Here is a 115,343-nt window from a genome sequence, read left to right on the forward strand (position 1 = left end):
CTTTAAAAGAAGCAGAAAGCAAAGAACCAGCAGAACAGACTATTCGTCCTAAGAAGATCGAAGAGCCTGCTCTGAAAGGTTTCGCGGCTCCAGCTCAATCAGCACCCACTCCTGCTCCAGCTCCTAAAGCTGTTGAAGAGAAGAAGGTTGAACCAGCTGCAACGCAAGAACCTAGCCTAATTGGTCGTTTCTTCAAAGCTATCGGTAGCTTCTTATTTGGCTCTTCAACTCAAGAAGAGAAGAAAGAAGAAGAGAAGCAAGAAGAGAAACCTAAGAACAATCGCAACAACGGTAACCGTCAACGCCGTGATCGTAACGACAACCGCCGTCGTAACCAACGTGGTGACCGTGGCGAACAACGTAACGAGCGTGGTGACCGTAGCGAACAACGTAACGAACGTGGCGACAATCGCAACGAAAACCGTGACAACAAACGCCGTCGTAAACCTGTACGTGATGAGAAACCTGAAGAGCAAAAAGAAGCAGCTCCACAGCAAACTCGTCAGCCTCGTAAGCCTAAGCAAGATCGTCGCAATAAGCCACGTGATGAGCAGAAGCAACAAGAAGAGCAAGTACCATCTAAATTAGCAGAAGAAGGTCTACAGCTAGCGGCAGAAGCTCAAGCTGATAAACCAGAAGCGCCAAAGGCGAAGCCTGAAGCAAAAGCTGTGAAAATTAAAGAGCGTCGTCAACGTCGTAAGCTGAACAAACTAGTTCGAGTTAAAGACCAGCAAGCTCAAGCAGAAGCTGACAACAATGCCGATAACGCTTCAAAAGAGCAAAAGGTACAAACAGCAAATCACGAACAAGCTGTAGCTCAAGAGCAAAAAGTTGCGGAACAAGTAGAAGCAACTCAAGTAAATGCTGAGCAAACAGAACAGGAAGAGCCGAAGCAACGTCGTAACCGTCGTTCTCCACGTCACCTACGTGCAAGTGGTCAACGTCGTCGTCGAGGTCGCGATCGTCGCCCTAACCCATTCCGCCTGCGTAAAGGTGGTGTAGCTTCTCCTGAGATGGCTATGGGTAAAGTGATGCCTCGCTTCATTCCAAAACCTCACCACAATCAGACAAAACCTGAAGTGGCGGAAATGGACGTTGCTGTTGAAGCTCAAGTTGCTGTTCAAGCTCAAGAGCAAAATACAACTCAAGAGAATGCACCTCAAAGCAACGTAGTGATGGCTGGCGGTTTTGCTTGTCCTGAATTAGCTATGGGTAAAGTAATCATCTCTCGTGAAGACGCAGTTGTTGCTGAAGAAACTCGCTCTGAAGCTCAGGTAACTGAAGCTCCTGTAGTCGTTGAAGAAACACCAGTGGTCGTTGAAACTGAGAAAGTTGAAGCTCCAGTGATTGTAGAAGCGACGAAAGTCGAAGCGGCTGTTGCAGCAGAAGAGACAACACCAGTTGTTGAAGCTGAAGCACCTAAAGCTGAAAGTGCAAAAGTTGAAGCGCCTGTTGTAAAAGCAGAAGCTCCTCAAGCTGCACCCAAAGCAACGGTTGCTAAGAAGCAAGCAGGCTCACCAATGACTAAAGCTCCTGGTCCACAAGAGATCAAAGAGATTGAAGTTGTTGCAGCTCCGTTCCGCACTGAGCGTTTTGTACCGAAAGGTGCAGGTAGTCAGGCAGCGTCGAACCAAGCTGGTGCAGGTATGACTAAGCCAAACTACTAGCGATTACTGATAGATAATCACAAGTAAATAGAATCAAAGGCTGCTTATTAAAGCAGCCTTTTTCATATCTACTAGTCGAATAAAAATTAACAGATATATTACTCAAAGTTAGGTTCAACCTTGAACTTAGTCACATTTTTGGGTAGCATTCGCGCACTTATCTTTTCGACACTTCGCTATTGCCGCTCTTTTCCATCACTGTTTGGCTACGCAATACACTCGTGTCGGTAAATCCATTTTTAGCATAGCTGAGCAAACATGTTCGAATTCCCACAATTTTCAAAGCACTCTGTAAAGAATGACGTGCTTTCAGGTCTTACAGTAGCCCTAGCTCTGGTACCTGAAGCCGTAGCATTCGCCTTTGTTGCTGGCGTTGACCCAATGGTTGGTCTTTACGCAGCATTCATCGTAGGTTTAATCACTTCCGTCTTCGGTGGTCGTCCAGGTATGATTTCTGGTGCAACTGGCGCAATGGCCGTTGTAATGGTGAGCCTAGTGGCAACCCATGGCGTTCAATACCTATTCGCAGCCGTTATGCTGGCTGGCCTTCTGCAAATTGCAGCGGGTGTATTCAAGTTAGGTAAATTTATCCGTATCGTTCCACACCCAGTAATGATCGGTTTCGTGAACGGTTTGGCAATTGTGATCTTTCTAGCTCAGCTTGGTCAATTTAAAGCGCCAGACGTAACGGGTGCATTAACGTGGTTACCAAGCGGCCAAATGACACTGATGTTAGGCCTAGTCGCACTCACTATGGGTATCATCCACTTCCTACCTAAACTCACTACAGCAGTACCTTCTTCATTGGTAGCTATTGTAACGGTAACGGCTTTGGTTGTAGGCCTTGATCTTGAAACTCGTACTGTTGTTGACTTCCTACGTACTATGTCTGGTGACGAAGCCGCTACGCTAGCGGGCTCTCTACCAACGTTCTCTATTCCTGCAGTTCCGTTTTCTTTCGAGACACTTCAGATCATCCTGCCATACGCAATTATCCTTGCAGCTATCGGCCTGATCGAGTCTCTACTGACACTAACGGTACTAGACGAAATGACAAACACTCGTGGCCAATCTAACCGTGAATGTGTTGGTCAAGGTATGGCTAACGTAACGTGTTCTGTATTCGGTGCGATGGGTGGTTGTGCGATGATCGGTCAATCGATGATCAACGTAAACTCAGGCGGTCGTGGTCGTCTTTCAGGTATCGTAGCGGCAGTCGCACTACTGATGTTCATCCTGTTTGGTTCTGCACTGATTGAAATGATTCCTCTAGCTGCACTTGTGGGCGTAATGTTCATGGTTGTTATCGGTACGTTTGAATGGGCAACCTTCAAGCTTGCGCGTCGCGTTCCTAAGCAAGATTTCTTCGTTATCGTTCTGGTTACCGTGGTAACAGTACTAACGGACCTTGCGGTCGCTGTTGGTGTGGGTGTTGTTGCTTCGGCACTAATGTTCGCATGGCAACATGCTAAACACATCTACGCAGATAAATCAGTTAACGCTGAAGGCTCTAAAGAGTACAAAGTTAACGGCCCAATCTTCTTTGGTTCAACCGCTAACTTCCTTGAGTTGTTTGACGCATACAACGATCCACAAGATGTTATCGTTGATTTCGCCAACTCACGCGTGACTGACCACTCTGCAATTGAAGCGATCGACACGATTGCTGACCGTTACGCTGCACTAGGTAAAACACTTCACCTTCGCCACTTAAGCCAAGACTGTGTTGCTATGCTGCACAAAGCCGGCAGCTTAGTTGAAGCGAACGTTGCAGAAGACCCAATCTACAAAGTAATGTCTAAGTAAGCTTAGTCATGGCTTAAAGCTAGATTTAGAAAGGCCGACATTCGATGTCGGCCTTTTTTATATCGATGAATCTTGATACTTTATCGCCCAACCAAGAACACAGCCTCTACACTAAATTGAACGCAGTATCGCTTCGCTAGACTCTTCGATTAAATCCAACACCAACTCAAAGCCATTTCCCTCACCATAATAAGGATCCGGTATCTCTTGATATTGTGACTCTCCAAAGCTCAAGAATAGCGCAAGTTTGTATTGAAGGTGGGCTGGACACTGATTCGTTAAATCATCTAAATTCGCCTTATCTGCGGCTAGTATTAAATCAAACTCATCAAAATCATTCATCACTACCTTGCGATACGTAATACCTTTAAAGCTGTAGCCACGCTTTTCACCGGCTGACTTAGAACGTGAATCTGGTGGATTACCTTGATGAAAGCCAATCGTCCCCGCAGAGTCGACCGTTACGTCAATATCCATCTGTTGGGCTTTCTTTCTAAGTACCGCTTCACCTGTTGGCGAACGACAAATATTCCCCATGCAAACAACGAGTATCTTTTTCATCCGTAATCACCTGTTCTTCCGATGGTTTTTGCTATCGTTAAGTTAAGCTATGATAGGCGCAATCACAACTTAAAAGGATTTGTTATGTCGACCGAAGACAACAAAGAACAACGCCATAAAGCAAGACAACAGAAAGTAAAAGAACAAGTTGATGCACGAGTGGCTGCAGCACAAGAAGTGAAAGGCTTATTGCTGGTTATTACTGGTAACGGTAAAGGAAAATCAACATCCGGTTTTGGTACCATTACACGCGCAGTTGGTCATGGTAAGAAATGTGCCGTTGCACAATTTGTCAAAGGGACTTGGGATAACGGCGAAAAGAACGTTCTTCAAAAACTGGATGTGGAATTCCAAGTTATGGGAACCGGCTTCACTTGGGAAACCCAAAACAAGGCTCAAGATATCGAAGCCGCGCAGCGCGTGTGGAAAGAGTGTCAGCGCATGCTAGCCGATGAGTCGATTGATGTGATTCTGTTTGATGAGCTGACTTACATGGTGAGCTATGGCTATATCGAACTGGATGAAGTGGTGGAAGCTCTGAATAACCGTCCTAAAATGCAGTCAGTAATCATTACTGGCCGTGGCGCGCACCGCACTTTAACGGACATGGCCGATACGGTATCTGAAGTACGTAACGTAAAACACGCTTTTGAATCGGGTGTGAAAGCGCTTCAAGGCGTTGACTGGTAATCGCATTCAACTAGAGATCCCCGACTCGGTCATTCTTCCCTCTCGAGGATGACGACTCTTCAGTGTTACTCCCCTAAATAAAGGACGAGCACCGATCGTCATTCTCTAGAACGAGGAACGCCCCTAGAACGAAGAACGAGTTTCATAGGGAATCTCTTTGTTTACTAAGCCCGGATAATAATCAGCATCCAAAAAAAAGCGCCATTCCTACAGTAGGAATGGCGCTTTTTTATATGCGAGTTAAGCAAAGATTAGTTAAAGAAACCTTTCAACAAACCGTCAACCGCTTCTTTGGTCTTCTCGTCTTTGATCTTATCCGTTAGCTTATTCACGCCACGGTCGATCTCTTTTTGTGCTTTTTGCTTCAACACATCATCAAAAACAAGCGCAAATTTCGGGTCAGCCCATTGGCCTGTCACCTTAATTGGGATGGTCACATCTTTCAGGTCATCAATGTTCTTGCCGCCCTGACCTTCAAGCGAACCAACAATCGATGTACGAACAAGGAAGTCGACCGTTTCATTAATGAAGTTTGCTTTACCTTGACCTGTCACGCGTAGCAGTGGTGACTGTGCCGATAAGTCGTTCGTTGAAACCCAACCCTTATCAACTTTCAGTGTCGCTTTCATTGCGCTGAAGTCCGTCTTTTGAGCCTCATCTTTGCTTTCGACTTTTTCGCCTTTGATCTTAGCGTAATTTTCTCGAATCAATTGAGCAACGTTGATGCCATTCACCGCACCATCTTCAAAGTTAATCACGATCGTGCCGACTAGGTTCTTCTTGATTCCTGTTGGCGTCAGGCTCTTACCTTTAACGTTAACATCGATATTACCCGTCCCTTCCAGCATGTCGTTGTTCGCTACATCAACCAGTAACGGTTGAACCTTCACACCTCTAATTTTCTTCTTAGCAGTGTAGGTCGCTGGTGTTTTACGAGCGTCTAGCTTAGCGGTCGCAGAAATAGAACCTTGGTAAAGATTCGATGTGAATGAGGTTAGCTCTGCGATACCACGGTTAACCGAAAATGCCGTTTTAACATTCTGCATCTTCGCATTGCTCGCCTTGAACTTATCAATCGTGATGTCACCTTTCACGTCGAGCGTTTTCAATGCAGAAAGATCAGGTTCGACTTCTTTAGCAGGAGCTGAACTACCAGAGTTTGACGTTGAGCCACCAGCAGAACCAGAAGGAGCTGTGCTCGCTGTTTCTGTTGTATTGCCTAAGCCTAAGAACTCATCTAAATCAATATTCGGGCTATGAAGAGAGAAACGAACCTTTGGTATTTCAGATAGGGTTACGTCTGCTTTACCGTCTAAAGCAATAGCGTTAGCTTGTAGCTTCTCTAACACAAAGCTCAGGTGGCTCTTATTAATATCGAAGCTTAAATCAGACAGCATGTCGACTTTCATTGGAGACTGAGGAAGCGTGTCGCCTTTGAATGTTGAGTCTAACGTTAATTTGTTCAGCGTTACTTTTGAAATCGCGCTATCGACGGTAAGTTCGCCGCCACCTTTAAGATCAAGGTCAAGGCCAGCCGCATTACCGATTACAGCGTAAGTCAGTTGGTTTACCTTATCGAACTCAAACGTATTCAAACCAATCTTTGCTGACTCAATCGACGTCGTTGGATCATTGAACTTAGCGTTTAAGTCAATATTACGCAGTGCGTAACTTGCGAAGCCTTCCGCTAATTTGAATTCTGCACTACCGTTTGCAGAGAACTTCTGTTGATTGTTTTCACCAGAAGCGGCAAATGTCGCGGTTGTCCATGTATCAACGGCAAACTCAGAAAGATTCAAAGACACATCGTATAGCTTAGTGAATGAACCTGCTTGCTTGTCGTCCATCTCAAACAACGCATTTGAAACAGTGACGCCGGCAAGGTTGATCGTCCAACCAGATGCGTCTGTAGCACTTTGTTCTTGGGGCGCAGGTGTTGATTCAGAACTTGCGTCAGCTGCAGGCTCAGACTCTTGAGGAGCTGATGCTTGCGTTAGCGCGTCGATATTCTTACGACCATCTTTAAGCGTTTCTAAATAGAATTCTGCACCATCTAGAGTAATGTTGCCGATCTCTAGTTGGTTGCTAAATAGCGGGGTAACCGAAACATCAACGCCAACGGTATCAACCTTAAACAGATTTGGTTGGGTGAATCCTTCAGGGTTACGTAATTCAGTTTGACCAAGTTCGAAGCCAATAGATGGGAAGAATTGCCAGCTGATATCGCCCTCGATCACGAGCTCTAGGCCTGTGTGTTTTTGGGCTTGTTCGACAATTAATGGCTTAAATTGGTTAGGGTTCACTAACAGCACTAGTGCCAGAATTGCTGCAACGACAACAAATACTGGTACAGCTATGAAAATGAGTAGTTTCTTCATCCGCATATTCCTTGCTTAGATTCCAAAAGAAAGTGGCACTATAAAAGTGCCACTGATTCGGTAAAAAATAAAGCTAAGTGAGTCACTTAGGCAAAATTTTATTCGATTAAGACTTCAACAACTTCGCAATGTGCGCTTTTAGCACGTCAATCGCAATGCGGTTTTTACCACCACGAGGAACGATGATGTCTGCATGTTGTTTTGAAGGCTCGATAAACTGCATGAACATTGGACGTACTGTTTCTTGATATTGCTTAAGTACCGTGTCCATTGTACGACCACGTTCTTCTACATCACGCTTAACACGGCGTAGTAGACAGATGTCTAACGGTGTATCCATAAACACGCTTGCGTGCATTAGTTTACGAAGACGCGGGTCTGTTAGAAGCAGAATACCTTCTAAAATGATCACTTTCTTAGGTGTAAGTGTAGTCGTTTCAGAGGTGCGTGTGTGTTCTGTGTAGCTGTATTCAGGAACTTCTACCGCATTGCCACTCATTAGCTGCTGTAGGTGTTCACATAATAGATCATGATCCAGTGCATTTGGGTGATCGTAGTTAGTTTTAACACGCTCTTCCATACTCAAGTGGCTTTGGTCGCTGTAGTAGCAATCTTCCGTGATAACACCAATTTGATGGTCGCCTACTTTCTCGCGCAACTCATTATAAATTGTACTAGCAATCAGACTTTTTCCTGATGCTGAAGCGCCAGCGATACCTACGATGACACATTGATTATTATCAGACATTAATTTTGCACCCGATATGGTTTGGTGGTGGGAAGAGATAAACCGCCTGATTATAGGGGCTAAACAACATAGATTCTAGTCGCCATTCTAGCTAATTGCAGTCAAATTGATGTTATCTATACATTAAATGAATACAATCGTTTGCTTTCGAATAACTGGCGTACAACTATTTGCACAAACCCAACGGCTCTTTAGCCAAATACAAAAGCTATTTATCTCACCCAAACATTATTTATACGGCCTTAAGACTTATCTACTCTAATCAACCATAGAAAAGTTGATCGCCTCCGGTCTCGCTTTTCCCGTCCAGAACATTTTCGCGGCCACATTTTCAGCCAATTCTAGGTAAAGACGAGTGTGTTCGCTGTCCGGGCGACGTATAACCGTTGGGCAACCCGCGTCGATGTCTTCTCGTACATCAATATGCAGTGGAATTTGCGCCAAAATATCGAGAAAGAACTCTTCCGACATGGCTTCTGCACCACCAGCACCGAAGATATGCTCTTTTTCGCCACAGTGACTACAAATATGGTAGCTCATGTTTTCCACTAGGCCTGCAACTGGCACGCTCACTTTATCGAACATCGCCACACCTTTACGTGCATCGGCTAAAGCCAAGTCTTGAGGTGTCGTCACGACTACCGCGCCCGTTACTGGGATTTGCTGTGAAAGTGTGAGCTGAATATCACCTGTGCCCGGTGGCATGTCGATAACAAGGTAATCTAAATCAGGCCATACGGTTTCGTTAACAAGCTGACCTAAAGCCTTTGCTGCCATTGGGCCACGCCAGATTGCAGCATCATCTTTCGACACAAGATAGCCAATAGAATGAGTGAAAATGCCATGCGCCTCGATTGGCATCATCCATTTGTTGTTCTGTACTTCTGGCTTTGCATCCAGTTGACCGAGCATCATAGGCACAGATGGACCATAGATATCCGCATCCAACAAGCCCACTTTTGAACCTGACTTAGATAACGCAAGCGCAAGGTTTACCGAAGTTGTCGATTTACCCACCCCACCCTTTGCCGACGTCACGGCGATAATGTTCTTAACGCCTTTCAATGGTGTTGCGACTTTAGTTTCCAGCCCAGACGGCTTCACTTTTACTTCAAACTGAAAAGTGCTGACAAGCTGTTGTTCAATCTGGGAGTTGATCCACTGTTCCAATTCAACCGTGAGCTGATTAGCTGCAAAAGGCAAGGTAATGACAAACGACCCACGAGGATCAACCGATACAATATTTTGGTGTAGCGCCCACTCTGGGATGAGGATTGGTGACTCGAACTCATTCAACCATGAACAGAAATCTTGCTTAGAAGTAAAGTTACGCATTGGGGCTCCTTTTTTTATTTATGCTATCACCCACGAGATGAAGACTGAACCCCTAAAAAACTAGGGGAATCCTTTGTCTGATACCTTGGCGTATCACACGTTATAAAGTAGTATTACCTCTCAAAATTTATACCTATCAAAAAAGCGAATTATTAAGTATGGCAACTGATCCAAGACAACTTTTGGTAACTTGTGCGCTTCCGTACGCTAACGGCTCTATTCACCTTGGCCATATGCTTGAGCATATCCAAGCTGATATCTGGGTTCGATACCAGCGTCTACGTGGCAACACTGTAAACTTCATCTGTGCTGACGATGCTCACGGCACGCCAATTATGCTTAAAGCTCAACAGATGGGTATCACGCCAGAAGAGATGATCGCTGCTGTTAGTGAAGAGCACCAAAAAGACTTCGCTGGCTTTGATATCAGTTTTGATAACTACCACAGCACACATAGCGAAGAGAACCGTGAACTGGCTTCTCACATCTATCTAGAACTTAAAAAGAACGGCTTCATTTCTAGCCGTACTATTTCTCAGCTTTTCGATCCTGAGAAAGAGATGTTCTTACCAGACCGCTTCGTAAAAGGTACTTGCCCTAAGTGTAAGTCAGAAGACCAGTATGGTGATAACTGTGATAACTGTGGTGAGACATACAGCCCAACTGAGCTAATTAACCCTAAATCAGCGGTTTCTGGCGCAACTCCAGTAATGAAAGATTCTGAGCACTTCTTCTTCGACCTACCTCAGTTCGAAAGCATGCTTAAAGAGTGGACTCGTTCTGGCTCTCTACAGAATGAAACTGCAAACAAAATGCAGGAATGGTTCGAGTCTGGTCTGCAACAGTGGGATATCTCACGTGATGCACCTTACTTCGGCTTCGAAATCCCAGGCGAGAAAAACAAATTCTTCTACGTATGGCTAGACGCTCCTGTTGGCTACATGGCTTCTTTCAAGAACCTATGTGACAAGCGTGACGATCTAAACTTTGACGAATACTGGAAGAAAGACAGTACAACTGAGCTTTACCACTTCATCGGTAAAGACATCGTTTACTTCCACAGCCTATTCTGGCCTGCAATGCTAGAAGGCGCTGGTTTCCGTAAGCCAAACAACGTATTCGTACACGGCTACGTAACGGTGAACGGTGCGAAGATGTCTAAGTCGAAAGGCACATTCATCAAAGCAAGCACGTACTTAAATCACCTAGACCCTGAGTGTCTACGCTACTACTACGCTGCGAAACTAAACAGCCGTATCGATGACCTTGACCTTAACCTTGAAGACTTCACTCAACGTGTAAACGCTGACGTCGTAAACAAGATTGTTAACCTAGCGTCTCGTAACGCTGGCTTCATCACGAAACGTTTTGAAGGAAAACTTGCTGCTGAATTTGCAGAACCTGAGCTATACAACGAATTCGTTGCTGCTGCTGAGCGTATCGGTCAGCTATACGAAACTCGTGAGTTCAGCCGCGCTATCCGTGAAATTACTGCACTAGCAGATAAAGCTAACCAGTACATTGACGAAAAAGCACCTTGGGTTCTTGCGAAAGAAGAAGGTAAAGAGAAAGAGCTTCAAGAAGTTTCTTCTGTCGGTATTAACCTATTCCGCGTACTCATGGCTTACCTGAAACCAGTTATGCCAGAGCTTGCGGCGCGCACTGAGGCTTTCCTAAACGAAGAACTAACGTGGGAAGCGATTGCTACCCCGCTAACTGATCACGAAATCACTAAGTTCAAAGCGCTGTTTAGCCGTATTGATCCGAAGAAAGTGGAAGCAATGATCGAGTCTTCTAAAGAAGATGCAGCCGCAGAAGCAGCTGCGAAAGAAAAAGCAGAAGCTGAAAAAGAGCAAGCAAGCCAAACTGAGCTAGACAAAGAGCCAATCGCAGACGAGATTGAGTTCGATGCCTTTGCAGCAGTCGATATGCGTATTGCTCGTATTATCTCATGTGAAGAAGTACCAAAAGCGAACAAACTACTGAAGTTCCAACTGGACATCGGTGGTGAAACTCGCCAAGTATTCTCTGGCATCAAGTCAGCATACAAACCTGAAGAGCTAGAAGGCAAGCTAACCGTAATGGTTGCAAACCTAAAACCTCGTAAGATGAAGTTTGGTATGTCTGAAGGCATGATCCTAGCCGCGGGCCCTGGTGGCAGCGACCTGTGGATCCTTGAGCCACACGAAGGTGCTCAACCTGGTATGCGTGTAATGTAATTCTGGCTTCAGTCAGATAATAAGCACTCATAACGAAATCCCTAATGCACTTTTAACTTGAATGAGTTAATAAGCATTGGGGATTTTTTATATCTACCGAAAATAAGCGTTCTCTGTTAGAGTCGCCGTCAACTATGCTATGTAGAGTAGAAATTGGTTTGTCGACGATAACGGGCTAACCAACACCTCTTTACTCTCCAAACCCTCTTTAGGAATCCCCAGTGACTAACAACGAAATCTTGCGTCGTATTCAACACGCGCTAAACCTTAAAAATGCACAGATCATTAAAGCTATCGAGCAAGCTGATGTGACCGTTGCTCATGACCAAGTGATCAACTGGCTAAAAGACGACAACGACAAGTCATGCTCTACGATGAAAGATAAAGAGTTAGCGATATTCCTAAATGGTTTTATCAACCTTAAGCGTGGCAAAAAAGAGGGTGTTCAGCCTAAACCTGAAGTTGCTCTGACTAACAACATGATTTTCATGAAGCTACGTATTGCGTTGAACATGAAAGCAGAAGATGTGTTAGATATATTAGAAGTGGTAGGCATCAGCCTAAGTAAGTACGAAATTGGTGCCTACTTCCGTAAGCCAGAGAATAAGAACTACAAAGTATGTGAAGACCAACTACTTTGCGATTTTCTAAATGGCGTGCAATTTACTAACCGTCCAGACTCAGAAGAGTTTGCAGGGTAAGTTACTCATCATAGATAGATAAATGACTACTTATAGATAGTTGCTGGCCACTGGTAAGTTACTGCCTATTGATAAGTTTTCACCAACTATCGATAAATAAAAAGCGGCGAGATAATTTGATTATCTCGCCGCTTTTTCGTTTTCTTTACGTCGTTTACTTAATAAGTAAACCAACCTAACAGGACTTTAATGAAAAGACTTAGCTGTCGTCTTCAGTAAAGTTTGTTGGTAACGTTGTTTTCATCTCGTTCCAAATCTGTGCGCTTGCGATACCGTAGTTACGAATCACAAGTGGCAAGTTTTCACGCTCACCACTTTCACAAATAACAAACAAATCTTTGTAGAACTCCATGGCTAAGCGACGAGCTTCTGGGTTAGAAAAGTAGTAGCTGCCAACACGGTCGTACAATTTACGAACACCGTTGAAGATCAGGCCATAAATTTGGTTACCTGAATGGAATGCTAAACGTTGGAAAAGCATGTAATCGTAGAAGTTAAAAGTTTTAGCAACTAAGATCGTTTGACGCTTCGTTTCATCTTTTTCTGCGTCTTCTTTCACTGATTGTTTGATCTTGTCAGCGTACGGGGAAGACTCTAGGAATTCATCCCATGTCGGTGCCGCAAGTAAAGCTTCACAGGATTCGATCACATTAGTAATCGTACGCTCAGAAGCTTCTTTATTTGCTTTAAATGCATAACGCATAAAAATAGGGCTGATATTGGTGCGTGCAGCAAGTAAGTCTTCTACCATTTTGCTTGCGTTATCAACATCCAACGTCATTAATGTATCAAGAATATGAAGACCTGACGTTTCCATAAACTGGTTAACTTTAGTTGGCTTACCGTGTTGGATTGTCAACCAACCATCACGAGCAAGACGCTGAAGTACTTCACGAAGCGTAGTACGTGTAACACCAATCAGCTCAGAAAGCTCACGCTCTGCGGGCAAGATAGAACCTGGAGCGAAACGGCCATTCCAAATACTTTCAATGATATACTTTTCTGCAAATCCTGCCGGGCTTTTAGCCTTAATGACCATCTACACTTCAATCCAATTTAATTATTCTGTTCTAATTTACTCATCATACCACTAGTTCACACCCAGCGGAAACACCCTCAAAAATTTTACTCCCCCAAAACACCAGTAGAGTTAAAACTCTAAAGTTCAGCACACGTTTGCACCCTAGGTTTGAAAAGCAAGCAACGATAAACCACCATTTCAACAAACCATTAACACAACAAATTTTCTTTAAAATCAATGAGATTGGTCATAATTTCAAAGTTATTAATTTGCAATATTAAGTTGTAATAATCATATATAAACCGTCGTTATTCTGTTAATTTCAATCATTTCGCTGAAATATTGATTCTAGTCGGTTTTTATCACATTTTAAGTGGTATGCTTGCGCTACTTTGATCGCGTTTCTCAACAAAAAAGAGGTATTTTTAGGGCTACAGGGGTTTTCCTGTTGACTAAATGTTATCTAAGAGTAGAGTTGCGCTCAAAAATTAGCAGTGCTTGAGTTTCTAAGGGAGTGACTTGGCAAGACCACAGAACATTACATGGAATGTAGTTTTTCTAAGTCACTGTTAGTTATAGTTTTTAACAACCTCTATAGCTCGATTCTCAAATGTTGTATTGCTTATCTATTCATAATCAACATAAAAGAGTATTAACATGCCGATGTCTCTCGGAAACGCTTTTATCAAGAACTTCCTTGGTAAGGCTCCTGATTGGTATAAACTTGCCATCATTTCCTTTTTAATCATCAACCCGTTTGTTTTCTTCCTAGTTGACCCATTTGTTGCGGGCTGGCTATTAGTGGTTGAGTTTATTTTCACTCTAGCTATGGCTCTAAAATGCTACCCTCTTCAACCGGGTGGTTTATTGGCAATTCAAGCGGTCGCCATTGGCATGACCAAACCCGAAATGGTTTATCATGAGCTACAAGCAAACCTTCCAGTTTTACTCTTATTAGTATTCATGGTTGCTGGCATCTATTTCATGAAAGAACTGCTTTTGTTCATTTTCACGAAGATCCTGCTTGGCATTCAATCCAAAGTCCTACTCTCTGTCGCTTTCTGTATCGCTGCTGCTTTCTTGTCAGCATTCTTAGATGCTCTAACAGTAATCGCCGTTGTTATTAGCGTTGCGGTTGGCTTCTACTCTATCTATCACAAGGTTGCATCAGGTAAGGGCACAACGTCAGCGCACGATCATACTCATGATGAAGAGATCTCTGAGCTTACACGTGACGATTTAGAAAACTACCGTGCTTTCCTACGTTCACTACTTATGCACGCTGGTGTAGGTACTGCACTCGGTGGTGTAATGACCATGGTAGGCGAACCGCAAAACTTAGTGATTGCTAAGCAAGCAGGCTGGGAATTCGGTGAATTTATCATCCGTATGTTGCCAGTAACATTGCCTGTATTCATCTGCGGCATTATCACTTGTGCACTTGTAGAGAAATTTAAAGTATTTGGCTACGGTGCAAAACTGCCAAATAACGTTCGCCAAATCTTAGTTGAATTTGACAACAAAGAACGCGCAAACCGTACAAAACAAGACGTAGCAAAACTATGGGTTCAAAGTGCAATCGCAGTTTGGCTTATCGTAGGCCTTGCGCTTCACGTCGCTGAAGTCGGTTTGATTGGCCTTTCTGTTATCATCTTAGCAACGGCGTTTACTGGTGTAATTGAAGAGCACTCAATGGGTAAAGCCTTTGAAGAAGCGCTACCATTTACTGCACTTCTTGCTGTCTTTTTCGCTGTCGTTGCTGTAATCATTGACCAGGGACTGTTTAAGCCAGTGATCGATGCAGTACTTCACGTTGAAGATAAAGGCGCACAGCTCGCACTATTCTATGTGGCCAACGGTATCTTATCGATGGTGTCAGATAACGTGTTCGTTGGTACGGTTTACATCAACGAAGTGAAAACTGCACTGGTTGAAGGCATCATCACTCGTGACCAATTTGACCTACTTGCTGTTGCTATCAACACAGGTACTAACCTACCTTCTGTTGCTACGCCAAACGGTCAAGCTGCATTCCTATTCTTATTAACATCGGCACTTGCCCCGTTAATTAGACTGTCTTACGGCCGCATGGTTATCATGGCTTTGCCATATACTATCGTACTGGCTCTTGTTGGCCTTGCTGGTATCGTGTTCTTTGTTGAGCCGATGACTGCTTGGTTCTACGATGCAGGTTGGATCATTCAGCGTACTGGTGAGGTTATCGCTCCAGTTATCTCTGGTGGTCACTAATCCGATTTTGTTTAGCAAGGCACAATAAGTGTGTCTAACTAATCAAAAATATTAGTTGATTAGGAAACTTATCCAAGATAAAAAGCTCTGAGTATTCAGAGCTTTTTTATTTTATAGACGGGATTAAATTCGTGAACTTTTTTGCAATGCTCAAAGACTTCTCTAAGGGACGTTTATCTTGGCTTTTACTGCTGGCTTTTATTGTCTTTTTTGAGGCATGCGCTCTCTTCTTTCAACACGTGATGATGCTTGGCCCTTGTGTGATGTGCATCTATGAGCGCGTTGCTATGCTTGCTATCGGTGTCGCTGCAATGATTGGTGCTATTGCTCCGAATAACCCGATATCACGTTGGTTAGGCCTTGCTGGTTGGGGATTTGGCGCCTACAAAGGTTTGACGTTGGCTTTAGAGCACGTCGATTACCAGTTTAATCCGTCTCCTTTCGCAACCTGTGATTTATTCGTTACTTTCCCTAGCTGGGCACCTTTAAACCAATGGGCTCCGTGGATGTTTGAAGCTTACGGTGACTGTAGCAAGGTGGTATGGCAGTTCTTAGAGCTTTCAATGCCTCAATGGCTAGTGATTATCTTTGCGGGTAACTTGGTTGCTTTCGGTTTTGTGGTTATATCTCAATTTGTAAAATCGAAAAACGATTAACACTAGATCATCTAAATTAGAACAACAAAAAAGTCGACCACAAGGTCGACTTTTTTATCGCTAAAGATTTTTATCACTTAAAGAAAGTCTGTTACTCAAGCTGAGTTACTCAACAAGCCGTGATTAGCTGTTTTTGCCACAGCATTGTTTAAACTTTTTGCCGCTTTCACATGGGCAAGGGTCGTTTCGACCGATATCTTTAAATGGGTTCACACTCTGTGACTTATTACCCAGCATCGCCTCATCAGCCGCCATTGCAACCTCTGAAATCATCAGATCTATTTGATCGATTAAATCGGCAAGCGCTGGTGGATTCTCAAGCCCGGCCGCAACCATTTGTTGCTGAGTTTGCTCTTCATCAATCCCAAGCATCAAGGTTGTTAGGAGTGCTTGCAGCATACGCAGAGTACCATCCGCGACTGTCACGCTTTGCCACTGCTCTTCCACGGTTGGCCAAACCATCATAAAGCCTTCAGCGAAATCCGCGAATTGCTCGTTAAAGTCACCATCAACAAGTACGTCTGTCAGTAAGTATTCACTACGCTGAATCAGGTTGTGCTGGCGATTAATCTGTTCCGTCACGATTGTTACAAGCTCTTTACCTGTTTCAGGTGCAACGATAGCTAGCCATTCTTCTGGATCGAGTGGTTTGGTCGCTAAGTTGGAAGCAAGGATTGAACCTTCAATGAACTGTGGAGTTATGTCAGTGATTGATTCCGGTAGGCTTAATAATTGATATGTCATGAAAGCTCTGAATATTGGGGCATTTTCGATATTATAACGCCATACTCCCCAAGATGTCGCTATTAAGCGATAAACCATCATCAAGCCGGGTAGCGTACACTCAAGACAGGTAAACCATACTCATAGTGACAATCCTGTAAGCAAACCGTACAATCACGCCTCGAATTTTTCGGTCCACTCAGTTTCGGTAAAGCAGCATGCGAGTAATACTTGGCCCTATGGAGGGCGTACTAGACCACCTAATGCGTGAGATTCTTACAGAGATAAATGATTACGATCTCTGTGTGACAGAGTTTGTGCGCGTCGTTGATCAACTTCTTCCTCCGCATGTGTTCCACCGTATTTGCCCAGAATTACATCAAGGCTCTCAAACTATGGCAGGTGTGCCAATCCATCTGCAACTTCTAGGGCAACACCCGAATTGGATGGCCGAAAATGCTTTTCAAGCGGCAAGCTTAGGCGCTAAAGGCATTGATCTTAATTTTGGTTGCCCGGCAAAAGCGGTAAACAAAAGTAATGGTGGGGCTTCACTGCTAAAAGAGCCAGAGCTCATCTATCAAGTGGTGAACGCCTGTCGAGAAGCGGTACCAGCACATATTCCCGTATCCGCAAAAATCCGATTAGGTTGGGAGCATCCGGAAGAGTGCTTTGAAATTGTCGACGCTATCGAGCAAGCAAAAGCTGATGAACTCACCGTGCATGCAAGAACCAAAGTTGGCGGCTATAAAGCCAGTGAAATCAAATGGGATTACATCAATCAAATAAGAGAGAAAACCTCTCTGCCGTTGATTGCTAATGGGGAGATCTGGAACTACCAAGATGGTCAAGATTGCATAGAAACCACAGGTGTTGATTCATTGATGGTCTGCCGCGGCGCTTTTAATATTCCAAACCTTGGTAATGTCGTTAAGCACAACCACCAGAAAATGCCATGGGATCAAGTAATCGCACTTTTATTGCGCTATTCCGAGTTTCAAATTAAAGGGGATAAAGGCATGTACTACCCCAATAGAGTGAAACAATGGTTTGTCTATTTAAGTAAAGGCTACCCTGAAGCGAACGAACTATTTAAAGAAATTCGTACTTTCAAAAAAGCGCCACCCATTGTAGAGCGCCTTCAACGTTATCAAGAAGAATACCACCAACCCGTTTGAGTTAGTTCCCCCCTATCGCGATATTGAACCTCATAGCGTGGCTAAAATACGATCCGGTCTTTACCCGTCGTCTTAGCCACGTACAGTTTTTCATCGGCGTATTTAAATATCTCTTCAAAGTTAAGCTTATTTTGCTCTGTTTCAACAATACAAACACCGCCAGATACCGTAAATCCATTAGGAACAACGTCGGCCGAGTTAGCACAGACCGCAATTTTTACACGTTCTAGTGTCCTTATCAGCGTCTCACGATCATCGCCTTTCATATAAACGACAAACTCTTCTCCGCCAAACCGTGCTGCCACATCACTACTTCGAACACTGTTACTAATTTGACGTGACATATAACGAATCACATCATCACCTTTATCGTGGCCATGAGTATCATTAATTGACTTAAAATCGTCGATATCAAATACCGTTAAGGCAAACAGTTGATCATGCTCTACGCTGCGCCAAAACGCTTCTAAGCCTCGTCGATTCAATAACCCTGTCATTGGGTCTTTAGCTGCTAGTTCTTTGAAGTAACCACGTTCAATATTGGAGTTAACATAAAAGAAAATCGTAACCGAGAACAGGTACACGATAATAGCGACGATTAGGCTGTCTTTTTCATAAACGAAAAAGTGCTCCACTTCGCTAGCAAGATCCAACTCGTAGTACATCGCATGATGAGACGCGACCCCTTCTAGCTTAATCTCGTGGTAAAACGTGGCCGTATCAATCGGGTTAGCTAAAGTCGTATCAATAATATCGATCCGACCCGCTAGATGCTCATTAGAGCTCGCGAGTAACCTGTCAGCATCAATATCTACTGAGAGCATCCCTTGGTGCACTCCTTGATGGAACACAGGAATCGTCATACTAATAATTCGATCAAGGGAGTCAAACCGATATGCAGGGCCAGATAAAGTCAGTAGATCTGGGTTGTTAGCGGTTCTTTGCCAATATGGACGGCTTTTGATGGTCGAAAGTAATTCCTTTCCTAACCCTTTAGCAAAATCTTCCGGTGACGAAATAACGTATCCGCGTTTATCAATAAAATGCACACCATTGTGGAATTCATCAAGTTGAGAGAGAAATGAAAGAATAGGTGCTAGAGCTATTTTCTCGGAAGCACTTTTATAGGTACCGCTGGTTTCTGTACACAAAGATTCTTCACCGACCAGCATATAATCAATATCAACTGAAGGAATGTCGGTAGTTTTGCCATCGGCAAGAAGCAGGCTATCGATAGGCCAAATACGGCAAAGACCATCAACCACTTGCTTGTTGTGGTCGAGGAAAAGAGGATTACCGGATTTGTAGTAATTTGAGAAACTGTAGTCTAAGGCGGTGACAACTTTAGTGGTTCCTTTGAACACGTCTTCAATACGGTTGAATTCGCTGCTGATGTCTTTTTCTACCGCGTCAAAGTGGTTCTTTCCTATTAGGCCAAGTAGCATCGCGGCGATCACTGCGGGAAACCCGAAGACAAAGGTAAGGCTAAAGTGCCTGTTTACTTTCATATAATGTGCTCTTAGCGATCAGCTGTTTTCATTTACTCCATTAATATTATTACATTAATGGACATTTTCCTCGAGGTAAAAGAGTGTAAGTTGATATGAATCAGGCCGTATCATTGAACAATCGACTCCTTTAAAAAACTACCCCTGCATTAAGCAGTGTTAGCGGATACTGTCTTAGTCAGTTTAAATTCAACGATTTATCACGTCATAAATCTTAGCTTTCATCGCTGTGACCACAAGATCAACGACACCATTAACAATTGACTCGCCCTTCACTTTACCTTGTAAGTCAACCAACTCACCTTGTAATTCAATCAACTTCCCTTGTTCTTGCCCAAGCATCCACACAGGTAAAGACAACACTTTTTCATCTTGAGATAGGTTGAGCACAACCAGTGTCTTTTCACCCCTAAGGCAACGAGTAAACACTAACGTATCTGCATCACAATATAACTCTAGGTAAGCACCACTTTGTAAGCTGTGGCGTTCTGTTCTTAATTTTATCAACGCTTGATGGAAAGGGAACCAATGCGAAGTATCTTCTTTATCCCACGGGAAGCATCTGCGATTGTCTGGGTCTTGACCACCTTCCAAGCCCACTTCTGTCCCATAGTACAAACATGGAGTTCCGACATAGGTAAACAGTAACGTCAGCGCCAGTTTTTGCTTAGCTTGGTCACCATTTAGAAGCGTTAGCAGTCGAGCCGTATCATGACTGTCCAGTTGATTTAGCTGCGATAATTGATTCAACCAAGGAACCTTAGCTCTCGCTTCAGCTAACCAATCAGAAAAAGCCAACATATCAATATCAATCGGCTCGTACGCGATGTCTTGCTTTGCCAATAGCGCACGAACTGGGTGAGCAAATCCATAATAGTTCATCGACCCGTCTTCTTGCTCTCCCTGTAACCATGATGTGGCCTCGAAGAAGTGCTCTCCCAAGATGTAGGCTTCGGGGTTCTCGGCTTTTGCTGAGTCACGGAATGCTTTCACATAATGTGCGTTGTTATAGGCTCCCTCCCCTTCACCTAACATATGAATCACATCGAAGCGCCAGCCATCGATGTTATAAGGTGCTTTTAACCAGTGCTTAATCACAGAGTCTTGTGACTGGTATATATGTTCTCGCACGGAAACATTGGAGAAGTTTAAGACTGGAAGTGAGCTAATATTTTTCCAACTAACATATTGCTGAGTGTTTTCGGGGTCGAAAAAATAATAGTCATGAAATGCCGAACCTGGATTGTCATATGCACCGGAGTCAGTGGCTTTCAGTTTATCAAACCAAGGGTGCTCAACCGAAGTGTGATTAAATACCGCATCCAGAACGATTCTCATATCACGCGTGTGAATGTCTTTTGAAAGTGCAGAGAACTCATCATTGGTCCCGAAATGGGCGTCGACATTGTAGTAATCGGTTGTGTCGTATTTATGGTTGCTCGGTGACTGAAAAATGGGGTTGAGATACAACGCGGTGATGCCTAGATCTTGCAGGTAATCTAACTTGCTATGAATACCCGCTAGGTCACCACCAAAGAACTCTGCGGCGCCCGTTCCATTGTGTCCTTCGACAGGCTCGCCCCATTCTTTCACTACGACATCTAAGGTATCTTCTTTTAAGCGATACTTGCCCGCTTTGACACTGATACTCGGATTTCCGTTGCAAAATCGTTCAGGGAAGATTTGATAAAATACCTGCTCCGACACCCATGATGGTGGGCGATATTGGGTATTAAACTTAAAGTGAAACTCACGACTCGCAACGCGGCTATGGACTCCCTTAGCATCAAGCCAATACTGTCCTTTTGAATCGACAAGCTTGAACGCATAGTGAGTAACGTTTCTGTCTGTATTCGCAGGGAAAGAGGCTTGCCACAGCGTCAACCGCCCTTCAGTACCAACTTGCACCATGTCGAGTAGATACTCTTCGTTATCTGGCTCATGCCTCAACTGAACCTTATTCCAGTCAGTGCGTTCAGACACTAATGTTACGGTTAGCACACCCTCTTTTTCGTGGAAGTAATCGGAGGTTTGAGCATGAAAGATAAAAGGTTTCATAGCGGTTCTCGAGCAATATTTAATTTGCTTAAGATATGAAAAATTTCTTTGACCACAACGAGAAAAATAACATCAGTCAAAGCAGATCACGCTTTGTAGATCCACTTTGTTTACAGTAAGTCGATTTCTCTCAAAATGATCAAATGAATCGACCATTTTTCAAGAGGAGGTCCAATCTTCAATTACTCCATCAACGGCTAACTATCGCACGCTCAATCACAGACTGAGGCAATGTGACACCAAGCTCACGAGCAGCATCCAAATTCACAACCAGTTGCGAACTCTGTGCAGTTTTAACACTCAGCTTACCCGGTTTTTGTCCGTTCAGAATAGCAGCCACATAATCGGCGGTTTGCACCCCAACGTCATAGTAATCTAGACCTAAGCCAGCTATCGCCCCCTTACCCACGTAAGACGTCGCTCCGGCAACCACTGGCGTTCCAGCCCTGTTCGCAGCTTCTATAAGCCCTTCTATACCACTTGCAACAGTGTTATCTGTCAGTGCGTAAATAACATCAGACTTCTTGGCAATGGATTCGGTTTTTGATTCTACATCATCGATGGTTAGCGCTTTTTCAGTGTGCAGAGTAAAACCAAAGTCTCGTGCAGACTTCTTTAATAGCCCAACTAACGCGACGGCATTTGCTTCTGCCGGATTATAAACAACCCCAATTGAGCTTGCCTGAGGAAGGAGCTCTTTAATAAGAGATACGTGCTGGGAAATAGGTGATAAGTCAGAAAGGCCCGTGACATTTCGTCCAGGTTTATCCAATTGTTTAACAAGCCTTGCACCGATAGGGTCAGTAACCGCGGTAAACACAATAGGAATAGATCGCGTTGCAGAAACCAAAGCTTGCGAAGTAGGTGTCGCGATACCTACTAATACGTGGGGGTTTTCGCTGACTAACTCTCTGGCAATTTTTGCGGCTTGCGCCGGACTGCCATTAGCCATTTCATAAGAGAATTCTAAATTTTTACCCGCTTCATAGCCTTTAACTCTTAACCCTTCGATTAGCCCTAAGCGTGTTGCATTCAGATCTGGATGGTCAACAACTTGTGAAACCGACACTTTGGCGACGTTCGCCATTACATTGCCAGTCCATAGCAACAGCAGACAACTTAAAACCGCTGCCAATACCTTTCTTACAGAACTCATTATCGCTCCCTAAATCAAGCTCTACTCGTTATTACTCGATCGAAGAGAACAACATCAAAAATCACTATTGACATTATTACCAGTAACTATTGATAACTTGAAGTGATATTTAACAAAAATACAACAAGGTTCGAATTATGTGGGGATAAGCGGGTTTGTTTGATTTAAAAGGTAAGAAACTCAATGAATACAAGATAAGCATGGCAAATAGAGGCAAAGCTAAATGAATAAAGACTAAGTGAATAAAGGGCAAGTGAAGCGATTAGAAGAGAGGATCAAATCTGAGAACGAGCTATCGATGATGTATGACTGTTCTCAGACTAGAGGGAGATATAGGACGACCTTTTAGAACCAACGTTCCATTGAAGATTTGTCTAGCTGACGAAATGCGCGATTTAAAATGATCGCCAACTCTTTGTAACGAGGGCGTGGCTTCATTGGCTCTAATGCAAAACCCGTTTCGGTGATCTTTTCATGCAATTCACGGTACCAAGATACTAAGGCCGGCGGAAGCTGAGTTTTTGAACGATTACCTAACCACCACATACCTTGAAGCGGCAAGCTGATCGCAAACAATGCCATAACCACAGCCTGTGGCATCGCTTGGTAATTGTTAAAGACCATTTGCGTAAGGACGCTTATTGCAGCTATTGCGGGCATCACCTTAACACCAAAACGCGTCGCTTTGATGATGCGTTGCTCAGGGAAAATAGCGTTTAACTCTTTTCGAACAGGCCAGAGATCCATGTACTTTTGGCCATCTTTTAAACTGCTCGCTAAACCAACTCTATTACTCATATGAGTCTCCCATTAAAAAAAAGTTGAAATCATCAACTAAATACACAAAAATTTGACGAAAAATAATATTCTTTCAAATTTTTTTGTTATATTTGCACAATATCGCTATTATTTGCAGACCTCAATCTCATTGTTGCCCTTATTTACAATTTAAGCAACTTTGGGACGACTTCTGCAAGGAATGCAAAAGCCTCTTTTCTTAAAAGTGCGCTTTCACTTTAATACGGAAATTAACGTTTTTTTGACCAAGGTTAGTACGCAAGCAATGGTGCTTCGTCTATTCTTGAGATTAATTTTCATCCTTAACTGATTTCGATCAGAAAAATAAACAGGTAGTCATTAATGTCTAAGCTAGTTTTAGTTTTAAACTGTGGTAGTTCTTCTCTTAAATTTGCTGTTGTTGATGCAGAAACAGGTGCTGAGCACCTAACTGGTCTTGCTGAATGTCTTGGTCTTCCAGAAGCTCGTATGAAATGGAAACTTGACGGCAAGCATGAAGCACAACTAGGCGCGGGCGCAGCTCACGTAGAAGCACTATCTTTCATGGTAGAAACTATTCTTGCTTCTAAGCCTGAGCTTAAAGCTAACCTTGGCGCTATCGGTCACCGTATCGTACACGGTGGCGAGCAGTTCACTTCTTCTGCACTTATCACTGATGAAGTTCTTAAGGGTATTCAAGACGCTGCGACTTTCGCACCTCTTCATAACCCAGCTCACCTTATCGGTATCGAAGCGGCTCAACAGAACTTCCCTGGTCTACAAAACGTTGCTGTATTTGACACTGCGTTCCACCAAACAATGCCTTCTGAGTCTTACCTATACGCTCTACCGTACAACCTGTACAAAGAGCACGGCATCCGTCGTTACGGCATGCACGGTACTTCTCACCTATTCATCACACGTGAAGTTGCAGGCCTACTAAACAAGCCAGTTGAAGAAGTTAACATCATCAACTGTCACCTAGGTAACGGCGCATCTGTATGTGCTATCAAGAACGGTCAATCTGTAGATACTTCTATGGGTCTTACTCCTCTTGAAGGTCTAGTAATGGGTACTCGTTGTGGTGACCTTGATCCTGCGATCATCTTCCACCTGCACGACGCTCTTGGTTACTCTGTTGAAGAAATCAACAACATGCTAACTAAAGAATCTGGTCTTGCTGGTCTAACTGAAGTGACTTCTGACTGTCGTTTCGTTGAAGACAACTACGGTGAGAAAGAAGAAGCAACTCGTGCAATGGACGTGTTCTGTCACCGTCTAGCTAAGTACGTTGCTGGTTACACTGCAACTCTAGAAGGTCGTCTAGACGCAATCACTTTCACTGGCGGCATCGGCGAGAACTCTGGCCCAATCCGTGAAATGGTTCTTAACCGTCTAGGCATCTTCGGCATCGAAGTTGACAGCGAAGCTAACCTTAAAGCACGTTTCGGCGGCGAAGGTACTATCACTACAGCTAACAGCCGTATCCCTGCAATGGTTATCTCTACTAATGAAGAGCTAGTAATTGCTGAAGACACTGCGAAACTAGCAGGTCTTTAATTGATTTTCCTGACTAGCTTCACTCGAAGCTAGTCAGTTTTTCATATCAAGAAAATGGGGCTCAACTTCTATTCCTACCCCAATTTAAATATCGGTGGGAATAGCAGTTGAGCTTTTTTATTTCCAATAGTTAAAGGTGTCCGTCAATGTCCCGTACTATTATGCTTATCCCTACAAGCGCTGGTGTTGGTCTTACTAGTGTTAGCATGGGTGTTCTTCGCGCTATGGAGCGTAAGGGCGTAAGTGTTTCTTTCTACAAGCCAATCGCTCAACCTCGTAGCGGTGGTAACCAACCAGATTTAACGTCTACTATCATTAGCACAAACAGCGACATTAAGATTGGTGAGCCAATCGCAATGACTAAAGCTGAAGCTTTGATCGGTAGCGAAAAAATGGATGAACTTCTTGAGTCAGTTGTTGAGCAATACAACAAAATCAATAAAGACGCAGAAGTAACGCTTATCGAAGGCTTAGTTCCTACTCGTAAGCACCCATTTGCAAACCAAGTAAACGCGGAAATCGCGAAAACACTTGGTGCGGAGATCGTATTCGTTGCGACCCCTGGTACATACAACCCTATTCAGCTTAAAGAGCACATCGAAGTAGCATGTTCTAACTTCGGCGGCACTAAAAACAAGAACATCAAAGGCGTGATCATTAACAAGCTTAATGCTCCTGTTGATGAAGCTGGCCGTACTCGTCCTGATCTATCTGAAATCTTTGACGATGCAGATAGCGCTCAGCAAGCTAACGTTGAAGTAATGCAAATCTTCAACTCTAGCCCTATCCGTGTTCTTGGCTGTGTGCCATGGAGCATCGACTTAATCGCAACTCGTGCGGTTGATATGGCTAAACACCTTAACGCTGAAATCGTTAATGAAGGTGAAATCTCAACTCGTCGTATTAAGAGCATCACTTTCTGTGCACGCTCTCTACCTCACATGATTGAGCACTTCAAACCAGGTTCACTACTGGTTACTTCAGCAGACCGTCCTGACGTTATCGTTGCTGCAGCTCTTGCTGCTAAAAATGGTGTTGAAATTGGCGCAATCCTACTGACTGGCGGTTACGACATTCCAGAAAGCATTGCTAACCTTTGTGCTCCAGCATTCGCTTCAGGTCTACCGATCTTCAAGGCTCAAGGTAACACTTGGCAGACGTCTCTTAACCTACAGAGCTTCAACCTAGAAGTTCCTGCAGACGATAAAGAGCGTATCGAGTTCGTTAACGATCACGTTGCAAGCCACATTGATGGCCCTTGGATTGATTCTCTATCTGAAGGTACTCAAGGTATTCGTCGTCTAAGCCCACCAGCATTCCGTTACCAGTTAACTGAATTTGCTCGTAAAGCGGCTAAGCGTATCGTTCTTCCTGAAGGTGATGAGCCACGTACTGTTAAAGCAGCTTCTATCTGTGCGGAACGCGGTATCGCAACTTGTGTGCTTCTTGGTAACCCAGACGAAATTCGTCGCGTTGCTGCACAACAAGGTGTTGAGCTAGGCGCTGGCGTTGAGATCATCGATTCTGCATCAGTTCGCGAAAACTACGTAGCTCGTCTAGTAGAACTTCGTGGCGCTAAAGGTATGACTGAAGTTGTCGCTCGTGAGAAGCTAGACGATTCAGTATTCCTAGGTACTATGATGCTTGAAGCTGGTGAAGTTGACGGCCTAGTTTCTGGTGCTGTTCACACAACGGCGAACACAATCGTTCCTCCGTTCCAGATCATCAAGACAGCACCTGATGCTTCTATCGTATCTTCAATCTTCTTCATGCTTCTGCCTGATCAAGTTCTTGTATACGGCGACTGTGCGATCAACCCAGATCCAACAGCTGAACAGCTTGCTGAAATCGCTATCCAATCTGCAGATTCTGCTGCGGCATTCGGTATCGACCCACGCGTTGCTATGATCTCTTACTCTACTGGTGAATCTGGTAAAGGTGCAGACGTAGATAAAGTACGTGAAGCAACCAAACTTGCTCAAGCGAAACGTCCTGATCTAGTGATCGACGGTCCTCTTCAGTACGACGCAGCAATCATGGAAAACGTAGCCGCTTCTAAAGCGCCTAACTCTCCAGTTGCAGGTAAAGCGACAGTATTCGTATTCCCAGACCTAAATACAGGTAACACGACTTACAAAGCTGTACAGCGTTCAGCAGACCTAGTGTCTATCGGTCCAATGCTTCAAGGTATGCGCAAGCCAGTAAATGACTTGTCTCGTGGCGCTCTAGTAGACGATATCGTTTACACAGTAGCTCTAACGGCTATCCAAGCAGACCAAGCAGCTCAAGCTGAAGAAAAAGTGATTAACTAATTTTTCTTTTGTAGAACGCAAAAAACCCTAGATTCTTATCTAGGGTTTTTTTATGTCTAACGCTTAAGGTTATTTGATACTTTTAAGATTAATCTAGCCTCGCCCATGGGCTGACTCTAAATCTAATACTGGTCCTTTGGGCACAACTTGAGTCGGATTAATGCCAGTGTGGCTGTAGTAGTAGTGACGCTTAATATGGTAGAAATCAGTCGTCTCTTTAATACCCTCTACTTGGTACAACTCTTTTAAGTAACCCTGAATATGGACATAGTCTGAAATTCGCTGCTTGTTACACTTAAAGTGACCAACATACACTGCATCGAATCGAACCAGAGTGGTAAACAACCTCCAGTCTGCTTCTGTGATGTCATTACCCGCTAGATAACGATGTTCACTAAGATGTGCATCTACTTTGTCTAACGCCTCAAATAACGCGTCATACGCTTCTTCATAAGCTTCTTGTGTCGTTGCAAAGCCAGTACGATAAACGCCGTTGTTGATGTTCGGATAAATATAATCATTCCACTCATCAACCTTCTTTGCCAACTCCCATGGATAGTAATCATCCGTGTTGCCTGTTAATTCATTAAATTCTGAGTTGAACATGCGGATAATTTCAGAGGACTCGTTACTCACGATGGTATTGGTCTTTTTATCCCACAGTACAGGAACCGTTACTCGTCCTGAGTAATCAGGCTTGGCTTGAGTGTAAATTTGGTGCATACGAGTATGGCCGAATAAAGGTTCAGGTAACCCCATTTGCCACCCTTCACTCATCATGTCAGGGCAGACTACCGTCACGTCAATATGATCGGTTAGATCTTTAAGTTCACGGAAGATTAAAGTTCGGTGCGCCCAGGGGCAAGCCAATGATACGTATAAGTGATAACGACCGCTTTCTGGCTGAAATTGTGCACCGACTTTGTTCTCTATCCAGTGACGAAAGCCTGCATCTTCGCGAACAAACTTGCCACCGCTTTCTTTGGTGTCATACCAAACGTCATGCCAAACACCTTCAACTAACTTACCCATATCCAAACCTCTGTCATCCAAAATTTTATATACCAATCACAGTAAGTAAATGTTCAGAAATAGCGCAGAGAAAAGGCTTGAGAACAAGGCAGAATTTTTCTGTTAGTAGTTATTCTACAATCAAAAATTCTAACGCCGTTATCAAGCGTTTTAACAAGCTAGGATGAGCAGTTATTTACTACGATTGGTATTAGTATAAAAAAAGCAAACTTTTTCAAAACTAGAAGAAGTTGGCTTAGTTGTTCGAATTATTTGAAGAAGGTTATTCATGAGAAATTTGGGGCACAAAAAAAGCGCAACTCATAAAAAAGTTGCGCTTAAGCCTGTCACAGGCTGAACCGTATCAAACGGGTTCTAGACTTGTACGTGCAAGCAAGATACTGCGTGTACGTCATCGCCTTGAATAGTTGGCTTGGTTTGCGCGCAGGCCTCGGTTGCTTCAGGGCAACGAGTACGGAACACACAACCTGATGGTGGATTAATTGGTGATGGGAGATCACCCTCCAGCATCTGAATGGTTTTACTGCGCTCTAAGCGTGGGTCTGGAATCGGAACTGCAGACATCAATGCTTTGGTATATGGGTGTTTAGGATCTGAGAACAAGGCATCTGATTCACCTAGCTCAACAGCATTACCTAAGTACATCACCAATACACGGTCAGAAATGTGTTTCACAACCGACAAATCGTGCGCGATGAATACCAAAGACAAACCTAACTCTTTCTGTAGTTCCATAAGAAGGTTTACTACTTGAGCTTGGATAGATACATCCAGAGCAGAAACCGGCTCATCACAGATGATCATCTTAGGCTTCAAGATAAGTGCACGTGCGATACCGATACGTTGACACTGGCCACCAGAAAATTCATGTGGGTAACGGTTGATTACGTTGGGTAGTAGACCAACCTTTGTCATCATCTCTTTAACTCTGTCCTTCACTTCCTGTTTAGAAAGCTCTGGATAGAAAGTTTGTAGAGGCTCAGCAATGATGTCTCCAACTGACATACGCGGGTTAAGCGATGCTAGCGGGTCTTGGAAGATCATCTGAATCTCTTTACGAGTCTCACGACGCTTCACTTCCTGCATCTTAGTCAGGTCTTGACCTAACCACATAACCTCGCCTTCAGTTGCCTCAACTAAACCAATAATTGCGCGCGCAAATGTTGATTTACCACAGCCAGACTCACCTACTACACCCAGAGTCTCACCTTCATAAAGGTGAACATCCACACCATCAACCGCTTTAAGATTTGATGGTTTCGCCCAAGGCCAAGCAGACTTAGCCGCAATGCTAAAGTGAACCTTAAGGTTTTTAATATCTAATAGTAATTCTTTACTCATTTTGTCCAAGTCTCCCAATCAGAAAAACAAGCACGCTGGCGATCTTTCGCAAATGGCTGCAAAATCGGTGCTTCTTGCTTACAACGGTCCATTACACGGTGACAACGGTCTTGATAAGGACAACCGGTTGGTAGGCGAAGTAAGTTGGGCGGGTTACCTGGAATCGTCGGTAAAATTTCACCTTCGGTATCCAAACGAGGAATTGCTTTAAGCAGGCCTTCCGCATAAGGGTGGCTGGGCTCATAGAAGATTTCATCTACTGTACCGTATTCCATGGTACGGCCAGCGTACATCACTAGAACTTTGTCACAAGAACCGGCAACTACACCCAAGTCATGGGTGATCATGATGATTGCTGTATTGAACTCATCTTTAAGCTCGTTCAGCAATTCCATGATTTGCGCTTGAATGGTTACATCCAACGCCGTTGTTGGTTCATCAGCAATCAGTAGTTTTGGACGACATAGCAAAGCCATTGCAATCATCACACGTTGACGCATACCGCCAGAAAATTCGTGTGGATACATGGTAATACGTTTACGTGCCTCAGGGATTTTCACCGCTTCCAGCATACGTACTGATTCTTCGAACGCTTCCGCTTTGCCCATGCCTTTATGCAGCATAAGCACTTCCATCAACTGATCACATACTTTCATGTAAGGATTCAGTGACGTCATTGGATCTTGGAAGATCATCGCGATCTGTTCAGCGCGAACTTTGTTCAGTGCTTTCTCAGGTAAATTGAGAATCTCATTACCTTCAAACTTTGCACTACCTGAGATGATACCGTTCTTAGCCAGCAGTCCCATCAGTGCAAATACCGTTTGAGATTTACCCGAACCCGACTCACCAACAATACCCAGCGTTTCGCCTTGGTTGAGTGAGAAGTTCAGGTCGTTTACTGCGGTTACCGTACCATCTTGCGTGGTAAATTCGACGCGCAGATCTTTGACATCTAATAAGCTCATTATTGCTTCCTTAATCTTTTATAGCTTTTAATTGCTATTTCTTTATCTGTCTTTTGGATCAAGCGCGTCGCGCAGACCATCACCTACGTAGTTAAAGCAGAACAGCGTAACTACCATGAATGCCGCTGGGAATGCCAGTTGCCAAATAGCAACTTCCATTGTTTGCGAGCCTTCTTGTAACAGCGCGCCCCAACTTGTCATAGGCTCTTGAACACCAAGACCAAGGAAAGATAAGAATGATTCAGTAAGGATCATGCTTGGAATAAGTAGCGTTGAGTAAACCGCAACAATACCCAATACGTTCGGTACGATATGACGTGTAATGATCTTCCATTTACTGACACCACATACGTGAGCAGCCTCAATGAACTCTTTACTACGTAAACTCAACGTTTGCCCACGTACAATACGCGCCATATCGAGCCAAGCAATCGCACCGATAGCAACGAAGATAAGTACGATATTACGACCAAAGAATGTCACCAGTACGATCACGAGGAACATGAAAGGAACCGCGTATAAGATCTCAAGGATACGCATCATCACTCGGTCAGTACGACCGCCAATGAAACCTGAAGCCGCACCGTAAAGCGTACCTATCAGTACGGCTACGAATGCGCCCATCACACCAACCATAAGAGAAATACGGCCACCAATCATCGTACGAACATATAGGTCACGACCTAAACTGTCGGTACCAAACCAGTGATCAGCACTTGGGCCTACGTGCATTGCGTACCAGTCAGTATCATCGTAAGCATGCTGTGCCAACATAGGTAAGAAGATTACCGATAGCACCATAACAATTAGAATGAACAGACTGATCATTGCGGCTTTGTTGCGCATAAAACGAATACGCGCATCCTGCCACAAGCTACGACCTTCAATTTCCAAACTCTCAGAGAATTTTTCGATCGCTTCTAAGTTTTCTTTTTTCTTCAACATAACCATGCGTCCCTGCTAGTAGCGAATTTTCGGGTCAATAAGCGCTAGTAAAATATCAACGATTGCGTTGAACAAGATGAATAGGAAACCAATCAAAATGGTTACACCCATTACTAACGAATAATCACGGTTAAACGCGGCATTAACAAACAGCTTACCAATACCCGGTAGGCCGAAGATGGTTTCAACAACAACTGAACCTGTAATGATACCTACAAACGCAGGCCCCATGTATGAAACAACAGGTAGCATTGCTGGCTTAAGCGCATGTTTAAGAACGATATAACGGTAACTTAGACCTTTAGCTCGAGCTGTACGGATAAAGTTACTGTTTAGGGTTTCAATCATGCTACCGCGAGTGATACGAGCAAAGGTTGCTACGTATAAAAGAGACATCGCGATAACGGGTAGGACGATGTACATGTACGTACCACCGTGCCAACCACCTGCTGGAAATATATGCCAGTGTAGAGAGAATAGGTAGATAAGCGCTGGAGCCAACACGAAGGATGGCATCACCACCCCGAGCATGGCGGTCGACATTATGGTGTAGTCGATCCAGGTGTTGTGCTTCAAGGCGGCAATGGTTCCGACCGTTACCCCCATCAATAATGTGAAGATAAAGGCAACAAAACCTACCTTCGCAGATACTGGAAGCGCAACCGCGATCAGCTCATTTACTGTGTAATCTTGGTATTTAAAAGATGGACCAAAGTCACCCTGAAGGATGTTGGTCAAGTACGTGGTGTACTGTTCAAATACAGGTTTATCTAAGCCGTATTTAGCTTCGATGTTAGCCATAACTTCTGGCGGTAATGGACGTTCGCTTGAAAACGGGTTACCCGGAGCGAAACGCATGAGAAAGAAAGATATAGTGATCAACACCAACATGGTTGGAATCGCTTCAAATATCCTTTTCATAATGAATTTAAGCATAAACTCACTCTTTCAGTCTGTGACAATTAAAATTAGAAAGACGCTACATGCGCGCTCTGCGCATGTAGTGTCTGTATCGTTATAGTTATATTAACTTTTTAGAATCGAAGCTTATTATTGAGCTTTGATGTATAAGTCTTTCGAGAAGATCTTATCTTCCGCGTTGTTGATAGGGAAACCACCAACGTGCGGATTTAGTAGACGTGATTTCACGTATTGGTAGATAGGTGCGATAGGCATGTCTTTAGCCATTAACGCCTCAGCTTCTAGGTAAAGTGCTTCACGCTCTTCTGCTGATGTAGAGTTAAGTGCTTTATCAATGATTTGGTCGTACTCAGCACTATCGTAGTGAACACCACCGGTAGTGTTGTTACTCTTCATTAGCGTTAGGAATGACGACGCTTCGTTGTAGTCACCACACCAACCAGCACGTGCTACTTCGAAATCACCTGAATCTTTAGAAGATAGGTAAGTTTTCCACTCTTGGTTTTCAAGCGTTACTTTAAGACCTAGAGTTTTCTTCCACATAGAACCCAGCGCTACAGCAATCTTCTTATGGTTTTCAGAAGTGTTGTAAAGTAGGTTGAAGTTAAGTGGATTGTCTTTACCGTAACCCGCTTCTTCAAGAAGACGAGCAGCTTCTTCATTACGTTCTTTTTGAGACATCTTGCCGTAAGCAGGAAGTTCAGGGTTAAAGCCAGCTGTGATTTCAGGCGTTAGGAAGTAAGCTGGTTTTTGACCTTGTGCTAGGATTGCGTCACTTACGATATTACGGTCAATTGCGTAAGAGATAGCCTTACGTACACGAACATCATCAAATGGTGCTTTCTTAGTGTTAAAGATGTAGTAGTAAGTACATAGGTTACCCGCTACAGATACATCTTCCGCATACTCTTTCTTAAGGCGCTTGAAGTGCTCAGTTGGAAGTTCATTTGTAAAGTCGATTTCACCAGATAGGAAACGGTTCATTTCCGCAACTTGGTTTTCGATTGGTAGGAACGTTACTTTATTAAGAACCGTCTTATCGTTATTCCAGTATTGGTCGTTACGCTTTAGAACTAAACGCTCGTTCACAACCCATTTATCAACAGAGAATGCACCGTTACCAACGAAGTGGTCAGGCTTAGTCCATTGGTCACCGAATTTTTCAACAGTCGCCTGATGTACTGGCTTCATTGTTGTGTGGCCCATCATCATTACGAAATATGGTACCGCTGTATCTAGTTCAACAACAAGCGTGTTTGCATCTACAGCTTTAACACCTAGCTCACTCTTGTCTTTCTTACCCGCTACTATGTCTTTCGCATTCACCATCTTGGTATATTCCATGTACCAAGCATATGGAGAAGCAGTGGCAGGATCGACTGCACGTTGCCAGCTGTAAACGAAATCTTCAGCTGTTACAGGATCGCCGTTAGACCATTTTGCATCTTTACGTAGGTGGAAAGTGAATGTTTTGTTGTCCGTCGTTTCCCAGCTTTCGGCTACACCTGGGATTGTATTACCTTCGCCATCTTGGTTCACTAGACCTTCTAGAAGATCACGAATTACGTGAGATTCTGGTACACCTTGAGATTTGTGTGGGTCGATAGTCGCAACTTCAGTACCGTTACCGCGAACAAGTTCCTGAACTTTTGCTAGTTCTGTGCCTGCTGGAACTTCAGCAGCGATAGAAAGAGTAGAAGTGGCAGCCACTGCCAAACCAGCACCTAGAAGAAGGGCCTGAGTGATTTTATTCTTGTACATTTAATAAACTCCAAGTTTTACGTATTGCATCCATGACTTCTTTGCTAAGTTCACTGAACGGCAGTGATTTAGATTTATTTAGCTCAAAATTTAAGCATAAAAATCTAAAACCTTACAAAGATTGAGGCACACACTATCAACCATTGAAGTAATTTGCCATAAACAAGTCGCAAAAAATCGGATAATTCTCCGAATTACTCAAGGTTACAGTGTAAATCTCTAATAAAAACCTAATGAATAGTTAATTACACATAGGAATTAATTAAAAAACAGCCTTTAGTGTTGATGTATCTGAATTGATACTTTTATTTAGCATCTTATGCTAGAACACTGTCGGCAAATTAACATTAATGCCACATGAAATCTAATTGCACATCACATATCCCCTAAATAGACTGCACTATTTGTGAGGATTATCACTTTATACAAAACAGCATAAAGCACTGCACCAAAACAGATTTGGAAATGCACCAAGACAGACTAAATCACGCGTTGAATTCATATGCAACTTGACTGATTAACCATTTATTAAAGAACCTTTTATTTATAAATCACTTTGTAGCACGCACAAAAAAACCGACGTCAAACGTCGGCTTTCTTACTATCTACGTCCCAATCTGAAATACGCTTTCACGTTAAGATCGAAACACGCTATGGAGTGGATTACTTCTTCCAACGCTCCGCTGCTTTCGCGTCGGAGTCTCGAGAGTCAACCCAACGAGTCGCCTCAGTAGTACGTTCTTTTTTCCAAAACGGCGCTTTGGTTTTCAGAAAGTCCATAACAAACTCACACGCTTCGAAGGCTGCGCCACGATGTGCACTGGATACACCAACGTAAACAATCTGGTCACCGATATCTAGGTCACCAACGCGGTGAATCACTCGCATCTTCTGGATAGGCCAGCGCGCTTCAGCTTGATCACAGATCTCACTCAGAGACTTCTCTGTCATACCCGGATAATGCTCTAGAGACAAACCTATCACATTATCACCAAGGTTCATGTCGCGAACTTTACCAACAAACGTCACAACCGCTCCCGCAGCCGTACCTTGAGATAGATAATCGTATTCGCCACCCACAGAAAAGTCTTCAGCAGTCACTAATACTCTTGGATCAATAACTCGAGAGTCATTCATGGTTAACCTCCAGTAACTGGTGGGAAGAAAGCCACTTCGTCGCCGTCTTTCACTTCAGTCGTCAAAGGTACGATTGATTGGTTGAGTGCTGCCAGCAGCTTGCCCTCTTCCAATGCGATATCCCATTTGCCTTCTTTTGTTACAAGGTGGCTGCGAATCGCTTCAATAGTATTGTATTGCGCATCGATCTCTAGGCTATCAACACCGACAAGTTCACGAGTTTGTGCAAAGAAAAGTACCGTAATCATGATTCCACCTTGAAGTGACCTGATTTACCACCCGTCTTCTCTAACAGGCGTACGTTCTCGATAACAATGTCTTTCTGAACAGCTTTACACATATCGTAAATAGTTAGCGCGGCAACAGAAGCGGCCGTTAGCGCTTCCATTTCTACGCCGGTCTTACCAGCAAGCTTACATACCGATTCGATTCGAACCTTGTTTTCAGACTCAATGGCTTCAAGTTGTACTTCTACTTTAGTCAGTAGCAAAGGGTGACACAGTGGAATCAAGTCCCACGTCTTCTTAGCTGCTTGAATACCAGCAATACGTGCCGTTGCGAAAACATCACCTTTATGGTGGCTGCCAGAAACAATCAGTTCTAGCGTCTCGGCTGACATTTGAACAAAAGCTTCTGCTCTCGCTTCACGTACTGTCTCTGCTTTAGCCGATACATCGACCATGTTTGCTTCGCCAGACGCGTTAATGTGTGTAAATTGGCTCATACTCAAACCACCTTATACAGAAAGATGTGGCATGAAGTTACAAGGACGGTGGCTAGCATCCATCTGTTGCTTGATGATCTTAGTCCAACCTGTGCGGCATGCACCTGTAGAACCAGGCATAGCAAAGATAACCGTATGGTTAGCAAAACCAGCAATCGCACGAGATTGAATCGTAGAAGTACCAATTTCTTCGTAAGACACTTGACGGAATAGCTCGCCAAAGCCTTCTACTTCTTTGTCGAAGAGTGGCTTAAGTGCTTCAGGTGTACTGTCACGAGATGTAAAGCCTGTACCGCCAGTGATCATGATAGCTTGTACGCTGTCATCAGCAATCCACTGAGATACGATAGCGCGGATCTTATACATGTCATCGATAACGATTTGCTTATCAACCACATTGTGGCCAGCTTCTTTAGCATGCTCCGCTAGGTAACCACCTGACGTATCGTTTTCTTCTGTACGAGTATCTGAAACGGTTAGTACTGCAATGTTTGCTGCTTGAAATTTGCTTTCTGCGTGACCCATTTGTTCACCTATTTAAAATTTTTCAATGATTAGACTTATTCGCCCAGCTTAAAGAAGCTGAGCGATAAAATGCTTTAGAGTATATAGCGAGTTAACCGCCGATTGACGCCAAGTTTGGAGTCATGCCGCTGTTGCCATCGTGTAAGAAATGGCTAACGGACTTGGTTTGAAGCTGAGCCTGAATTCGATCAATGAGCTCTTGCTCTTGTTGATCTTCTTGAATCAGATCTCTCAGTTCAACACCATGGTCGCCAAACAGACATAAGTGAAGTTTACCGGTCGCAGAAACACGCAGTCGGTTACAACTCTCACAAAAGTCTTTCTCGTAAGGCATGATCAAACCGATTTCACCCTTGTAGTCTGGGTGGACAAACACTTGCGCGGGGCCATCATTAACGGCTTTGACTTTTAACAGCCAACCATTAGCAATAAGCTGGTTACGGATCGCAACGCCAGACACATGGTGTTTATCGAACAACTCGTCCATCTCGCCGGTTTTCATCAGCTCGATAAAACGTAATTGAATAGGTTTGTCTTTGATCCAATTAAGGAAGGCTGGTAATTCCTGACTATTGAGGTCTTTCATTAATACGACGTTGACTTTGACTTGTTCAAAGCCAACCTCAAACGCTTTATCAATGCCTCGCATAACCTCTGTAAACTTATTTTCACCAGTGATCTGATGGAACATGCGCGAATCTAAGCTATCCACGCTCACGTTTATATGGGTTAAACCAGCATCACGCCATTGCCCTACTTGTTTCTCCATGCGGTAGCCATTCGTTGTCGTGGCTACTTTTTCGATGCCTGGAGTAGAAGCAACAGTATGTATGATTTCAGGAAAGTCTTTACGCAGGCTCGGCTCTCCGCCAGTAATGCGGATCTTAGAGGTACCACAATCTGCAAACGCTTTAACAATACGTTTGATCTCGGGAACACTTAAAAAAGACGAGTTTTTTTGCCCTGACGGTTTATAACCATCTGGCAAGCAGTAAGTACATTTAAAGTTACAGACGTCTGTAACCGACAAGCGCAAGTAATAAAACTTGCGATGGAATCTATCTTCGAATTGTTGCGCCACGGAACACCTTTCCAAACACGGGAGGCATAATCATTTCCAATTAAGCCCTTGTGACAACATGTCACTGGCTCTTGATGCGTATCGGTACAGCAAATACCACTGTGCGACTTAGCATGCGAGAGCTCGGAGTTATGGCAACTGCACGTTATATTCACACGCGCAGTAGCTGAGTAATAAAATACTTAATATTTGTACGTGAATCTAGCTCTGATGACAAAAAACGGGTCACATCGGCAAAAAAAACGTATCAAACCCTCAAAATAACTCTTGTTGAGTATCTGACGAGAAGCATTTAACATAAATTATAGTTGGTAATAATCTAACAAGAACAAAAAATGAATATTTACTCTTCAAAGAAAGTCGTAGCAATCGGTGGGGGCCATGGCTTAGGTCGCATGCTAGCTGCATTAAAAGACTTTGGTAACAACGCAACTGGCATTGTTGCAACGACAGATAATGGTGGTTCCACCGGAAGAATTCGAGACTGCCAAGGGGGTATTGCTTGGGGAGATACTCGTAACTGTATCAACCAATTAATCACAGAACCTTCGATCAGTTCGATGATGTTTGAATATCGCTTTCGCGGTCAAGGTGAACTCGATGGTCACAACTTAGGTAACCTAATGCTAACGGCGTTAGACAACCTTTCCGTTCGCCCGTTGGAAGCAATTAACCTAATTCGAAATATGCTCAAGGTCGATGTCAATATCGTCCCAATGACCGAGCACCCTTCTGATCTAACGGCTCTATCAATGGACGGTCGTTGGGTAACTGGCGAAACTAACGTTGACGACATGACAGAAAAGCTGCGCATGATGGACTTATCTCCAGAAGTACCGGCAACCAAAGAAGCTGTTGCTGCCGTTGAGCAAGCAGACTGCATTGTCCTTGGACCAGGAAGCTTTTTAACCAGTGTGATGCCCCCGCTGCTACTGCCAGAAATTGGCAAAGCAATCGCGGAAAATACCAAGGCAAAAGTTATCTTTGTTGAAAACCTTTCGCCAGAACACGGCCCTGCAGGAAAAATGACGCTTCAAGAACAATTGGAGTGGTGTGAACGTACCTGTAAGGCAAGAAAGATAGACATTGTACTAGGCAATGAACCACACCCTGAATTAGAAGGGCAATGGAATTGTGTGACCACTGATCTTGCATCTCCAAATCGAGATTGGCGACACGACCGTTTAAAACTCCAACAAGCGATTAGAGATCAGTTGGTTTAATTTGGCTGCCTGAATCTAATTTCCAGCCTCCAAACAATACAAAACAAAACAAAAAAGGAGCATCATGCTCCTTTTTTAGTCTCTTTAATAACTAGCCGCTTTAGAGATCCGTCATCAACTGCTGATATTCAGTGTACGTTGATAACAGAAGCTCTTGCATATCTTGGAAATCAATCTCGGTTACAGGCAATGCTTGCTTCACTTTTGCGTCTAAGCTAATCGCAAAACTACACAAAGAATCTGCGCCAAAACTCGCAGCGCTACTCTTAAGTGCATGGCTTATATCAGCCAAGTACTTAGATGTATCCGATGCTTTATTTATCTCTAGATGTTCGTAGTAGCCTTTCAACTCACCTAAGAAGATTTCCAGCAACACTGGTACATTCTCTTGCCCGATTTCACCGGCAAGTTCATCAACTTTTTGCTGATTTAATACTTTCGTCATTATGATTTTCTTATTGTTTGGTGATTACTGCTTCGCATTCCACGTTTGCAACTTACGGTATATCGTAGATGGACTGACATCTAAGAAACCGGCCGCGCGGGGAATGTTGCCGTCACACGCTTTTATGGCCTGTTCGATAGCCGTCTTCTCAGTGATCCACAATGGGAAAATATCTTTTACCGTGATGTCTTCGTTCTGCTTCTCTTTCAAGCGCAGGCTGTTTTCAATCGGTTGGTTCAATGGTGGTGGAAGCATGTTGAGAGTAATCTCTTTGCCGTTATTCAATACCACCACGTTCCGTAATACGTTTTGTAACTGACGAACGTTACCCGGCCACTCATATTGATTAAAGCGATCAAGCACTTCCTGAGCAAAACGCACAAACGCCTTACCTTCCTCAACCGACATGTAGCCTAGTAACGAGTACGCAATCTCGATGACATCTTCACCGCGCTCACGCAATGGCGGCAGGTGCAATGGAATCACGTATAAACGATAGTATAAATCTTCTCTAAAGCGACCTTCTTGTACTTCTTTCCAAGGGTCACGGTTGGTTGCACATACGAAACGAACATCGACACTCTTCATCTTCGAAGAACCAACTTTTTGAAAAGTACCGGTTTGGATAAAGCGCAGCAGCTTAGTTTGCAGCTCTAAGTCCATTTCGCACAATTCATCAAGGAATAGTGTTCCGCCATCAGCGAGTTCAGCAGCACCTTGACGATCAGTTGCAGCACCGGTAAAGGCGCCTTTAACGTGACCAAACAGCTCACTTTCAATCAGATCTTTAGGGATAGCCGCACAGTTAATCGCGATGAAAGGCTTGTCACCACGCTTGCTCGCCGCATGAATAGCTTCTGCACATACCTCTTTACCCGTACCACTCTCACCCGTGATGAAAATACTGGCTTTACTCGATGCTGCAGAGTCGATAGTTCGGTAAACCTGCTGCATGGTTTGGCTGCTACCAATGAAACCCTGATAGTTTTGGTTTCCCGGGTGTTCCGAGCTGTTTTTAAGTTTGGTGGCTTTGCGGATCGCGTTGTTCACCGTAATACGGAGTCGGTCGGCTTCACAAGGTTTGATAAGGAAATCTTGAGAACCATGACGCATAGCTTCTACGGCGGTATCGATAGAGCCGTGAGCCGTCATGAAGATAACCGGAACTTCAGGGTATTTTTGTTTTACAGCAAATAGCACGTCCATACCGGTCATGTCAGGCAGACGTAGATCTAATAAAATAAGGTCTGGGATTCGATGATTCAAACTCTCGATTGCATCGCGGCCAGTGCCGACAATGTTGATATCAATTTCGAGCGGTGTAAGATACGAGCGATATAAAGCTGCTACCGAAGCGGTATCCTCTACCATCAACAAATACTTCGATTTGTTATCTAGCGTTTTTGATTGCATATCCTAGCCATTTATAATTTGCATTTCTTATTATAGTCGCATTCCGCTTTGCATTATGCAAATTAGCCACAATATTTGTAGTGTGTTTTTTTACTTACTTCAAACAATCAATGTTTTATCTATCTGGCACGAACGATGCAACGATATAAATGACCTTCGGGTCACCTAGCCAACTGACGTTGTTAGTGGACCGAGTGTTCACAAACGTAAGCCAGTAGAACATTTACTACTGGCTGTTTTTTTGCCTGAAACACTCTCAATTCTTGTATTGAGAGGAACAATTCTTCGAATGCAAAGTGAGATTAGCTGTTGGTAATAAACTGCTTTCTTAGCTGCTCAATTTCATCACGCTTCTGTGCTGCCAATTCAAATTCTAGGTTCTGAGCATGCTGATACATCGCAGCTTCAAGCTTGCTGATCTCTTTATCAAGCTGTTGCGGTGTAAGTACAGCATAACTTTCAGAAGGCTCTGCAACCTTAGATAGAGGAACTTGCTTCGATTGGCGCTGCTGCTTCGACTTGGTTAGATCACCCAACTCCATAATATCTTTGATATTACGTTTAAGCGCTTGTGGCGTGATACCTTGCTCTTCGTTATAGGCTTGCTGTTTCTCACGACGACGATCGGTTTCATCAATCGCTTTTCTCATCGACTTGGTGATTGAATCACCATACAAAATTGCTCTACCTTCCAAGTTACGAGCTGCGCGACCAATGGTTTGAATCAGAGAACGTTCAGAACGTAAGAAACCCTCTTTATCAGCATCAAGAATCGCCACCAGCGATACTTCAGGCATATCCAAACCTTCTCGAAGTAAGTTAATACCCACTAACACGTCAAACTCGCCCAGTCGAAGATCTCGAATGATCTCTACACGCTCAACCGTATCGATATCTGAGTGCAAGTAACGAACCTTAACACCATGCTCACTAAGGTATTCGGTTAAGTCTTCTGCCATTCGTTTAGTCAACGTAGTGACCAATACGCGCTCTTCTTTCACTGAACGGATTCTGATTTCAGATAACAAGTCATCCACCTGAGTCGCGACAGGTCTTACTTCGATGATTGGGTCTAACAGACCAGTAGGACGCACCACTTGATCAGCAATCTCACCATCTGATTTATCAATCTCATAATTACCCGGCGTGGCCGACACAAAAATGGTTTGTGGAGAGATAGACTCAAACTCTTCAAACTTCATCGGTCGGTTATCCAACGCAGAAGGTAGCCTAAAGCCAAACTCCACTAAGGTTTCCTTACGAGAACGGTCACCTTTATACATAGCGCCGATTTGCGGCACAGTAACGTGCGATTCATCGATGATCAGAAGACCATCATTAGGTAAGTAATCAAATAACGTAGGAGGCGCCTCTCCTTCCGCACGGCCACTCAAATATCGTGAATAGTTTTCAATACCCGAACAGAAACCAAGCTCAGTCATCATCTCGATATCAAACTGAGTTCTCTGAGAGATACGCTGTTCTTCTAACAGTTTGTTGTTGTCTTTTAGGTATTGAGCTCTATCCCGTAGTTCATCCTTAATTTTCTCAATCGCTTCAATGATTTTCTCTCTTGGAGTGACATAGTGAGTTTTTGGATAAACAGTAAATCGAGGTAAGTCTCTTTGCTTAATCGCGCCGGTAAGTGGGTCAAAGATGCTAATGCAATCCACTTCATCATCGAACATTTCAATTCGAACCGCATCCTGGTCTGATTCAGCGGGAAAGATATCAATAACCTCACCACGAACACGGAACTGCCCACGCTCAAACGCGACATCGTTTCTCGAATATTGCAGTTCAGCCAAACGGCGTAGGATGTCTCGCTGATCCATCACCTCACCACGACTCAAATGAAGCATCATCTTCAAATAAGACTTAGGATCACCAAGACCGTAGATAGCCGATACAGACGCAACAATAATGGCATCTTTTCTTTCTAACAAAGCTTTGGTAGCTGAAAGTCTCATTTGCTCAATATGAGCATTTATCGACGCATCTTTCTCGATAAAGGTATCCGTGGTTGGAACGTAGGCTTCCGGTTGGTAATAATCGTAGTAAGAAACAAAGTACTCAACGGAGTTATTCGGAAAGAAAGATTTCATCTCGCCATAAAGTTGAGCTGCCAACGTTTTGTTAGGCGCTAACAAGATTGCAGGTCTTTGAGATTGAGAAATGACGTTGGCTAACGTAAAGGTTTTACCAGAGCCCGTAACCCCTAATAGAGTTTGATGTGCCAAACCGGAATCTAATCCATCTAATAATTTGGTTATCGCAGTCGGCTGATCTCCGGATGGGCTATAGTCCGATACCAAGTCAAAGAGTTTACTCATAGGTCGCCATTTCCATACTGTTTTTATAATCAGGTCATTGTCACTCTAGGAGCTATGTCGTTGCAACTATTATCTAGAGAAATGCTTCTTAAGATTAGATATCAATGATAGCTTTTACTTTTAGAAATTGGTATTATCCGTGCCCTTGCAAGATCTCTTCAGCTAAATCACTTAATTTTTCATCCACTACTTTTCCCCAAAAAATCTAAAAATAGCACTTGTTTTACTGTATGTTTTATAATCGTCAAAAGTTATACAATCGTGGTATTTTGATACAAATCTTTTAAATACATTACCTTACCTCAGATTTTTATATTCTCAGATTTATCCCAATTATTGTTGTTAAAGTTTCACACACACACTTATCCACAATTTTGGTGGATAACTAAAGAAAAGCTAAATCCGGTAAGGCGTCCAAGAAAGTAAAGTTTTTTATATTATTTTTTTCTGCTATTTTTTATTGACAGAAATTCGGACTATTATTAAAATCCGCGTCGCTAACAAGCAATTCCCCTTTAGTTCAGTTGGTAGAACGGCGGACTGTTAATCCGTATGTCGCAAGTTCAAGTCTTGCAAGGGGAGCCAAATTTAAAGAAGCCGCATCACTCGATGCGGCTTTTTGCGTTTTAGCGGTTTGGGAACGTATTCGACTCGCTGCTTTCCTTCTCTTTTTGATAGTTCTGAGCACAAAAAGCCACAAATATGACCCTATTCGTAGGAAGTAAATCGAGTTCAATTCAAGAATGATCTTATGAAAGATCCAGTTTGACTACTCCTATAAACTGTCTCACGAAGTAAAAATTGGCCGTCTATACTTACGGTAACTTTAATAATCAATCGATTACCTGATGTTTTTTTCACCAAGTGTCTAAATCCCTAGTGATCCTTGGTTGTTATTAGGTAAGCAAAGCAGGATAATATCGGGATCGGAATCTCAAGAATTAATCCATTATGACCGAATACCTTTTGTTGTTGGTTGGCACAGTGCTGGTCAATAACTTTGTACTAGTGAAGTTTTTAGGGCTATGTCCTTTCATGGGAGTCTCCAAGAAACTGGAGACTGCGATTGGCATGGGCCTCGCGACGACTTTCGTTCTGACGTTAGCGTCGGTATCTGCATACCTAGTAGAAACCTACATCCTTACCCCTCTGGGTATTGAATACCTGCGTACCATGAGCTTCATCTTGGTTATCGCGGTGGTTGTTCAATTTACGGAAATGGTCGTTCACAAAACCAGCCCAACTCTATATCGCCTGTTGGGTATCTTCCTGCCTCTTATCACCACCAACTGCGCGGTGTTAGGTGTGGCACTTTTGAACATCAATGAAAACCACAACTTCATTCAGTCGATCATCTATGGTTTCGGCGCTGCGGTTGGTTTCTCGCTTGTATTGATCCTATTTGCTGCGATGCGTGAGCGTATTGCGGTTGCTGATGTTCCTATGCCATTCAAAGGCGCATCGATTGCGATGATCACAGCAGGCCTAATGTCTCTGGCATTTATGGGCTTTACTGGGTTGGTGAAGTAAGAATGAGTACCATCTTAATTGCAATCATTGCACTCGCCGTTTTAGCCGCTGTTTTTGGCGCTATCTTAGGCTTTGCTTCTATTCGCTTTAAAGTAGAAGCCGATCCGATCGTTGATCAAATCGATACTATTTTACCGCAAACTCAATGTGGCCAGTGTGGTTACCCTGGTTGTCGCCCATACGCAGAGGCGATCGCTAACGGAGATAAGATCAACAAATGTCCTCCCGGCGGCCAAGCTACGATTGAGAAGCTTGCAGATTTAATGGGCGTAGAAGTTGAAGACTCCGCTCATGACTTAGACAACAAAGTAAAAACCGTTGCCTTCATTCATGAAGATATGTGTATTGGCTGTACCAAATGCATTCAAGCCTGCCCTGTCGACGCCATTGTTGGTGGCACCAAGGCACTTCACACAGTAATCAAAGATGAATGTACAGGTTGTGATCTATGTGTCGCACCGTGCCCTACTGACTGTATCGAAATGATTCCAGTGGCAACAACGACTGAAAATTGGAAATGGCAGATGAACATCATTCCTGTTACTGATATCACTAACCAAGCGACTGATGCGACCGCGTCAGAGCCTAAGGCATAGGGTTAGTATGATCTCTTTAATTGAACAAATTCGCACGGGCTCAATTTGGAACTTCCCGGGCGGTGTGCACCCTGCTGAAAACAAGAAACAGTCGAATACTACTGATATCGTGCATGCAAGGCTCCCAGAAGAAATCGTTCTTCCAGTGAAACAGCATATCGGTAAGCCTGGTAACTTGTTGGTTGCTGTCGGTGATGCCGTACTCAAAGGTCAACAACTGACGGCCTTAGAGACTGGTTTTACTTTGCCAGTACATGCACCAACATCGGGTGTGATTACCGCTATCGAACCACGAACCACCGCTCACCCTTCAGGCTTGAGCGACGTGTGCGTGGTTATTAAACCTGATGGCCTCGACGCTTGGGTTGCAAAACACCCGGTTGAAGATTTTTCTACAAAGACATCCGATGAACTGCTTGATGTAATTCGCCAAGCTGGTATCTCAGGCATGGGTGGCGCAGGCTTCCCCACCGCTAAAAAGCTTCAATCAGGCTTAGGTCGTACCGACATTTTAATCGTCAACGCTGCTGAGTGTGAACCTTACATCACCTCAGATGACAAGTTGCTGCAAGAGCATGCCGAAGAAGTATTAAAAGGCATCGAAGTGGTTGAACACATTCTTCAACCAAAGTTGACGGTTATCGGCATTGAAGACAACAAACCAGATGCGATAAAAGCTCTTGAGATTGCTGCGAAAGACAAAGACATCGTCATTCGTGTTATCCCAACTAAATACCCTTCTGGTGGTGAGAAACAACTTATCAAGATCCTCACCAACAAAGAGGTTCCAGCTGGCGGCATCCCTGCAGACATTGGTGTTTTGGTTCAGAACGTCGGTTCTCTTTATTCTATTAAGCGAGCGGTAATTGACGGCGAACCTGTGGTTAACCGCGTTGTGACCTTAACCGGTAAAACCTTTAAGCAACCTCGTAACGTTTGGGCGCTATTAGGCACACCAGTACATGAGTTACTTGAAGAGTTTGGCTACAAAGCCGATAAAAAATTGCCGCGTTTGATTTTGGGCGGCCCTATGATGGGCTTCACCTTGCCACATGCCAATGTGCCAATCACCAAAACGTCGAACTGTATTTTAGCGCCAACGCGTCGTGAGATCTCACCAAGCACTTACGAGATGGAATGTATTCGTTGCAGCGCGTGTGCTGAAGCTTGCCCCGCATCACTACTTCCTCAACAACTGCAATGGCATGCAAAAGCCAACGAGTTAGATAAGTGTGAAGAGCTAAATATTAAAGACTGTATTGAATGTGGTGCTTGTGCGTTTGTCTGCCCAAGTGAAATCCCTCTTGTTCAGTACTATCGCCAAGCAAAAGCAGAAATCAAAACAAGAAAAGACGAAGCGACGGCCGCAGAACGCGCCAAGATTCGTTTCGAAGAGAAAAACGCTCGTATGGAGCGTGACAAAGCTGAACGTGAAAATCGCTTCAAGAAAGCCGCTGATAACCGTCGTAAAGACATGAAATCAGCCGATGGTGATGATGCGATTGCAGCTGCGATTGCTCGCGTTAAAGCGCAGAAAACAGCAGCAGACCAAACACCTAATGCAGAACCAGCTGTGAAACCTGCGGTAGCCGCTGCGATTGCTAAAGCAAAAGCGAAACAAGCTGCGGCTCAGAAATCGGATGGTGCTAAACCAGACAACTCTGAAATGTCTAAACTGCGTGAAGAACGCAAACGACAAGCTCGAGAGCGCAAGGCACAACAAGCAGCAGCTGATACTCCTGCAGAAAGCTCAGGTGATGGCAAGAAAGATGCTGTTGCTGCAGCTATCGCTCGTGCTAAAGCAAAGAAAGCTCAACAAGCGGAATCAGCTTCTGAAGCTCCAGGTGAAAGTACTGGCGATGCTAAGAAAGACGCTGTCGCTGCAGCCATCGCTCGCGCTAAAGCAAAGAAAGCACAACAAGCCGAATCAGCTTCTGACGCTCCAAGTGAAAGTAGTGGCGACGCTAAGAAAGATGCTGTCGCTGCAGCCATCGCTCGCGCTAAAGCAAAGAAGGCTCAACAAGCAGAATCTGTGACTGATACTCCAGCTGAAAGTACTGGCGATGCTAAGAAAGATGCTGTCGCTGCTGCAATTGCTCGTGCTAAAGCGAAGAAGGCTCAGCAGGCGGAATCAGCGTCTGACGCTCCGGCTGAAAGTACTGGCGATGCTAAAAAAGACGCCGTCGCTGCGGCTATTGCTCGCGCTAAAGCAAAAAAAGCTCTACAAGCTCAACAAGCTAAGCAAGCAGAAACATCTGAACCAGTGGTTGAAGTTGAAATCGAGACTCAATCTGAGCAGGTCGACCCTAAGAAAGCCGCTGTTGCTGCGGCCATCGCTCGCGCTAAAGCGAAAAAAGCCCAGCAAACACAACAAGACGAAGCAGTTGAAGCGCCGGAACCTGTGCTTGAAGTGGAAGCCGAAACTCAACCTGAGTCAGTCGATCCTAAAAAAGCTGCCGTTGCCGCTGCAATAGCTCGCGCTAAAGCGAAGAAAGCACAGCAAGCTAAGCAGGTCGAAGCAGAAGCAACCGCTCCTGAAGCTGTAGTTGAAATTGAAGTGGAAGCTGAGATTCGATCAGAACCAGTCGATCCTAAAAAAGCAGCTGTTGCTGCCGCAATTGCTCGTGCTAAAGCAAGAAAGGCGCAGCAAGAGCAAGACAAAAAGAATAATGAGGAGAAAGAGTAGTGGCCTTCTTTATCGCCAGCTCACCGCACGCACACAATCGTAGAAGCACCCCAGATCTCATGAAATGGGTCGCTATTTGTGCATTGCCAGGTCTACTAGCTCAAACCTACTTCTTCGGATGGGGTACGCTCATCCAGTTAGTATTTGCTATTGCACTTGCCGTTACCTTTGAAGCAACCGTTATGTTGCTAAGAAAACGTCCGCCAGTGATGGCATTGCGTGATTACAGCGCTGTTGTGACCGCTTGGCTACTCAGTGTCGCGATTCCCCCACACTCTCCGTGGTGGATTCTAGTGATCGGTATGTTCTTCGCTATAATCATCGCAAAACACCTTTATGGCGGCCTTGGGCAAAACCCATTTAATCCCGCGATGGTGGCTTACGTTGTTTTGCTGATCTCATTCCCAGTTCAAATGACCAGTTGGAATGCGCCGACCAGCTTAACTGCTGAAGCAACGAGTTTTGTTGACTCATTATTGATGATCTTTACCGGTTTCAACAATGAAGGTTTATCTCTTCAACAAGCACGCCTTGGTATTGATGGTACCACCATGGCAACACCACTTGATGCCTTCAAAACCGCATTGACAGCAGGCAACACCGCTTCTGAAGCTCTGTCTCAACCACAATTCAGCTGGTTAGCTGGCGTGGGTTGGGAATGGGTAAACCTTGCTTATCTTGTTGGTGGCCTAGTGTTGATCAAACAACGTGTGATTCAATGGCATATTCCGGTAGCTTTCATCGGCAGCCTTGCGCTGTTTAGCCTGGTATTCTTAATCTTAACTCCAGGTGAAACCGCGTCTCCAACCATTCACCTATTGTCTGGCGCGACTATGCTTGGCGCATTCTTCATTGCAACCGACCCAGTTTCAGCCTCGACGACAGTGAAAGGTCGCTTGGTATTTGGTGCGCTGATCGGTGGTCTAGTATTTATCATCCGCAGCTGGGGTGGCTTCCCTGACGGCGTAGCGTTTGCTGTATTGTTAGCCAACATGTGTGTTCCACTGATTGACTACTACACCAAACCTCGTACATACGGCCACTAAGGGAGCGGATACCATGCTAAATGCAATAAAGAAAAACGGTCTTGTACTTGCGATTTTTGCCTGCGCTTCGACAGGTTTGGTGGCCGTTACTCACTACCTGACCAAAGATCAGATCAAACAGCAAGAACAGGCTCAGTTACTGTCTGTGCTTAACCAAGTGATCCCGCACAACCTTCATGACAACGAGCTGTTTTCAGCTTGTACTTTGGTTGAAGCTGAGGAGCTTGGAACAGAACAAGCAATGCCGGCTTATATTGCTACACTCAACGGTGAACCTAGCGCGATTGCGATCGAAGCCATTGCACCTGATGGCTACAATGGTGCAATAAAAGTAATTGTTGGGATGAAAATTGACGGTACCATTTTGGGTACACGTGTGCTTTCCCACAGGGAAACTCCGGGGTTAGGCGATAAGATTGACCTTAGAGTGAGTGATTGGATACTCTCTTTTGCAGGTAAACAAGTAACCGAGTCGAATCTTGACCGTTGGAAGGTTCGTAAAGATGGTGGTGATTTCGACCAGTTTACCGGCGCAACCATCACACCAAGAGCGGTCGTTAAGTCCGTCAAACAGGCGGTTCAATACGTTAACCAAAACAACCAAGCATTGCTTGCTCAACCTCTAAATTGTGGTGGTGAATAATGAGTGACCATAAAACACTAATTAAAAATGGCATGTGGGCCAACAACCCTGCCCTAGTGCAACTTCTTGGGTTGTGTCCGCTGTTGGCTGTCTCTTCGACAGTGACGAACGCACTTGGCTTAGGTATTGCTACCTTGCTTGTATTGGTCGGTTCGAACGTTTCTGTCTCTTTGGTTCGAAACCATGTGCCAAAAGAAGTTCGTATTCCAGTATTCGTGATGATCATTGCATCACTAGTAACCTGTGTTCAACTACTGATGAATGCCTACGCATACGGGCTTTACCTATCTTTGGGTATTTTCATCCCACTGATCGTAACCAACTGTATCATCATTGGCCGAGCGGAAGCCTTCGCGTCTAAAAACGAAGTGCTACCTGCTGCTCAAGATGGTTTCTGGATGGGCCTTGGCATGACATCGGTACTGGTTGTATTGGGTGCGATGCGCGAGGTTATTGGTAACGGAACCCTATTTGATGGCGCAGACCTGCTCCTTGGTGATTGGGCTTCGGTGTTACGAATCCAGATATTCCAATTTGATAACAGCTTCTTGTTAGCCCTGCTACCACCAGGTGCCTTCATTGGTGTTGGTTTCTTGATTGCTTTGAAAAACATCATCGACAACCAAGCTAAATCTAGACAGCCCAAACAAGAAAAACCAGCTATTGAACGCGCTCGCGTTACCAATGCCTAATAAGTTACAGTAGCTTAAACCCTGCTGAGTAGCTCAACCGCTCAGCAGGTAATTAGATAGACCAAGTACACATAATAATGACGCTCATAAGAGCGCGTAACCGATGATAAAGCCTGAACCATTGCGGAACTTGTTATTTTGAAACGAGTAGTTTGAAAGAATTTCGCCGGAACTCAAGCCCTAACTATTTGAAAGTAATGTCGCTATGAACAATGTAAAACGAGTAGAAATACTTGAGCGTTTAAGAGAAAACAATCCAAAGCCAGAAACTGAGCTTAACTGGAACAGCCCTTTCGAGTTGCTGATCGCCGTGCTCTTATCTGCGCAGGCAACCGATGTCAGCGTCAACAAAGCCACTGATAAGCTTTACCCCGTTGCTAATACGCCACAGGCTATTTTCGACCTAGGTGTCGATGGCCTAAAAGAGTACATCAAGACCATAGGCCTGTTTAATTCAAAAGCAGAAAACACCATTAAAACGTGTCGAATGCTGCTTGACCTACACAACGGTGAAGTACCGGAAGATCGTGCGGCATTAGAAGCCCTTCCAGGCGTTGGTCGTAAAACAGCAAACGTAGTATTGAACACAGCCTTTGGTTGGCCAACCATTGCAGTTGATACTCACATCTATCGTGTATCAAACCGCACTAAGTTAGCGATGGGTAAAACCGTCGACGATGTCGAGGCAAAGCTGCTCAAAGTTATTCCCAAAGAATTCAAACTGGATGTCCACCATTGGCTCATTCTTCATGGACGTTACACCTGTGTCGCGCGTAAACCACGCTGTGGTAGCTGTATCATTGAAGACCTGTGTGAGTTCAAGGAAAAAACTGACGTCTAAGCTCTAGCTCTAAGCCCTAAGTACGAAGCTAAGAAGCTAAGAAGCTAAGAAGCTAAGAAGCTAAGAAGCTAAGAAGCTAAGAAGCTAAGAAGCTAAACAATGCCGCATTTTCCTAGCGGCATAAAACAGAATTACAAAAACGTATACATAATTAAAGCTAGGAGCAAATCATGTCAAACGGTCGTATTTTACACACCATGCTACGCGTGGGTGATCTAGACAAGTCTATCGAGTTCTACACCAATGTAATGGGCATGCAGCTATTACGTAAGAACGAAAACAAAGAGTACGAATACACGCTGGCTTTCGTTGGCTTTGGTGATGAATCTCAAGGAGCTGTGATTGAGCTGACTCACAACTGGGGCACGACTGAATACGACCTTGGCTCAGCTTTTGGTCACGTTGCTATCGGTGTTGATGACATCTACACAACGTGTGATGCAATTAAAGCAGCAGGCGGTAACGTAACGCGTGAAGCTGGTCCGGTTAAAGGCGGCTCTACACACATCGCATTCGTTAAAGATCCTGATGGCTACATGATTGAACTTGTTCAGAACAAACAAGCAAGTGCTGGTCTAGAAGGTTAATTCCTAACAAACCGCTATGAAGTTTGGCTTTGAAAATAAAAGCCTAAACCAATACCAAAAGAAGCGAGCCCTATGCTCGCTTCTTTTTTATGTTTCCACGCATGAACAATACCCTTCACTAATTATTATTAACAATCTCACCAATGAAACTTTACATGATAATGATTATCATTTAAATTAACCACCTATTGATTAGTGAGGTAATACAATGATTAGCGAATGGGAAAAACACACGTTACTTGCCGATACTGCATTGCAGCTCGACGATCCTGTACGAAGTATTCTTCACTATCAGCAAGCATTAAACTTAAGCGAAGAAATTACTGAACGCACTGATATTCAGGCTGACGAACGCCTACTGATCTCAGTGATCTCTTGTCACAATCTCGCGCAATTCTGGCGATGGGCTGGTGATACCGAATACGAGCTCAAGTATCTTCAATTGGCTTCAGAAAAAGTGCTGACACTGATCCCGCAGTGCCCTAACACTCAATGTTCCAGCTTTATAGATTCTATTGGTTGCTGTAAGAAAGCCCTTATCGATTTCATGAAACGCCATCCCAACCCTAAAATTGCCTCTATGGTTGAAAAAATCGATACCGCGACCAACTGTGAAATGATCGCTCGCTTCCGCTTGAACTAAACAAGTTACGTTTAGACAATAGATCCAAATTTTAAAGACAAAAAAGTCCGTCATTACGACGGGCTATCTGATTTCAAAACAAGCAATTATTCTGCTTAAACCTGCGTACGACCTAAAGAGATCACAACGCGTCGGTTCTTGTCTTTACCAATTGGCGAATTGTTGTCTGCAATCGGGCGACGTTTACCATAGCCCTGAACTTGGATACGATCTTCTGGCAAGCCTAAAGATTTGAAGTACTCTCTTAACGATTCCGCTCTGCGCTCTGAAAGGTTTTGGCTAATACCTTTGCTGTCGACAGAATCGGTGTACGTTGCCACCAGCACAAGATCGATGTCTTGGTTATAGCGAACGTAATCGGCGATCTGGCTCAGTCTTTTGCGCGACGACTTGTTCAGCTGATCACTGTTACGGTCATAGTGCAAAATAGTGAAAGAGATATCTTCAAAGCTGTAAGGCAGCAGGTTAGCAACACAGTCACTGAACACATTGTATTTTTCTTGGAATAACACCGACGACAGCGACACTTCGATTCGCTGGTCGCGGCTCTGCCACTCTTGGTAACTGAATGTCGGGTAGCGCCCTTTCTCCAACTCACTCAAGATTCCCCACGCCGTTTGACCGCCAACGTAGCCATCAAATTGTTGGAAGAACTTAATGGTTGTCATGCGATCAGCACTTTCACCCGGACGCCAAGGTGGCGGCATCGAAATCAAGCTGACATTACGCGTAGCACCCATCGGGCGACGCATTTTAAGCTCAAAGTCCAAAATGATTTTTTTACTCGCGCGAGATGAGAACTCAGCATCACCAAAATTTGGGATAGGGTGAACCAAGCGGCATTCGAGTGGCGTGTTGGCCACCATCTCCCACGTCGACTGTTGAGGAGATGCTCCGTAACGCTTTTCTTGTGCCATTACTGGTGACGACATAAGTAGCGAAAATAGCATTGAACCTGTTATGAGTTGTTTCTTCATAAAGTGGAGTATCTCTTAAGCAATTCGTTTAACAATGCAGCCAATTGCCGCATTTTTCTCTCACGTTTAAATATGCAATTATCAAGCCGCAATGGATTAGGTAATTTATGATTTATTGCCCTTCCCTAGTTTTTATCACTGCTATTATCTGCAATAATGCAGCCTTAATCACACTTATTTGGGCTAACATGACTGTAGAAAACGAAGCTCTGACCCTAAAAAAACGCTTTCGTGGCTATTTTCCAGTGGTCATCGACGTGGAAACCGCAGGGTTTAACGCTGAAACCGATGCATTATTAGAAATCTGTGCCATTACGTTAAAAATGGATGAGAACGGAGATCTGCACCCTGCATCAACGCTTCATTTTCACATTGAGCCTTTTGAAGGCGCAAATATAGAGCAGGCAGCATTAGACTTTAACGGAATTAAAGACCCATTTAGCCCATTACGTGGTGCTGTGTCGGAACAAGAAGCCCTTAAAGAAATCTACAAGCTAGTGAGAAAAGAACAAAAAGCTTCAGATTGCAGTCGCGCAATCATGGTTGCTCACAACGCTACATTCGATTTGAACTTCGTTAATGCAGCAAGTGAGCGCTGTAAGCTTAAACGCGTCCCTTTCCATCCATTTGCTACTTTTGACACTGCAGCTCTTAGTGGTCTCGCCTACGGTCAAACCGTTTTGGCTAAAGCTTGCCGCACTGCAGGGATGGAATTTGACAACAAAGAAGCACACTCTGCTTTGTATGATACGCAAAAAACCACAGAGTTATTTTGCGGCATTGTAAACAAATGGAAAGCCCTTGGTGGTTGGCCTCTTGTTGACGAAGAATAAAAAATAGAGTCGGTAAACGTTCACTCGTATTGCCTTCATAAAAAACACAACATCCCGAGAATAATATGAATCCTGTTGTAATTTCAGTTTGCATCATGCTGGTTTTAGCTTTGATGCGCGTAAACGTAGTCGTTGCTCTCACGTTCAGCGCAATTATCGGTGGCGTAGCCTCAGGTATGGGCTTGAACGACGCAGTCGCGGCTTTCGAAAGCGGATTAGGTGGCGGTGCAACTATCGCACTTAGCTACGCTATGCTTGGTACATTCGCTGTTGCTATCTCACGTTCTGGTATCACAGATCTGCTTGCTCAAAGCGTCATTAAGCGTATTCACGGTAAAGAGAACAGTGCAGCGTCTAATGGTCTAAAATATGGCATCCTAGCGTCTTTGATCCTAGTGACCATGTCTTCGCAAAACGTAATCCCTGTACATATCGCCTTTATCCCAATCTTAATCCCACCTCTATTAGGCGTATTCGCAAAAATGAACCTAGACCGTCGTCTGGTTGCGTGTGTACTTACTTTTGGTCTAATTACTCCGTATATGGTTCTACCGATCGGTTTTGGTGGCATCTTCCTAAACAACATCCTGCTAAAAAACCTTCACGACAACGGTCTTGAAAACGTAGTAGCAAGCCAAGTACCAATGGCAATGTTGTTACCAGCTTCAGGCATGATCTTTGGCCTTCTTACGGCTGTATTCTTTACTTACCGTAAGCCTCGTCAATATAAAGAAACGTCTCATACTGTTGTTTCAACCGAAGTGAAAGAGATCAACAAGAAGCACATTCTAGTGGCTGCTGCTGGTATTGTTGCTGCGCTAACGGTTCAGCTATCGACGGGCTCTATGATCATCGGTGCTTTGGCTGGTTTCATGGTATTCACCTTCGGTGGCGTAATCGCTTGGAAAGAGACACACGATGTCTTCACTAAGGGCGTTCACATGATGGCAATGATCGGTTTCATCATGATTGCAGCGGCAGGTTTTGCGGCGGTTATGAAGCAAACGGGTGGCGTTGAGTCTCTGGTTGAAGCACTTTCAACAAGCATTGGTGACAACAAACCTCTAGCGGCACTGCTTATGCTAGTCGTTGGCCTGTTGGTAACAATGGGTATCGGTTCTTCGTTCTCTACGATTCCAATCCTTGCGACTATCTACGTTCCACTAGCGGCTGCATTTGGTTTCTCACCAATGGCAACAATCGCGCTAGTAGGTACCGCAGCTGCGCTAGGTGATGCGGGCTCTCCTGCTTCTGACTCAACATTAGGTCCAACATCTGGTCTTAATGCTGATGGTCAACACGAGCACGTATGGGAAACCGTAGTACCGACGTTCCTACACTACAACATCCCACTGATCGTATTCGGTTGGGTTGCAGCTATGGTTCTTTAATTCGATTCGGTCGTAAAGAGCCCTAAGCTATCTATTACAAAGACCGCATCGTGCGGTCTTTTTGTATCTGGAATGTCTTCCTCTTCTCTTGTTCTTTAACTCTCTCAACCCTTTACCACCGCAATAAACTCATTGCATCGAACAAAAGAAAAGGCTTACTCCTACGAATAAGCCTTAGAAATCATTACGCCAATATGAACAGCTTTCACTGAATTCACTGAATTACGCAGCGGGAGCGTTGTTCACAAGCACTTCACGAATCGACTTAAGCGTCGCTTCAGTCGATTGGTAATCTAACTCAACTTCACTAAAGATACCGTTCACTTCAAGCATTAACGTCGGGTAAGAATGTACGCCCATCGCTTCTTTAAAGCCTAACTGGTCATCTAATTCACTTTCCAATAACTTACTAGAAAGATCATTTTCAAACTGTTGTACATTCATCCCTAGCTCTTCAGCTAACTGCAAATGCGTTTCTTGGCTGTGTGGCAACATCGCACGAAGATAGTAAGCGTGTTGAATTGCTTCAAGCATCGCTTCGTAATGGTCTTGAAAACCAGCAGCGATCACGGCACGACAAGCAGGGTAAGTGCTGCGAACTGGTTGGCATTCAGTCCAAAATTCGTGGTTGAACTCAGTACCCAACTTAGCTTCAATCTGCTTCCAGATAGCTTGCAGCTTACCTTTCATCTCTTCTGACATTGGATCTTCAGAATCAGGGGCCAAACCACCGACTACGTAGTTAAACTCAATACTCGCAGGTAGCTGCTGTTTCAAGAGTTCTAATGTTGGCTTATAACCCCAGCACCAACTGCACATTGGGTCATGCACATAATGAAGTTTTACGTCCATTGTTCATTCCTTATCGAGTCTTTCAAACCATTCAAACAAAAAAGGAGCCTCATTAAGGGCCCCTTCCATTCAATATTTAAGCGCAAAGGCTTAAAGCTTACTCAGCGTCGTCGCCAGCTACTTTAGCAGCCGCTTCTTTAACGATTGGCTGAAGTTCGCCTTTTTGGAACATCTCAAGAATGATGTCACAACCACCGATCAGCTCACCGTCAACCCAAAGTTGTGGGAACGTTGGCCATTGTGCGTAAGCTGGAAGCTCTGCACGGATGTCAGGGTTTTGTAGGATATCTACGTAAGCAAATTTTTCACCACATGCCATTAGAGCTTGAGATGCTTGAGAAGAAAAACCACAGCTTGGCAGCTTAGGAGAACCTTTCATGTAAAGTAGAATGGTGTTTTCTTCAATTTGCTGTTTGATTTTATCGATAGTTTCCATTGCTTCCTCGTTAATGGATTACGGCTTTTATTGCCTTTATTCTACCCCAAACCAAAAGAATAAAAACCATATAAAAAAAGCGGTTTAAGAGCTAAGCTAACAATTCACACAAAAGTGATGAATTAAGCTTTTAATAAAGTAAAAACTTGCTAAACTATATCGCAAGTCAGCAAATTGACCATGGTTGGCTGTAAAGCGAACCATGAATAATAATATCACTGGAAGCAATCGAAAGAGTTAACTCTTTCATATCAATGGAGAATTGAGCAATGGCATTTGAACTACCGGCTCTTCCTTACGCGAAAGACGCGCTAGAACCACACATCTCAGCAGAAACGCTAGATTTCCACCACGGTAAGCACCACAACACTTACGTTGTTAAGCTAAACGGTCTTATCCCAGGTACTGAGTTTGAAGGCAAAACACTAGAAGAGATCGTTAAGACTTCTACTGGTGGTGTTTTCAATAACGCTGCTCAAATCTGGAACCACACGTTCTACTGGCACTGTCTTGCTCCTAAAGCAGGCGGCGAACCAACTGGCGCTGTTGCAGAAGCTATCAACGCTGCATTCGGTTCTTTCGAAGAATTCAAAGCGAAATTCACTGATTCAGCAATCAACAACTTCGGTTCTTCTTGGACTTGGTTAGTTAAGAAAGCTGACGGTTCTCTAGACATCGTTAACACTTCTAACGCTGCTACTCCTCTAACAGAAGAAGGTGTTACTCCACTTCTAACTGTTGACCTATGGGAACACGCTTACTACATCGATTTCCGCAATGTTCGCCCTGACTACATGGCTGCATTCTGGAACCTAGTAAACTGGTCTTTCGTAGAAGAGAACCTAGCTAAGTAATTATTACTTACGCTGCGCTATTTATAGCGAGTTATCTATTGAAAGCTCATGCCTCGGCGTGAGCTTTTTTGTATCTATCGTATTCCACAAAATCTAGACCTTTCTTAGCCTATTAACCTATTAACCAGTTAGACAGTTAGACAGTTAGACAGTTAGCCAAGAGAGCTTACTTCTCGACCAACTCCTAGCACTCTTCCCCGCCCTGCATAAATTCTCTATTTGCCTGTAATTAAACACTAAAGTTTGCCGACTCCATGCCGTTAAAGGTGTATCCAATGAGAGGCAGCATGCAAATACATACTTTAGACAAAGCAGGAATCATCAACGAACTGAAGTTCGGCATCGGGATCAGCCAAGCGGTTGAGCAAGGTCGCCGTGCAGATTTCGCGTTGCTGTTATCTATGTTTTCTAATGACGTTCGTGATTGCACGCCGATTGACACCATTGAAGTCACAGAGACAACTGAAGATCGCCTGCGTAAACACTTCGGCGTTGCAGAGCCGCAACAGCTGCGTTCGAACCAATCCTCGTATGAGATTTCAGCTCAGCAATCTAATCATTTTCATCAAGCTAGCCTTGCCAGCGCAAAACTCAGCCATTACTTGAAACCGGAAGCCCTTGCCTTCATGCCTGAAGATACGGCCGACTTACCCGAAGAGGTTTACCAAAACCTTTCTGGTCATGACCGGCGTAAATTGGCAAACAAACAGGTACCTGATTTGCCACTTGCTACGCTCTACAATGAACTATCAACTGCCCAGCGTCAGTACCAAATTCAAGCTCAAGTATAGCTGCCACCTACCTTTCCTCTATTTCGCTCTCTATCAACTGCTATTCTTGATTAGTTCGCCGCATTTCAAATTATTCACATGAGTGATATGAACCACCAGCCTTGGGTGAGCGTGAAATACGAGTTGTCGATTACTACTTGAAGTTACTGCGAAATGTGAGCTGCCACTAAGTTCATAAAAACTTATCAAATGGCACGCCTTTGTTTGAACCTCTTCACACCCATTGTATGAAATTTAACCCATCCTTATCCGACATGGACGATTTATTTAGGTGCTGGGATGGAAATAAAAAGCTCAATTATATTGGTGACATCTGCAGGCTCGCGACTCGGAGGGACGATTGCGAACCACTTTGTTAACCTTGGAGCCACAGTCATCCTTTGTGATAAAGACACGGAAGCACTTCAAGCGACCTATTTACAATGTGCTCGTTTTTCTGACTCGGTTTACCACTACACGCTCAAAAGTAATGACAACCAAGCAATTCTCAGTGTGTTTGATTTTATTCAAACCACCTTCAACACTACGCCCGATGTACTGGTCAATAATTGGATAAGCTCTCCGATGCCAAGCCTAATTGGCGATCAGCCTGTCAGTAGCTTTATCAATGATCTTTCTTCTATGGCTACGACTCTTTTCGCATTTGGTCAAATCAGTGCCGAGAGATTACGAGAGGAGGATAAAGAAGGCGTTATTGTGAATGTGATCTCTCACGATGATTTCCATGACGTGTCCGGCTTAGAGAGTGCGAACTCAATGATCACTGGCTTTACCCATAGCTGGGCCAAAGAACTGACTCCATTTGGTATTCGAGTCGGCGGTGTTGTCCCTGCAGTCCATAACTCCGATGGCAAACTCAACCGATGCCACTGGGCTCAGCTGCAAGATGAACTGACCAGAACAACGGAATACATCGTCTCTAATGATTACTTTAGTGGGCGAGTGGTCGCTGCTGAGGTTTAGTTCTTCCCCGATGCCAAGCACATTTGAGCCATTCATTTCTAATCGAGTGACGTAAGTCTAGCCTTTCAAGCCGCGTAGAGCAGGCAGTAAACATAAAAAAAGCCCCAGTCTCTCGACTAGGGCTTTGATCTTTTCCCGATAGATAAGGTTCGTGCTAGCGAAAACTTATCTCAAAACTAATGCTTACTTATTATGCGTTAGCTTTTTCTTTTTTAGCTTTTGCCGCTTTCGCGTCAGCTGGCTTTTGGTCAGCTTTCTTAAGAATCACTGTAGTGCCTTCGAAAGTTTCACCTTCAACGTAAGGAGTACCGAAGTAAGACGTTGTTAGTACTTCTTTTAGCTCAGTGATTAGTGGGTAACGTGGGTTAGCACCTGTACACTGGTCATCGAACGCTTCAACAGCTAGCTCGTCTAGTTTAGCGATGAAGTCAGACTCGTTAACACCCGCAGCTTGGATTGATAGTGGGATGTCTAGGTCGTTCTTAAGCTCTTCTAACCAAGTTAGTAGACGTTCAATCTTCTGAGCAGTACGGTCACCAGCTTGGCTTAGGCCTAGGTGGTCAGCAACTTCAGCGTAACGACGACGTGCTTGTGGGCGGTCGTACTGAGAGAATGCAGTTTGCTTAGTTGGGTTATCGTTCGCGTTGTAACGTACAACGTTTGAGATAAGTAGTGCGTTAGCAAGACCGTGTGGTAGGTGGAACTCAGCACCAATTTTGTGAGCCATTGAGTGACACACACCTAGGAATGCGTTCGCAAAGGCAATACCAGCAATCGTTGCAGCGTTGTGTACTTTCTCACGAGCGATTGGGTCTGCTGAACCATTTTTGTAGCTTGATGGTAGGTATTCTTTAAGCATCTTAAGAGCTTGTAGAGCTTGACCATCAGAGTATTCGTTCGCAAGAACTGATACGTAAGCTTCAAGAGCGTGAGTTACGGCATCGTAACCACCGAACGCTGTTAGAGACTTAGGCATGTTCATTACTAGGTTAGCATCAACAACAGCCATGTTTGGCGTGATTTCGTAATCCGCTAGTGGGTATTTAGCACCAGTCTTGTCGTCAGTAACAACGGCGAAAGGCGTAACTTCTGAACCCGTACCTGAAGTTGTAGTGATACATACAAGCTCAGCTTTTTTACCCATTTTAGGGAACTTGTAGATACGTTTACGGATATCCATAAAGCGCATTGCAAGTTCTTCAAAGTGAGTTTCTGGGTGCTCGTACATAACCCACATGATCTTAGCAGCATCCATTGGAGAACCGCCACCTAGAGCAAGGATTACGTCAGGTTGGAAGCTCTTCATTGCTTCAGCGCCTTTCTCAACAACAGACAATGTTGGATCCGCTTCTACATCGAAGAATACTTGAACTTCAATACCCTGTGCTTTCAGGATTTGTACTACGTCGTCTGCGTAACCGTTGTTGAACAAGAAACGGTCAGTTACTAGGAATGCACGTTTCTTACCTTCTAGGTCGCTCATTGCGATTGGAAGGCTGCCACGACGGAAGTAGATAGACTTAGGTAGTTTGTGCCACAACATATTTTCAGCTCGCTTCGCTACAGTTTTCTTGTTGATAAGGTGCTTAGGACCTACGTTCTCAGAGATAGAGTTACCACCCCATGAACCACAACCAAGAGTTAGAGAAGGTGCAACGTTGAAGTTGTACAGGTCACCGATACCACCGTGAGTAGTAGGGATGTTGATTAGGATACGAGCCGTCTTCATCTTGTCACCGAAGTAACGAATACGATCTGCGTTTACGTCTTGGTTAGTGTAAAGACCAGACGTGTGACCGATACCGCCGATTTCAACCATCGTTACCGCTTGAGCAACAGCGTCTTCGAAATCGTCTGCGCGGAATAGACCTAGAGTTGGAGACAGTTTCTCGTGAGCGAACTCGTCATCGTAAGAAACTTTACCAAGACCTTCACCTACAAGAACTTTAGTATCAGCAGGAACTTTAACACCCGCCATTTCAGCGATTGCTGGAGCAGGTTGACCTACGATTTTAGCGTTTAGGTTGCCGTCGATAAGAAGAACTTTACGTACTTTATCTGCGTCAGTTTTAGATAGAACGTGAGCTTTGTGAGAAGCAAAACGCTCTTTAACTTCGTCATATACTTCGCTAACTACGATTGCAGCTTGCTCAGAAGCACATACTACGCCGTTATCGAATGTTTTAGACATAAGAATAGATGCTACAGCACGTTTGATGTCAGCTGTTTCATCGATAACAACAGGAACGTTACCAGCGCCAACACCGATAGCAGGCTTACCAGAAGAGTATGCTGCTTTAACCATGCCTGGACCACCAGTAGCTAGGATAAGCGCGATACCGTCGTGCTTCATAAGCGCGTTAGAAAGCTCTACAGATGGTTGGTCGATCCAACCGATGATGTCTTTTGGTGCGCCCGCTTTAACAGCCGCATCTAAAACAAGTTTAGCAGCGTCGTTAGTAGAGTTCTTTGCACGTGGGTGTGGCGAGAAGATGATGCCGTTACGTGTCTTAAGAGAGATTAGAGATTTGAAGATTGCTGTAGAAGTTGGGTTCGTTGTTGGAACGATACCACAGATGATACCTACAGGCTCAGCGATAGTCATTGTGCCTAGGCTGTCATCTTCTTCTAAGATGCCACATGTTTTTTCGTCTTTGTATTTGTTGTAGATAAATTCAGATGCAAAGTGGTTTTTGATAACCTTATCTTCAACAATACCCATTCCAGATTCAGCAACTGCTTGTTGTGCAAGTGGGATACGAGCGTGGTTAGCAGCAAGAGAAGCTGCACGGAAGATTGCGTCTACTTTCTCTTGAGAGAATGTTGCAAACTCTTCTTGTGCTGCTTTAACGCGAGCTACTAGAGCATCAAGTTCCGCTAAGTTAGTTACAGGCATGGTGGATCTCCTAAAATAATAAATATTAAAAACTTTTTATTAAATTCGCTGCTTGCCTTTAACCTTAAACATCAGCGTTCTTAGTAAATTGCTTTCAGGACTGAGTATATTATTTCACTGTGTGAAAAAAATTGACCCAGATCAGTTACCCAAAAAGAATTAACCAGAAAGTAGTAAGGCAATCGCAAAAATTAACTTAAGAGCATGATTTACATAGATTAAAATCACACTTTCCGTTAGCGCAAAAAACAAGCAAACAGACAACTTTTTTCTACATAGCGTCATAAACTGTAAAAAAGTTTCATTTTTAGTCCGTTAAATTACATGTATACAGCTATATTCGTGCTACTGAGAGTATATCCATACCGTTGCAGCGGCTAGATTCTGACATAATTTTTATTAAATTCGTGCGATGGTTAACAGTTACTCAATAACAAGTTACAAAATGAAACACTAACAACTAGCTTTCAACAAGGCGAATACAAAAGTGAGATTCAATTAGTTTTTCTAAAAAAAATCCCCTATTTCAGGTTAGTTTTTTTCATTCGTGCAAATTGAGTTTGTCCCTTACATTACGCGCTCTGACTATTCACAGATCAACACTTCAACTTTAAGTACGCTAACTGGAGACCGCTCTCATGCAAGGCTTAGAACTCGCAATTTTTATGCAATTCTTCCTTGGGCTTGTTGCTGCCGTAAACCCTATCGGCATCATGCCTGTTTTTGTTTCTCTTACTGCTCATATGCCGCCAGAAGAGAGGAACAGGACAGCCTTACAAGCAAACATAGCAGTTGCCGTTATCCTGATTGTGTCGCTTGTTGCGGGGCAAATGCTGCTTGATATGTTTAGCATCTCGCTAGATTCATTTCGTGTTGCAGGTGGTTTGCTATTGCTGAGCATCGCATTTTCGATGATGAGCGGTAAGCTCGGTGAAGATAAACAGAACAAACAAGAGAAATCTGAATACATCAGCAAAGAACAAATCGGTGTTGTTCCACTGGCTATGCCGCTAATGGCAGGCCCGGGTGCAATCAGCTCGACCATTGTTTATGGTTCTCGCTATCCTGCAGCCATTGATACCGTAGGAATTGGCATTAGTATCATCGCGTTTGCAACGTGCTCTTGGCTTCTGTTCCGTTCAGCGCCGGTTATCGTTCGCTTTTTAGGTCAAACCGGTATCAACGTTATCACTCGTATCATGGGCTTGATTCTCGGTGCATTGGGCATCGAATTCATCGCTAATGGTCTACGTAACCTGTTCCCAGGTTTGGCATAACATTTAACGGTATTTCAGTTGCTCTAAAAAGGGCAACCACTACTGAACGATAGATGAGGCGAGTAAAGCAATTGGGCTTTCACTCGCCTCGTTATTATGAAGCTTGTATAATGATTGTTAATGCATTTAACAGAAGATGAATCTTTCCTTATGTCACGCAAGCCACTCAAGCATCATTTGTACGTCATTATCTTTGGTACTCACACGCCAGCCGGACGTGCATTTGATATCTCTCTGATCGTTGCAATCTTGGCTTCGCTGTTGGTTCTGATCTTAGAGTCCATCCCTAATGTGATGACCGAATGGTCACAGCAGCTGCGTTATATCGAGTACACCTTTACAGCCCTCTTTACTCTCGAATATTTGCTGAGACTTTATTGCTCTCCAAAACCAAAATCCTACGCCACCAGCTTTTATGGTGTCGTTGACCTATTAGCGATTCTTCCGACCTATCTAGCGATCATCTTCCCAGGCGCTTCATTTATGGGTGTGGTGAGACTGCTGCGTGTGATGCGTATCTTCCGAATCCTAAAACTGGTTCGTTACCTGCAAGATTCCAATATCTTGTTGCGCTCACTGTTGATGGCACGACGAAAGATACTGATCTTCTTCAGTACAGTGGGTATCTTGGTCGTTATCTTCGGCGCTCTGATCTTTGTTATTGAAGGACCAGAAAATGGCTTCACCAGTATTCCCCACAGTATTTATTGGGCAATTGTAACCATCACCACGGTTGGCTACGGTGACATGATCCCCCAAACCGCGTTAGGTAAAGCGATCGCTTCGCTTACCATGCTATTGGGTTACTCTATCCTAGCCGTCCCAACGGGTATCATTACCGCAGAACTCAGTAATGAAATGAACTCACACAAAGAGTTGGTTAAGTGCCCGAACTGCAACCGCGCTGGCCATGATTCGGATGCCATGTATTGCAAACACTGTGCGAGTGAATTGGCAGACCCAGACAAGCGTGTCGTCACCGACGAGAAATAAAAGCAGGCACGAGATTCGAGTAGCGAGATGCGAGATGCGAGATGCGAAGAGATTTAAGGACAGTTTCGAGGGCCGAATAACGAGATATCAATAAACTAAAAAGGGTTGACGTTTATCGTCAACCCTTTCGGTTTATCAGCTAATAGAATTTAAGCAATCTTGCCTATTACGCTTTCTCAGCAAGGATAATTCGCAAAGTACGACGTAGTGGTTCTGCAGCACCCCAAAGTAATTGGTCACCGACAGTGAACGCGTTCAGGAAGTCGTTACCCATAGACATCTTACGCAGACGACCTACTGGTACAGACATAGTACCTGTTACTTTCGCTGGTGTTAGCTCCTGTGCCGTGATGTCACGGTCATTAGGAACCACTTTAACCCAATCATTGTGCGTCGCGATGATCTCTTCGATCTCGTCCATTGGCACGTCTTGCTTAAGCTTGATTGTTAGTGCTTGAGCATGACAACGCATTGCACCGATTCGTACACAAGTACCATCAATAGGGATTGGCTGACCATCTAAGCCAAGAATCTTGTTCGCTTCAACACCTGCTTTCCATTCTTCTTTGCTTTGACCATTTTCACGCTTCACATCGATCCAAGGGATTAATGAGCCCGCAAGCGGAGCACCAAATTGGTCTGTTGGGAATGAAGATGAACGAATGGTATCAGCAACTTTTTTATCAATATCAAGTATGGAACTTGAAGGGTTTGCTAGCTCTGAACTTACGCTATCGTTGATCACACCCATTTGTGAGATCAGTTCACGCATGTTCTTAGCACCGGCACCAGAAGCCGCTTGGTAAGTCATGGCACTCATCCACTCGACCATGCCTTTCTCGTAAAGGCCACCCAAAGCCATAAGCATTAAGCTCACAGTACAGTTACCACCAACGAAAGTGTTAGTACCGCCGTGAATGCCTTGCTGAATTTGAGCCAAGTTAACAGGATCAAGAGTGATGATTGAATCAGCGTCCATACGCAAAGTAGAAGCTGCATCAATCCAGTAGCCTTTCCAACCTGCTTGACGCAGTGCTGGGTATACTTTTGATGTGTAATCGCCGCCTTGACAGGTAATCACAGCATCAAGCTGTTTTAGGCTATCAATATCAAAAGCGTCTTGAAGTAGACCCGCATCTTTACCACCTAGAACAGGGGCAGGAATACCAATCTGAGATGTGCTGTAATAAACAGGCTCAATCAAGTCGAAGTCTTTCTCTTCAACCATACGTTGCATTAGTACAGAACCAACCATACCGCGCCAACCAACTAGACCTACTCTCATCGCTCACTCTCCATGTATAAATTAAAAATTGCTCTCCCCCATCTATAAGTTTTTCAGAAACAGAACTCAAGCGCTTTTTGTCAAAAAGTGTAACTTTTTCGTTTCTTTTAAGTGAACGTAATGAATCGTGCAGTTATCTCTGTATCGACATTCAATGTCTGGACCATTGTTAAAGCACCCATTATCGTCAAATTCAAACATTTACATCGCCAAAACCGCTTGAATCGACACCCATCACAAACAGTAAATCCCTCTTTTAATCCAAGGTTAATCAGAATTATATTTTACAAAACGAAAACAACGTGCGACAAACTTCAACATGTAACAATCATGAATTTAACAAAATTTCAGATTATGAAACCACAATTGATTGAGTTAACAGTCAAATATCACAACTTGGGCGTATTTTTTCGATATAATAAACTAATTACTGTAGTGTCCGTTTTGCACCACACACTATAACGAAGCACTATAAATGCTCGAATTAACAAGAGGCTTTTATGAAGCAGAGTAAAACTCGCCTACCGAACCTATTACAGGTATTCATCGCGTTAGGACTATTTCTATCCCTTGCTTTTTCCTTTACAGCAAAGCTTGACCTTCCAATTCAACTTGCCTTGTATATTGGTTGGTTCATTATCATGGTTCTTGGTATTCGTCTTGGCCACGAATACAAAGACTTAGAAAAAGCAGCACTCAAAGGAATATCCAATGGCTTAGGCGCGGTTTTAATACTTTTAGCCGTTGGCGCTCTTGTTGGTACTTGGATCTCAGGCGGGATCGTACCTACTATCATTTACTATGGTCTGAAAGCTATCCACCCTTCTATCTTCCTTTTAGCGACCATGATCATCTGTTCTCTAACCGCATTGGCGACCGGTACGTCTTGGGGTGCCGCGGGTACTGCAGGCATCGCGATGATGGGTATTGGCCAAGGCTTAGGTGTTCCAGCACCAATTACAGCGGGTGCGGTGCTATCAGGCTGTTACTTCGGTGACAAGATGTCTCCACTTTCTGATTCAGTGATTCTGGCTTCTTCAATGTCTGGTGTCGAAGTGGTTGAACACATCAAAGGCATGCTGCCTGTTGCGCTAATCAGCTACATTATTACTGGCATCATGTTTACTGCGTTTGGTTTCCACTACGCAGGTAATGTTGACATGAGCCAAGTAGATTCTGTCATCAAAGCAATGGAAGTTCAGTTCTACATCACGCCTTACTCATTCGTTCCAGTACTGATCGTGCTTGGCCTGTTGGCTTTCCGTATGCCTTCATTCCCAGTAATCAGCTTTGGTTCTCTGCTTGGTATTATCTGGGCAGTCATGATCCAAGAGATCGATTTCCTAACGGCATTCAACACTGCTTGGGCACCGTTCTCTATCTCATCTGGCGTAGAATTCATTGATTCAATTCTTAACCGTGGTGGCATGTCTTCAATGCTTGGTTCGGTCGCGGTTATCGTATTTGGTCTAGGTTTTGGTGGCTTACTGGATAAAGTGGGCGTACTAGAGACAATTGCTAAAGTGTTCGAGCGCCGTGTAAACAGCGCAGGTTCTCTAGCAACCAGCACCATTGGTACGGCTTTCATGGGTAACGTGTTCGGTTCTGCGATGTACGTATCGTTAATCCTTACGCCAAAAATCTGTGCGAAAAACTACGACCGCTTGGGCTACAAACGTAAGAACCTATCTCGTAATGCTGAGTTTGGTGGCACGTTAACGTCAGGTATGGTTCCTTGGAGTGATAACGGTATCTACATGGCGAGTATTCTAGGCGTTGCAACGCTATCTTACGCACCGTTCATGTGGCTAAGCTTCATCTGTATCATCGTGACTATCGTTACCTCTTACATGGGTTGGTTCGTTGATAAGTGTGAACCAACAGCACCAGCCGTTGAAACTGAAGAAGCGGCAGAGCTTACTAAGCAGCAAGCATAAGTTAATGCCTCAGAGCTTTAGAAAGTAAGCACAAAAACGTTAATGATATAAATGCAAAAAGAGCGCCCTAGGGCGCTCTTTTTTTAATCTACTGGTTTATCTATTTATGGTTCGCTTACCCAGCCAGTAACCGATGCCTAACGGTGCAAAGAACACCACTAAGATAAACAGGATGAAGTAGATAATCACACCTTTGATTAACTCCATCAGTTTATCAATAGCAAGTACCACTACCTCTTGAGATACGCGGTCAAGGTCTTGCGTAAACAACTCCCTCTCTGAAGTCACGATACCTGCAATCTCAATGCGCTCTTTCGCAATCATCTCTACCAGAGCTTCTCTTTCACGTGTCACCATTTTTTCTAACGCTACACGCTCTTCAGTGAGCATCGCTAATTTCTGGTCTGTCTTGTCGCTAAGATCGTTGAGTAGAGGCTGCATTTCTGTCGACATAATAGAAGCCAGTGTTTGCATGTACTCAGGGTTGTTCTCGATGAAGTCTTGCATGCTTGCTGACGTTTGACGAAGACTTTCTAATGTCATAGACAGGTCTTCACCCGTTAGCGAACTGTTTAACGCAACCAGCTCCGCTTTCCAAGACATTAGTTTAGGCGTCTGGTCAGCCATCAAACTTAAACGATCGGATGCGTCACTCATTGCTTCTGGCATGGTGCCTAAGCTCTGGACAATTTGCGACTCGTCTTTACCTAGATAGTTCAGCCATTCACGGTAAGCGGGGGTGATTCTGAATGTGAGGTCTTTAAATGGGTGGCTAGCAGCAAACTGCGCAACGAACACTTTGCTGTTCTTGAAATCACTCGAGCTCAATACACCCTTTGCCAGTTTTTCTGCTTCTTGATCAAGAAAACGAGCAGTCTCTACCGCATGATCCGTCGCGAACAGATCCGCACCATCGCCTTGGCGATAAAACTGATTCATTTGGGCAGTGAACACCCACGAGTCGATTAAGGCAGACATCGGTGAAGTTTGATAAGCCGCTTGCTGTAAGCCCTGCTCCGCATGGATCTTCCAAAGCAAGACATAAGATTGATGTAAGGTGTCATCAGCAGGGTAAGATTGAGCAATGAGATCGGCAGAGTCTTCTACTCGCATAAAAAACATCTTGGCGTATTCACGCGTCATGATTCGAGCATTCAGCTCTTGTTGAGTGAGAGGCGTCGTCTGAGTATCTAACTTAACTTCTAATATAGAACAACCACTTAGCGCAATACTAAGCACCAACACCATCCAACGTCGACTCGAAAATCGTAACATGTAAACCTCTGACAAAGACTAAGGGCGCGGATTGTATGAGCACTTCGTCAGAGTATTGTCAAAATTCCTACAAAAGTTAACGCTGCTTATCTAAATATTCAAACGCAGCATCTATAGAGGCTTTTATTGCCGCCTCTAGTTCTTCTAAATCGTGTTCACTGATCGCTCTCGACTGTTTCATTGTCATTTCAATAGTTGCTGCAATGATCGCTAATCGAGACGCTTTGATACTGCCTGCCACACCTTTTAAGCTATGTACAATACGAGCAGCAGAGGTTTCATCTTTAGTGAGAAGAGATTTGAACTTCGTGTAATCATCAGCGTGATCTTGTACAAAGACGCCAAGTAGCAATTCGACAGACTCAGCATCACCATCAAGCGTTTCTAGCATGTCTTCAATATCAATCGCAGGCTTTGAATCAGTGACACTTGCAATGTGTTTCTCTGCCATTGGAGCTTCCTCTGTGTTCTGCTGAACAATTTCCTGGCTTGTTACGTTAATGCCCTCTTGAGGTTGAAGGTCGGAATGTTTGCTCGTTGGCGTAATCTTCAATACGGAAGGGTCATTAGTTGGTTGTCTCACCGCAGAGAGAGCATTTTCCTTACTTGAATCGGCTACTGGTTCAGGACTCAGTTCTTTGTCTGTTTGTTGAATCAATTTTCTCGATCTAACGCCCCACAACACTAGTGTGATCATCGTTACCAAGCTTAAACCTAGCATCACTAGCAATAGGTTAAACTGACGGTCATGGAACTCAGCTTCAAGTTTAATGATCTGTTCGTTCACCGAGTTTTTCTTGATTTTATCGACTAAATAATTGAGCTGAGCGTAATCACTCAACAACGCTGAGGCATCAGCCAATAACTGTTGCAGTGCGTCTTGCTCTTCAGTTTTTAATGAATATGATTTTTCTAGAATGGAATCAAACGCACGATAAGTCGCTGACGAGCTTTGATTGTCAGAATACATCGCTTCAAAGACAACAACGCCGAATTCATTGAGTAGCGGTTTTAGTTTAGGGGAAAGCTCTTTATCAGCGCGCAGTATCTTAATATTGTCAACGATGTCTTGAACCTGACTTTCTATCGGGATGAACTCATCAAACTTTTCTAGGAATTGATCGGCTACGTAAAGCAGTTGATTCACATCAGGGCGAAACAAGGCGTGTTGAAAATCAGATTCAATCTGCAGTCGGATCGAATAAACCAACTGAGCATCAAGTGCTAACTCATTGATACGAGAGACTCGCAGCGGCTCAGAGAAATAAAGCGATTGCCTCAATTCATTGACGCGAATACCGAGCTCTTCAATTTGAGCAAGAGAATTGGTGTAGGAACGGCTTAGATTAAGGAGAGCCAATGAAGGAAGTAGCCACAGAGCCAAGAGCACAACCAAGAAAGTGGCCGGTTTTTTAAAGCGTTTGGGCTTTGCTACTGATTGTTCCATCTATATTCCTTGTGCGTGTTAACTTGAAGCCATGACACTTGCTAAAAGACTAAGCACAAAACAAGCGACAACATCTTGCTGCCGCTTTTACTCATTAACTTCGGACTATGACTTATTGCGAGTCAGTTGGTCACGTAAGTTCGGTGGAGTGCCTTTAATCGTTAGCGTGTCTGTCTCCGGATCGTAAAAGATACGTTCGCCTAGAAGCAGACTATCAAAACTAACATTCAAACCGCCACCAGCACCAACAAATTTTGTTAGTTTACGCATAGTTGCGCGATCAGCGGGGAAACTGTCTTCTAACTCGTAGCCTTGCTCACTAGTATAGTCAAAGAAGCTTGTACCATCAGTGCTTGCTGGCAGTTCTCCAGAAAGTTCACGAACTTGAACTTCATCGCCCGCTTTTAGCTGTTCGTTACAGTAATCCGCAACCTGCTTTTTATAGCTGATCGCTTCTTCTTTTTCTAACTTAGAGTCTGAAACGAAATCTTCTACCGCTTGCATCAGTACTTGGTTTTGCTGTTTCGCATCCAAACCGACTTCAGCTTGTAAGAAATCTAAGAAGAAATCCGCGACTTTACGGCCAACACGTCCTTTAATGTAAGTTAAGTAACGGTTTGACTCTTTGTCTGTGTCGTATGTTGAAAGGTCAAGGCGCGCCACAATATCCATCTTTGAGATATCAAGGTAATCAGTCGCACTGATGTCTAACCCTTCAGTCACTTTCAAACTTTGGTTCGAAGGCAGTAAACCGATGAAAAGGTAGTCTGTCGCCAGTGATTGGTATTCAGCGAGTACCAAAGTGCCTTCGTCAGCAAATGGGTATTTCGATAACTCATCTTTTAGACGTAGCGCACTTTTTTGAGAGAAATCATAGAAACTTTGCTCTCCCGCTCGAAATTCATGCAACGACTGCTGGAATTCGCTGTCGGATTTGAAAGAACCAAACCCTTTACCTGCTTTTGAATTAAAAACACGGTGAAGTTCAGCAACTAGGCTTTCAGATGAAGCATCGTTTTCTAGAGATTCAGCACGATAGTTAACAATCAGTTCATCCTGATCGTTCTTGCTCAGCTGGTGTAAAATTACGTTGGAAAGGTGAAGGCTCATAGTGAAAATATTACCGTTCAGGTTTCAGTTGTCGTGCATAGTAGGTTATCATAAGCCGCTTTTACTATCATTATTAGAGTCCTTATGCCGATTATATCTAAATACACAGATGATCAAGTTGAAAAAATCCTAGCTGAAGTAGGTGCTGTACTCACTAAGCACAAAGCTTCACCAGAACTTTCACTGATGATCGCTGGAAATATCGCAACCAATGTCTTAAATCAGAATGTTGCTGCTTCACAACGCAAAGGAATTGCTGAAAAATTTGCCGAAGCTTTAATCTCTTCTCTTGAAGATAAAAAGTCTCACTAAATTTGATTGACGGATAAAAGAATTATAAATGGTAGACAGCGCAAACTCATATAGCGATCGCGTATCTCGACTTGTTGGTTGGGGTCACTGGTTTGCATTTTTCAACATCATTGCTGCGATGTTGATTGGTACTCGTTATATTACTCAATCTGCTTGGCCAGAAACCCTATTGGGTCAATTTTATTTGGCTGCATCTTGGGTTGGTCATTTCGGATTTTTAGTATTCGCGCTTTATCTATTAGTGCTGTTTCCGCTCACTTTTATTCTTCCGTCGAGGAAGTTATTACGTTTGGTTGCCGTTTGCTTTGCAACCATAGGTTTAACTGTCCTACTGATTGATACCCAAACGTATCAAAATATAAACCTCCACCTGACACCTGTCGTGTGGGAGGTTTTATTTAGTGGAGAGGAGTCTGCATTCACATCTGATTTGCAACACCTCTTCATTGTTATGCCACTTATCTTCTTATTACAGCTAGGTCTGTCTGAGTGGGTTTGGCGTAAGCAACGTAAACTGTCTCATAAACACATTGGCCGTCCGATTACTGCCGTCTTCTTCTTGTGTTTCATCAGCAGCCACTTGACTTACATGTGGGCTGATGCGTATTTCTACAACCCAATTACTAGCCAGAAAGCGAACTTCCCACTGTCATACCCAATGACAGCGAAAAGCTTTATGGAAAAACATGGCCTATTAGACCGTGAAGAATATTTACAGCGTTTAGAAGCCAACAAAGAGAACGTAAACTTAGTTAGCTACCCGCTCGAAAAAATTCAATACAACCGCCGCAGTGATGATCTTAATATCCTGATGGTGAGTGTAAACAACCTTCGCTCTGATGCACTTAATGCCACAGCGATGCCAAACAGCTACGCATACTCACAACAATCGATCAACTTCACCAATCACTACAGTTCAAGTAACGACATGTTTGGTATCTTCGGTTTGTTCTATGGCCTTCCAAGCAGCTACGCAAGCAGCATCGAAGCTCAGGGTTCAAGTGCAGTACTGTTGGACGTTTTAGATAATCACAATTATAAGTTTGCGGCTTTCAGTGGCGACAACTTTGACGATGCACTTTACTCGGAAATCATCTTCCGAGGCCGTGATGTTATGCCAGAGCAAGCAACTTATGATGACAAAAGCGCGATACAAGCTTGGTCTAACTGGATTCAATCACCACAAGCTAAACGTCCTTGGTTTAACTTCATTGAGCTGACCACGCTGGATAACTTCTCTAGCTACGATTCAAGTTCAGAGTCAGATTCAACGTTAACGACAGCAGAACGTTTTGCTGCAGACTATCAAAAGTCTGCTCAAGCAGCCGATGCTCAGCTAGCAACAATCTACACTGAACTGGAACGCTTAGAGCTAACCGACAACACGGTGGTTATCATTACTTCTAATCACGGTAGCGAGTTTAACGAAACTAAGACCAACAGCTGGGGCGCAAACTCCAACTACAGTCGTTATCAGTTACAAGTGCCACTATTTATCAGCTGGCCTGGTAAGTCTGCTTCTGAATACACTCACCGTTCTAGTCATTTAGACGTGTCCGTAACGTTGATGCAAGAGCTATTGGGCGTATCTTCAAACCCAACAGATTTCAGTAGCGGTCGCAGCCTGTTTAATGAGCGTAAAAGAAAGTGGATTCTCGCGGGTGACTCACGTGAACTTGCCCTTGTTACCGACCAACAAACCACGGTGTTAGATAAATTTGGTAACTACAAGTTGTATGACCAAAACTACAAACGCCTAAAAGATGTAAGCCCTCGCTTACCAGTATTAATGCAAGGCTTAACAGAGCTGCAGCGTTTCTACACAAAAAATGATTAACTAGTCACCATATAAAAAAGGGAAGCATGCTGCTTCCCTTTTTTATTGCCGCTAATGACTAGAAAACAAACAACCAAACAAGATTATGATAATTAAGGGTTTACAAGGCACTCTCCTCCTTATATTATGCACGCCAATGGAGGGATGGCTGAGTGGTCGAAAGCACCGGTCTTGAAAACCGGCAACCGTTAATAGCGGTTCTAGGGTTCAAATCCCTATCCCTCCACCACATAAAAGAAAGCCGCTGAGAAATCAGCGGCTTTTTTGCGTCTGACGTAAAGTGAATCGAATCTAAAGTTTAATATTCAACTATTCCCCAAAGACAGATTGTTTGGTTCATTCTGAACAGTTTAAAGCCCTGTTACGACTCTATAGCTGTTTGAATATCACTGGCTAGCTCAATTTATATTCTCTCCGCACTCCAGTCATCGATACATACCTTAGACCAAACTTATCTGCACAGCGCGTTCATTCAATATGACTAGACTGGTGGTGCATGCCAATTGGGTACAGTTACTCGCTAGAGAGTCAGAATTCACTGCAGGCTCGAATAGTGTTTAGGCTTGTTTCAGGCACTCATCATAAATCCATAAAAATAAAAAAAATCCAGAGGCTTCATCTAAGTCTCTGGATTTCTAAATTTGGCTTGAGCGCTACTTTAATTAAGCGTTTTCTTGCTTAGTCTCTTGCTGCTCTGCTTGTTTCTTTTGTTCAGCTTCATTTGCTTTTTCTTCGTGGTTTGAACCACCACATCCGCCACAACAGCTCATAATCATACTCTCTTTGATTGTGTTTAAGTCATTCACTGCAGACATAATATTAAAGATGCATTTTAAATGCAACTTTAAAGTCATCAATATTGAACATTCGCAACTTGTAGTAATTTAAGCTTTTGGTTTTATTAAAATTGGTAAGTACAACACAACGAAACAACTGTATGCAGCGACCCACAGAGCGCTGGATAAGGTGATGATAGAGACAATATCATGGGTAAAGTATCCACCAAACACTCGAACAATAAAGGCAAAAACAATGGCGATTAACGCCGCAGTCATTATTTTACCAATCGCAATAGTTCGGCCTGTATGCCCTAAAGACACACGTGAGATCATTGATAAGATCATCACTCCCATTCCACCAACGGTTAATGCATGAATCGCTTGTGATTGTGTGACCAATGACGAAATGATCGAAACACCATACAAAACCAACCCTAACGAAATGGCCCAGTAGCTTAAGTGTAGAGACCACACAAGAGGAGTCTTAAAAGCAACCCATATTTTCCACCTTACTGCCCTAATCGCATTTGCCGAGCCACTGACAATAAACACGAAAGCAACGAGATTTTGTGGAACTGGAAGTATCTGAAAGCTCAACACAACGGCGAAAATCGTGCTCACGATGCTCAGCTTTTCAAGCCATGGTAATGCAGGGGTTCGTGGTGTCTGTGTGCCATTAGCGGTAAACATAGGAAAAACTCGTCCACCCATAATGCACATGACTAGAGTCACCAACAGCACCATGCTTGTGCTAGCTTGTGACATTAAGAGTGGCTGCTGAAATAGAACACCATAGTGCATCGCAGCATTGGCAAAGGTCATAAGCAGCAGAATAGGAATGAACAACAGATTTCGCCAAAGCTTCACACTGACAATATTGTGGGCAAGATAAATTACAGCGATCGGTAAAAACAGTAAATCGAGTACAGCCACCAGCCAAGGGCTTAGAACCTCAGGTAGGAACATGGCTATTCTCGCACACAACCATAGAGCCAGAAGTATCATTAACCCACGTCCGTTAATACTGCGGACACCCGTCCAATTTTGTACGGCCGTCAGCAAAAAACCAACCACAACAGTGGCTGCAAAGCCAAACAACATTTCATGAATATGCCACCACATTGCACCGCCATAAACATTTAAGATTGCGCTGCCATTCCAAAAAGCAGCCCAACCAACTAATGCTGCAATACTAAAAAGTGATGCAAACAAAAAAAACGGTCGAAACGCGAGTTCGAAAAATGCCGTCATTGAAACGCCATTGTTGGGGTTTTGATTTAAATTTTTCATCATCGTAAACCTAGTGAGTAAACAAAACTTGCTTACTTTAAATAACTTCAACCGCCAAGAGTTGCCCTAGCTTGTAGCTGTGCCCTTCGCCGAGGAGATCTTGCAAGCTATAAGCGTCTAAGCTTTTGTAAAAACACTCTTGAGCTTCAGCAAAGATAGTTTTCAATTGGCAATTTGGTGTAATGACACAGCTATTATCCTCGCCAAAACATTCAACCAAGTTACGTTTGTCTTCTAACTCTCGAACTAACGTACCTATGTTGATCTGACTTGGATGGCAACTGAGTTTCAAACCACCATTTTTTCCTCTTGTGGCGATCAGATGTCCTTTGAGGTTGAGTTGCTGAACGATCTTCATTAAATGGTTTTTAGAAATACCATAACTGTTAGCAATATCGCCGATGGTGCTAAGAGATTGGTTGTTGATCGCTAAATAGATCAGAACTCGTAGGGAATAATCAGTATAACGTGTGATATGCATGGTGGGATATTTCACTCTATAAGATGCATTCATTATGAATCTTATAGGCAGCAAAGGCAAGTTAACCCTAATGGGGAATGGTGGCTACACACCAAAAGCCAAGGCTTCGGTCCTAATTACGTTCCTCACATCAGTTGTATTCGATCCTTTCTCCATTTTCCTTCCTCAAATGATACCTACCCCCCGAAGTCGAAACGATCAGGAACATTTTTCGATGTATTTTCACTCTAACCATATAAAAATGCACAAACTTGTTCATTAAAAAAGCAGTCAGTTGGTAAGGGTATTTACAAGCGAAAGCCAGCCTTATATTATACGCGCCATTGGAGGGATGGCTGAGTGGTCGAAAGCACCGGTCTTGAAAACCGGCAACCGTTAATAGCGGTTCTAGGGTTCAAATCCCTATCCCTCCACCACATTAAAAAAAGCCGCTGAGAAATCAGCGGCTTTTTTGTATCTGGAGATCACACAAGCTCACCGCTCAACTGCTAACAGCAAATGCGGCCTTCAATAACTGCATGTGAATTGGAACCAGATCTTGGTGCTGAGTTCGATATCCGCCACCGACTACGCAGGCCATCGGAATAGACTCTGATTTCGCTAATTCAATCATCAAACAGTCGCGTTCAAATATCCCTTTTGTCGAGACATTCAAATAACCCAGTTCATCGTCTGATGAATATCGATCCCCGCATCATAAATAATCAGATCAGGTTGATGGTGAGCAATCGCTAACTTAGTGACTTGTTCAAAACAACGTAAGAACTCTGCATCTTCTGTTTCACGACTTAACGGCACATCTAAATCGGATAATGGCTTTCGTGCAGGAAAGTTTTTGTCGCAGTGGAATGATAGAGTAATGATGTCGTCATTCTCTTGGCAAAGAGTTGCTGTGCCATCACCATGATGAACATCGCTGTCGACGATAAGCACTTTATCGATATGTTCAAAGGTCAGCGCATGTTTTGCCGCTAACACCAGATCGTTCAACAAACAAAAGCCACTACCAAAATCATGATGCGCGTGATGATAACCACCACTCAAATGAATCGCCAAACCACTCTCTATTGCCATTTCAGCGGCCAAGCAGGTTCCACCACTTGAATAAAGCGTTCTCTCAATAAGTTGTTCGCTCCACGGGAAACCGATACGTCTCATCTTTGCTGCGGGCAAATTACCAGAAACAAGCAAATCCACATACTCACTATCGTGAACCTGTTTTACCTGTTCAACCGAAACCGGCGTTGGCTGGAAGATTTCAAACTGGTTCTTCCATAGAGGATCGCTATCCATTAACGCTTCAACAGCACTGTGTAACAACTGATATTTGTTGATTGGGTAACGATGACCTTCTGGTAAAGGTAACTGCGAATAGATTGAGTGGTAAATTAAAGGAATCATAATCAGGTTAATTGCGTATCTTTCTCAAAATCATAACAGTCTCAGCCTAGGCGACAACCTTAATTAATGATAATAGTTATCATTATCTAAACTTTCACAAAGAGACAGCTATGAAAAACCTAATACTCATCTTTGGGGTGATCTGCGGCTCAATGGCAGCAGTAATGATTTTTATAGGAATGCTAATGGCCAGTTGGTGGAGCGTTGATTTTCTCGTGTTAAGCCATCAAACTTAACTAATTGAACTGAAAAGGAATCACCATGAGCGTAATTTTTATTACTGGAGCGAACCGCGGCATTGGCTTAAGCCTGACTCAACAGTACTTGAAAGGTAGCCACAAGGTTTACGCGACTTATCGTGAAGCCACCTCCGCAGAAGCTCTTCTGTCTTTGGCGAAAAACAACAGCAATCTGACCTGCATTCAATTAGAGATAACCGATTACCAAGCAGTAGGCCAACTCCCTTCGCAAATGGAACCGATTGATATCTTGATCAACAACGCTGGCTACTATGGTCCTAAAGGTTATGGGCTAGGTAGTACCGATGTCGAAGAGTGGCGCCGTGTATTCGAAGTCAACACCATTGCGCCATTGAAGCTTGTCGAGACTCTATTACCTCTTCTAGAAATTAGTGACGTCAAAAAGATCGCCTGCCTGTCCTCTAGAGTCGGTAGCATGACCGAGAACACCTCGGGAGGCGGCTACATCTATCGCTCCTCCAAAGCCGCTCTAAACTCCGTTGTGAAGAGCCTAAGTAACGACTTAACCGATAATGGCGTTACGGTGTTAGCTCTGCATCCAGGTTGGGTACAGACCGAAATGGGCGGCCCTAATGCTCTGATCGACACCGACACCTCAGCTTCTGGTCTTATCAAAGTCATCGAGTCCGCGAATATTGAAGTAAGTGGTCACTTCTTCAATTTCGATGGCAGTGAAATAGACTGGTAACCCGCAGATGAATGATGGCCCTCTCTCAAACCTAGTTAAGCACTCAACTCTGTTTTGTCTGACGGTGATGCTAGCTGGCTGTTTCAGTGATGGCCCCGGAGACTTATTCGACGACTACCAAACCAAGATAGCCAGAGTACAAGATGTTGACGAGATAAAAGAGGAATGGGAATTTGAAAACCTACCGAGAAAAAGAGAACTGTTGATTGACGTGCCATCGCTTTCTATCGGTCTCATCGACAGTTACCAGCTTCGTCAGTGTGGATTGTTCAATCTGATTGCAGAAAGAAATTCGGTTCTTGGGAAAGTCGCGGATGAGTTTCGTAATTACGATTATCAAGTCGCCCTACTTGCGGGTGTTGGGAAATGTTTATCCGGTAGCGAATTAGACTCTGAGGTCGTAGAGCTACTGAAAGAAATCGAGCAGCAGAAACTCACACAGTTTCCGCTGCACCAGTGGAATCTCATCTATGCCAGCGATGCCATGCAGTCGCAAATGCGTGGCAGTCAGTGGTTACGTGCTGATATCGGCGATCAGGTACGACAAACCAGTGGCGCCTTAGAACATCTCAACCAAGCGTTAAACGCGCCGCTCGTTTCCGGCAAGACTATTGAGGTTCAAGAAATATTAGAGAAGAGCTCTACGCTCGGGGATTTATACTACTCGCTGGCTCGTGCTTCGGTTGAGCTTGATACCATCACCCAGCAGCTGACTACTTTTGACGCCAACATCATCTGTGGGAAGCAACGAGACACAACTAAGTTTCGCTATCTCAACAATGTGTTCGAACAACAGTATATTGACAAAGTTCAGCCTTACATGGCGCAATTGGATGGCTACTATCAGCAGCTAGCCCCGCAACTTGCTATGTTTGACGCACAGCCTGAGCTACACAGTTATTACTTTCCCATCAAAGATGCGCATCAAGCCTTTCGATCATCCACTCGCCGCCACGTTGATTATTGGCAGCAGCTGTTTAAGCGCTGCGGGCGCAAAGTCGGTCGTTAATCCCGGCTTCAAATATCAAATAATGGACAGTTGTTGATCTCAGTCCCTAACAATTAATTCTTAGCTTTTAGTACCTTTCTTAGCGTAAGTCTTCTTCCTTGTCCCACCAGCTTTACGGCGCTTGAATGCTGGTCTTTCAACTTTAGGAAGATGACGTAGGGATTCAGGGACTTCTCCCGTTTTCACTTTACCCATCAAACCATCAATCTTACTTTCTAACGCTTGCATGAAAGGTTGATACGCTTGGTTTCGTTCAGCCATGCCTTGCAACTGATGCTCCCAGTGAGCCGTCATGTCGGGAAAGGTCGAGTCCTCAGGTAAAGCATTAATCAAGCCTCTTCCCGCCGGGCTACTATGGATGCTTTTACCTTGTCGCGTTAACAGTTGTCTCTTGAATAAAGTATCTAGAATACCCGCTCGGGTTGCTTCTGTGCCAAGACCATCGGTCTCTTTCAAAATGGCTTTAAGGTCTTTGTTTGCGACAAAGCGCGCGATACCAGTCATCGCTTGTAGCAAGGTCGCTTCCGTGAAGTGTTTTGGTGGCTCAGTCTTTTTGTCTCCAATAATTCCTTCACGGCAATTGAGTACCGTTCCTTTATCTAATGGAGGCACCGTATCCGTACCATCACCTTTCTCTTCAGTATCCGTTTTGCCCATTAACACTTTCCAACCTGGATTGATAAGCTGACGTCCTTTGGCAATGAATACGCCACCAGCGATATCAAAAACTAACTTGGCATCGGCAAAAATGGCAGGCGGGTAGAATTGCATTAGATACTGACGAGCAATTTGCTGATAGATTTTCATCTCATTGGCAGACAGGCCGTTCACCGATGACTTTTTCGGAGTAGGAATTATCGCGTGGTGAGCATCGACCTTACTGTCGTTCCATGCTTTGGATTTAAGAGAAAGATCCGCACCTTGAGCACCACTTTGCAGCTCTTTCGCATTGTTAGCGATAGCATCCACGACCGACTCTCTTTGCGAGTAGTGATCCTTAGGTAGGTAGCGGCTGTCAGAACGTGGATAAGTGATGAGTTTGTGCTTCTCGTACAACGACTGACAAGTGTCGAGTACCTGTTGAGCACTCATACCAAAACGCTTAGACGCATCAATTTGCAAAGCTGACAACGAATAAGGCAATGGCGCAGCTTGTTTACTTTGCTTTTGCTCTGATTCCGTCACCGTCGCGGGTTGGTTCGTAATTCGGTTAGCCACGTTCTCAACCAGCTTTCGATTGAGCACGCGGCCTTCTTCATCTTGCCATGGTTTACATGCTTCGCTTGGTTTCCAACGCGCTCGAATATCAAAGCTCTGGCCGTTATTTTGATAAGGGATCAAAGCGTGCAGAGTGAAATAATCTTTAGGAATGAAGTTTTCTATTTCTTCATCACGCCTTACAACCAAACCAAGTACAGGCGTTTGTACTCGCCCTACCGACAACACGCCTTGGTAGCCCGCCTTTTGACCTAACAAGGTATACGCGCGAGTCATGTTCATGCCATACAGCCAATCGGCTCTAGAGCGCGCCAATGCAGAAATAGAAAGTGGAATAAAATCTCGGTTACTGCGCATTTGAGAGAGCGCACGCTTTACGGCTGGTAAGTTCAAATCGCTGATCAGCAGCCTGTCCATCGACTCTTTCTTAGCCTTAGACACCTTGCAGTAATCGATAACTTCATCAACCAGCAGCTGCCCTTCTCTATCCGGGTCACCCGCATGAACGATTTGAGTCGCGTCCTTCAATAGCTTTCGGATCACCGTGAGCTGTTTGCTTGACGTCTTACGCGGTCTTAGTTGCCATTGCTCTGGCACGATAGGAAGATCGGCTAAGTTCCACTTCTTATAACGGTCATCATAAGCATCCGGCTCAACCTGCTCCAATAAGTGTCCAATACACCAAGTCACCACATCCCCATTGCCACATTTGATAAACCCTTGGTCTTTCTTCTGTGGATTCGGTAGTGCAGCGGCGATCGCGCGGCCTAGGCTTGGTTTTTCAGCAATGATAAGACGAGACATGTTTTTCCAGATGCTACAAACAATTAGGGCCACATTATCTAATGTGGCCCCTAGAAATCAAGGAAAACTGGTTGTTTATACAGTTAGCATTCCACTATTCAAGCTTCGGCTTTCTTTACAAGAACTCGACGAACTTAGAGAAGTCACGCTCTGGTACTTTCATTGGCGTACAGCCCGGAGTGCCCAAATATAGGAAACCAACGATTTCATCGTCGCCTTCTAGGCCGAAAGCTTGGTGAACTTCAGGGTGGAACATCCACTTACCTGAGCGCCAAAAACCTTGGAAACCTTGAGCAACTGCAGCCATTTGCATTGCTTGTGCAGCGCAACCTGCAGAAAGGTGTTGTTCGAATGAAGGCACTTTATCGTGTTCAGTCACTTTTGCGATGACAGTGATAACCATAGGTGCTCGAAACGGCGCTTTCTTTACTTTCTCAATCACCGCTTCTTCGCTTTCGTCCGCTTGTGCTGCTCGAACCAAAATATCGGAAAGCTTATGTAGCCCAGAACCTTGTGCGATAACAAAGCGCCACGGTGTCAATGCGCCGTGGTCTGGAGCGCGCAAGCCCGCTTTAATGATGTTTTCTAATGCTACACCTTCAGGTGCTGGATCAGAGAGTTTTGCGATTGAGCGTCTGTTGAGCAATAGATCCAAAGCATCCATTTGAAGTCCTTACTAATTTTTATTGTTTGTATAGTTGAACTGTAGCACAAAACACAAACGATAATAAATCTCAACAGCTGTCCATTTGAAGCCATATTTGAAACGACACTAGAAACAATAAAGGCTCCTAAATCTATGACTTAGGAGCCTTATTTATTTTTCCACTTCAAGCTAGTTTAGCGAGAAAATTTAACGATGTTCTAAGGCTTGATAACCCGCTCTACAGTTTAATAGCTAGCTCAACACCTTGACGGATAGCTCGTACCGCATCCAACTCACCGGCATAATCAGCACCGCCGATCACGTGAAGCTTGCCACCAAACTCTTGCCACATGTCTTCGAATGGACGAACTGAAACCTGACCCGCACACACGATAACGGAATCGGCATCGAGTACCTGATCTTTCTTACCAACGCTGATGTGCAGACCTTGGTCGTCAATCTTGTTGTAGCTCACGCCACCAAGTAAGTTCACACCACGTTTTTCTAATGTGCGTTTATGAATCCAACCTGTAGTTTTACCTGGGCCTTTACCGACACGCCCGACTTTACGCTGCATCACCCAAACCGTTTTATCACTGAACGAATCAGGATAAGGATAAAGTCCACCAGGGTGTTCCATATTCTTATCAATGCCCCACTCATGCAGCCAGTCATCCAAGCTGTGAGAAGTCGGCTCTGTCAGCATAGTTGCCACATCAATACCAATACCACCGGCACCAACAATCGCGACTTTTTCGCCTACTGGTGTCTTTTCGCGAATCAAGGTTTGATAATCGATTACGTTTTCTTGGTCAATCCCTTCAATATTAAGCTTTCTTGGCTCAACACCGGCAGCCATCACGACTTCATCGTACTTCAACAACATCTCAAACGTCGCTTCAGTATCCAGTTTTAAGTTCACGCCTGATGCATCTATTTGATTAGCAAAGTAACGAATCGTTTCTCTGAACTCTTCTTTACCCGGAATCTGCATTGCCAATCTAAACTGCCCACCGATACGGTCATTTTTCTCAATCAGATCAACATTATGACCACGCTGTGCCAACGTCGTCGCGCAGGCTAAACCAGCAGGCCCAGCGCCAACCACGGCAATAGTTTTGGTCGCTTCGGCAGGCTGAACAACAATTTCAGTCTCGTAACAAGCGCGAGGGTTCACCAAGCAACTCGCTCTTTTGCCCTTAAATACATTATCAAGACAAGCTTGGTTACAACCGATACAGGTGTTAATGAACTGCGCTTGGTCTTGAGCGGCTTTATTAACAAAGTCAGGGTCTGCCAAGAATGGACGAGCCATTGATACCATGTCGGCCTGTCCTGAACTGAGGATACGTTCGGCCTCTTCTGGCGTGTTGATACGGTTACATGTCACCACTGGGATCGACACGTATGGTTTAACTTTTTCCGTCACCCAAGAGAATGCTCCTCTTGGAACTTGTGTCGCAATAGTCGGGACACGAGCTTCATGCCAACCAATACCAGTATTGATAATGGTCACGCCCGCTTCTTCTAGCTTCTGAGCCAAAAGTACAACATCTTCGAACGTGCTGCCTTGCTCAACCAAATCCAGCATCGATAAGCGGAAAATAATGATGAAATCTTTACCCACCGCTTCGCGAATCGATTTAACGATCTCTAATGGGAAACGCATGCGCTTCTCATAAGAACCGCCCCATTCGTCATAACGCATGTTGGTACGTTTACAGATAAATTGGTTAATCAAGTAACCTTCAGAGCCCATGATTTCAATGCCGTCATAGCCAGCAACCTGAGCTAGCTCTGCACTGTTGGCAAAAGCACCTATGGTCTTTTTAATTTGACGAGGGCTCATTTCACTCGGTGCAAACTTGGCGATTGGCGCTTTGATGCCCGAAGCACTTTGCGCGAATGGGTGCATTGCATAGCGGCCAGCATGCAGCAACTGAAGGGCAATTTTACCGCCATGCTTATGCACGGCCTCGGTAACAACTTGGTGAGCTTTTGCGTGCTTAACTTTACTGAACTCAGCACTAAATGGGGTCAATCTGCCACGTAAATTAGGAGAGAAACCACCGGTAACAATAAGGCCAACGCCTCCTTTTGCTCGCTCTTCATAAAATGCGGCAAGCTTGTGGAGGCCTTCTTTATTTTCTTCTAAACCCGTGTGCATTGATCCCATCAATACACGGTTACGTAACTGAGTAAATCCAAGATCGAGTGGTTCGAGTAAATGTGGGTACATGGCAGACATCACTTCTATTATTATATCCTTGTGGTCTGACCACAATATAACTCAATCACCAAAAGTTCAAACAACCGTTTACATTTTTGTAACACCGATCATAATGCTGAAGGTATTAATCGTTCAGAAACCCTTAATTTGTCTACACTTAATGAGAATATATATCGATTAACAATTCTTGGTGTAGTTTGAGCTAGGGAATTATCGTAGGATACTAAGCAGTTCATATTATTGAGATTAATAGTACTGTTGCTTGTTAAAGCCACGTGATCTCACTGCGGAGACATAATGAAAAAGATATTCAAATTTATAGGTATGATCTTTAAAGGGATTTGGAAGCTCATCACGTTTGTGCGTCTTGCGCTCGTTAACCTCTTCTTTTTACTCAGTATCGCCATCATCTACTTTGTATACTTCCACTCAGACACAGCTCAGCCCACCGTTCCACAGGAATCGGCTTTAGTACTTAACCTGTCTGGTCCTATCGTGGAGCAAAGTCGCTATATCAACCCGATGGATTCGGTCACGGGTTCACTGCTTGGCAAAGACCTTCCAAAAGAGAACGTCCTGTTTGATATTGTTGAGACGATTCGCTACGCCAAAGACGATGACAACGTTACGGGTATCGTTTTAGCACTCAAAGAACTGCCAGAAACCAATCTGACCAAGCTTCGCTACATTGCTAAAGCACTCAACGAGTTCAAAGCAACTGGCAAACCAATTTATGCGGTGGGTGACTTTTACAACCAAAGCCAATACTACCTAGCCAGCTACGCAACTAAAGTCTTCCTATCACCAGATGGTGGGGTTCTACTTAAAGGCTACAGCGCCTATTCGCTTTACTACAAAACGTTATTAGAGAAGCTAGACGTCAACACGCACGTATTCCGTGTTGGTACCTATAAGTCAGCTATCGAGCCTTTCATTCGTGACGACATGTCAGATGCAGCGAAAGAATCTGCTTCTCGTTGGTTAGGCCAATTATGGGGCGCGTACGTTGATGACGTAAGCAACAACCGTCAGATCGACGCGAAAACGCTGAACCCAAGCATGGACTCTTTCTTAAAAGACCTTGAGTCGGTTGATGGCGATATCGCAAAACTGGCAGAGAAGCTTGGTTTAGTTGACGAACTGGCGACTCGCCAGCAAGTACGACTAGAGCTTGCTGACGTTTTCGGCAGTGATGGTCAAGACAGCTATAACGCGTTTGGGTACTACGAGTACCGTACAACCATGCTTCCAGACCTAACAAGTGAATCGCACGATGTTGCTGTGATTGTTGCTAGCGGCGCAATTATGGATGGTAAGCAGCCACGTGGCACCGTTGGTGGAGATACGACAGCAGCACTACTTCGCCAAGCGCGCAACGACGACAAAGTAAAAGCCGTTGTACTTCGTGTAGACAGCCCAGGCGGTAGCGCATTTGCTTCAGAAGTGATTCGCAATGAAATTGAAGCGATCAAGCAAGCGGGCAAGCCGGTTGTTGTCTCTATGTCTAGCCTTGCCGCTTCGGGTGGTTACTGGATCTCGATGGGTGCGGACAAAATCCTGGCTCAACCAACGACCTTAACTGGTTCGATTGGTATCTTTAGTGTTATCACAACTTTCGAAAAAGGGTTGAACGATATTGGTGTTTACACTGATGGCGTTGGTACGTCACCTTTCTCTGGTCTTGGTATTACGACTGGGCTTAGCGACGGCGCGAAAGATGCGTTCCAAATGGGCATTGAAAACGGTTACCGCCGATTCATTAGCCTAGTTGGAGAGAATCGCGGCATAGAAGTCGATGCTGTCGACAAGATCGCTCAAGGCCGAGTATGGACTGGCCAAGATGCAATCCAGAAAGGTCTAGTCGATGAAATTGGTGATTTTGATGATGCGATTGCAGCAGCGGCTTCACTTGCGGAGCTTGAAACCTACAACATCTACTGGGTAGAAGAACCACTTTCAACGACAGAACAATTTATTCAAGAATTTATGAATCAAGTTCAGATGTCGATAGGCTTTGATATTCAATCAATGATTCCAAGCAGTTTACAACCTGTTACTCAGCAGTTAGCTCAAGATAGCCAGCTGTTAGGCAACTTTAACGACCCACAAGGCCGATACGCTTTTTGCTTAAACTGCCAAGTTCAATAAGATAAGCTCACGCTTTGTTATCAAGAGGCGCCTCTGTGTGAGGCGCCTCTTTTTATTGCATGATAATTCGCTATAATCGCCCCCCTGTTCCCTATATCACACTAAGTATTAATCGCCATGGAAAGAAAACACATCTATATCGCGTATACCGGCGGCACAATTGGCATGCAGAAGTCTTTGGACCACGGCTATGTCCCTGTCGCAGGTTTTATGGATAAGCAGCTAGCTGGCATGCCTGAATTCCATCGCCCAGAAATGCCTGAGTACACCATTCACGAATACTCTCCATTGATGGACTCTTCAGATATGACGCCACTTGATTGGCAGACTATCGCTGATGATATTCGCGCGAACTACGATAAGTACGATGGTTTCGTTATCCTACACGGTACAGACACAATGGCTTACACCGCCTCTGCTCTGTCTTTCATGCTGGAAAACCTCGGCAAACCTGTGATTGTTACGGGCTCTCAGATCCCATTGGCAGAGTTACGTTCAGATGGACAAGCAAACCTGCTGAATGCTCTGCACATTGCAGCGAACTACCCGATCAACGAAGTGACACTGTTCTTCAACAACAAGTTGATGCGCGGTAACCGCAGCACAAAATCACATGCAGATGGCTTCAATGCGTTTACCTCTCCAAACCTAACCCCATTGCTAGAAGCGGGTATCAATATCCAGATCAGCAATAACGTAAAGGTAAACGAGCAACCTGAAGGTGCTTTCAAGGTTCATAACATTACTCCGCAACCCATCGGCGTAATCACTATGTATCCAGGCATCTCACATGAGGTGATTCGCAACACACTACTACAGCCTGTTAACGCAATGATTTTGCTAACTTTTGGTGTTGGTAACGCACCACAAAATCAAGAGTTACTTCAGCACTTAAAAGATGCATCAGAACGAGGTGTGATTGTAGTGAATCTAACTCAGTGTTTGGCGGGTAAAGTCAATATGGGTGGTTACGCGACGGGTTGTGCACTAGCAGAATCTGGAGTTGTCAGTGGTTACGATATGACACCAGAAGCGGCACTGGCGAAGTTACATTACCTGTTGAGCCAAAACTTAAGCTACGAACAAGTGAAGGATCAAATGCAACAAGTGTTGCGCGGTGAGATGAGTTTATAAGCTTGTTCAGCTATAGGTTTAGAGCTATAGGTTCAGAGGTTTAGGTTTAGCTATACGTTTAACCAAAACCTTCGCATTAACCCAGTCGTTTCATGGGTATCGCAGGCGTTTAACGTGAACTAAATCGTTTTATTGCTTATAAATAAACGGCTTAACAGCTAAAGGGGTGGCACAGTGCCACCCCTTTGTTGTAATTTAAGCCTAATGATTCGGGTTAACCCTAACAATATCTTCTTGGTCTGACTTAAATTGCTTCTTAAGCTCAGACTTAGATTTAAAGCTAATATCACCACCAGCTGCAACTGTCATATGTTGAGCTTCGGAGTTATGTTTAGATTGATATAACATAACTGCTTGCATACACGAGTCGCGTTGTTCTTTAGAGAGCGCCGTACCTTCTGGCCATTTACCCGTCTCAACGGCGTAAGTTAAACGTTCGTAGACCTCGGGTGTCATTGCGCTAAGAAGTTGTTCTGCATCCATGATAAAGCCTTAGTTTTAACAATTTTCACCAGAAAATAACCCGTAACAGAATTGAGTCAAGAACCTGACCGATAATAAGTGCATTCGATCACAAGTGAAGGAATATGAAAATGATGAAACGGTTGGCAATTAGCCTATTACCTTTCACTCTGGTTGGGTGTCTTGAAGGAAATAAAAATACCGATCAACTCTGTCAAAGTAATCCGGGGCTGCAGTGTGAGGAATTGAACATGAACGATGGGCAATGTCGCGTCGCACGTACCGACCTCATCTGGCATCGATTTGAAGTTCAGAAGCAACCCTCCGAAGCCAATAAGATTAAAGAGTTCAAGTTAGTCACTGCGTACAAAAAGTGCCTAGAGCTTGCGGCGCAGATCGAGACGATTGACCAATCTAAGCTGCAAGAGCGTCGCTTTACCTCTTTAATGCACAGCATCGAAGAGTCTGAGCGTATTGTAGATGAACTATCACAATCCAATACACCGGAAACGCTTTACTTCTTGTGGTCACAAACCGGGGACACCAACGCCAGACGCAGTTTCCTACAGCTAGAAGGGAAAGAAGCGTTAAATACGGCAGAAATGCAATATGCCTTAGCCACCTTCTATACCACCCGTGATCATGCAAAAACGCTTAAGCTACTCAATAATGCGTTAACGCTTTCAAATGGTTCGGTCGTCAACACTGAAATCTTCAAGTCGATGGCCAGTATCAACCACAGCCTTGGTCATATGGAAAAAGCGTACGTGTGGGCAATGGTTGCCAAAGACTTTGATGTGCCCATTGCTTCTGAAGCTGAGCTCACTGTGCTGTATCGTTTCGACAAACCTCAATACAAACAATTCAATGATGATGCTGAAAAGATTGTCGAAGCCATTGAAGACGGCGTTTACACCGCGTCTATAGTGCCGAACTATTAGTTTTGATTTCTTAATGCATAAAAAAACAGCTACCGTCATGGTAGCTGTTTTTATTTGTACTAGAGTTAATTCTGAAATCTTGGGCTGTTCAATAGTCCTTAATCGACAAGTACGACCTGTAAGGATTAAACAATAGTTACAAGTTATTTCGTACTTTTGTCATTTTTGTTGAAAATTAACGACACAGAATTAACACAGAATCGCTCACCTGTTGTCTGCGGGCCATCAGGAAAAACGTGACCTAAATGGCTATCACATGCAGTACAACGGATCTCCACACGCTTCATTCCGTGACTTAGATCCTCTATATAGCGTACCGCTTCATCACTTACTGGGGCATCAAAGCTTGGCCAACCGCACCCAGAGTCATATTTGTTATCCGACAGAAACAAAGGGCTTTCACAGCATGTGCAGCTATAGACACCAGTGTTATGGTTGTGCAGTAACTTACCGCTATATGGGGCTTCAGTACCACGTTCACGGCACACAGCAAATTCGTCGTCCGTTAGGCGCTCACGCCAGTATTCATCAGGCTTTATCATATTTCCTCCCTTTTGAACCACGTTAATATCTCTCCACATTCTCAGTTATTATATTTACTTTTTTCTATAAAGGCTTGCATATCAGTCGTTTTGTAGCACATACTTTCTCACCAGGAAACATTGTACATATACACTCATAAGTGAATCATCATTTAGGGGTATTTTACCCAACTGGAAGGGTACAGAGCCACTTGCAATGGTCAATTTTCAACCACTTACGCCCAATTGTTAAGAAAAGCGTCGCTTTTTTTTGACATTAAACAAGTTAAGTCGGATTATCTATTGCAGATGTATACTGGATTCTGTAATTTTACTACCAGTTATCTTTAATCAGAAATTAAGTTGTGGAGCAACTACAATGACTATCAAAGTAGGTATTAACGGTTTTGGCCGTATCGGCCGTTTCGTATTCCGCGCAGCTCAAGAGCGTGCAGACATCGAAGTAGTAGGTATTAACGATCTAATCGACGTAGAGTACATGGCATACATGCTTAAGTACGACTCAACTCACGGCCGTTTCAACGGTACTGTTGAAGTTGAAGGCGGTAACCTAATCGTTAACGGTAAAACTGTACGTGTTACAGCTGAGCGTAACCCAGAAGATCTTAAGTGGGATGCTATCGAAGTAGACGTAGTTGCTGAAGCAACTGGTCTTTTCCTAACTGACGAGACTGCACGTAAGCACATCACTGCTGGCGCTAAGAAAGTAGTTCTTACTGGTCCTTCTAAAGATGCAACTCCAATGTTCGTAATGGGCGTTAACCAAGCATCTTACGCTGGTCAAGACATCGTTTCTAACGCTTCTTGTACTACTAACTGTCTTGCACCTATCGCTAAAGTACTTAACGATAAGTGGGGCATTGAGTCTGGTCTTATGACTACAGTTCACGCTACTACAGCAACTCAAAAAACTGTAGATGGCCCTTCTGCTAAAGACTGGCGCGGTGGCCGTGGTGCTTCTCAAAACATCATCCCATCTTCAACTGGTGCTGCTAAAGCTGTAGGCGTTGTTCTTCCAGAACTAAACGGCCTTCTAACTGGTATGGCTTTCCGCGTACCAACTGCTAACGTATCTGTAGTTGACCTAACTGTTAACCTTAAAGCATCTGCATCTTACGAAGAAATTTGTGCTGCAATGAAAGAAGCTTCTGAAGGCGAAATGGCTGGCGTTCTTGGTTACACTGAAGACCAAGTAGTATCACAAGATTTCATCGGTGAAGTTCAAACTTCAGTATTCGATGCTAAAGCTGGTGTTGCTCTAACTGACAAATTCGTTAAAGTTGTATCTTGGTACGACAACGAAATCGGTTACTCAAACAAAGTTCTAGACCTAATCGCTCACATCTCTAAGTAATTTCTTTTTAGAAATAGCTTTAGATAAGCATTAGCGAAGACTGTTTTGAGCAGACTTTGAAAAAGGCGACCTTAGTGTCGCCTTTTTAATACCTGCTATCTTTTAAGCGGCTTCGACCCCGATCACCAAAATGCCTTGGCTAGTCACACACTAAAACTTAACCTAAACCTAAAACTTAAGTCAAAACGCAAAATTTAATTCCAATACTGGCTCTGCTTGTCACTCACAAAATCACAAGCACTGTTCTAGCCAGCATTTGAATTCAATTTCCTTAGAAGGATCATGTAATGGATTTATCTACTCTACCTACACTGACAGTACTTTCTGACAACGTGACTATCGTTGAACACGAAGGTGTAAAATTGGTTCGCGTTATCCACGATAAAGCAAACGCAGCCATTTCATTGTTTGGCGGCCATGTGGTGTCATTCCAACCACAAGGTCAACAAGACCTTATTTGGATGAGCCAACAAGCTAAATTCGATGGAAAAACAGCCTTACGTGGGGGTATTCCAGTATGTTGGCCTTGGTTTGGTCGCATTGCTGCACCTGCTCATGGTTTTGCACGTTCAAGCGAATGGCAATTAGTTGAGCACCGTGAAAGCGAAGCGGGTGTGATTGTAAGCCTAGGCCTAAAGCCGAATGAAGAAACTCTAGCAGTATGGCCGCATCAGTTCGATGCACGTTTAAATGTTGAGATTGGTGACCAATTAAAAGTAACTTTGGATGTGAAAAACACAGATTCACAACCATGGACTTTCTCTGGCGCGCTGCACACTTACCTAAACGTTGGTGATATTCACAACACAACCACAACCGGTATGGGTGCTGAGTACATTGATAGCCTGCAAGGTGGCAAGATCTGCCAAGGTGGTTCTGAACTGGTACTAACCGACACGATTGACCGCGTTTACACGCAACCAGAAGCGCAAATCTTTGTTGCTGACAAAAATCTGGATCGCACACTAACGGTTGAGAACCACGGTCATAACTCTGCTGTATTGTGGAACCCGTGGGCAGAAGGCGCTGCAGCTATGGGCGACATGCAAGATGACGGTTACCTAACCATGATGTGTGTAGAATCAACACTACACGCACCAAGCCTAGAAGCTGGTAAAACGCTGCAGCCTGGCGAGAGCCACCAGCTTATTACGGTTATCTCTTCGAACTAAGCTTCTAGCTAATCGAATTAAAAAAATGCAGCTCATAACGCTGCATTTTTTATTGCCCCGAACCTCACACGTACCGTCCAGTAATCAACGTCTTAACACAAGCCAGTAGTCCATCGCCTCTCCGTTTAACTCCACGCCACATGGCTCTCATCACTCTAGTTTATAAATATAACCATCAATTCATTAATTCATTAATTCATTAATTCATTAATTCATTAATTCATTAATTCATTAATTATTATCAATCACTGCCGATAAATAAGTACCTATGATAGAAAGCTCAATAACAAACTTCCTTAAAACCACTTAACAACACCTCAATGAAGACAGGATAGTGAATTCATGTTCGAGAAATACAAAAATCAAAGTGTTGGTTTCCAACTTAAGTTGGTCATTTTGCTGTGCTTGCTTATTGCCTTTGGCTCCATTGCAACACTCGTGTACCGCAATGCCTCACAGGTATTATTAGACAACACGTTAAAAGAACACCAATCCAAAGTAGAAGCGATGGCCAAAACCATCTCTGGTCAGTTTGATGCTTACCTGCATACCGCTAAAGTTTTAGAATCCACTTTTCGTAACGGTTACCTAGCAGGTGTTTATGTTGAAAGTTATGACGTTGAGTTCAACGGTCATTCAATTCCCAACATGACTCAGTATGGTGAGAGCCTAATCAATGACACCAAACTCGTCGATAGCTTTACCCGCGACACCGGCGCCGTAGCAACCCTATTTGCCCCATTTGGCGACGACTTTATTCGTGTCTCAACTTCTCTTAAAAAACCTTCAGGCGAACGAGTCGTTGCGACCACGCTAGGGAAAAATCATCCAGGCTATAGCAAGCTCAAAAATGGCCAGCCTTATTACTCTCAAGTTAAGCTCTTCGGTCAACGTTACATCACCTACTATGCGCCTTTGACCAATGCTCAAGGCAAAGTAAACGGTGTCTCTTTCATTGGTCTGCCAGTAGAAGACGCGACTCAAAGCCTGTTTGAATCTTTACGCTCGGTTTCTTGGGGAGATACGGGATACACCATCATTGTCGATAACGAGAAAGATCATCAAGGCCAGTACTTACTGCACCCTACTAACGTTGGCGGTGGTAAATCGATTGTTGATGTTGCTGACTACGACGGCAACAAACCTTTCTATCAGATCTTTGAACAGCAATCCGGTTTGATTCTCTACCCTTTTGAGTACCAAGGAACTGTAGGCGAAAAGTATCTCGTCTACACTAAAGTTCCTGGTTGGGATTGGAAACTACTTGGCGGTACTTTTATCAAGGAAGTGACCAAGGGCAGTGATGAACTGTTGAAGCTCATCGCTATAATTGCCACCTTGATTGCTGCCGCTACCATCGTCGCGTTAACCTTCGTGTTAAACCGTACACTGACGCCACTAACGACGTTAAACGAGTACATGCTACGTTTAGGAAAAGGCGAAGTGAGCCTGCATATTCCAAACAATGGCAAGCAGACGAAAAACGAGATCAGCAACCTAAATACTGGCGTTGCGAACATGGCTGCTCAATTGAATACACTCGTGGGCGAGATACGTACGACCAGTGATCAAGTTCAGAATAGCTCGAGCAGTGTGTCACAAGATGCCAGCCACAACTTGAGTCAATCTGATCGCCAGCAAGCACAGGTTGAGCAAGTCGTTACGGCCATTGAAGAGATGGCCACCTCTGCAGAATCTGTAGCCCAGCAAGTGAACAGCATTGCTGAAAATGTTCGCCTTGCAAATGAAGACAGCCAGAAAGGTTTAGAAGTCGTTGAAGGTGTGTGTATTGATGTTGCCCAACTGAATGATCAATTAGACAAATCAGCATCGGCCATCGAGCAAGTGAGTTCTGATAGCGAAAGCATTCAAACCGTCACCAAGATGATTGATGACATCGCAGAACAAACCAACTTACTTGCGTTGAACGCTGCGATAGAGGCTGCGCGTGCGGGTGATCAGGGTCGTGGTTTTGCCGTTGTCGCTGACGAAGTAAGAACATTGGCTCATCGTACACAAACGTCAGTGCAAGACGTAGTGAGCATCATCGAGAAGTTGAAATCTTCAACTAACAATGCCGTGAACCTGATGACACAAAGCCAATCGAATGCCAACCAAGTACTCGATAAAGCGCAAGAAGCCGGTACGGCTCTAGAGTCGATTGCCTCTCAAGTTGAATCTATTGCTTCTCAAGCTGAAACCATCGCTGCGACATCAGAAGAGCAAGCTCAGGTTTCTCAAGAAATCGCCGCAAACGCACATGCGATCAGCGACCTCAACCAGCAGAGCCGTGAAACTAGCGCTAAGACTTCTCACAGTGCTGATGAACTTCAAAAACAAGCTGAGTCGTTAAAGAACCAAGTTAACTTTTTTAGCTAGAAGCCGAGTTCACGGTTTCTATCAGTGACTTGCTCATAACCAATAGAGCCAACCATACGTTGGCTCTATCTCTTCACTAACTGGCTCTACCTATTCACGGATTACCGTTAGCCAAGACAGCTGCGTTTATTCTAGCGCCCCACTATGCTTCCTGTTAAAATTTTGGACTTGAAATTTCTACCTCGAGTTCGCAATGACTTACCAATGCCCTTTGTGTCACCAACCTTTATCTCAAAACGATCGTACGTTTAAGTGTGAAAAGAACCATCAGTTCGACCTAGCGAAAGAAGGCTATGTCAATTTGATGCCTGCACACCACAAACGCTCAAAAGATCCAGGTGACAACAAAGAGATGATGCAGGCTCGTCGCCGCTTCCTTGAAGGCAACCACTACGATCCGATGCGCCAAGCCGTTGTTGGTCTATGCACTAGCTATCTGCCAGAAACAGCCCCTAGCCTATTAGATATAGGTTGTGGTGAAGGTTATTACACCAATGAAATTGCGGTAAACCTTCAAGAAAAGAATGGCGCTACTTTTGGTCTAGATATCTCTAAGATTGCTATCAAATATGCGGCTAAACGCTACCCAGCAGTCGACTTCTCAGTCGCTTCGAGTCATCGCCTACCCTTTGCTGAAAATAGCTTAGATGGCATTCTACGCATATACGCGCCTTGCAAGGCAGAAGAGCTGCAACGCACGATCAAAGACAATGGTGTGGTGATTACCGTGACACCTGCTAGCCGACACCTGTATCAGCTGCGCGATGCGATTTATGATGGCGTTCGTTTGCACGATGAAGATCCAGAAGTGATCGAAGGTTTTACTCTTGAGCACCAAGAGCAACTAAACTATATGATGGAACTATCGGGGTCAGACGCATTCGACCTGCTACAGATGACGCCGTTTGCTTGGAAAGCGAGTGAAGAATTTAAACAACAACTCACCGATGCAGAGCAATTCAACTGTGAAGCTGACTTTATGCTACGAGTGTACCGCAAACAACTTTAATTGATATTGATTATCGTTTGCATTGAAATCTCATCTTGCCTCCTTTAGTATGCGTGTTCTTCAAGGAGGCATTTCATGCAACGTATTATTCTTATCGGATTAGCGACCCTGCTTACAGCTTGTGCTAATCAACCTTCAAACAACACTTCTCAACAAGTGGCTAACACGCAAACGCAAGCCGTTTCCACATTCTACGACTACCAATTCGCGTCTCCACAAGGCGAAGCGCTTTCTCTCAATGCATTACCTAAACAGCTGATTGACGCTGATGTGGTTCTTATTGGCGAATGGCACACTCACTCGGCAATCCATCGCTTCCAAACCGATTTTTTAAAAGTGCGCCGCAACGCCACATCAAACATCGCGCTTTCAATGGAACAATTCACTCGAGAGTATCAAGACACATTAAACCAATATCTAAATGATGAGATTGGCGAACAAGTTCTTATGTCTCAAGCCGCTGCTTGGCCAAATTACGAAAGTGATTACCGCGCGTTAGTGGAGTTCGCTAAAACCAACGACGTCAATATCATTGCGGCAAACGCACCAAAACCCTTTGTACAGTGTATCGGCCGTAAAGGATTATCCTATCTAGATCAGCTAACGACGGAACAGCGTCAATGGATTGCTTCAGAAGTGGATACTGGCGATAGCCCTTATAAAGAAAAGTTCATGGCTTCGATGCATCACGGAACACCAGAGCAAACAGAAAAACAGTTTGCGGCTCAAGTAACATGGGACGAAACCATGGCAGAGTCGATTGTTGATTACCTCGCATCAAACCCAGACCAACAGGTGATTCATGTGGCCGGTAAGTTCCACACCGAAGGTGGTTTAGGCACTGCAGCATCGATTCTACGTCGTAACCCTGATTTGAAAATTGCCATCATCAGTCCAGTTGAAGAGATCTCATCGGATAGCAGTGACTATCAGCTTGAAGTTCTCTCGCCGCCGGTTCGCTTTGTTAAGAAAGAGAACCGAATGAAGGCATACAAGCACCTATCTAAGCGCGGATCCGATCTCAAGTGCGACTAAACTCGCTATCCAGACTTAATCTTATTCAAGTTAAAGTCTGGTACGCTAGAAGCCTGGTAAGCGAGAAATCTAGTACGCTAAAGGCTTCTTCAATCGTGCCCTAAGATAAATATTGATATCGGCATAGGAATTGCTTAATTACCAAGCAGTTTTGATTAAGCAGACGAAGATATATTGTGCGAATAAAAAAACATCACCACGGTGATTAAATGCACAAGTTTTTCACACCTCTGCCGATACTATATTTAAGGATAGGTAAGGAGAGCGATATGACGCCAGTAGGAACGAATAACACTCAGCTGTATTCACCTTCGCAAATGAACGCACAAGCTAAAAGCATTGAAGCTGACAAGCCTGCACCTCTTAAGGTTGAGCAAAATACCGTTAAGCTTTCCGATGAGGGCAAAGCCCTATTATCTGCCCTTAAAGAAATCGATAAAGAAGCCAAGAGAGTTGCAGCAGAGAATGAAACCGTAACTGATAAGGTTGAGTCATTTGCTCATGGCGCACTTGGTATGGATCACCCAGATAAGATTGAAGAAGAGGAAGATAACTCTTATTCAGCAGGGCAATACTTATCCGCAGCGGCAACGGTTGGTGGCATTCTTCTCGCTCTCATATAACCTTACTTTCCTTTACGGCATTCCTTTCACTGCACCACGTGCATTGTTTGCACAGCACTGCTTACATAGACCCTATTGCTCTGAGCCTCTTTCATTGCAAAAAATCGATTTGTCGTCACGACAACAGACCTGATTTGTCCTAAAAAACGAGTTCACGACATAATTCCGCTCTCATTTTAATGGAATAATACTCGTGAAAAACTCTTTTGCGCTTATTGATAAGCCAACCTTTTTTGGTGCGATAGCACTCCTACTCACGATCATCTTCCCGCTGATTATGTTCCCGACGCAAGGAGCAGACTGGATCGCGATCGCTAAAACCTTTATGACAGACCAGCTTGGTTTCTTGTACCTAGCCCTTGGACTCGCAGCTTGTGCCTTCATGGTTTACGTTGTGTTCAGTGATATGGGACAAATTAAACTGGGTGAAGCCGATGAAGAACCTGAATTTAAAACCGCTTCATGGGCAGCAATGCTTTTCTGTGGTGGTATCGGGGCAAGTATCTTGTACTGGGGCTGTATCGAGTGGGCTTACTACTACCAATCACCTCCTTTTCAACTAGAACCCGGCAGTGAAGAAGCCGTTCGTTGGGCTGCGACCTATGGTTTATTCCACTGGGGTCCAATTGCTTGGTCTATTTACCTAATCCCTGCTATTCCAATTGCCTACTTTTTCTATGTACGTAAACAACCTGTACTAAAAATTTCTAGTGCATTGATGCCAGTATTGGGTGAACACCATAGCCGCGGCGTTGCAGGTAAAGTTGTAGATATCCTATTCATCTTTGGTCTATTAGGTGGCGCAGCAACAACGTTAGGTTTAGCAGCACCTCTTATTACTGAAGGTCTTAACCACTTATTCGGCCTACCAAAAAATAACGTCACTCAAGTTATGGTGCTTCTGGTTTGTACTGCGATATTCGCATACTCATCGTATGCTGGTTTGGAAAAAGGCATCAAGATCCTCAGTAACATCAACTTCTGGGGCGCAATGGGACTATTGATATTCGTCCTAATCGCTGGCCCAACGATTTTCATGCTTGAAACAGGTCTAGACTCGATTGGTCGCCTATTGTCTAACTTCTTCGTGATGGCAACGTGGGCTGAACCATTCGGCGGCTACGGTACGTTCGAAAATACCCATTTCCCACAAGATTGGACCATTTTCTACTGGGCATGGTGGCTAGTTTTTGCACCAAGCATGGGCCTGTTTGTTGCGCGTATCTCTCGCGGCAGAACCATTAAACAAATGGTGTCAGGCTCTATCTTCTTTGGTTCATTAGGCTGTTTCTTATTCTTCATGATCTTAGGTAACTACGGTTTATCCCTACAGTTATCTGGTGAGCTAGATGTCGTTGCAATCCTAAACGAAGAAGGCGCAACCAAAGCTATCTTCTCGATGCTGGCACAACTGCCAATGAGCACGTTAGTGATCGCCGTATTTACACTGTTGTGTATTATTTTTACTGCGACAACCTTTGACTCTATATCTTACATTTTAGCTTCTGTGGTTCAAAACAACGTGACCGAAGAGCCAATGCGTTGGAACCGTATGTTCTGGGCATTCACACTGTCGTTCTTACCAACGATTCTGATGTTCTTGGGCGGCCTAAGCACGCTTCAAACCGCTGCGATTGTTGGTGGCTTACCGCTACTGGCTATCTCTGTGATGTTGATGATCTCAGCCGTTCGTGCGACGAGCCTCGATTTGCGTCACCAAGAGAATTACATCGAGCCAACGATTAACATCGAAGAGCTGCCAGACATGGACCCATGGTCGGCAGAAGGTATGGCATTGGCACAGTTCGAGAAAGAGAAAGACGCAGCACAAGATGCAGCAGAACTTGAACGTGAAGCTTATAAAGCCCTTGCTGATGTGAAGAAAGAAATCCGCGCTTATGTTCTTGAACAGGGTGCACAAATGGAAACACATGAGCTTCCTGAAAACCTACAACAAGCACTTGAGCAGGCTGAAAACAACCTAAGCACAGCTCAAGCGAAAAAAGTTGAGTTATCAGAGCAAGCTCAGAAAGCTCGAGTCGCGTTCAATCAGGTGGTTGCAGAACTGCCACTTGCTTGACATTAGCCATGACACAGTCCATTTATTTGGACTCTCCTAAATACGACAAAGGCTCGCAGAAATGTGAGCCTTTTTTTATGCTTTTCTAAAAACTTGAGTTATTGCTCAATTTCATATTGATGAAACAAATATGAAACGACTTTGACACAAATCGGTGTTCTAATCATCCCGCTTATATAAAAAGGGATAACTAATGAAGCACTTTATGAAACCAATTGTTACCGCAGTGGTAACCTCTACACTCTCATTCAACGTACTTTCAGCAGAAATCAAAAATGTCATTCTGATGATCGGCGACGGCATGGGACCTCAGCAAGTTGGCTTATTGGAAACCTACGCAAACCAAGCGCCAAATTCCATCTATAAAGGGAACAAAACGGCCATTTATCAACTTGCTCAAGAAGGGGTTATTGGTTCATCCCTAACGCATCCGGAAGACGCAATCGTAGTGGATTCAGCTTGCTCTGCGACCATGCTTGCAACGGGTATCTACAGCGGTTCAGAAGTGATCGGTATCGATTCCCAGGGTAACCATGTTGAGACAGTACTTGAGAAAGCGAAAAAAGCAGGCAAAGCGACCGGCTTAGTGTCCGACACGCGCTTAACTCACGCGACCCCTGCTTCTTTCGCCGCTCACCAACCTCACCGTTCTTTAGAGAATCAAATTGCATCTGACATGTTAGCAACGGGCGCTGATGTGATGCTCTCTGGAGGACTGCGTCATTGGATCCCTAAATCGACCAACGACAAAGGTGAAACCTATAAGCAACTTGAGAAACTGACTCAAGGTGATGTTTATCTCAAATCGAAGCGTAAAGACGACCGTAACCTGCTGACTGAAGCAGAGAAAGACGGCTACCAACTGGCGTTTAATCGCAACATGCTAGACGACGCTAAGGGCGATAAACTACTTGGCCTATTCGCCTACTCGGGCATGGATGATGGCATCGCTTACAGCAACAAGAAAAAGAGTGGCGAACGAACTCAACCAAGCCTGAAAGAGATGACACAAAAAGCACTCAACATCCTATCCAAAGATGAAGATGGCTTTTTCCTAATGGTCGAAGGTGGCCAAATCGACTGGGCGGGACACAGTAACGATGCAGGCACCATGCTGCATGAACTACTCAAGTTTGATGAAGCGATCCAAACGGTGTATGAATGGGCAAAAGATCGTGAAGACACAATCGTGATTGTGACCGCAGACCACGAAACAGGCTCTTTCGGTTTCAGCTACTCTTCTAATGACCTACCAAAACCACAGAAACGTTCTGGCGAAGCCTTTGCTGATCGCGACTATGCACCCAACTTTAACTTTGGCGCATTCGATATTCTTGATGGTTTATACAATCAGAAGCAAAGCTACTACGGCATGATCAGCGAATTTCAGAAGCTAGATAAAGCGCTGCAAACACCTGAAAAACTGGCTGAGATCGTCAACAAAAACAGTGAGTTCCCTATCACTGCTGAACAAGCGAAAAACGTATTAGCCAGTAAGCCGAATCCATACCGATTGGCTCAGCACAAATACTTATCGGCAGAAGAAGTACCTGCTATCAACGATTTCGATGCTTTCTTCCCATATAACGACCGTGGCAACCTGCTTGCTCGTGAACAAGCAACCGGTCAAAACATCGTTTGGGGTACAGGTACACATACTCACACACCAGTGAACGTGTTTGCTTGGGGCCCTGCTGAAAAGATATTGCCAGTTTCGAAAATCATGCACCACTCAGAACTGGGTGAGTACATTAAACAACAAGTAAACTAGCCTGAATCTTTTTTGCTCGTTTTACTTAGCGCCCTTCGGGGCGTTTTTTGTTTTAATTTTTTAAATCTTTTAGTCTTTAAGTTAAGCAAGTAAGCAAGTAAGCAAGTAAGTTTTAAATTTAGGCGACGCCAAATAGCAAAACAGTCGCTCAAGAGCGACTGTTTTAGAATAACTAGCGATTTGGGTGGTTCAAGATGTGGTCTTCCCAATCGACAACATCAATTTCGTATACCACTTTGTTTCGAACACTTTCACCAGCTGCGTGCATCTCTGATTTAGATCCCGTGATCAATGGGTGCCACTCAGGAATCGGCTTAGATTCTGATAGAAGACGGTAAGCACAAGTGTCTGGCAGCCAGTGAAACTCATGAATTTTGTCACGAGTCAGCTTCAAACACTCTTCACCTGAAGTGAAGCGGTTCGGGTAGTCTTTACACGAACATGTTTTGTCGTTTAACCAGCTGCACGCCACGTTGGTGTAGTAAACTTCATCGCTATCTTCATCCATTAATTTATGTAGGCAACACTTACCACAACCGTCACACAGTGATTCCCACTCGTTCTCGGTCATTTGCTCTAGTGTCTTTTCTTGCCAAAATGGATTCGTCATAGGATTACTTCTTACTCTTTTACTGGGGTGCGTGTTATACCGCTAGCCCATAAAAAGTTCAAGGATAATAATTGTTCATTCTTTGATTCAATCAACAGCTGTCACTCTCATCATTTTTTGCTACTATCGCGCACCCTGTTATTTAGTGAGTTTAATTTGATGGAATGTCGCCTAGGTTGTGGAGCTTGTTGTATCGCTCCAAGTATTACATCTGCTATTCCTGGAATGCCTAATGGTAAGCCTGCGGGCGTACGCTGCATTCAATTAAATGAGCAAGATCTATGCAAATTATTTGGTCAACCTTCACGCCCGAAGGTATGTCACCAATTCAAAGCCTGCCCTATAATCTGTGGTAAAACAGACCAAGAAGCGCTTGATAACCTTATTGAGCTCGAAGCAATAACCTAACAATACTTTTCTTCTTATATATGCCCAAGATTTCACAACTTTGATAGATCTAAACTATCTTATTGATACTGGTAAAGATTAATAAGGATAGTTATGAATAAGTATATCGCAGAAATGTTCGGTACGTTTTGGTTGGTGTTAGGCGGTTGTGGTAGTGCCGTCTTAGCCGCGGCTTTCCCTGATGTGGGAATAGGTCTACTCGGAGTTTCCCTTGCCTTTGGTTTAACCGTACTCACTATGGCTTTCGCTATTGGTCATATATCCGGTTGTCACCTCAACCCTGCTGTTACTATCGGGCTGTGGAGTGGTGGTCGCTTTGATGGCAAAGATGTTGCGCCTTATATTATTGCCCAAGTGATTGGCGGTATTATCGCGGGCGGCGTGCTATTTGTGATTGCTTCTGGCCAAGCAGGTTTTGACGTTGTCTCATCAGGCTTTGCTTCGAATGGTTACGGTGAACACTCACCGGGTGGCTATTCGCTAACCGCAGCACTCGTGTGTGAAGTGGTCATGACCATGGTGTTCCTATTCGTGATCATGGGGGCAACCGATTCAAAAGCACCAGCTGGATTTGCACCTATCGCGATTGGTCTTTGTTTAACCTTGATCCACCTTATCAGTATCCCCGTCACTAATACCTCTGTGAACCCTGCTCGAAGTACTGGTGTAGCTGTGTTTGTCGGTGATTGGGCTGTTTCGCAACTATGGTTATTCTGGGTTGCACCGATTATTGGTGCCGTGATTGGCGCAATCATCTATAACGCTGTTCGAGGTAAAGATTAACTATAACTTTCACACAGCGAACTAACAAAGCCGCTTAACAGAAATGTCCAACTTTACGGGGTCACTTCAAACTGAGCGGCTTTTATTTTGTTGCAAGCCCCCTAGCTCCTCCACGTGATAACCTCCGGTTAACACGGATATTCCATCGGTTCATTAGCGATCCATTATCAGCCTCAGCATAATGCACGCAATTCCCTATACCTATGGACACAACAATGAACAAAACATTTCTTGTACTAGCTATCTCTTCTTTCACAGCAACAACAGCTATCGCTAGTGAATCAGCACCAACCCCTGAATTAATGCCAGAACCAATTAAAACCGAGTTTTTTGTTGGTGGCGGTTTAGGCTACCACTCGGCTAAAGCTCAAATATCAGAGCCTGGCTTTAAAGAAAGTAAAACAGCCAAAGGCGCTGCTTTCCATATTCGTGGCGGTGCTTACATTCAAGAAAACCATCGTATTACCGGTACGATTAACTTTACTGGTGACAACGAACTATGGCACAGCGGAGTTACTGACTACGATGATGAAATTAACCTAGACCTTGCACAAACCGAGTTCCTTGTTTCTTATGACTACGTTCATGCCATTAACTCTCAATTCTCCGTATTTGGTGGCGCGACTGTCGGCATGACACAAAACACTTTTAAAGGGGAGTATATTGATCTAATTGACTCTTCAGAGAATGGCTCAGCTAAATCTAAAGAAACCGACTTTGTGTACGGTTTACAAGCAGGTATCCAATACAAGATCATGAAAAACGTTTCCGCAGATTTCCAATACCGTCATATGTTTGAATCGTATTCTGAGTCAGCGGAAGGTGTGAAGCTATCGATTCCAAACAACAGTGAATTTACCGTTTCTGTCGACTACCGCTTCTAATTGGATAGTGATGTTCAGCTAAAGTGAATATAGGGAAGATATTCAGACTGCCTTAATAAAGAAAAAGCCGCTTAGTGATTATTCACCAAGCGGCTTTTTTAGATCTTATGACGACCGAGTAAGGAGTGCGAAAGCGTGGTGCCATCCACCAGCTCTAGCTCACCACCGACGGGAACACCATGGGCGATACGGCTAGCGTTCACTTCATGGGCATTACATAGCTCAGCAATGTAATGCGCTGTTGCTTCCCCTTCTACTGTCGGGTTAGTCGCTAGAATTACTTCAGTGATATCACCACGACGTAAACGGTAATCCAAGACATCGAGACCGATATCACTTGGACCGATACCATCAAGTGGTGAAAGATGCCCCATAAGCACAAAGTAACGACCTGAATATTGGCCAGTTGCTTCAATGGCTGCAATGTCTGCAGGGCTCTCTACTACACAAATTTGACCGTTATCCTGACGTTTAGGATTGGTACAAATGTGGCAAGTATCTTCTTCAGTAAAAGTACGGCACTCATTACAATGACCAATTTCGGTCATTGCTTGGCTAAGAGCTTCAGCCAACTGTAGGCCGCCTTTTCTATCGCGCTGTAACAAATGAAAGGCCATACGCTGCGCCGACTTGGGGCCAACCCCAGGTAGACAACGTAAGGCCTCCATCAAATGCTCCAGCATATGACTGGTACGCATATTTAACCGTTCTAACTTTAAATAACGGCTTATTCAAGAACAAGCCGTTGGAAGAGACAAGTCTCTTATAAATAAGTCGCTTAGAAAGGCATTTTCATACCTGGTGGAAGTTGCATCCCACCAGTTACGCCAGCCATTTTCTCTTTTTGAGTCTCTTCAACACGACGAGCTGCATCGTTGAAAGCGGCTGCGATAAGATCTTCAAGCATCTCTTTATCGTCTTCCATTAGGCTTTCATCGATATCAACGCGACGAACACTGTGACTACCAGTAATCGTAATTTTTACAAGGCCAGCACCTGACTCACCTGTAACTTCCATATTTGCGATTTCTTCTTGAAGCTTTTGCATGCGTTCTTGCATTTGCTGGGCTTGCTTCATCATGTTGCCCATACCGCCTTTACCAAACATGTTATTACTCTCTGGTCTAATTGGTTTATTAAAATCATTTAAGCTACTAAGGGCTTAAATGGGGGTTAAAACACTGTGATTCAACCCCACGAGTTCAGTTCTCTGATTTGCTTTCCAAGGATGATATGCTCATCACTAAATGAAAGGCATATCGATATTGGAGGAACACTATATTGGACGAACGCTATCTCTATCCAACTCGGCAGCAAAACGTCTTTCGATAAACTGTACGTTGGCATCGTTTTCCAAACTGGTAAACGCGTCTTTCAACTTGCTTTGATACAATCTTTCTCGCAGTTCTAGCGGCGTTTCTCCACCATCACCAATTTCAACACTCAAATGACACTCTTCTCCAAGCACAGTATTGAGAGACTGTAATAGCTCACTCTGTGCACGGTCCGTATTCAAGTGAGCCTGGCTCGCTCTTAACGTTAAGGTGATTGATGTGTCAATCTTAGTAAATACTGAATTCAATGCTAACTGTTCAACAAGCTTGGCTGTCTCTAGCTTTTGAATCGTGGCGGACCATTCATCTTGAACAATTGACTCTTGAAGCAGTTTATCGACCATTTCTGGTGTCTTAATATGCTCTAACGCACGCTTGATCTGAGTAGGTGTAAGCTCTTTGCTCACCTCTTTCACTACAGGTTTAGACGGTTTCCAGCGATAAGGTTCATTATCGTTGGTCACATTTTCTGTCGAAGAGGCGGTTAAAGAAGCTGGCGACACCCGCTCAGAACCACCGTGTTGCTGAGCAACTCGGTCAAGAACTGAAGTTTTAGCTGGTGTCGCTTTAGCCTTTTTTGGCGCCGATCCTTTGTTTTCTGTTGCTGCACCACCTCTACGTTGAGAACGCAATTGGTGACGTAAACCACTCACAGGCGAAGTTGCACGCGCTGGTTGCTCTTGCGAAGCAGAAGGAACAGAAGGTGCAACGGGAGCAACATTTGGCTGCTCTTGATTCTGGTAATTCGTTTGCTGAGTCATGGGACTCATCGGCTGCTCCGCACCGTAGCTAGGACGTTCATCATAAGCAGGTGGAGCGTCATACTGACTGTGCGGGTAATCCTGTTCTGGATAACCTTGGTTGCCTGAATGATCAGCGTAACCTTGCGAATCTGAATATTGGTTCTGATTCTGCGGCGGTTGTTGTTGCACCGGCTGCTGAATAGGAGCTTGCTGAGGCACTTGAGGCTGTGAAACCGCTGGAGCCTGAGCTGACTGTCTCGGAGCTGCCATTGGCGCAGCTTGACTCACTGGCTGAGCAACACTCTGAACCGGATTCTGAGCTGCAGGAGCAGGCGCTGGGCTAGTCGACTCAGTCGAGATAGCCGTAGCAACAGTTTGTTCAGCAGGTCTGAATGCCAACATACGCAGAACCACCATCTCAATACCAACACGAGCGGTTGGCGATAATGGCAAGTCTTGACGCCCTTTCAGCACTATCTGGTAGTAGAGTTGGATATCTTGTGGGCTTAACGCTTTGCTCAACAGTTCTAGCCTTTCAGCGTCAGGCTGAGCCTTGTCTAAAGTAGACGGCAGAGCTTGATACATCGCCAAACGGTGTAATTGAGTCGCAAGTTGACTCAGCAATCCATCCCACTCAACGCCATTTTCAGCAAGAGCTTGAATGCAAGCCATCGCTAATTGTGGTTGTTTACTGCTAATCGCTTCAAGTAGATGAATCGCTTGGTCTGTATCCAGCGTTCCAAGCATGTGAGCAACAGTGTCTGTCACTACGTTGCCATTACCTAATGCGATAGCTTGGTCTGTTAGGCTCAGCGCGTCACGCATACTGCCATCAGCGGCATGAGCAATCATTCCAAGCGCACGAGATTCAGACGTCACATTTTCTTGTTCAAGAATATGATCGAGTTGCTCGTGGATATTATCAACGCTAATCGGCTTAAGATGGAATTGCAGACAACGCGACAATATAGTCACAGGAAGCTTTTGCGGATCCGTCGTTGCGAGCAAGAACTTCACATACTCAGGCGGCTCTTCTAAGGTCTTTAGAAGCGCGTTAAAACTGTGCCTAGACAGCATGTGTACTTCATCGATTAGGTAAACCTTGAAGCGACCACGTGCAGGCTTGTACTGAACATTGTCCAGAAGCTCGCGGGTATCTTCTACCTTAGTACGTGAGGCAGCATCGATCTCGAGCAGGTCAACAAAACGACCTTCATCGATCTCTTTACAGGTTGCACACTCACCACAAGGGGTTGAAGTAATGCCTGTTTCACAGTTGAGTCCCTTCGCAAACAAACGGCCGATGGTCGTTTTACCGACACCTCGTGTACCGCTGAATAGGTAAGCGTGGTGCAACCTATTTTGGCTAAGGGCGTTCTCTAATGCTGTTAAAACATGGGCTTGACCAACCACTTCTTTGAATTTGGTTGGTCGCCATTTTCGCGCTAACGCAAGATAGCTCATGAATAATTCCGAAAAGGATTAGTGACCGTCGAATTCGCAGATGCTAAACACTTCTAGACCTAAGCCTTGTAAGCGCTTGTCACCACCGATTTCTGGAAGGTTAATAACAAATGCAGCGTGTTCTACCACACCACCAAGCTGACGAATCAGCTTTGTTGTCGCTTCAATCGTACCGCCTGTTGCTAGCAAGTCATCAACCATCAGCACTTTATCGCCTTCAACGATCGCATCGGTATGGATTTCTAGCGTATCAGTGCCGTACTCAAGCTCATAAGATTGTGCCACAGTTTGACGAGGCAACTTACCCGGTTTACGAACAGGGATAAAGCCGACACCTAGCTCAAGAGCAAGAGGCGCACCAAATAGGAAACCACGAGCTTCAGTACCAACGATCTTAGTAAAGCCCATGCCCTTGTATGTGTCCACTAACAGGTCGATTGTCGCTTTGTAAGCGGCAGGATCTTCCATCAAGCTTGTTACGTCACGGAACAAAATACCCGCTTTAGGGTAATCAGGAATGCTTTTGATGCTTGCTTTGATCAGAGAGATTTTTTCTGTGTTCATAATCTTATGCACTTCATTAGGCCGCTTTCCAAACTCTCGTTAGCGAATCAAACATCAACGCTCGGAATTAAGGAAAGGTACGATTGGTATTCATTGCAACGAGAGTCATAACTCTGATTGCTGAAATAATAAACGCCCGCTATACAAGCAGGCACACTGGCTTAATGGTAGTGATTTTCTTTGCTGTCAGCAACCAACTCATGGGTTGGAAGTCGCATAAACCATGTGAGAAGAATAACAAGTACACAAATTAGGAAAACCTTGACCCAAATGAGCGGGGCAAAGTAGATCGATAACGCAAAACTCAACAAGATAAAGAACACGCCACGCGTTTTAACTTGCTTGGTAACGGCACCGTGTTGATACCAATTGTTCAACAAGGGACCCAGCGTTTTATGCTCATGCATCCATTTGTGAACTTTGGGGTTGCTTCGCATAAAACATGCACTGGCAAGAAGGAGAAAAGGCGTGGTTGGCAGAACGGGTAAAACGATCCCTAGAACTGCAAGAATGATACAAAGGCCACCAGCAATATTGAGGCTTAAAACTCGAACGCTAATTGTGGCCTCCTTGAGTTAGCTATCACCAATCGGCGATGATAGCTTAACTAGAATGTTGCGTAACCATTGAATACTCGGATCAAAGTAAGGGTTGCTGGTAGTAATGGAATCGCTAAAAATGCGGCTAAAAATCCTAAAAAATAGAATACATTAAACGGGTCTTGAAAGTCTTTGTTATCTGCCATGATTGCTTCTTGTTTTTGTTAGTAAAGGTAAGTATCTGGCGAACCAAACCCGCTTTGCTAAATCGACATTTAACAAAAAAGGCATAGCCACACCATTTGCGCAACTATACCTTAATCAATTATTCACAAAAACCGAGGAAATATAGGGTTAATCAGTGGACCCTTGGTGTATGTCTAAACTAAAACTGGCCGATCCAAGCAGGCTCAATGATAGCTGGCAGCCTTGTTCAATCGGAAGATCCCGTGTAATGAAGTTCTTCTTACAGTTCTCACCCAAGCGCTCGCCCGCCGCAATATGTTGATTCAATTCGCCATTTGACCATTGTCCGTCTAAACCCGCAGGTAGAATAGAGATAGTTCCCACAGCAAGATCAGCAACACCAAACAAAGCATTCACAGGGGTCGAACATTTAGAGCAACGAATCCCCTTCTCCAAAATTTCCGCAATATCTTTGAGATCAACGTTAAAATCTTTTCTATTTCTGATGTAATCGTGGAATAACGCTCTCACCAACAATGTGGCCGCTGAGCCGCCGTTATCAGAAGACGACGAATCGACAAGGTAGAAAGCAAACTGCCCGTTCATCATCCACGCATAATCAAACACAAGCGGCATCATTTCTGTTGATTGCAGTAAACGGTAGCTGCAACGCCATGAGCCTTGTCGTGTGTCTTTCTCTGGAAGCAGCGCGTGCAATAAGTCTCTTGCAGCACTCGGGTTATCTTGCAGGTAGTTTAGATGCCAATGCAGCTCTTGGTCTTCAGGGATCTCTCCCCCATCATCGACACAAAACCATTGGCTTGAAAAATCTCGTTGGTCTGAAATGTTATCGAACGAATCTGTCAATGTATTCGCAATCGCACTTCCTAAGTGACCGTGATCCTCTAGAGGTTTCGCTAAAAAGTCTTTGATACCAAATCGTAATGCTTTCGCCACATCAGACATATCATCGGTGCCAGACACAACGATCATAGGCAGTGACGGATACTCTAAACTGAGCTCTTCTACAAGCTCAATGCCATCTAGTATCGGCATTGATAAGTCACACACAATTAAATCTGGCGCTGAGTCTCTAAGCTTTTGCAGAGCGTCCAGCCCATTTTCAGCCTCAACCACTTTATAACCAATCTTGTCTAAGTACGCGCTGGTTATCCGGCGAAAAATAGGATCATCATCAACCAACATAACGCATTTTTGATTGAGAACTTCCTGAGCCGAGGTCATAACTGGCTGACTGTGAGTTTTGTACATAATCTCTAACCTCACAAAACTAAGTCGAATTATTATTGTTATCTGTTCTAAGAACTAATATAAAACTTAGTAATAAAATACTAAATACACAAATGTTCACTCTTTACTGGTAATTCGTGACAAGGGTTGGAATACTGGTAAATAGTGCAACGAGTTGACGTAACGCAAACATTGATCTCAATATTACGTATAAATTAGATGAGATTGTAAACAAATGTGTCTGGATTTATGAAATTAGATGATTTAAACCTCTTTCGACTTGTCGTTGAAAATGGGAGCTACACCGCAACATCGCGCAAGACTATGATTCCGGTTGCGACCATTACACGACGCATCCAAGCCTTAGAAGACTCTTTGAACCTAAGGCTTCTCAATAGACACGCGCGTAAACTCTCTTTAACAGAGGCTGGCGAACGTTTTTTCAATGAATGCTCACCGTTACTACAACGTCTATCTTCTACTGCTGAAGAACTCACAGACGTGTGCAAAGGTGCTTCAGGGAAGATTCGCATTACCGCCCCCTCAAACCTGACCAAGCGCATGATGATGCCGATGTTCAGTGAATTCATGACTCAATACCCTGATATCAATATTGAGCTGATGATGAACAACCAAGCTGATCAGCTTGATCCAACCGAGTGGGATGTCATTTTCAGAGTCGGCCCGCAGCGTGATTCAAGCTTAATCGCAAGAAAGATCAGTGAAGTGAAGGATATTCTTATCGCGAGTCCTGACTACTTAGCGAAGAACCCAGCACCAAGTCATGCAGAAGAGCTCGCGAATCATTCGCTACTTAAAGGCTATCCGCTGATTAAGTGGCAGTTGAGTAATTCGAATGAAGAGACGGTCGTGAATAGCGAGAAAGGTCGTTTCAATGCGAATGCGCTTAATGTCGTGAGACAAGCCTGTTCTGAGGGCCTAGGTATCACCCTAATGCCTGACGTGATGATCCGTGAATACATTGAAGATGGCAGCTTAGTGCAAGTCTTAGAAGACTGGAGTGCTAACCCTCGTGATATTTACATGCTTTATAATCACAAAGACCACCTGCCAGAGAAAGTTAGACTGTTTATTGATTTTGTGATCGCATACCACATTCATTAGAGTCACCCCTTCTCCACAAACAAAAAAACCAGAGCCGATGCTCTGGTTTTTTATTACTCATTTTTTATGAGTACGCTAAGCGCCTTCGTTATGTAACTCTAGGTTCGCGAGATCTTGTTGGATCTCACGCTCAACCTTTGAATCGTCATTGCGTAAAGAGTCTAAGAAATCTAGGTACGCTTGGTCGATATCGCCCGTTACATACTCGCCGTTGAATACAGATGTATCAAAACGAGAGATGTCTTGATTACCCATACCTACCGCCGAGATTAAATCTGGTAGCGTTTGGAAAATCAAAGCATCGGCACCAATCTGCTTACAAATCGTTTCGTTGTCACGGCCATGAGCAATAAGCTCCGTCGCGCTCGGCATATCGATGCCGTAAACGTTCGGGAAACGAACCTCAGGAGCAGCAGAAACCATGAAGACTTTGCTTGCGCCAGAATCACGAGCCATCTCAATGATCTGCTCTGATGTCGTGCCACGCACAATAGAATCATCAACCAATAGAACGTTCTTACCTTTAAACTCAGAACGAATTGCGTTGAGCTTACGGCGAACCGACTTCTTACGCTGTTGCTGACCCGGCATGATAAACGTGCGGCCAACATAGCGGTTTTTCACGAAACCTTGACGATATGGCTTATTGATCGCTTGAGCAATTCGTAGCGCAATATCATTCGATGTTTCAGGGATTGGAATTACCACGTCAATGTCTAGGTCTGCGTACTCTTCTTTAATACGCTTGCCTAACATCTCACCCATCTCAACGCGTGCGCTGTAAACCGAAATTTTATCGATGAATGAATCAGGACGAGCAAAATAAACAAACTCGAAAATACATGGGTTTAATTGTGGGTTATCTGCGCATTGTTTAGTGAAAAGCTCACCATTGAATGTTGCGTAGATAGCTTCACCGGGGGCAACATCGCGCATAAAATCAAAACCAACAGCGTCTAACGCTACCGATTCAGACGCAACCATGTACTCTGTTTTACCGTTAATTTCACGCTTACCAAGACACAGTGGACGAATACCATGTGGGTCACGGAATGCGATCATACCGTGGCCAATGATCATCGCTGTCACTGCGTAAGCACCACGAATAGTACGGTGCACGTTTGCAACGGCGCGGAACACATCTTCTGAAGTCACATTACCTTTAACAGTATCGATTTCATGAGCCAATACGTTCAGTAGAACTTCAGAATCAGAGGTTGTGTTGACATGACGACGGTCTTTTTCGAACAGCTTCTCACGAACTTCACTTGCATTCGTTAGGTTGCCGTTGTGCGCCAACGTGATACCAAAAGGAGAGTTTACGTAGAAAGGCTGCGCTTCAGAAGCACTCGAGCTTCCCGCTGTAGGATAACGAACATGACCAATACCCACGTTACCTTGGAGGCGTTGCATGTGTTTTGCTTCAAAAACATCTTTAACTAAGCCGTTCGCCTTACGCAGACGGAAACGATTGCTTTCTATGGTACAAATACCAGCGGCATCTTGGCCACGATGCTGCAATACCGTTAAAGCGTCATAAATAGACTGGTTTACAGGTGTTGAACCCACGATTCCAACAATACCACACATGTCCTAATCCTCGATTTTCGACATTAACTGGCGCTAAAGCGCGCCAGATAAGAAACTAGATGTTGCTTGTAAATGCTCAAAGAACGGCGCAATGATTCGGCTAAACTCCGGAACCAACTGCGAATTCTCCCACCACTCAGAACTTGGGAATGCAGTAAACGCATCCATGAAAAACAACACTGCTGAGACAATCAGAACACCACGTAAGCCGCCAAAGACGACACCGAGGATTCTGTCTGTACCCGACAGGCCTGTTTTCTGAACTAGCTGACCGATAACATAGTTAACTAAGGCACCGACAACTAACGTTGCAACAAATAATGCTGCTATCGCAGTTCCGTTTCGAAACATCTCATCTTCGATATTGGTGAAGTACATGGCTAATTTAGCGTAGTACTGGCTAGCAATAAAAAATGCTCCAAACCAAATAACAAGTGACAACGCTTCTTTAGCGAAACCGCGAACTAAACTGATCACGGCAGAGAAGCCGATCACGCCTAAAATGACAAAATCTAACCAATTCATGAATTCTTCATCTTAAGTTGGCGCGCATTTTAACAGAAAAAATGCTGACGCAAACGTTTTCTTATGGATTTAACGGTTTAAATTTGAGCAATTGGCCTTTTGAACCCGTAATTTTTTCTAATTCCTTAATTTGTCGCTCAAGTTTGGATTTAGAGACATCCGGGCCAATAATTACTCGCGTAAACGTTTTTTCTTGCTTGGTGTGAGCTTGGTAACCACGCTTTTGTAAATCCTTAACAACGTTTTTTGCGTTGTCAGCATTCTTCAAAGCCATCAATTGAATAATCCAAGCACTGTCTTGGTATTCATTTTTTTCCGGTACGGGCTTAACCACCACTGCCACTTTATCCGCTTCTTTGTTACTGGAAGCCGACGCAGTTTGCTTATCTAAATTATCAACACCACTTTCAACCACTCGCTCAACCGGAGAGTCCGGCAGTGCAATCTGATCTTCAACAGGGTCGAGTACTTCAAAAACTTCTACATTACTATCAAGCTCTGGCTTAATCGGAATGCTTGCAAACTCTTCTTTATAGTGGAGCTTCTTACCATCCAGCACATCGGGCAATACAATCACACCAATGGCCACTAAAATGATGGTACCGACTAATCGGCTTTGGAATTTACTTGCCATTTAGTTTCCTTTTTTCTGCCAATGCTCCAATACTTCACCCACAGTATGGAAAGAACCGACCACCAGTACAACATCGTCACCTTTAACAGAAGCTAAAGCCGCTTCAAACGCTGCTACAGGGTTTGAATGCTGCTCTACGCCTTGAGGTAGGCTTTGACACAATTCAGCAGCTGTTGCGGCTCGTGGGCCGTTCAGCGAAGCTGGGTACCAATGTGTTGTGATTGGTGCTAATACTTCCAATGTCGCAGGGATATCTTTGTCATGAAGCATGGCGACTACAACGTGTAAATTTTTGCCTGCATACTTCTTCGTTACTTGCTGCGCAAAGTATTCAGCCGAATGCGGGTTGTGCGCAACATCAAGCACAATCACGGGTTGTTCGCTAATTTTCTGCATACGCCCAGGTAGCTGTGCGTTCTTCATGCCATTAACGACGTTCACATCACTAATGCTAAGTTCTGAAGTACCTAATGCCATCAATGCTGTTGCTGCGTTAGGTAGCGGCAGGCTTGGAATAGGCAATGATTCTAGTTGGAATGCACCACTGCGCCAGTTCCAAGTAGCGCCGTCTACATCATAGGTGTATTGAATACCCACCTGATAGAACTCAGCCTTAATGTCATCAGCGTGAGCAGCAACCGTAGCTGGTGGTTTAGGTTGACCACAGATAGCTGGCTTACCGCTACGATAAATACCGGCTTTCTCAAAACCAATCACATTGATGTCATCACCTAGCCAATCAACATGGTCGACAGCCAAACTGGTAATCACAGAAACATCATGCTCAACGATATTCGTCGCATCTAGGCGTCCACCTAGACCCACTTCTAATAACACAACATCAACCGCTTCAGTTTGAAAAGCACGTAACGCCGCTAAAGTCCCATACTCGAAAAAGCTAAGGCTGATCTCGCCGCGCTCTTTCTCAATGAAATTGAAAGACTGAACCATCTTTTCATCGGATAGATCTTGGCCGTTAATACGAACACGTTCGTTATAGCGAATTAAGTGAGGGGAACTGTAGACACCAACTGAGTAACCAGCATCCAACAGAATGGCTTCCATCAGTGCACACGTTGAGCCTTTGCCATTAGTTCCGGCAACAGTAATAACGTGTTGAGCAGGTTTGGTGAGGTTTGCCTTAGAGGCGACGGCCTGAACTCGGTCTAATCCAAGATCAATAGCGCTTGTGTGGATGTTTGATAAATAATCAAGCCACATCTCCAAAGAGGATGTGGCTTGAGGAATAGGTTGTTGACTCATCTAACTCATAACCATGATTAAGTAGGTTTGTTAGAAGGTACTTTACCCTTTTTCTGGCGCTTCTGGTACTTCATAAGTAGCTTCATTCGGTGAATCGTTCACAG

The 115,343-nt window shown here is 44.2% G+C and carries 99 protein-coding genes, 3 tRNA genes, 1 pseudogene and 1 riboswitch (2 of these 104 cut by a window edge); of the genes and pseudogenes, 50 read left to right on the forward strand and 53 right to left on the reverse strand.

The window, feature by feature from the left end; all coding sequences use genetic code 11:
• A protein-coding gene (rne, locus tag AC3CID_RS10625) for a ribonuclease E (RefSeq protein WP_488526530.1) crosses the window boundary here: on the forward strand, window positions 1-1,667 show its 3' portion. It extends 1,516 nt beyond the left edge of the window; the window shows 1,667 of its 3,183 coding nt (coding positions 1,517-3,183); its start codon lies beyond the left edge, outside the window; the stop codon is at window positions 1,665-1,667.
• A 258-nt stretch (window positions 1,668-1,925) separates the two neighbouring features.
• A complete protein-coding gene (locus tag AC3CID_RS10630) occupies window positions 1,926-3,473 on the forward strand; it encodes a SulP family inorganic anion transporter (RefSeq protein WP_004733998.1) in 1,548 nt (515 codons plus the stop codon).
• A 111-nt stretch (window positions 3,474-3,584) separates the two neighbouring features.
• On the opposite strand, the gene AC3CID_RS10635 is transcribed toward AC3CID_RS10630, so the two are convergent.
• Window positions 3,585-4,034, reverse strand: a complete 450-nt coding sequence (locus AC3CID_RS10635) for a low molecular weight protein-tyrosine-phosphatase (protein ID WP_488526531.1) — start codon at window positions 4,032-4,034, stop codon at window positions 3,585-3,587.
• Window positions 4,035-4,118: 84 nt separating this feature from the next.
• Here AC3CID_RS10635 and cobO point away from each other — a divergent pair, with 84 nt between their 5' ends.
• Complete coding sequence (gene cobO / locus AC3CID_RS10640) at window positions 4,119-4,724, forward strand: cob(I)yrinic acid a,c-diamide adenosyltransferase (protein ID WP_048610567.1); 606 nt, start codon at window positions 4,119-4,121, stop codon at window positions 4,722-4,724.
• A gap of 251 nt (window positions 4,725-4,975) precedes the next feature.
• Here the strand turns inward: cobO and AC3CID_RS10645 are convergent, their stop codons facing one another.
• The 3 genes from AC3CID_RS10645 to apbC form a co-directional block, all read right to left on the reverse strand.
• Complete coding sequence (locus tag AC3CID_RS10645; RefSeq protein WP_488526532.1) at window positions 4,976-7,102, reverse strand: AsmA family protein; 2,127 nt, start codon at window positions 7,100-7,102, stop codon at window positions 4,976-4,978.
• A gap of 106 nt (window positions 7,103-7,208) precedes the next feature.
• Window positions 7,209-7,850: a uridine kinase gene (gene udk, locus AC3CID_RS10650; protein WP_004734002.1), complete on the reverse strand. Its 642-nt coding sequence runs from the start codon at window positions 7,848-7,850 to the stop codon at window positions 7,209-7,211.
• Between the two features lie 258 nt (window positions 7,851-8,108).
• The gene (apbC, locus tag AC3CID_RS10655; protein WP_488526533.1) at window positions 8,109-9,185 is read right to left on the reverse strand and encodes an iron-sulfur cluster carrier protein ApbC; all 1,077 of its coding nucleotides are present in this window, start codon (window positions 9,183-9,185) and stop codon (window positions 8,109-8,111) included.
• 158 nt (window positions 9,186-9,343) lie between these two features.
• On the opposite strand from apbC, the gene metG reads away from it, so the two are divergent.
• Entirely contained in the window at window positions 9,344-11,404 is a 2,061-nt protein-coding gene (gene metG / locus AC3CID_RS10660; RefSeq protein WP_017084023.1) for a methionine--tRNA ligase, read from the forward strand.
• Window positions 11,405-11,625: 221 nt separating this feature from the next.
• A complete protein-coding gene (locus AC3CID_RS10665; RefSeq protein WP_428783290.1) occupies window positions 11,626-12,105 on the forward strand; it encodes a YehS family protein in 480 nt (159 codons plus the stop codon).
• Between the two features lie 199 nt (window positions 12,106-12,304).
• Here the strand turns inward: AC3CID_RS10665 and fadR are convergent, their stop codons facing one another.
• Window positions 12,305-13,144, reverse strand: a complete 840-nt coding sequence (gene fadR / locus AC3CID_RS10670) for a fatty acid metabolism transcriptional regulator FadR (protein ID WP_017084025.1) — start codon at window positions 13,142-13,144, stop codon at window positions 12,305-12,307.
• 639 nt (window positions 13,145-13,783) lie between these two features.
• On the opposite strand from fadR, the gene nhaB reads away from it, so the two are divergent.
• Both nhaB and dsbB read left to right on the forward strand, forming a co-directional pair.
• A complete protein-coding gene (gene nhaB, locus AC3CID_RS10675; protein WP_017088574.1) occupies window positions 13,784-15,376 on the forward strand; it encodes a Na(+)/H(+) antiporter NhaB in 1,593 nt (530 codons plus the stop codon).
• Between the two features lie 146 nt (window positions 15,377-15,522).
• Window positions 15,523-16,032: a disulfide bond formation protein DsbB gene (gene dsbB, locus AC3CID_RS10680; RefSeq protein ID WP_032545975.1), complete on the forward strand. Its 510-nt coding sequence runs from the start codon at window positions 15,523-15,525 to the stop codon at window positions 16,030-16,032.
• Window positions 16,033-16,155: 123 nt separating this feature from the next.
• Here the strand turns inward: dsbB and AC3CID_RS10685 are convergent, their stop codons facing one another.
• Entirely contained in the window at window positions 16,156-16,776 is a 621-nt protein-coding gene (locus AC3CID_RS10685; protein WP_017091557.1) for a YecA family protein, read from the reverse strand.
• 197 nt (window positions 16,777-16,973) lie between these two features.
• Here AC3CID_RS10685 and dusC point away from each other — a divergent pair, with 197 nt between their 5' ends.
• Window positions 16,974-17,930, forward strand: a complete 957-nt coding sequence (gene dusC / locus AC3CID_RS10690; RefSeq protein WP_081008994.1) for a tRNA dihydrouridine(16) synthase DusC — start codon at window positions 16,974-16,976, stop codon at window positions 17,928-17,930.
• Window positions 17,931-17,971: 41 nt separating this feature from the next.
• Here the strand turns inward: dusC and AC3CID_RS10695 are convergent, their stop codons facing one another.
• The 4 genes from AC3CID_RS10695 to yfbV all read right to left on the reverse strand — a co-directional run bounded on the left by AC3CID_RS10695 (window position 17,972) and on the right by yfbV (window position 23,450).
• Complete coding sequence (locus tag AC3CID_RS10695) at window positions 17,972-19,438, reverse strand: GGDEF domain-containing protein (protein ID WP_488526534.1); 1,467 nt, start codon at window positions 19,436-19,438, stop codon at window positions 17,972-17,974.
• Between the two features lie 189 nt (window positions 19,439-19,627).
• The gene (gene malZ, locus AC3CID_RS10700) at window positions 19,628-21,496 is read right to left on the reverse strand and encodes a maltodextrin glucosidase (protein ID WP_488526535.1); all 1,869 of its coding nucleotides are present in this window, start codon (window positions 21,494-21,496) and stop codon (window positions 19,628-19,630) included.
• Between the two features lie 190 nt (window positions 21,497-21,686).
• Window positions 21,687-22,652 carry an ABC transporter substrate-binding protein gene (locus AC3CID_RS10705; protein ID WP_428783292.1) on the reverse strand — a complete coding sequence of 322 codons (966 nt, stop codon included), beginning with the start codon at window positions 22,650-22,652 and terminating at the stop codon, window positions 21,687-21,689.
• Between the two features lie 345 nt (window positions 22,653-22,997).
• Window positions 22,998-23,450 carry a terminus macrodomain insulation protein YfbV gene (gene yfbV, locus AC3CID_RS10710; protein ID WP_017076664.1) on the reverse strand — a complete coding sequence of 151 codons (453 nt, stop codon included), beginning with the start codon at window positions 23,448-23,450 and terminating at the stop codon, window positions 22,998-23,000.
• Between the two features lie 342 nt (window positions 23,451-23,792).
• On the opposite strand from yfbV, the gene AC3CID_RS10715 reads away from it, so the two are divergent.
• The gene (locus tag AC3CID_RS10715) at window positions 23,793-24,989 is read left to right on the forward strand and encodes an acetate kinase (protein WP_004734016.1); all 1,197 of its coding nucleotides are present in this window, start codon (window positions 23,793-23,795) and stop codon (window positions 24,987-24,989) included.
• A gap of 146 nt (window positions 24,990-25,135) precedes the next feature.
• Window positions 25,136-27,301 (forward strand): phosphate acetyltransferase, encoded by a 2,166-nt coding sequence (pta, locus tag AC3CID_RS10720; protein WP_065204941.1) that lies wholly within the window; start codon window positions 25,136-25,138, stop codon window positions 27,299-27,301.
• Between the two features lie 93 nt (window positions 27,302-27,394).
• Here pta and AC3CID_RS10725 read toward each other — a convergent pair whose 3' ends face one another.
• From AC3CID_RS10725 to moaA, 11 genes are all read right to left on the reverse strand, one after another.
• Window positions 27,395-28,333, reverse strand: a complete 939-nt coding sequence (locus AC3CID_RS10725; protein ID WP_488526536.1) for a glutathione S-transferase family protein — start codon at window positions 28,331-28,333, stop codon at window positions 27,395-27,397.
• A gap of 354 nt (window positions 28,334-28,687) precedes the next feature.
• Window positions 28,688-29,674: a murein tripeptide/oligopeptide ABC transporter ATP binding protein OppF gene (gene oppF, locus AC3CID_RS10730; RefSeq protein WP_488526537.1), complete on the reverse strand. Its 987-nt coding sequence runs from the start codon at window positions 29,672-29,674 to the stop codon at window positions 28,688-28,690.
• Window positions 29,671-30,642: an ABC transporter ATP-binding protein gene (oppD, locus tag AC3CID_RS10735; RefSeq protein WP_017107310.1), complete on the reverse strand. Its 972-nt coding sequence runs from the start codon at window positions 30,640-30,642 to the stop codon at window positions 29,671-29,673. The genes oppF and oppD overlap by 4 nt, the downstream gene beginning before the upstream one ends.
• A gap of 42 nt (window positions 30,643-30,684) precedes the next feature.
• Entirely contained in the window at window positions 30,685-31,587 is a 903-nt protein-coding gene (oppC, locus tag AC3CID_RS10740) for an oligopeptide ABC transporter permease OppC (RefSeq protein ID WP_054547243.1), read from the reverse strand.
• A 15-nt stretch (window positions 31,588-31,602) separates the two neighbouring features.
• The gene (oppB, locus tag AC3CID_RS10745) at window positions 31,603-32,523 is read right to left on the reverse strand and encodes an oligopeptide ABC transporter permease OppB (protein WP_004734022.1); all 921 of its coding nucleotides are present in this window, start codon (window positions 32,521-32,523) and stop codon (window positions 31,603-31,605) included.
• 114 nt (window positions 32,524-32,637) lie between these two features.
• Window positions 32,638-34,269 (reverse strand): ABC transporter substrate-binding protein, encoded by a 1,632-nt coding sequence (locus tag AC3CID_RS10750; protein ID WP_065204943.1) that lies wholly within the window; start codon window positions 34,267-34,269, stop codon window positions 32,638-32,640.
• 663 nt (window positions 34,270-34,932) lie between these two features.
• Window positions 34,933-35,406, reverse strand: coding sequence for a molybdopterin synthase catalytic subunit MoaE (gene moaE, locus AC3CID_RS10755; RefSeq protein ID WP_488526538.1), 474 nt, complete (start codon window positions 35,404-35,406; stop codon window positions 34,933-34,935).
• Window positions 35,407-35,408: 2 nt separating this feature from the next.
• A complete protein-coding gene (moaD, locus tag AC3CID_RS10760; RefSeq protein WP_017107315.1) occupies window positions 35,409-35,654 on the reverse strand; it encodes a molybdopterin synthase sulfur carrier subunit in 246 nt (81 codons plus the stop codon).
• Window positions 35,651-36,130: a cyclic pyranopterin monophosphate synthase MoaC gene (gene moaC / locus AC3CID_RS10765; RefSeq protein WP_004734026.1), complete on the reverse strand. Its 480-nt coding sequence runs from the start codon at window positions 36,128-36,130 to the stop codon at window positions 35,651-35,653. The genes moaD and moaC overlap by 4 nt, the downstream gene beginning before the upstream one ends.
• A gap of 12 nt (window positions 36,131-36,142) precedes the next feature.
• Window positions 36,143-36,655 carry a molybdenum cofactor biosynthesis protein B gene (moaB, locus tag AC3CID_RS10770; RefSeq protein WP_010437177.1) on the reverse strand — a complete coding sequence of 171 codons (513 nt, stop codon included), beginning with the start codon at window positions 36,653-36,655 and terminating at the stop codon, window positions 36,143-36,145.
• Window positions 36,656-36,746: 91 nt separating this feature from the next.
• On the reverse strand, window positions 36,747-37,736 hold the full coding sequence (gene moaA, locus AC3CID_RS10775) for a GTP 3',8-cyclase MoaA (RefSeq protein ID WP_026012219.1): 990 nt from the start codon (window positions 37,734-37,736) through the stop codon (window positions 36,747-36,749).
• Window positions 37,725-37,877, reverse strand: a riboswitch (molybdenum cofactor riboswitch). (Overlaps the previous gene by 12 nt.)
• A 194-nt stretch (window positions 37,878-38,071) precedes the next feature.
• Here moaA and AC3CID_RS10780 point away from each other — a divergent pair.
• The gene (locus tag AC3CID_RS10780; RefSeq protein ID WP_054547238.1) at window positions 38,072-38,959 is read left to right on the forward strand and encodes a YvcK family protein; all 888 of its coding nucleotides are present in this window, start codon (window positions 38,072-38,074) and stop codon (window positions 38,957-38,959) included.
• Window positions 38,960-39,059: 100 nt separating this feature from the next.
• Here the strand turns inward: AC3CID_RS10780 and luxU are convergent, their stop codons facing one another.
• The 3 genes from luxU to uvrB form a co-directional block, all read right to left on the reverse strand.
• Window positions 39,060-39,404: a quorum-sensing phosphorelay protein LuxU gene (gene luxU / locus AC3CID_RS10785; protein WP_017063462.1), complete on the reverse strand. Its 345-nt coding sequence runs from the start codon at window positions 39,402-39,404 to the stop codon at window positions 39,060-39,062.
• A gap of 24 nt (window positions 39,405-39,428) precedes the next feature.
• Window positions 39,429-40,817: a quorum-sensing sigma-54 dependent transcriptional regulator LuxO gene (gene luxO / locus AC3CID_RS10790; RefSeq protein WP_004734031.1), complete on the reverse strand. Its 1,389-nt coding sequence runs from the start codon at window positions 40,815-40,817 to the stop codon at window positions 39,429-39,431.
• Between the two features lie 302 nt (window positions 40,818-41,119).
• Window positions 41,120-43,150 (reverse strand): excinuclease ABC subunit UvrB, encoded by a 2,031-nt coding sequence (uvrB, locus tag AC3CID_RS10795; RefSeq protein ID WP_488526539.1) that lies wholly within the window; start codon window positions 43,148-43,150, stop codon window positions 41,120-41,122.
• Between the two features lie 509 nt (window positions 43,151-43,659).
• On the opposite strand from uvrB, the gene AC3CID_RS10800 reads away from it, so the two are divergent.
• The 10 genes from AC3CID_RS10800 to AC3CID_RS10845 all read left to right on the forward strand — a co-directional run bounded on the left by AC3CID_RS10800 (window position 43,660) and on the right by AC3CID_RS10845 (window position 52,414).
• Window positions 43,660-43,735: transfer RNA gene (locus tag AC3CID_RS10800), tRNA-Asn, on the forward strand.
• Window positions 43,736-44,101: 366 nt separating this feature from the next.
• Window positions 44,102-44,680, forward strand: coding sequence for an electron transport complex subunit RsxA (gene rsxA, locus AC3CID_RS10805; protein WP_004734039.1), 579 nt, complete (start codon window positions 44,102-44,104; stop codon window positions 44,678-44,680).
• A gap of 2 nt (window positions 44,681-44,682) precedes the next feature.
• Window positions 44,683-45,276 (forward strand): electron transport complex subunit RsxB, encoded by a 594-nt coding sequence (gene rsxB, locus AC3CID_RS10810; protein ID WP_004734040.1) that lies wholly within the window; start codon window positions 44,683-44,685, stop codon window positions 45,274-45,276.
• Window positions 45,277-45,283: 7 nt separating this feature from the next.
• Window positions 45,284-47,962 (forward strand): electron transport complex subunit RsxC, encoded by a 2,679-nt coding sequence (rsxC, locus tag AC3CID_RS10815; protein ID WP_488526540.1) that lies wholly within the window; start codon window positions 45,284-45,286, stop codon window positions 47,960-47,962.
• Window positions 47,962-49,008 carry an electron transport complex subunit RsxD gene (rsxD, locus tag AC3CID_RS10820; protein ID WP_488526541.1) on the forward strand — a complete coding sequence of 349 codons (1,047 nt, stop codon included), beginning with the start codon at window positions 47,962-47,964 and terminating at the stop codon, window positions 49,006-49,008. The genes rsxC and rsxD overlap by 1 nt, the downstream gene beginning before the upstream one ends.
• A 13-nt stretch (window positions 49,009-49,021) precedes the next feature.
• A complete protein-coding gene (rsxG, locus tag AC3CID_RS10825) occupies window positions 49,022-49,651 on the forward strand; it encodes an electron transport complex subunit RsxG (RefSeq protein ID WP_016793915.1) in 630 nt (209 codons plus the stop codon).
• Window positions 49,651-50,343, forward strand: coding sequence for an electron transport complex subunit E (locus AC3CID_RS10830; RefSeq protein ID WP_017088559.1), 693 nt, complete (start codon window positions 49,651-49,653; stop codon window positions 50,341-50,343). The genes rsxG and AC3CID_RS10830 overlap by 1 nt, the downstream gene beginning before the upstream one ends.
• Window positions 50,344-50,548: 205 nt before the next feature.
• Entirely contained in the window at window positions 50,549-51,184 is a 636-nt protein-coding gene (nth, locus tag AC3CID_RS10835) for an endonuclease III (RefSeq protein ID WP_010437137.1), read from the forward strand.
• A gap of 170 nt (window positions 51,185-51,354) precedes the next feature.
• Window positions 51,355-51,771 (forward strand): lactoylglutathione lyase, encoded by a 417-nt coding sequence (gene gloA, locus AC3CID_RS10840; RefSeq protein ID WP_488526542.1) that lies wholly within the window; start codon window positions 51,355-51,357, stop codon window positions 51,769-51,771.
• A gap of 208 nt (window positions 51,772-51,979) precedes the next feature.
• A complete protein-coding gene (locus tag AC3CID_RS10845) occupies window positions 51,980-52,414 on the forward strand; it encodes a DUF2753 domain-containing protein (RefSeq protein ID WP_004734047.1) in 435 nt (144 codons plus the stop codon).
• Window positions 52,415-52,509: 95 nt separating this feature from the next.
• On the opposite strand, the gene motY is transcribed toward AC3CID_RS10845, so the two are convergent.
• A complete protein-coding gene (motY, locus tag AC3CID_RS10850) occupies window positions 52,510-53,391 on the reverse strand; it encodes a flagellar protein MotY (RefSeq protein WP_004734048.1) in 882 nt (293 codons plus the stop codon).
• Window positions 53,392-53,579: 188 nt separating this feature from the next.
• On the opposite strand from motY, the gene rnt reads away from it, so the two are divergent.
• Window positions 53,580-54,224 (forward strand): ribonuclease T, encoded by a 645-nt coding sequence (gene rnt / locus AC3CID_RS10855; protein WP_017061178.1) that lies wholly within the window; start codon window positions 53,580-53,582, stop codon window positions 54,222-54,224.
• A gap of 65 nt (window positions 54,225-54,289) precedes the next feature.
• The gene (locus AC3CID_RS10860; RefSeq protein ID WP_488526543.1) at window positions 54,290-55,615 is read left to right on the forward strand and encodes a Na+/H+ antiporter family protein; all 1,326 of its coding nucleotides are present in this window, start codon (window positions 54,290-54,292) and stop codon (window positions 55,613-55,615) included.
• Window positions 55,616-55,837: 222 nt separating this feature from the next.
• On the opposite strand, the gene AC3CID_RS10865 is transcribed toward AC3CID_RS10860, so the two are convergent.
• Together AC3CID_RS10865 and AC3CID_RS10870 are read right to left on the reverse strand one after the other, a co-directional pair.
• Window positions 55,838-56,467 (reverse strand): DsbA family protein, encoded by a 630-nt coding sequence (locus AC3CID_RS10865; protein WP_054547231.1) that lies wholly within the window; start codon window positions 56,465-56,467, stop codon window positions 55,838-55,840.
• Between the two features lie 97 nt (window positions 56,468-56,564).
• Window positions 56,565-56,903: a Grx4 family monothiol glutaredoxin gene (locus AC3CID_RS10870; protein ID WP_017076187.1), complete on the reverse strand. Its 339-nt coding sequence runs from the start codon at window positions 56,901-56,903 to the stop codon at window positions 56,565-56,567.
• A 269-nt stretch (window positions 56,904-57,172) separates the two neighbouring features.
• Between AC3CID_RS10870 and sodB the strand changes: the two genes are divergently transcribed.
• The 3 genes from sodB (at window position 57,173) to AC3CID_RS10885 (ending at window position 59,511) form a co-directional block, all read left to right on the forward strand.
• Complete coding sequence (gene sodB, locus AC3CID_RS10875; RefSeq protein ID WP_004734050.1) at window positions 57,173-57,757, forward strand: superoxide dismutase [Fe]; 585 nt, start codon at window positions 57,173-57,175, stop codon at window positions 57,755-57,757.
• A gap of 287 nt (window positions 57,758-58,044) precedes the next feature.
• Window positions 58,045-58,548, forward strand: a complete 504-nt coding sequence (locus tag AC3CID_RS10880; protein WP_004734051.1) for a VC2046/SO_2500 family protein — start codon at window positions 58,045-58,047, stop codon at window positions 58,546-58,548.
• Between the two features lie 279 nt (window positions 58,549-58,827).
• Window positions 58,828-59,511 carry an SDR family oxidoreductase gene (locus tag AC3CID_RS10885; protein WP_054547229.1) on the forward strand — a complete coding sequence of 228 codons (684 nt, stop codon included), beginning with the start codon at window positions 58,828-58,830 and terminating at the stop codon, window positions 59,509-59,511.
• A gap of 190 nt (window positions 59,512-59,701) precedes the next feature.
• Here the strand turns inward: AC3CID_RS10885 and adhE are convergent, their stop codons facing one another.
• Window positions 59,702-62,407, reverse strand: a complete 2,706-nt coding sequence (gene adhE, locus AC3CID_RS10890) for a bifunctional acetaldehyde-CoA/alcohol dehydrogenase (RefSeq protein ID WP_054547228.1) — start codon at window positions 62,405-62,407, stop codon at window positions 59,702-59,704.
• Window positions 62,408-63,045: 638 nt separating this feature from the next.
• Between adhE and AC3CID_RS10895 the strand changes: the two genes are divergently transcribed.
• Together AC3CID_RS10895 and AC3CID_RS10900 are read left to right on the forward strand one after the other, a co-directional pair.
• Window positions 63,046-63,684: a YchE family NAAT transporter gene (locus AC3CID_RS10895; protein WP_004734056.1), complete on the forward strand. Its 639-nt coding sequence runs from the start codon at window positions 63,046-63,048 to the stop codon at window positions 63,682-63,684.
• Between the two features lie 150 nt (window positions 63,685-63,834).
• A complete protein-coding gene (locus tag AC3CID_RS10900; protein WP_026012221.1) occupies window positions 63,835-64,677 on the forward strand; it encodes an ion transporter in 843 nt (280 codons plus the stop codon).
• A 166-nt stretch (window positions 64,678-64,843) separates the two neighbouring features.
• On the opposite strand, the gene asd is transcribed toward AC3CID_RS10900, so the two are convergent.
• Entirely contained in the window at window positions 64,844-65,962 is a 1,119-nt protein-coding gene (gene asd / locus AC3CID_RS10905) for an aspartate-semialdehyde dehydrogenase (protein ID WP_017079532.1), read from the reverse strand.
• A 500-nt stretch (window positions 65,963-66,462) separates the two neighbouring features.
• On the opposite strand from asd, the gene nhaC reads away from it, so the two are divergent.
• A complete protein-coding gene (nhaC, locus tag AC3CID_RS10910) occupies window positions 66,463-67,899 on the forward strand; it encodes a Na+/H+ antiporter NhaC (RefSeq protein ID WP_017079531.1) in 1,437 nt (478 codons plus the stop codon).
• Window positions 67,900-67,995: 96 nt separating this feature from the next.
• Here nhaC and AC3CID_RS10915 read toward each other — a convergent pair whose 3' ends face one another.
• The 3 genes from AC3CID_RS10915 to yejK all read right to left on the reverse strand — a co-directional run bounded on the left by AC3CID_RS10915 (window position 67,996) and on the right by yejK (window position 71,731).
• On the reverse strand, window positions 67,996-69,174 hold the full coding sequence (locus AC3CID_RS10915; RefSeq protein ID WP_488526544.1) for a chemotaxis protein: 1,179 nt from the start codon (window positions 69,172-69,174) through the stop codon (window positions 67,996-67,998).
• 76 nt (window positions 69,175-69,250) lie between these two features.
• Window positions 69,251-70,621 (reverse strand): Hpt domain-containing protein, encoded by a 1,371-nt coding sequence (locus AC3CID_RS10920; protein ID WP_473575906.1) that lies wholly within the window; start codon window positions 70,619-70,621, stop codon window positions 69,251-69,253.
• Between the two features lie 105 nt (window positions 70,622-70,726).
• Window positions 70,727-71,731: a nucleoid-associated protein YejK gene (yejK, locus tag AC3CID_RS10925; RefSeq protein ID WP_017079528.1), complete on the reverse strand. Its 1,005-nt coding sequence runs from the start codon at window positions 71,729-71,731 to the stop codon at window positions 70,727-70,729.
• Window positions 71,732-71,815: 84 nt separating this feature from the next.
• Here yejK and AC3CID_RS10930 point away from each other — a divergent pair, with 84 nt between their 5' ends.
• From AC3CID_RS10930 to AC3CID_RS10940, 3 genes are all read left to right on the forward strand, one after another.
• Window positions 71,816-72,043, forward strand: coding sequence for a YejL family protein (locus tag AC3CID_RS10930; RefSeq protein ID WP_004734063.1), 228 nt, complete (start codon window positions 71,816-71,818; stop codon window positions 72,041-72,043).
• Window positions 72,044-72,071: 28 nt separating this feature from the next.
• Window positions 72,072-73,880 (forward strand): DUF3413 domain-containing protein, encoded by a 1,809-nt coding sequence (locus AC3CID_RS10935; protein ID WP_488526545.1) that lies wholly within the window; start codon window positions 72,072-72,074, stop codon window positions 73,878-73,880.
• Window positions 73,881-74,018: 138 nt separating this feature from the next.
• A tRNA-Ser gene (locus AC3CID_RS10940) sits at window positions 74,019-74,109 on the forward strand.
• 655 nt (window positions 74,110-74,764) lie between these two features.
• Here the strand turns inward: AC3CID_RS10940 and AC3CID_RS10945 are convergent.
• Window positions 74,765-75,949: an NnrS family protein gene (locus tag AC3CID_RS10945; protein WP_488526546.1), complete on the reverse strand. Its 1,185-nt coding sequence runs from the start codon at window positions 75,947-75,949 to the stop codon at window positions 74,765-74,767.
• Window positions 75,950-75,986: 37 nt separating this feature from the next.
• Window positions 75,987-76,430: an RrF2 family transcriptional regulator gene (locus AC3CID_RS10950; protein ID WP_004734067.1), complete on the reverse strand. Its 444-nt coding sequence runs from the start codon at window positions 76,428-76,430 to the stop codon at window positions 75,987-75,989.
• A 325-nt stretch (window positions 76,431-76,755) separates the two neighbouring features.
• Here AC3CID_RS10950 and AC3CID_RS10955 point away from each other — a divergent pair.
• Window positions 76,756-76,846 (forward strand) — tRNA-Ser (locus tag AC3CID_RS10955).
• A gap of 65 nt (window positions 76,847-76,911) precedes the next feature.
• On the opposite strand, the pseudogene AC3CID_RS10960 reads toward AC3CID_RS10955, so the two are convergent.
• Window positions 76,912-77,831 (reverse strand): annotated as a pseudogene (locus AC3CID_RS10960) (histone deacetylase family protein).
• A 261-nt stretch (window positions 77,832-78,092) separates the two neighbouring features.
• Between AC3CID_RS10960 and AC3CID_RS10965 the strand changes: the two are divergent.
• Window positions 78,093-78,779 carry an SDR family oxidoreductase gene (locus AC3CID_RS10965; RefSeq protein ID WP_488526547.1) on the forward strand — a complete coding sequence of 229 codons (687 nt, stop codon included), beginning with the start codon at window positions 78,093-78,095 and terminating at the stop codon, window positions 78,777-78,779.
• A gap of 7 nt (window positions 78,780-78,786) precedes the next feature.
• Window positions 78,787-79,788, forward strand: coding sequence for a DUF3080 domain-containing protein (locus AC3CID_RS10970; RefSeq protein WP_114633833.1), 1,002 nt, complete (start codon window positions 78,787-78,789; stop codon window positions 79,786-79,788).
• A 60-nt stretch (window positions 79,789-79,848) separates the two neighbouring features.
• Here the strand turns inward: AC3CID_RS10970 and AC3CID_RS10975 are convergent, their stop codons facing one another.
• The 3 genes from AC3CID_RS10975 to AC3CID_RS10985 form a co-directional block, all read right to left on the reverse strand.
• Complete coding sequence (locus AC3CID_RS10975) at window positions 79,849-81,810, reverse strand: DNA topoisomerase III (protein ID WP_114633834.1); 1,962 nt, start codon at window positions 81,808-81,810, stop codon at window positions 79,849-79,851.
• 115 nt (window positions 81,811-81,925) lie between these two features.
• Window positions 81,926-82,474, reverse strand: coding sequence for an NAD(P)H nitroreductase (locus tag AC3CID_RS10980; protein WP_114633836.1), 549 nt, complete (start codon window positions 82,472-82,474; stop codon window positions 81,926-81,928).
• A 220-nt stretch (window positions 82,475-82,694) separates the two neighbouring features.
• Entirely contained in the window at window positions 82,695-84,704 is a 2,010-nt protein-coding gene (locus tag AC3CID_RS10985) for an NADPH-dependent 2,4-dienoyl-CoA reductase (protein WP_162808230.1), read from the reverse strand.
• 279 nt (window positions 84,705-84,983) lie between these two features.
• On the opposite strand from AC3CID_RS10985, the gene sppA reads away from it, so the two are divergent.
• Both sppA and ansA read left to right on the forward strand, forming a co-directional pair.
• Window positions 84,984-86,834 carry a signal peptide peptidase SppA gene (sppA, locus tag AC3CID_RS10990; RefSeq protein ID WP_108202234.1) on the forward strand — a complete coding sequence of 617 codons (1,851 nt, stop codon included), beginning with the start codon at window positions 84,984-84,986 and terminating at the stop codon, window positions 86,832-86,834.
• A 117-nt stretch (window positions 86,835-86,951) separates the two neighbouring features.
• Window positions 86,952-87,968, forward strand: a complete 1,017-nt coding sequence (gene ansA / locus AC3CID_RS10995) for an asparaginase (RefSeq protein WP_004734091.1) — start codon at window positions 86,952-86,954, stop codon at window positions 87,966-87,968.
• Window positions 87,969-88,169: 201 nt separating this feature from the next.
• On the opposite strand, the gene AC3CID_RS11000 is transcribed toward ansA, so the two are convergent.
• On the reverse strand, window positions 88,170-88,451 hold the full coding sequence (locus AC3CID_RS11000; RefSeq protein ID WP_017092496.1) for a YeaC family protein: 282 nt from the start codon (window positions 88,449-88,451) through the stop codon (window positions 88,170-88,172).
• A 113-nt stretch (window positions 88,452-88,564) separates the two neighbouring features.
• Between AC3CID_RS11000 and AC3CID_RS11005 the strand changes: the two genes are divergently transcribed.
• Window positions 88,565-89,371, forward strand: a complete 807-nt coding sequence (locus AC3CID_RS11005) for a DUF2989 domain-containing protein (RefSeq protein WP_029222678.1) — start codon at window positions 88,565-88,567, stop codon at window positions 89,369-89,371.
• 143 nt (window positions 89,372-89,514) lie between these two features.
• Here AC3CID_RS11005 and msrB read toward each other — a convergent pair whose 3' ends face one another.
• Window positions 89,515-89,952, reverse strand: coding sequence for a peptide-methionine (R)-S-oxide reductase MsrB (gene msrB, locus AC3CID_RS11010; RefSeq protein ID WP_017072517.1), 438 nt, complete (start codon window positions 89,950-89,952; stop codon window positions 89,515-89,517).
• A 319-nt stretch (window positions 89,953-90,271) separates the two neighbouring features.
• On the opposite strand from msrB, the gene gap reads away from it, so the two are divergent.
• From gap to AC3CID_RS11050, 8 genes are all read left to right on the forward strand, one after another.
• On the forward strand, window positions 90,272-91,267 hold the full coding sequence (gene gap / locus AC3CID_RS11015; RefSeq protein WP_026012234.1) for a type I glyceraldehyde-3-phosphate dehydrogenase: 996 nt from the start codon (window positions 90,272-90,274) through the stop codon (window positions 91,265-91,267).
• A 287-nt stretch (window positions 91,268-91,554) separates the two neighbouring features.
• A complete protein-coding gene (locus AC3CID_RS11020; RefSeq protein ID WP_237300041.1) occupies window positions 91,555-92,439 on the forward strand; it encodes a D-hexose-6-phosphate mutarotase in 885 nt (294 codons plus the stop codon).
• Between the two features lie 342 nt (window positions 92,440-92,781).
• A complete protein-coding gene (locus AC3CID_RS11025; protein ID WP_237300039.1) occupies window positions 92,782-94,818 on the forward strand; it encodes a methyl-accepting chemotaxis protein in 2,037 nt (678 codons plus the stop codon).
• A gap of 193 nt (window positions 94,819-95,011) precedes the next feature.
• The gene (gene rlmA, locus AC3CID_RS11030) at window positions 95,012-95,827 is read left to right on the forward strand and encodes a 23S rRNA (guanine(745)-N(1))-methyltransferase (protein ID WP_237300038.1); all 816 of its coding nucleotides are present in this window, start codon (window positions 95,012-95,014) and stop codon (window positions 95,825-95,827) included.
• A gap of 75 nt (window positions 95,828-95,902) precedes the next feature.
• Window positions 95,903-96,862, forward strand: coding sequence for a ChaN family lipoprotein (locus AC3CID_RS11035; RefSeq protein WP_488526548.1), 960 nt, complete (start codon window positions 95,903-95,905; stop codon window positions 96,860-96,862).
• 269 nt (window positions 96,863-97,131) lie between these two features.
• Window positions 97,132-97,485, forward strand: a complete 354-nt coding sequence (locus AC3CID_RS11040) for a hypothetical protein (RefSeq protein ID WP_488526549.1) — start codon at window positions 97,132-97,134, stop codon at window positions 97,483-97,485.
• A gap of 193 nt (window positions 97,486-97,678) precedes the next feature.
• The gene (locus tag AC3CID_RS11045; RefSeq protein WP_488526550.1) at window positions 97,679-99,565 is read left to right on the forward strand and encodes a BCCT family transporter; all 1,887 of its coding nucleotides are present in this window, start codon (window positions 97,679-97,681) and stop codon (window positions 99,563-99,565) included.
• 193 nt (window positions 99,566-99,758) lie between these two features.
• Window positions 99,759-101,336: an alkaline phosphatase gene (locus tag AC3CID_RS11050; RefSeq protein ID WP_065681318.1), complete on the forward strand. Its 1,578-nt coding sequence runs from the start codon at window positions 99,759-99,761 to the stop codon at window positions 101,334-101,336.
• A 172-nt stretch (window positions 101,337-101,508) separates the two neighbouring features.
• On the opposite strand, the gene AC3CID_RS11055 is transcribed toward AC3CID_RS11050, so the two are convergent.
• Entirely contained in the window at window positions 101,509-101,946 is a 438-nt protein-coding gene (locus AC3CID_RS11055) for a YcgN family cysteine cluster protein (RefSeq protein WP_017067609.1), read from the reverse strand.
• A gap of 159 nt (window positions 101,947-102,105) precedes the next feature.
• On the opposite strand from AC3CID_RS11055, the gene AC3CID_RS11060 reads away from it, so the two are divergent.
• From AC3CID_RS11060 to AC3CID_RS11070, 3 genes are all read left to right on the forward strand, one after another.
• A complete protein-coding gene (locus AC3CID_RS11060; RefSeq protein WP_004734153.1) occupies window positions 102,106-102,354 on the forward strand; it encodes a YkgJ family cysteine cluster protein in 249 nt (82 codons plus the stop codon).
• A 93-nt stretch (window positions 102,355-102,447) separates the two neighbouring features.
• The gene (aqpZ, locus tag AC3CID_RS11065; protein WP_488526551.1) at window positions 102,448-103,137 is read left to right on the forward strand and encodes an aquaporin Z; all 690 of its coding nucleotides are present in this window, start codon (window positions 102,448-102,450) and stop codon (window positions 103,135-103,137) included.
• A gap of 215 nt (window positions 103,138-103,352) precedes the next feature.
• The gene (locus tag AC3CID_RS11070) at window positions 103,353-104,021 is read left to right on the forward strand and encodes an outer membrane beta-barrel protein (protein WP_488518135.1); all 669 of its coding nucleotides are present in this window, start codon (window positions 103,353-103,355) and stop codon (window positions 104,019-104,021) included.
• A gap of 98 nt (window positions 104,022-104,119) precedes the next feature.
• Here AC3CID_RS11070 and recR read toward each other — a convergent pair whose 3' ends face one another.
• The 7 genes from recR to AC3CID_RS11105 all read right to left on the reverse strand — a co-directional run bounded on the left by recR (window position 104,120) and on the right by AC3CID_RS11105 (window position 110,123).
• A complete protein-coding gene (recR, locus tag AC3CID_RS11075; RefSeq protein WP_017111149.1) occupies window positions 104,120-104,719 on the reverse strand; it encodes a recombination mediator RecR in 600 nt (199 codons plus the stop codon).
• 80 nt (window positions 104,720-104,799) lie between these two features.
• Window positions 104,800-105,129 carry a YbaB/EbfC family nucleoid-associated protein gene (locus AC3CID_RS11080; RefSeq protein WP_004734156.1) on the reverse strand — a complete coding sequence of 110 codons (330 nt, stop codon included), beginning with the start codon at window positions 105,127-105,129 and terminating at the stop codon, window positions 104,800-104,802.
• 168 nt (window positions 105,130-105,297) lie between these two features.
• Window positions 105,298-107,562: a DNA polymerase III subunit gamma/tau gene (gene dnaX / locus AC3CID_RS11085; RefSeq protein WP_488526552.1), complete on the reverse strand. Its 2,265-nt coding sequence runs from the start codon at window positions 107,560-107,562 to the stop codon at window positions 105,298-105,300.
• 18 nt (window positions 107,563-107,580) lie between these two features.
• Window positions 107,581-108,126: an adenine phosphoribosyltransferase gene (gene apt / locus AC3CID_RS11090; protein WP_004734171.1), complete on the reverse strand. Its 546-nt coding sequence runs from the start codon at window positions 108,124-108,126 to the stop codon at window positions 107,581-107,583.
• Between the two features lie 161 nt (window positions 108,127-108,287).
• A complete protein-coding gene (locus AC3CID_RS11095) occupies window positions 108,288-108,659 on the reverse strand; it encodes a YbaN family protein (RefSeq protein WP_065204975.1) in 372 nt (123 codons plus the stop codon).
• A gap of 74 nt (window positions 108,660-108,733) precedes the next feature.
• Complete coding sequence (locus AC3CID_RS11100; protein WP_004734169.1) at window positions 108,734-108,871, reverse strand: hypothetical protein; 138 nt, start codon at window positions 108,869-108,871, stop codon at window positions 108,734-108,736.
• 148 nt (window positions 108,872-109,019) lie between these two features.
• A complete protein-coding gene (locus AC3CID_RS11105) occupies window positions 109,020-110,123 on the reverse strand; it encodes a response regulator (protein ID WP_004734168.1) in 1,104 nt (367 codons plus the stop codon).
• Window positions 110,124-110,351: 228 nt separating this feature from the next.
• Here AC3CID_RS11105 and AC3CID_RS11110 point away from each other — a divergent pair, with 228 nt between their 5' ends.
• Window positions 110,352-111,227, forward strand: coding sequence for a LysR family transcriptional regulator (locus AC3CID_RS11110; protein WP_004734167.1), 876 nt, complete (start codon window positions 110,352-110,354; stop codon window positions 111,225-111,227).
• Between the two features lie 75 nt (window positions 111,228-111,302).
• On the opposite strand, the gene purF is transcribed toward AC3CID_RS11110, so the two are convergent.
• The 5 genes from purF to accD form a co-directional block, all read right to left on the reverse strand.
• Entirely contained in the window at window positions 111,303-112,817 is a 1,515-nt protein-coding gene (purF, locus tag AC3CID_RS11115) for an amidophosphoribosyltransferase (RefSeq protein WP_004734166.1), read from the reverse strand.
• Window positions 112,818-112,850: 33 nt separating this feature from the next.
• Entirely contained in the window at window positions 112,851-113,342 is a 492-nt protein-coding gene (locus AC3CID_RS11120) for a CvpA family protein (protein WP_004734165.1), read from the reverse strand.
• A gap of 61 nt (window positions 113,343-113,403) precedes the next feature.
• Complete coding sequence (locus tag AC3CID_RS11125) at window positions 113,404-113,976, reverse strand: SPOR domain-containing protein (protein ID WP_054547206.1); 573 nt, start codon at window positions 113,974-113,976, stop codon at window positions 113,404-113,406.
• Window positions 113,977-115,239, reverse strand: a complete 1,263-nt coding sequence (folC, locus tag AC3CID_RS11130; RefSeq protein ID WP_054547205.1) for a bifunctional tetrahydrofolate synthase/dihydrofolate synthase — start codon at window positions 115,237-115,239, stop codon at window positions 113,977-113,979. It abuts the gene before it with no gap.
• Window positions 115,240-115,281: 42 nt separating this feature from the next.
• Window positions 115,282-115,343, reverse strand: the 3' portion of a protein-coding gene (gene accD / locus AC3CID_RS11135) for an acetyl-CoA carboxylase, carboxyltransferase subunit beta (protein WP_004734162.1). Its footprint extends 865 nt past the window's final position; 62 of the gene's 927 nt are visible here — the last part of the coding sequence; its start codon lies off the right edge, out of view — the gene reads right to left on this strand; the stop codon is at window positions 115,282-115,284.

The sequence above is a fragment of the Vibrio sp. QJM3NY_21 genome (assembly GCF_057785975.1).

What these genes read in the sequence shown, in the direction of transcription:
- AC3CID_RS10630 (WP_004733998.1), top strand. Translation starts at nt 1,926, where the DNA reads ATGTTCGAATTCCCACAATTTTCAAAGCACTCTGTAAAGAATGACGTG.
- AC3CID_RS10635 (WP_488526531.1), bottom strand. Translation starts at nt 4,034, where the DNA reads ATGAAAAAGATACTCGTTGTTTGCATGGGGAATATTTGTCGTTCGCCA.
- cobO (WP_048610567.1), top strand. Translation starts at nt 4,119, where the DNA reads ATGTCGACCGAAGACAACAAAGAACAACGCCATAAAGCAAGACAACAG.
- AC3CID_RS10645 (WP_488526532.1), bottom strand. Translation starts at nt 7,102, where the DNA reads ATGAAGAAACTACTCATTTTCATAGCTGTACCAGTATTTGTTGTCGTT.
- udk (WP_004734002.1), bottom strand. Translation starts at nt 7,850, where the DNA reads ATGTCTGATAATAATCAATGTGTCATCGTAGGTATCGCTGGCGCTTCA.
- apbC (WP_488526533.1), bottom strand. Translation starts at nt 9,185, where the DNA reads ATGCGTAACTTTACTTCTAAGCAAGATTTCTGTTCATGGTTGAATGAG.
- metG (WP_017084023.1), top strand. Translation starts at nt 9,344, where the DNA reads ATGGCAACTGATCCAAGACAACTTTTGGTAACTTGTGCGCTTCCGTAC.
- fadR (WP_017084025.1), bottom strand. Translation starts at nt 13,144, where the DNA reads ATGGTCATTAAGGCTAAAAGCCCGGCAGGATTTGCAGAAAAGTATATC.
- nhaB (WP_017088574.1), top strand. Translation starts at nt 13,784, where the DNA reads ATGCCGATGTCTCTCGGAAACGCTTTTATCAAGAACTTCCTTGGTAAG.
- dsbB (WP_032545975.1), top strand. Translation starts at nt 15,523, where the DNA reads ATGCTCAAAGACTTCTCTAAGGGACGTTTATCTTGGCTTTTACTGCTG.
- AC3CID_RS10685 (WP_017091557.1), bottom strand. Translation starts at nt 16,776, where the DNA reads ATGACATATCAATTATTAAGCCTACCGGAATCAATCACTGACATAACT.
- dusC (WP_081008994.1), top strand. Translation starts at nt 16,974, where the DNA reads ATGCGAGTAATACTTGGCCCTATGGAGGGCGTACTAGACCACCTAATG.
- AC3CID_RS10695 (WP_488526534.1), bottom strand. Translation starts at nt 19,438, where the DNA reads ATGAAAGTAAACAGGCACTTTAGCCTTACCTTTGTCTTCGGGTTTCCC.
- malZ (WP_488526535.1), bottom strand. Translation starts at nt 21,496, where the DNA reads ATGAAACCTTTTATCTTTCATGCTCAAACCTCCGATTACTTCCACGAA.
- AC3CID_RS10705 (WP_428783292.1), bottom strand. Translation starts at nt 22,652, where the DNA reads ATGAGTTCTGTAAGAAAGGTATTGGCAGCGGTTTTAAGTTGTCTGCTG.
- yfbV (WP_017076664.1), bottom strand. Translation starts at nt 23,450, where the DNA reads ATGAGTAATAGAGTTGGTTTAGCGAGCAGTTTAAAAGATGGCCAAAAG.
- AC3CID_RS10715 (WP_004734016.1), top strand. Translation starts at nt 23,793, where the DNA reads ATGTCTAAGCTAGTTTTAGTTTTAAACTGTGGTAGTTCTTCTCTTAAA.
- pta (WP_065204941.1), top strand. Translation starts at nt 25,136, where the DNA reads ATGTCCCGTACTATTATGCTTATCCCTACAAGCGCTGGTGTTGGTCTT.
- AC3CID_RS10725 (WP_488526536.1), bottom strand. Translation starts at nt 28,333, where the DNA reads ATGGGTAAGTTAGTTGAAGGTGTTTGGCATGACGTTTGGTATGACACC.
- oppF (WP_488526537.1), bottom strand. Translation starts at nt 29,674, where the DNA reads ATGAGTAAAGAATTACTATTAGATATTAAAAACCTTAAGGTTCACTTT.
- oppD (WP_017107310.1), bottom strand. Translation starts at nt 30,642, where the DNA reads ATGAGCTTATTAGATGTCAAAGATCTGCGCGTCGAATTTACCACGCAA.
- oppC (WP_054547243.1), bottom strand. Translation starts at nt 31,587, where the DNA reads ATGTTGAAGAAAAAAGAAAACTTAGAAGCGATCGAAAAATTCTCTGAG.
- oppB (WP_004734022.1), bottom strand. Translation starts at nt 32,523, where the DNA reads ATGCTTAAATTCATTATGAAAAGGATATTTGAAGCGATTCCAACCATG.
- AC3CID_RS10750 (WP_065204943.1), bottom strand. Translation starts at nt 34,269, where the DNA reads ATGTACAAGAATAAAATCACTCAGGCCCTTCTTCTAGGTGCTGGTTTG.
- moaE (WP_488526538.1), bottom strand. Translation starts at nt 35,406, where the DNA reads ATGAATGACTCTCGAGTTATTGATCCAAGAGTATTAGTGACTGCTGAA.
- moaD (WP_017107315.1), bottom strand. Translation starts at nt 35,654, where the DNA reads ATGATTACGGTACTTTTCTTTGCACAAACTCGTGAACTTGTCGGTGTT.
- moaC (WP_004734026.1), bottom strand. Translation starts at nt 36,130, where the DNA reads ATGAGCCAATTTACACACATTAACGCGTCTGGCGAAGCAAACATGGTC.
- moaB (WP_010437177.1), bottom strand. Translation starts at nt 36,655, where the DNA reads ATGGGTCACGCAGAAAGCAAATTTCAAGCAGCAAACATTGCAGTACTA.
- AC3CID_RS10780 (WP_054547238.1), top strand. Translation starts at nt 38,072, where the DNA reads ATGAATATTTACTCTTCAAAGAAAGTCGTAGCAATCGGTGGGGGCCAT.
- luxU (WP_017063462.1), bottom strand. Translation starts at nt 39,404, where the DNA reads ATGACGAAAGTATTAAATCAGCAAAAAGTTGATGAACTTGCCGGTGAA.
- luxO (WP_004734031.1), bottom strand. Translation starts at nt 40,817, where the DNA reads ATGCAATCAAAAACGCTAGATAACAAATCGAAGTATTTGTTGATGGTA.
- uvrB (WP_488526539.1), bottom strand. Translation starts at nt 43,150, where the DNA reads ATGAGTAAACTCTTTGACTTGGTATCGGACTATAGCCCATCCGGAGAT.
- rsxA (WP_004734039.1), top strand. Translation starts at nt 44,102, where the DNA reads ATGACCGAATACCTTTTGTTGTTGGTTGGCACAGTGCTGGTCAATAAC.
- rsxB (WP_004734040.1), top strand. Translation starts at nt 44,683, where the DNA reads ATGAGTACCATCTTAATTGCAATCATTGCACTCGCCGTTTTAGCCGCT.
- rsxC (WP_488526540.1), top strand. Translation starts at nt 45,284, where the DNA reads ATGATCTCTTTAATTGAACAAATTCGCACGGGCTCAATTTGGAACTTC.
- rsxG (WP_016793915.1), top strand. Translation starts at nt 49,022, where the DNA reads ATGCTAAATGCAATAAAGAAAAACGGTCTTGTACTTGCGATTTTTGCC.
- AC3CID_RS10830 (WP_017088559.1), top strand. Translation starts at nt 49,651, where the DNA reads ATGAGTGACCATAAAACACTAATTAAAAATGGCATGTGGGCCAACAAC.
- nth (WP_010437137.1), top strand. Translation starts at nt 50,549, where the DNA reads ATGAACAATGTAAAACGAGTAGAAATACTTGAGCGTTTAAGAGAAAAC.
- gloA (WP_488526542.1), top strand. Translation starts at nt 51,355, where the DNA reads ATGTCAAACGGTCGTATTTTACACACCATGCTACGCGTGGGTGATCTA.
- AC3CID_RS10845 (WP_004734047.1), top strand. Translation starts at nt 51,980, where the DNA reads ATGATTAGCGAATGGGAAAAACACACGTTACTTGCCGATACTGCATTG.
- motY (WP_004734048.1), bottom strand. Translation starts at nt 53,391, where the DNA reads ATGAAGAAACAACTCATAACAGGTTCAATGCTATTTTCGCTACTTATG.
- rnt (WP_017061178.1), top strand. Translation starts at nt 53,580, where the DNA reads ATGACTGTAGAAAACGAAGCTCTGACCCTAAAAAAACGCTTTCGTGGC.
- AC3CID_RS10860 (WP_488526543.1), top strand. Translation starts at nt 54,290, where the DNA reads ATGAATCCTGTTGTAATTTCAGTTTGCATCATGCTGGTTTTAGCTTTG.
- AC3CID_RS10865 (WP_054547231.1), bottom strand. Translation starts at nt 56,467, where the DNA reads ATGGACGTAAAACTTCATTATGTGCATGACCCAATGTGCAGTTGGTGC.
- AC3CID_RS10870 (WP_017076187.1), bottom strand. Translation starts at nt 56,903, where the DNA reads ATGGAAACTATCGATAAAATCAAACAGCAAATTGAAGAAAACACCATT.
- sodB (WP_004734050.1), top strand. Translation starts at nt 57,173, where the DNA reads ATGGCATTTGAACTACCGGCTCTTCCTTACGCGAAAGACGCGCTAGAA.
- AC3CID_RS10880 (WP_004734051.1), top strand. Translation starts at nt 58,045, where the DNA reads ATGCAAATACATACTTTAGACAAAGCAGGAATCATCAACGAACTGAAG.
- AC3CID_RS10885 (WP_054547229.1), top strand. Translation starts at nt 58,828, where the DNA reads ATGGAAATAAAAAGCTCAATTATATTGGTGACATCTGCAGGCTCGCGA.
- adhE (WP_054547228.1), bottom strand. Translation starts at nt 62,407, where the DNA reads ATGCCTGTAACTAACTTAGCGGAACTTGATGCTCTAGTAGCTCGCGTT.
- AC3CID_RS10895 (WP_004734056.1), top strand. Translation starts at nt 63,046, where the DNA reads ATGCAAGGCTTAGAACTCGCAATTTTTATGCAATTCTTCCTTGGGCTT.
- AC3CID_RS10900 (WP_026012221.1), top strand. Translation starts at nt 63,835, where the DNA reads ATGTCACGCAAGCCACTCAAGCATCATTTGTACGTCATTATCTTTGGT.
- asd (WP_017079532.1), bottom strand. Translation starts at nt 65,962, where the DNA reads ATGAGAGTAGGTCTAGTTGGTTGGCGCGGTATGGTTGGTTCTGTACTA.
- nhaC (WP_017079531.1), top strand. Translation starts at nt 66,463, where the DNA reads ATGAAGCAGAGTAAAACTCGCCTACCGAACCTATTACAGGTATTCATC.
- AC3CID_RS10915 (WP_488526544.1), bottom strand. Translation starts at nt 69,174, where the DNA reads ATGTTACGATTTTCGAGTCGACGTTGGATGGTGTTGGTGCTTAGTATT.
- AC3CID_RS10920 (WP_473575906.1), bottom strand. Translation starts at nt 70,621, where the DNA reads ATGGAACAATCAGTAGCAAAGCCCAAACGCTTTAAAAAACCGGCCACT.
- yejK (WP_017079528.1), bottom strand. Translation starts at nt 71,731, where the DNA reads ATGAGCCTTCACCTTTCCAACGTAATTTTACACCAGCTGAGCAAGAAC.
- AC3CID_RS10930 (WP_004734063.1), top strand. Translation starts at nt 71,816, where the DNA reads ATGCCGATTATATCTAAATACACAGATGATCAAGTTGAAAAAATCCTA.
- AC3CID_RS10935 (WP_488526545.1), top strand. Translation starts at nt 72,072, where the DNA reads ATGGTAGACAGCGCAAACTCATATAGCGATCGCGTATCTCGACTTGTT.
- AC3CID_RS10945 (WP_488526546.1), bottom strand. Translation starts at nt 75,949, where the DNA reads ATGAAAAATTTAAATCAAAACCCCAACAATGGCGTTTCAATGACGGCA.
- AC3CID_RS10950 (WP_004734067.1), bottom strand. Translation starts at nt 76,430, where the DNA reads ATGCATATCACACGTTATACTGATTATTCCCTACGAGTTCTGATCTAT.
- AC3CID_RS10965 (WP_488526547.1), top strand. Translation starts at nt 78,093, where the DNA reads ATGAGCGTAATTTTTATTACTGGAGCGAACCGCGGCATTGGCTTAAGC.
- AC3CID_RS10970 (WP_114633833.1), top strand. Translation starts at nt 78,787, where the DNA reads ATGAATGATGGCCCTCTCTCAAACCTAGTTAAGCACTCAACTCTGTTT.
- AC3CID_RS10975 (WP_114633834.1), bottom strand. Translation starts at nt 81,810, where the DNA reads ATGTCTCGTCTTATCATTGCTGAAAAACCAAGCCTAGGCCGCGCGATC.
- AC3CID_RS10980 (WP_114633836.1), bottom strand. Translation starts at nt 82,474, where the DNA reads ATGGATGCTTTGGATCTATTGCTCAACAGACGCTCAATCGCAAAACTC.
- AC3CID_RS10985 (WP_162808230.1), bottom strand. Translation starts at nt 84,704, where the DNA reads ATGTCTGCCATGTACCCACATTTACTCGAACCACTCGATCTTGGATTT.
- sppA (WP_108202234.1), top strand. Translation starts at nt 84,984, where the DNA reads ATGAAAAAGATATTCAAATTTATAGGTATGATCTTTAAAGGGATTTGG.
- ansA (WP_004734091.1), top strand. Translation starts at nt 86,952, where the DNA reads ATGGAAAGAAAACACATCTATATCGCGTATACCGGCGGCACAATTGGC.
- AC3CID_RS11000 (WP_017092496.1), bottom strand. Translation starts at nt 88,451, where the DNA reads ATGGATGCAGAACAACTTCTTAGCGCAATGACACCCGAGGTCTACGAA.
- AC3CID_RS11005 (WP_029222678.1), top strand. Translation starts at nt 88,565, where the DNA reads ATGAAACGGTTGGCAATTAGCCTATTACCTTTCACTCTGGTTGGGTGT.
- msrB (WP_017072517.1), bottom strand. Translation starts at nt 89,952, where the DNA reads ATGTGGAGAGATATTAACGTGGTTCAAAAGGGAGGAAATATGATAAAG.
- gap (WP_026012234.1), top strand. Translation starts at nt 90,272, where the DNA reads ATGACTATCAAAGTAGGTATTAACGGTTTTGGCCGTATCGGCCGTTTC.
- AC3CID_RS11020 (WP_237300041.1), top strand. Translation starts at nt 91,555, where the DNA reads ATGGATTTATCTACTCTACCTACACTGACAGTACTTTCTGACAACGTG.
- AC3CID_RS11025 (WP_237300039.1), top strand. Translation starts at nt 92,782, where the DNA reads ATGTTCGAGAAATACAAAAATCAAAGTGTTGGTTTCCAACTTAAGTTG.
- rlmA (WP_237300038.1), top strand. Translation starts at nt 95,012, where the DNA reads ATGACTTACCAATGCCCTTTGTGTCACCAACCTTTATCTCAAAACGAT.
- AC3CID_RS11035 (WP_488526548.1), top strand. Translation starts at nt 95,903, where the DNA reads ATGCAACGTATTATTCTTATCGGATTAGCGACCCTGCTTACAGCTTGT.
- AC3CID_RS11040 (WP_488526549.1), top strand. Translation starts at nt 97,132, where the DNA reads ATGACGCCAGTAGGAACGAATAACACTCAGCTGTATTCACCTTCGCAA.
- AC3CID_RS11050 (WP_065681318.1), top strand. Translation starts at nt 99,759, where the DNA reads ATGAAGCACTTTATGAAACCAATTGTTACCGCAGTGGTAACCTCTACA.
- AC3CID_RS11055 (WP_017067609.1), bottom strand. Translation starts at nt 101,946, where the DNA reads ATGACGAATCCATTTTGGCAAGAAAAGACACTAGAGCAAATGACCGAG.
- AC3CID_RS11060 (WP_004734153.1), top strand. Translation starts at nt 102,106, where the DNA reads ATGGAATGTCGCCTAGGTTGTGGAGCTTGTTGTATCGCTCCAAGTATT.
- aqpZ (WP_488526551.1), top strand. Translation starts at nt 102,448, where the DNA reads ATGAATAAGTATATCGCAGAAATGTTCGGTACGTTTTGGTTGGTGTTA.
- AC3CID_RS11070 (WP_488518135.1), top strand. Translation starts at nt 103,353, where the DNA reads ATGAACAAAACATTTCTTGTACTAGCTATCTCTTCTTTCACAGCAACA.
- recR (WP_017111149.1), bottom strand. Translation starts at nt 104,719, where the DNA reads ATGCGTACCAGTCATATGCTGGAGCATTTGATGGAGGCCTTACGTTGT.
- AC3CID_RS11080 (WP_004734156.1), bottom strand. Translation starts at nt 105,129, where the DNA reads ATGTTTGGTAAAGGCGGTATGGGCAACATGATGAAGCAAGCCCAGCAA.
- dnaX (WP_488526552.1), bottom strand. Translation starts at nt 107,562, where the DNA reads ATGAGCTATCTTGCGTTAGCGCGAAAATGGCGACCAACCAAATTCAAA.
- apt (WP_004734171.1), bottom strand. Translation starts at nt 108,126, where the DNA reads ATGAACACAGAAAAAATCTCTCTGATCAAAGCAAGCATCAAAAGCATT.
- AC3CID_RS11100 (WP_004734169.1), bottom strand. Translation starts at nt 108,871, where the DNA reads ATGGCAGATAACAAAGACTTTCAAGACCCGTTTAATGTATTCTATTTT.
- AC3CID_RS11105 (WP_004734168.1), bottom strand. Translation starts at nt 110,123, where the DNA reads ATGTACAAAACTCACAGTCAGCCAGTTATGACCTCGGCTCAGGAAGTT.
- AC3CID_RS11110 (WP_004734167.1), top strand. Translation starts at nt 110,352, where the DNA reads ATGAAATTAGATGATTTAAACCTCTTTCGACTTGTCGTTGAAAATGGG.
- purF (WP_004734166.1), bottom strand. Translation starts at nt 112,817, where the DNA reads ATGTGTGGTATTGTTGGAATCGTGGGTTCAACACCTGTAAACCAGTCT.
- AC3CID_RS11120 (WP_004734165.1), bottom strand. Translation starts at nt 113,342, where the DNA reads ATGAATTGGTTAGATTTTGTCATTTTAGGCGTGATCGGCTTCTCTGCC.
- AC3CID_RS11125 (WP_054547206.1), bottom strand. Translation starts at nt 113,976, where the DNA reads ATGGCAAGTAAATTCCAAAGCCGATTAGTCGGTACCATCATTTTAGTG.
- folC (WP_054547205.1), bottom strand. Translation starts at nt 115,239, where the DNA reads ATGAGTCAACAACCTATTCCTCAAGCCACATCCTCTTTGGAGATGTGG.